The organism is Candidatus Palauibacter sp. (genome assembly GCF_965208055.1).
Taxonomy (GTDB): Bacteria; Gemmatimonadota; Gemmatimonadetes; order Palauibacterales; family Palauibacteraceae; genus Palauibacter.
Genome location: NZ_CBDBNY010000004.1, coordinates 3794285 through 3908371 on the forward strand (window position 1 = coordinate 3794285; position 114087 = coordinate 3908371).

The window sequence follows — 114087 nt, forward strand, 5'->3', positions numbered from 1 at the left end:
ACACGGTGGGCGATCCCTTCAAGGACACGTCCGGTCCGTCGATGAACATCGTCGTGAAGCTGATGAGCGTCGTCTCGCTCGTTCTCGCGCCCTGGTTCGTGGATGTGCACGGGATGGCCGCGGCGGCGCCGGAAGCCGCCCTCGCCGCCGTCGGCGGGGTGCTGCGGGCTCTGGGATGGTTCTAGCCGCCTTGACAGCGGCGCTACATTCAACTGCCGCTGCCTCCATATAGCGGGGCACACGGGGCACAGCGGTGCACATACCGGTTCGCCGTCCTCCGGCGCGCCGACAAATCCAGACTCCTGCTCCGACCGTGCGGGTCGGGGCCGACGAGACCGAAGGAGCCCGCGCATGCGCGATTACGAGATCGTGTACATCTTCCGTTCGAGCCTGACCTCCGAGGAGATCGGGGAGAAGATCGAGCGCTACCACGCCATTATCACGGCCGACGATCCGGGCGAAGTCACCGCCTCGGTCCACTGGGGCAAGCGGCAACTCGCCTACCCCATCCGGAAGCAACGGAACGGCTACTACGTCGTCGCCCAGTTCACTTCGGCGCCCGATCCGCTCAAGGAGCTGGAGCGCGTGCTGAAGCTCGAGGACGACATCCTCCGGTATCTGATCGTGATCGCGGAACAGCCGCTGCCGGTTTCCGAGGCGACGCCGACGGCCCCCGAGACGGAGGAACCCGGCGCCGACGAAGCGGGCGCGGACGCCGAGGCGCCGAAGGCAGAAGAGGAGGCCGAAGGGGCGGACGCGGAGGCAGGCTCTGAAGAAGCGGCCGAGGAAGGTGCCGAGGGTTCGGCGGACGAAGCGGCCGGAACCGCGGAAGCTGAGGAAGCCGAAGGCGCGGCGGACGATGCGGCCTCCGACGCTGAGACCGACGCCGAAGCTGAAGCCGACGCCGAAGCGGAAGCCGACGCCGAATCGGAGGCGCCTGCGGACGACGCGGAGACGGAGCAGGACGGTGCGGACGCGGACGCCGGGGAACCGGAGGAGTCCGCCGACGCGAAGTCCGCCGACGCGAAGGAGGAATAGATGGCCTTTCGAAAGGCGTGCCGGTTCTGTGAGGCCCGGATGCCCGGCGTGGACTACAAGGATGAACGCACGCTGGACCGCTATATTTCGGATCGCGGCAAGATCCTGCCGCGGCGAGCCACGGGGACGTGCGCCCGGCACCAGCGGGGCGTGGCGGCGGCGATCAAGCGGGCGAGATACCTCGCGTTGCTGCCGTACATCCGCGGCTACTACGACTAGTTCGGCCCCGGCGTGGGGCGGCTGAGGGAACGCTGGAGCGGTCTCTGGCCGGCCGCGGGGCTCCTCGGGCTGGTCATGCTGCTGTCGCCGCTGAGTTCATCGCCGCTCGGACTCATGGCCATCGTCGGCGTACCCGCGGCCGTGGCGATTCTGACCTTCGAACCGCCCCAGTCCGGGTCGGCCGCCCTGGCGCTGCTGCTCCTGGCCGGAGCGGCGCTCGGGTTTCGGGAGGCGGCGCCGATGTGGTTCATCGAACGCGGCTGGGCCCTGCTTGTGGCTGGCGGATTCGCCGTCAGCACGGCACTGGCGCCGGGTCGGAGGGTGTTCGACCGGTCGCTGGCGGCGGTCGCGATCGCGGGAGCCACGGTCGCCGCCCTCGCCGTGCTGCGACCCGAGCTTCCCGCGGACCTCGACTGGCGGATCTCGGCGCAGTTCAACCAGGCGCTGGCCGCGGTCGAGTTCAACGCGTGGGGCGGTCCATCGGTGGAGGCGACGGTGCGCCGCCTCGTGAGCGTGTGGCAGGCCGTGTACCCGGCCCTGCTCGCGCTCGCTTCGATCTCGGCCCTCGGGGTCGTCGGTTACATTCTCGGACGACTCCGGGGTGAACCGAGACCTCTCCCGCCGCTGCGGGAGTTCCGGTTCGGCGATCACCTGGTCTGGGTGCTCGTGCTGGGGCTCGTGCTGCTGGTCCTCCCCGCGGGAGCGTGGGCGGAGCGCGCGGGGGGCAACATGGTTACGGTGATGGGTGGCCTCTATCTGCTCCGGGGGTTTGCAGTGCTCGTGTGGCTTGGGGCTTCCCTGCTAAGCTCGGGCTGGGCGATCGGCGCGTGGGTGCTCGCGGCGCTGATCCTCTACCCGGTGACGGCGGGCGCGGCCCTCGTCATGGGAGTCAGCGATACGTGGCTGGACCTGCGGTCGCGTCCGGGGGTGAAAACAAACGGCGCGTGATGTGGAAAAAAATCGGAGGGATCGATGGTGGAAGTGATTCTGAGAAGGGACATAGCGGATCTCGGCCTCGCCGGCGAGATGGTGAACGTGCGGCCGGGGTATGCGCGCAACTACCTGATTCCGCAGGGAATGGCGCTCGTGGCGACGGAGGGGAACCGGAAACGGTTCGAGGAAGAGCGGCGCCAGGTCGAACAGTCGGCCGAGCGGGAGCGCGAAGCGGCCCAGGAACTGGCCGGCGAACTGGAGGGCAGAACCATGAGCTTCGTCCGCAGGGCGAGCGAGGGCGGACGCCTGTTCGGTTCGGTCACGGCCGCGGACATCGCTGACGAACTGGAGAAGGAGGGCCTCTCCGTGGACCGGCGCGCGATCCGGCTGGACGACCCGATCAAGGACCTCGGCGAACACGACGTCCCGGTGAGACTCCATATGGACATCGAGCCCAGCGTCAAGGTGTCGGTGGTCACCGAGGCATAGCGGGCCGCGACCGATGAGGCACGATCCGCTCCCGCACGATCCGCTCCCGCTGGAGGAGGTGTGGCGCCGGCTCTCGGAACGGGGCACCCCCTCCCCGGAACTCCGCAGCGTGGCGGAGGCCGCGCTCGAGCGAAACGCGCGCCTCGCGACGATCCTCGATCTGCGCGGGTTGTCGGATGTCACCGACTTCTTCGTCATCGCGACGGGCGACTCGGACACGCACGCCCGCGCGATCAGCGAGAACATCCTCGATCGAACGCGCGAGGACGGTTTCCGTCCCGTCGGCGTGGAAGGGCTGAACGCGGGTCGCTGGGTGCTGATGGACTACGTGGGGCTCATCGTGCATGTCTTCCTGGGTGAAGTCAGGGAGTTCTATCAGCTTGAGCGCCTGTGGGGCGACGCCCCCCTCTTCGAACTGGAGTGAATCGGATTCGGGGCCGTTCCGCGACCGGCGGCCGTTCCCCGACCGAAGACGCGTCGCTAGCTTTGGAGCGCAATCTGTGAGGGTGGGCCGGAGGACGTGGCAGACGTGACGAGTTCGACGAGTTCGACGAGTTCATTGGGTCGTAAGACGCCGGCTGCGCTCCTTCTCCTGCTGGGCGTCGGGAGTGCTTCGGGCGCCTGCGGCAGTCCCCCGGAAGATCAGCCCGACCCCCTCGAAGGCCCGACCCTCGTCTCCGGATCGTCGCTCGAGCGGTACGGGCTTCTCGTCATTCCGCGCGCTGGCGGCGTCGCGCAGTTCCGTTCCATCGAGAGTCCGTCCACCGTGCGCTGGACCGGACGCCTTCCCCTTGACGGCGTCACGGCGGCCCATTCGCTCGGTTCGGCGGTCGTGCTGCGGCGGGGCCGGCAGCTTCGCCTCTACACGACCTCGCCGGTCGAGGCCGAGACCCCGCTTCCCGACGCACCCGCCGACGGGCGCTGGATCGCCTCGCCCGCCGGGGGCGCCTTCGTGTCGCAGGACCGGATCCTGGCCGTCACCCCCACGCGCGCCGCGGAGGTCACCGCCGATGGCGCCGTGCACTGGGCGGCCCCCGCCGCCGGAGACCGGGTCGTCGCCCTCGTCGAAGGCGCGGACGGGCCCGAACTCGCAGTATGGGAAGCCGGGGAATCGCGGCCCGCGACGACGCGGGCGGTCGGCACGAGAGGCCCCGCCACGCTCGCGGGCTGGGGTCGAACGATCGTGACGGCGTCCGAGGATGGCCGGGGACTCACGGAGTGGTCGATTCCCGACCTCGAACCGGCGGAAGGAGCGGAGATCGACGGCGCGCCGTCCGCGCTGGCCATCTCCCCCTCCCAGCACCGCGTGTTCGCCGCGTCGGTCGACCGGCCGCGTTTCGTGGTGATCGATCGCTACGACTGGAGCGAAGTCGGATCCTCGCGACTGGAAGCGCCCTTCGAGACGTTGCGGCCCGGCATGACGGGTGACCGGCTCGTGGCCTGGGATGGTTCGAACGCGTGGTCCGCGAGGGCGGGAGAGATCGATCTGGACGCGGTGCCCGGAGAGTGGCGGGCGGACCTGCCGCTCGCGCTGCCGGGCGGGGCGGTCCTGGTGTCCACGGCGAGCGGCCTCGGCCTCCTCCGCCCCGGCGGTGAAGTCGACGCCGTGGAGGGCTCCGCCGACGCGTGGTGGCTCCCGTTCCGGTGGGGGCGCCGCCTGCCCGTCGCGTCCGCCGCCATCGTGCCGGAGGACACGCTGGAAGATGCCGAAGAGGCGCTCGATGCGCTCGCCGACAGCGTTCCGCCCGGTCGCATCGGACTGTTGACCGTGGGGAGGGCGGGGAGGACGTCGAACCGGAGCCCGGAAACCTCCGATGATCCCGCGCCGGGGGATGCGGACTTCCAGGAGTTCGAGGAGTTCGCGCCGCGCCCGCAACGCGCCGACGATGCGGCGGCTCCGCTGCCCGAGCTTCCCGGCGGCTTCTATGCCGTCGCGCTCTCCTCGCGGCAGTTGGCCGCGCTCGGACGGATGCGCCAACTCCTCGACCGCTCCGGCTATTCGACGCACGTGTTGCGCCGGATGGACGAGGCCAACGACATCTGGTATCGGCTTCTCGTGGGCCCGTATGCGACGCGCCCCGATGCCGAGGACGCCGCGCTGGAGTTGCGGCGGGAGAGGGGGATCGACGCGTGGGTTCACGAGGAGGGAGACCGGGCGGCGAGGCGAGGCCCATGAGCGCCGCCGATCCGACACCGTTCACGTGGGAACTGCCCGGGGATGCGCGGATCGTGGCGCTCGTGTTCCAGGGTTCGGAAGCCGAGCGAAGCGCGACGGTCGTTGACGCGATCGCCACCTCCGTGGCCCGGCGGCGGGGACGGACGCTCGTCCTCAACTCCGAGTCCGGGCCGTCGCCTCTCGACGAACTCGCCGGCGCGCCCGAACGGGCCGACTCCGGCGGAATGGCCGCGTTCCTCGCGGGCCAGTCCGGACTCGCCCGGGTCGCCGTGCGGCGCGCGGACTGTCCGTATGTGTACCTGCCGGCGGGACAGGTGCCGGAAGGCGTCGTCGGCCTGCTGGAGTCCCCCGCGCTCGGACGCTTCGTTTCTCGCGTGAAGGAGGGGGGCGGGACGCTCTTTGTCGCCATGTCCGAGCACGGGCGGCCCTCCCCCGATCTGCTCGGTCTCCTGGACGGGTACATCGCCGTGGGGGGCGTCCCCCCCGGCGACCGCGACCTGCGGTGCTACGGTCTCGTGCCCTTCGAGTCGAGCGCGGCGCCCGGGCCGACGCCCGTGGAGGACGCGGCCGCGCCTCAGCCGGAGCCCGAGCCTCAGCCGGACCCCGAACCCCCGTCGGAGCCCGAACCCCCGTCGGAGTCCGCCGAACCCGCGCCGGAACCCGCGCTTCAGCCGGCCCTCGAGCCCGAGCCTGACGCGGCTGCGGAGCTCCCGGCGCCGCCGTCCGCGGCGCCCGGGGCGTCGGCGTCGTCCGCAAGAGCCCGGGGCCGCCGCTCGCGAGCGTCGCTCGCTGCGGCGCTGGCCATCGCGGCGCTGGCGGTCGGGAACTGGTGGGCGTACAGGAACGGATGGCTCGACAGCGCGATCTCCCGCGTCGGGTCGATGATCGCGGCCGGGGAGGAGGCTCCGGCGGCTGCGGCGACGCCCGCCGAGGGTGGCCCGGCGGCCGAGGCTGGTTCAGTCGCCGAGGATGGCCTGCCCGCCGCGGATCGTCTGGCCGCCGGCGAAGCGGGCACGCCGACGGATCCGCCGGACGTTGCCGAGCCAGCCTCCATCTCGCAGGCGCCGGATGAAGCCGCGGTCGCCGCCGCGTTCGAGTCGGCTGCGGAGCGACCGTACTCCGTGCTCCTCGGGAGCTTCACGAGTCCGGTCGACGCGGCCGAGCGCGTGGCGGAATTCCGTGCGCTCCATGGAGGGACGCTGTACTTCATGGCTCCCACGACGATTCGGGGCGGCCGGTATCAACGGATCCTCGCCGGGGCCGTCGCGAGCGAGACGGAGGCCTCCGCCCTCATGGACGAACTCGTGGCGGCCGGCGTCGCCGAGGAGGCCAATGCGTGGCTCCTCCGTCCCGTGAGATTCGCGTACGATCTCGGCGTGTTCACGGATCGCCCGCTCATGGAGGCGCGGATCGCCGAACTCGCCTCGCTCGGCGTCCCCGTGTACGGCCTGGAGACGACGCTCGACGGCATGCCGGTCTTCAGGGTGTACGGGGGCGCATACGAGGACGCGGAGGCTGCCGTGCCCATGAGCGATGTCCTGGAAGCCGCCGGCGAAAGCGCGACGCTCATCGTGAGGCGCGGCGACGCCATTCCTTCAACCCGCTGAGCGCCCTTGAAGATCAAGGCCCTGACGCTGCGCGGATTCAAGTCGTTCGCCGACCGGACGCGGATCGAACTGCATCACGGCATCACCGCCGTCGTCGGCCCCAACGGCTGCGGAAAATCGAACCTCTCCGATGCGCTGCGCTGGGTTCTGGGAGAACAACGCCCCACCGCCATCCGCGGGTCCCGCATGGAGGAGGCGATCTTCGGGGGGACGGAGGCGCGGCAGCCCATCCACCGGGCCGAAGTCCTGCTCGAAATCTCGAACGAGGACGGCGTGCTTCCGGTGCCCTACGCCGACGTCGCGATCGGCCGCACCGTCTATCGCGGAGGCGAGAGCGAATACACGCTCAACGGGACGGCCTGCCGGCTCAAGGACATCCTGGACCTGTGCCGGGACACCGGGCTGGGCTCGAACGCCTACGCGATGATCGAGGGCCGCATGGTGGACGCGATCCTCTCGGACCGCGCCGAGGAGCGCCGGACGCTGTTCGAGGAAGCGGCCGGGATCGGGCGCTACAAGGACCGCCGCCGGATCGCGACCCGCCGGCTCGAGCAGGCGGACGGCGACCTGCAGCGGCTCGAGGACGTGCTGATCGAGGTGGGGTCCAAGGTCCGCTCACTCGCGCAGCAGCGCGGGCGGGCGGAGCGCCATGCGAAGCTCCGGGCCCGGCTCCTGCAACTCGAGATCGCCGTCGCGGACGCCCGGCTCGAGGAGACGACCGGGCGGCTGGCCGAAGCATGGGCGGAACTCGAGAGCCTCGAGCCGGACACCGGGCCGGACCATGTGGATCTGCGCACGGCGGAGACCCGCGCGGAGACGCTGCGCCTGGAGTACACCGACATGGAGCGGGACCGGGCCGGCCTCGCCCGGCGCCTGGAGGAGGCCCGGCGCGCCGTGGAGGAGCAGGAGCGCACCCGTCTCCTTGCCGGGGAGCGAGGCTCGAACGCGCGTGATCGGCTGGAGACCCTGGAGGAGGAAGTGCGCCGGAACGAGGGTCGGCGCGAGGACCTCCGGGAGCGCGTGGCGGAAGCAAGGGCGGCCTTGAAGGAGGGACAGTCCCTCGCCGCCGAAGGCGCCGCCGCGGTGGCGCAACTCGCGCTTCGGGCGGAGGCTCTGGCCGAGACGGCCCGCACCGCCGCGAGCGAGCGCGATGCGGCCCGGGAGGCGCTCGAGGAAGCGCGCCGGGAGGTGGAGCGCTGGCGGCTCGAACTCAGCGTGAAGGAGGTACGAGCCCGCGACCGCAGCGAGGAACTCAAGCGGCGCCGGCCGGCCCTCGACGCGCTCGCCGCCCAGGAGCATGGCCTCCGGACGGAGGCGGAGAGTGCGTCGGAACGCGAGGCGCAGGCGGGCCGGACGCTGGAGGATGCGCGCGACCGGCTGCAGGCGGCGGGTGACACCGCGTCCTCCGCGGACGCGGCGCTGCGCCGAGCCCGCGAGGAAGCGGCCGACCTGGAGGGCCGCCTCGCCGCCGCGCGCGCTCGCGCTTCGAGTCTCGGGTCTCTGGTAGGGTCGAGCGCGCTGCTCCCGGAGGCCGTCGCCGAACTGCTGAAGGACCGGAACGCGATCCCCGGCCTCCGCGGCGCGCTGTCGGAGTTCATGGAGGCTTCCGCCGACTGGGCATCCGCGGTCGAGTCTCATCTCGGCCCCTACCTTCACGGCGTCGTCGTGCGCGACTGGTCCGCGGTCCAGGCGGTCGAGGCATGGCTCGAACGGCGCGGCGGAGAGGGCGGCATCCTGGTGCTCCCGCTCGATCCCGGGCCGCTGCCGGGGCCTGCGGAGGCCGACGCGCCGCTCATGCGACACGTCGACGCCAAGGGTGCCGGTGCGGCCTGGGTGAAGGCGCTGCTGGCGGGCGTCGGGGTCCCCTCTGGCGGCGAACTCGCGCCGCGCCCGCACCCGTGGGTGGATGCCGAGGGGCGCCGACAGGATCGGTGGGGCGGCGTCTACGTGGGAGGCGCCGCTTCGGAGGGACTCCTGAGCCGCCGGGCCGAACTTCGTACGCTGCGCGAGGAAGTGGAGGCGCTGGAAGAAGATCGTGCGCGGGCGCAGGAGGCGGTCGGGGAGTTGGGGGACGCCGCGGCGGACGCGTTCGCGCAGGTGAACGCGCTGCGGCGCTCGCTGTCCGATGCGGAGTCGACCCGCCGCGAAGCCGAAGCCGACCGGACCTCCGCGGAGGCGCGGCTCGTCCGTCTGGACCAGGAGCGCAGCGAACTCGCCGGCCGCATCGAACAACTGGAAGCCTTCAGCGAAGATGAGGTGTCGCTCTCGGCCGACGACGCCGCGCGCGGCGGCGAACTCGATGAGCGGGTCGCGCAGTTGTCCTCCACGTACGCGGACGCGCGAGAGAAGGCCGGCGTCGCCCGTGCCGCCGCCGACACCGGGAGGGCCGAACTCCACGAAGCGCAACTGGCGCAGGCGCGGCGGGAAGCCGAGGTCGAGAATCGACGCGGAGTGGAAGGCCGCCTCGCCGAGGCCGCGGGCGACGCGGAGGCGCGCTCGCGGACGCAGGCCCGGGAAATGGACCGGCTCAACGCTCTGATCGCGGAGAGCAAGGCGCAGTCGGAGGAACTGGAGACGTCCATCGGCGCCGGGCTCGAAGCGAGAGCGCAGTGTGAAGCGGATCTGTCGGCGCTGGAGCGCCGCATCGCCGAACGCCGCGGACGACTGGACAGACTCGAGTCGGAGCTGAGCGACGCGCGGCGCCTCGAGCGGGAGCGCGTGGAGGCTCGGCATCGGCTCGAGCTGGAGATCACGCAACTGGAGGCGAGGGAGTCCGGGATTCGGGGCCGCGTGGAAGCGGAATGGGACGCGCCGCTTGCGGAACTCCGGGAACGCGCCGACCCCGTTGACGATGCGGCGCCCGCCGAATGGGAACCGGAACTGGAGCGCGTGCGGCGCTCGATCGCCCGCATCGGCCCGGTCAATCTCCTCGCGCAGCAGGAATACGAGGAAGAGCAGAAGCGTCTCGACTTCCTGACGGAACAGCGCGACGACCTGACCCGAGCGGGCGACGACCTCCGCACCTCGATCCGCCAGATCAACCGGCAGGCCACCTCCGCGCTCCTGGAGACGTTCGAGCAGGTGAGGGCCAACTTCCACCGCACCTTCGACTCGCTGTTCGAGGGCGGGCAGTGCGACCTCCGGTTCGAGAATCCCGACGACGCCCTGGACTCCCCGATCGAGATCTCGGCCAGTCCCCGCGGGAAGAAGACGCAGCGGATCCACCTGCTTTCCGGCGGCGAACGGGCCCTGACCGCGCTCGCCCTGCTGTTCGCCATCTACCTCGCGAAGCCGAGCCCGTTCTGTCTGCTGGACGAGGTGGACGCGCCGCTGGACGAAACGAACATCCTGCGGTTCGTCGGCATGCTGAAGGAATTCAAGGAGGAGACGCAGTTCATCGTCATCACCCACAATCCGCGGACCATCGAGAACGCGGACTGGATCTACGGCGTGACGATGCAGGAAGCCGGCGTCTCCTCGATCGTCGGCGTGGAGTTCAACTCCGCCACGCAGGTGGCGTGAGCGAGGCCGAACCCGCGGCACACGCGGCGGACGGTCCGGCGCCGGACGGGACCGGGGCGGACGAACTGATCGTCGTCGGGTGCGGCACCGTCGTCCCCGAAGCGGACCGCGCCGCCTCCTCCTACTGGGTCTCGTCCTCCGGCACGGGATCCGCCGGGGGCACGCGCATCCTCTTCGACTGCGGTCCCGGAGCTCTCCAGGCGCTTGCCCGACTCGGCCTGCCCTGGGGGAAGATCACCGACCTCGCGATCACCCACTTTCACGCCGATCACGTCGGCGCGCTCCCGGGGTTCTTCTTCGCGCTCAAGCACGGCCTCGCCCGACCCCGCACACGAGCGCTCACGGTGTGGGGCCCGGCGGGCACCCGCGGGTTCTTCGAGAAGCTGGCGGGCGCTTACGGCGACTTCGTCCTGGATCCGGGGTTCCCCGTCCTCATCGAGGAACTCACGCCGGGCGCGGCCCGCGACCTGAGCGGAGGTCCGCGGCTCGAAGCCCACAAGACGCCGCACACGGAGGAGAGCGTCGCGTGGCGGCTCGAAGGCGGGGCGTTCAGCTTCGGTTACACCGGCGACACGGGGCCGTCCCCCGGGTCGTCCACCGGGCCGTCCACGGAACTGGGCTCGTTCATGCGCGGGGTGAGCGCCCTCGTCTGCGAGTGCTCGCTCCACGACTCGCAGGCGTCGGACAACCACCTTTCGCCTGCGCGCGTCGCCGAGTTGGCGACCTCCGCGGCTCCGCGCCTTCTCGTGCTCACGCACATCTACCCGCACTTCCGAATGGGCCACGATGTTTCCCGTCTCGTGGCCGAGGCCGGATACGCCGGCGATATCTGCGTCGCGAGGGAGGGACTCCGGGTCTCGTTGACGCACAGGTGACGCCAGTGGAGTATCCTGCTCCTGCCGGAACCGCTGGGAGCGGACCGGCGAGTCACCGCCCTGCCGCTCCGGGCGCGCGCACGACGGGCGAAAGACACTCACAGGGGGAACGATGCTGGTGGTCATGAAGCACGGCGCCACGGACGGGCAGGTCGAAGACGTGGTCCGCGCGATCGAGGATATGGGGTATCGGGCCCGGCCCATGCCGGGCGCCCAGCGCACGACGGTGGGCCTGGTCGGCAACGATGGAAGCGTCGAGGCGAGCCGGCTCGTGGGGATCGAGGGCGTGCTCCGGGTCATTCACGTGTCGCCGCCGTACAAGCAGGTGAGCCGGGAATGGTGCCCCGAGGACACGGTCATCGAACTGCCCAACGGCGTGCGGATCGGCGAGAAGGACGTCGCCGTCATGGCCGGCCCGTGCTCCGTGGAATCGCGCGAACAGATTCTGGAGACCGCGCACCGGGTCGCGGAAGCCGGGGCGACCGTCCTGCGCGGCGGAGCCTTCAAGCCGCGGACCTCGCCCTATTCCTTCCAGGGGCTGGGAGAAGAGGGGCTGGAGTTGCTCGCCCGCGCTCGGGAAGAAACGGGCCTCGCGATCATCACCGAGGCGCTGGACATGGACAGCATGGGGCTCGTCGCGGAATACACCGACATCATCCAGATCGGCGCGCGGAACATGCAGAACTACTCCCTGCTGCGGGCGGCGGGCCGGGTCGGCAAACCGGTTCTCCTCAAGCGGGGGATGGCCGCGACGATCAAGGAGTTGCTGCTCGCCGCGGAGTATATCGTCGCCGAGGGAGAGTCGCGCGTGATGCTGTGCGAGCGCGGCGTCCGCAACTTCGACACGCACGCGCGGAACCTCTTCGACCTCACCGCCATCGTGACGATTCACGAGTTGTCGCACCTCCCGATCGTCGCGGACCCCAGCCACGGCACGGGGGCCCGGTCGAAGGTAGGACCGATGGCCCGCGCCGCGGTTGCGGCGGGCGCGGACGCGCTCATCCTCGAGGTCCATCCCGATCCCGCGAAGGCGGCTTCGGACGGCCAGCAGTCTCTCACGCTCGAGCAGTTCGACGCGCTGATGGCTGAACTCCACCCCATCGCGAACGCCATCGGCCGCCGGATCGCGCGTGCCCGCGTCCCCGCCCACGGCTGACCGGACCCGGCGCGCGCGGACCCGGCGCGTCCAGCCCCGGACGAAGAGCGGCCTCGGCAGCCTCGGAGAGCGCATCGCCGCGCGCCACCTGGCGGACGCGGGATACGAAATCCTCGATCGAAACTGGCGCGTGGGGCGGCTGGAGATCGATCTGGTCGTCAGGGATGGAGACACGGTGGCCTTCGTCGAGGTGAAGACGCGCCGCTCCGGTGTGCAGGCGCCCGAGGAGGCGCTCTCCCGGGCGCAGCGGGGGAGAATCCGCCGCGCGGCCGGAGCGTGGCTCGGCCGGCACGCCGGCGCCGCCACGGAGGCCCGCTTCGACCTCGTCGCCGTGGAGGTCGACCGCCGCGGGACGTGCCGGGTTCAGCACATCCCGGAAGCCTTCTACGGCGACGATGCATGACGGTTTTTTCTGGCCGCTGCCCCTGCGTGCCGATAAGTTGAACAGTGCCCCAGGCCCGTGGGGCCGGAGCGCGTGAATCCCGTCAGGACCGTGAAGGTAGCAGCGGTAAGCGTGTGACGGTCGCCACGGCCCGCCTGGGGTCGTTCGCCCGACGTCGGCGGCGTTCTCGCGTCGCGGGGCGCGGGCGCCCTCAGACCCGAAGGAGTCGAAGCCGGCCGGGACCGTGACCCCGGCCGACCCAGATGGCTCACGAGCCTTTGTACCGCACCGCGCTGGCCAGGACCTACCGGCCCCGAGGCTTCTCGGAGCTGATCGGACAGGACCACATCGGGCCCACGCTGAAGGCCGCGATCGAGTCCGGCAGGGTCGGCCACGCGTATCTCTTCTGCGGCCCGCGCGGGATCGGGAAGACGACGACGGCGCGCATCCTCGCGATGGCCCTGAACTGCCCCGACCGCTCCGCCGGCGAACCGTGCGGCGCGTGCTCCTCGTGCGAGCGGATCTGGTCCGGAGGCGCCTCGCTCGACGTCGTGGAAATCGACGCGGCGAGCCACCGGGGCGTCGAGGATGCCCGGGACCTCCGCCGCCGGGCCGCGTACGCGCCCACGAGCGAGGAACGCTACAAGATCTACATCCTCGATGAGGCGCACATGCTCACGCGCGACGCGTGGAACGCGCTCCTGAAGATCCTCGAGGAGCCGCCGCCACGCGTGATCTTCGCCTTCGCCACCACCGAGCCGCAGAAGATCGAGCGCGGCGCGGCGCCCGTCATGTCCCGCTGCCAGCGGTTCGACTTCCGGCGAGTCTCCGTGCAGGACATCACGAGCCGGCTGGAGACGGTGCTCGAGGCGGAGGGAATCCCGGCCGAAGCGGGGGCGCTGCGGGCGATCGCGCGGCGTGCCGAGGGCGGCGTTCGCGACGCGCTCTCCTCCCTCGACCAGGTGTTGTCCTTCCGCGGAGACGCGGTGGAACTCGCGGACGTCCGCCGCATGCTCGGGCTCGTCGACGAGGATCGATACCTGGCGTTCTTCGAGATCGCGGCGAACGGGGATCGGGCCGGAGTGTTCGCTTTCGTCCAGGATCTCCTCGACGATGGGCACGACCCCGCGGAGTTTCTGCGCGGACTCGGCGACGCGCTGCGCACCCTCCTGGTTCTGAGGCTCGATCCGGAGGCCGAGGCGGTCGAACTCCTGCCGGGGTCACGCGAGCGTTTCCTCGCCGCCGCCGAAGCGCTGGTTCCGGCGGACCTGCTCAGGATGCTGGCCGCGCTCAGCGAGTTCGAGGCCTCGGGCATGCTCCACCGGTCCTCCCAGCCGCGCATCCAGCTCGAGGTCCTGCTGCTGCGTCTCGTCCGCATGGAATCGACCGTCGAACTCGAGGAAGTCCTGGCGGCCCTGGGCGCCCCCCCCGCCGAGCCCGGGCCTCGCACGCGCCCGCCGCATCCGCCCCGGCGCCAGCGCGAGAAGCGGTCTCCACCGCCGACGCCCGCTCCCGCGTCCCGGCCGCCGCCCCCGGAGCCGCCTCCGCCGACCCCAGCCGCCGGAGAGCCCGCGACCGCCGCCGAGCCCGCGACCGCGCCGGCCCCCGCACCGGAAAACCGGTCCGGCACGGCGTCGGCATCCCGCGTCCGCGACGCCTGGGCCGCCGCTGTCGCCGAAATGCCGGGGCTGGGTGGAGTGTCCGGACTGGCCCTGCGCGCCACTGAAGTCGACGGCCTCGTGGAAGGCGAGGTTCGGCTCCGCGTCCAGGCCGGGTGGCGCGAGGAACTCGAGAAGCTGTTCAAGGACGATCAGCGTTCCGGCCCTCTCCGCGCGAATCTCGCGGAACGCCTGGGGTTGCCGACCGTCAGGTTCGCGATCGTCGACCGCAAGGGCGGCCGCATGACCGCCGGAGAAGCCGCCCGCACGCGCGTGGAGCGGTTGATGGACGGAAACCCGCACCTCCGGGAAGCCGTGAAGGAACTCGACCTCACCCTGAAGGAGTAGGAGAATCGGAGTGGACGGCGTGGACATCCAGCAATTGATTCAACTCAGTCAACAGATGCAGTCGCGCATGACCGAGATGCAGGAGAAGCTCGAGCGCGAGACGATGGTCGCGGCTTCGGGCGGCGGCATGGTCGAGGTGACGGTGGACGGCCAGGGCAGCATCAAGGGCATCTCCATCGACCCCGCCGTTGTGGACCCGGCGGAGGTCGAGATGCTCGAGGACCTCATCGTCGCCGCGGCCTCCGCGGCGCAGCGGCGGGCGAAGGATCGAATGGAGAGCGAGATGCGCCAGGCGGCGGGCGGTCTGCCGTTGCCGGGCCTGGGTAACTTCCCCGGCCGTCCGTGAACGCCATCGAGGCGCTCGTGGGCGAACTCGGCCGGCTCCCCGGGATCGGCCGCAAGACCGCGCGCCGGCTCACCTATCACCTCCTCAAGAGTTCGAGGGACGATTCCCGGCGGCTGGCGAAGGCCATAGAACGGGTCGCGGCGGAAGTTCGCATGTGCGGCGCCTGCGGCAATCTCAGCGACATGGAGCCGTGCGAATACTGCCGGAGTCCGAGGCGCGATCCGGCGCTGGTGTGCGTCGTGGAGGAAGCCTCGGACATTCCGGCGATCGAGAATTCGGGGAACTTCGGAGGCCTGTATCATGTACTTGGCGGACGGTTGTCCCCTCTCGATGGGGTGGGACCCGAAGACCTGAACATCCGGGCCCTGCTTCGGCGTCTCGACACGCCCGTCCGGGAGGTGATCATCGCGACGAACGCGAGCGTCGAGGGAGAGGCCACGGCGACATACCTGCAGCGCCTGCTGGCCTCGGCCGCCGACGTCACTGTCACGCGCCTCGCCCGCGGGCTGCCCGTGGGGGGGGACCTCGAGTACGCCGACGGGGTGACGATCGCCGAAGCCTTCGCCGGCCGACGGGAGATGTAACGACCAATGAGATGCAGCGACCGATGATGACTCGAATCGAATACGAAGACGCGGACCGCGGCGCCGCGACGGGATGGAAGATCGCCGCCGCCGCCCTGCTCGGCGCCGCCGCGGCCGTCGGCCTCGGGATCTATCTTGCGCGAGACCAGATGCGGCGACACCGGCGCGAACTGTTCAGTCCGCACCCGCTCCGGCGCCTGGCGGCCCTCGGATACCTGAGATCGCACCCGTCCGTGGACGATCTGCCGCTGCTGAGAGACTACCTGGCATGGGAAGAGCGACCGCTCCTCCGCAAGCGCGCCACGGCAGTCCTGGAGAGTCTCGAGAGCGTGCTCGCGAGCGACGAGGTCCTTGAGAGCGGAGACCCACACTGAATCTCCCGAACGCGATTACCACGGGCAGGATCCTCGCGGCCCCCGTCGTGACGGCGCTGCTCCTGCAGCCCCGGCCGGCGCCCCGCATGATCGCGTTCGTCGTGTTCGTCTTCGCCGCGCTCTCGGACCTGTGGGACGGACACCTGGCGCGGGCCCGCGACCAGGTGACCTCCTTCGGCAAGATCGTCGATCCGCTGGCCGACAAGCTGCTGCTCGTCGCCGCCCTCATCCCCGTCTACAGCATCAATCTCGGGCAGGTGGGAACCCCCTCTCTCCCCGTGTTCCGCGTCATCCCGCTCTGGGCCATCGTCATCTTCCTGGGGCGCGAAGCGCTGATCACGCTGCTCCGGTCCTTCGCCGCGCGGCAGGGCCGGGTGGTCGCGGCGCAGATCCTGGGCAAGAGGAAGGCGCTCGCCCAGAACATCTTCATCGGCTCAGCGATCCTGTGGGTGGCGTTCCTTACCCCCGGCTTCGTGGCTCCCGGCGGCTGGGCGTGGCAGTGGTTCTCCGCTTTCCACGGCTGGTTCACCACGACCTTTCTCGCCCTCGCAGTGCTGCTCACCGTGGTCTCCGCCGTGACCTATCTGGGCATGTTCTCGCGCATCATGGCGGGCCGCCATTCGTAAGCGCTGTCCGTCGCTGTCCGAGGCCGCCGCGGCGCTCGTCGAAGGCCTGCGGGAGAGGGGTCACACGCTGGTGCTCGCCGAGAGTTGCACCGGCGGCCTGATCGGCGCCGCCCTCACCGCGGTACCCGGAGCTTCGGAGGTTTTGTGGGGTGGGCTGATAAGCTACGATGATGCCGCCAAGAGGTCGCTGCTGAACGTGTCGGAGGCGTCGCTCCAGCGGCACGGCGCCGTCTCGCGGGCCGTGGCGGAGGAGATGGCCGCCGGGGCGCGGCGCGTGGCGGAAAGCACCTGGTCCATCGCCGTCACGGGGATCGCCGGGCCCTCGGGCGGCTCCGCCGACAAACCCGTGGGCACGGTGTGGATCGCCCACGACGGCCCCTCTCGCGACGCGCGGTGTCACCGTTTCGGTGGGGGCCGGGACGAGATCCGGGAAGCGGCCGCGCGCGAAGCGATACGTTGGCTCGATTCACGGCTTTGACGAGCAGACTCGAGGATATTCGATGGGAAAGAAGGATCGGGAGCAGGAGATGGAGAGCGCGGCGCCTGGGGAGGCTCCGGAAACGCCCGGGCACGTCGACGAGGTCGGCGCGCCCGAGCCGGAAGAGGACGCCGGCCCCGAAGCGGAACTCGCGGCCCTGCAGGACCGGCACCTCCGGCTCGCGGCGGAGTTCGACAACTTCCGGCGCCGGACGAGACGCGAACTGGGCGACGCGGGAGAGCGGGCGCGCGCGGAACTCGCCGGCAAGCTGCTCGAACTGATGGATGACCTCCAGCGCGTGGCCGAAACGCCGCTCGAGGGCACGACGACGAACGCGCTGCACGAGGGGATCGGGCTCGTGGCCCGGAAGTTCGCGAAGGTCCTCTCCGACACCGGAGTGGAACCGGTGAACCCGGTGGACGAGCGCTTCGACCCCAACCTCCACGAAGCGCTCATGATGACCCCGACCGACGACCCGGAGCAGGACGAACTGGTGTCGCACGTCGTCCTCATCGGATACCGGCTCGGCGACCGGCTGCTGCGCCCCGCGCGCGTCACGGTCTACCGCCACGAAGCCGAAACCTCCTGATCCGATGGCGACGCAGGCGAAGGATTACTACAAGATTCTCGGGGTCGCGGAGAACGCGAGCGCCGACGAGATCCGGAAGGCGTACCGCAAGCTCGCGAAGGAGCACCATCCGGACGCGAACGCGGGCGATCCGAGGTCGACGGAGAAGTTCAAGGAGGTGTCGGAGGCCCACGGCGTCCTCTCCGATCCCGACAAGCGCAAGAAATACGATCGCGTGCGGAAGTACGGAGGTCTCGGGGCGTTCGGGCCCGGCCAGCCGGGCGGAGCAGCCGGGGGCGCCGGCAACTTCAAGTTCGAGGACCTGTCCGACCTGGGCGGCATCGGCGGCATCTTCTCCTCGATCTTCGATTTCGGGAAGAAGGCGAAACCGGAGAGGGAAGGGCCGAAGCGGGGCCGCAACGTCGAATACCTGGTCACGGTGCCGCTCCGCACCGCGGCGCGGGGCGGCCGGGTCGCGGTCACGGTGCCCATCAACGAGGAGTGCGCGACGTGCGACGGGAACGGCGCCGCTCCCGGCACGTCGCTCAAACGCTGTCCGGAGTGCGAGGGCAGGGGCGAGGTCACGTTCGGGCAGGGCGGGTTCTCCGTCACGCGCCCGTGTCCCGTCTGTGTGCGCCGCGGGATGGTGCCGGAGACGCCGTGCTCGAGTTGTTCCGGCCGCGGCCAGGTGAACTCGCGGCGCAAGCTCAGCGTCAAGGTGCCCGCGGGGGTCGAGAACGGTTCGCGCGTCCGCATCTCCGGCAAGGGCGAACGCGGCCCCGGCGGCGGCACCGCCGGCGACCTCATCATCAAGTTCCAGGTCGACCCCGACCGCTTCTTCACCCGGGACGGACTCGATCTCGCCTGCGAGGTGCCGATCAACGTGGCGCAGGCGATTCTCGGCTCGAAGGTCAAGGTGAGGACGATCGGCGGGAACAAGGTTGTGCTCAGAATTCCGCCGGGCACGCAGAGCGGCACCACGTTCCGGATCCGCGGCCAGGGCATCCGGCGCGGCGAGAACCGCGGCGACCAGCTCGTCAAGGTGGTCGTGGAGACGCCCGACCTTTCGGGCGACGGCCTGAAGACGGTGAAGGACCTCGCGCAACAGGAGGGCCTCTCCTACTGACCCGCGGCCCGGCCGCTCGCGGGCGCGGCCCCTGCACCCGCGGCGCCGGCCGTCAGTTCGAGACGATGATGCCGCCGCCGAGGACCCGTTCCTCCCGGTAGAGCACGGCGCTCTGTCCCGGCGTGATGGCCGACTGCGGGATGGGCAGCTCCAGCCAGAAGCCGGTCGGCGTCGCCTCGATCACATCCGCGTCGACGATCGCGGCCCCATGCCGGATCCGCACTCCGACGCGCTCGCCGCCGGCGGGAGGCTCGGCCAGCCAGTTCACGCCCCGGGCGCCGATGCGCGAGCGGGCGAGCGAGGCCCGCGGCCCGATGATGACGTCGCGCGATTCCGGCCGGATCTCGAGTACGAACATCGGCTCGCGAAAACCGCCCGGGAGCCCCTTGCGCTGTCCCACAGTGTAGTGCGCGTAGCCTGGATGCTCGCCCGCGTCGGAGCCGTCCTCGAAGCGGATGGCGCCGGGCGAGAGCGCCGGGTGGTCCTCCGGCAGGTAGCGGCGCAGGACCCCGGCGTAGTCGTTGTCGGGGACGAAGCAGATCTCGAACGACTCCGGCTTGTCCGCCGTGTCGAGGCCGAGGCGCCGCGCCTCCGCCCGGACCTGCGGCTTCGTGAGCTCGCCGACCGGCAGGAGCAGGCGGTCGAGCGCCTCGCGGGGCATGCCCCACAGGAAATACGTCTGGTCCTTGTGGTCGTCCGCGCCGAGGTGGAGTTGCGGAGGGCCGGAGCGGGGTCGGACCACGCGCGCATAGTGCCCCGTCGCCAGCCAGCGGCAGTCCAGCGCGTCCGCCCGCACGAGGAGATCCCGGAACTTCGTGAAGCTGTTGCAGCGCACGCACGGGATCGGGGTGCGGCCGGCCGCGTACTCGGACACGAAGTCGTCGATCACGTCGCGTGTGAAATCCTCCTCCACGTCAAAGACGTGGTGCGGCATGTCGAGCTGGGCGGCGACGGACTTGGCGTCCGCGATCCCGTCCAGGCCGCAGCAGGTGCGCGTCGGGCCCTCGCTGCCAGTGTAGCAGAACGTCTTCATCGTCACGCCGATGACCGGGCGGCCCTCGCGCGCCAGCAGCGCGGCGGTGAGCGAGGAGTCCACGCCGCCCGACATGGCGACGAGCACGGAGTCCGCGAGGCGGCTCGGGGCGATCATGGGCGCGGGATCTCAGGCCGTGAGCGCGACGACCCGCGCGGCCACCCGCGCCAGCGCGTCCGCCGCCGCATCGATGTCCGCCCGGGACGTCTCGTGGCCGAAACTGAAGCGCACCGCGGCATACGGGAGATCGCTCGTGATCCCGATGGCGTCCAGCACGTCGGAGCCGACGCTCGAATCGGACCCGCAGGCCGACCCGCCCGAGACCGCGATGCCCTCGAAGTCGAGCGACACGAGCACGGCCCCGCTGTCACACCCCGGAATCCCGGCGCTGACGAGATTCGGCATCCGCAGCGGCGCGTCGCCGCCGTGGATCCGGGCATCCGGAATCTCCGCCCGGATCCGCGCCTCGAGGTGATCGCGCAGCGCGGTCCAGCGGGCGACCTCCGCCTCGCGGCCCTCGAGCGCGAGCGCGAGCGCGGCCGCGAAGCCCGTCGCGCCGATCGGGTTCTGCGTGCCCGGCCACATGGACCGTTCCTGGCCGCCGCCGTAGCTGAGCGGCTCCAGCGTCACCCCCGGCCGCCGGTAGAGGAGGCCGATCCCCACGGGCCCGCCGAGCTTGTGCGCCGTGGCCGACAGGAGATCCACCGGCGTCCGCTCCAGATCGCAGTCGACCTTCCCCAGCGCCTGCACGGCATCCGTGTGCACGAGCGCCCCGTATTCGTGGCCCAGCTCCACGATGTCCCCCATCGCCTGGACCGTGCCGATCTCGTTGTTCGCCCACATCACCGAGATCAGCGTCGGCGCGTCCGGATCCGTCGCGAGTTCCCGCCGCAGCCACGCGAGGTCGACCGTCCCCGAGCCGTCCACTGGAATCCGCGCCACGCGCGCCCCCTCCACCGCCCCCCGGTCCGCCGCCTCGAGGCACGCCTTGTGCTCGATCTCGGACACGAACACGCGCGGGCTCCGCCCCGGGCGCCCCGGGTGCTCCGCATGCCCCGCGTGCGACCGCACGAAGCCGAGGATCGCGAGGTTGTCGGACTGCGTGCCTCCGCCCGTGAAGCAGACGGATGACCGCGGACACCCGAGCAGATCCGCGATCCGCCCGCGCGCGACCTCGAGGCAGCGATGGGCCCGGCGCCCCGGGGCATGCGCGCTCGCGGGGTTGAAGCCGTGCCGCAGCTCCGCCCCCATCGCCTCCCACACCTCCGGCCGCATGGGCCAGGTCGCCGCGTAGTCGAGGTAAAGTCGCTCTTTTTCGGGCTGTATCATCGTCGCTTTCCGTCCGGATTCGCCCGTTCGGCGAAGAGCGTCTATTGTGTCGAAGCTTCAAACGACGCCGCAACTCGGGATGGAGTACATGGAACCACCACGTTCCGCGCCGGGGCCCACCCCCCCGGCGCCAGGCCCCACGGGGCCCACGTCCGACGAGCAGAGCATACCACCGCTCGGGGCCCCGGTGTTCCGCACCACCGTCCACGGACTCGCTTTTGAAGACCGTGCCCGCCACCTCGACACGGTAAGCCCGCAGGAGGAACTCCTCCTGATCCCCGACCCGCCCGGGGGCGAACCCGACGATGTCTGGGTCCATATCCGCGATGGCGACCCGGTCGGCCACCTTCCGCGCGAGATCGGCGCCTGGCTTGCCCCCTGGATGCGGCGCGGCGGCGCGGCGCGCGTACAGGTGATCAAGGTGGGCGCCGAGTCGGTCCCGAGCTGGAAGCGTCTCCTCGTCGAGGTTCGCTGCGGCTGACGGCTCCATTGGGTGCTCAGCTGGGTGCTCAGCCGGGCTCCACTCGGCCGCGGCCCTATCTACAACGAGCGAACTCCGAGGCGTGTGACATCGCTCACCCGCATCGTCTCATCGGCGTGGAACGGTTCGCCGTGCGGAGCTCGGATCAACGAGCCGTAGTGCCGCGACGCCGTCTCGACGCGTTCGATGAGCGGTTGTCCGGTGGGGAAGATCTCACCCGCCGCAGTCGCCCCCTCGAACTGTGACGCGTAGCACCGCACCGCCTCGACCTTTCGCTGGAACTGCTCTTCCGTGAGCGGGACGACGAAGGTCGGCTTCACCGCGTCCTCCCGGTACGCCATCGCGTAGAGGATCTTCGTCGGCCGGCGCCCGGGGCCGCCCTCGTACTCCCGCAGTCCCGCTAGGAAACAGGCGTCGCGCGCGAGTTCCGAGGCGGCCCGGTGATCCGGATGGCGGCCGCGCGGATAGGGCAGGATCACGGTCGCGGGGGCGAGGTCCCGCAGGTGCCCGACGACGATCCGCCGCGCCTCCAGCGAGTTCTCGAGCCGCGCATCCGGGAGTCCGGCGTTGACCCGAACCGCGACCCCCAGCGCCGCCGCCGCCCGATCCGCCTCTTCGGCCCGCAACTCGGGCGTCCCGCGCGAGGCCATCTCGCCGCGCGTCAGGTCCAGGATGCCGGTCCGGTGCCCTTGACCCGCGGCACGGGCCAGCGTCCCGCCGCAGGTGAGTTCGGCATCGTCGGGGTGTGCCGCTATGGCAAGGAGGTCCAGCGGTTGCTCTGTCATCGGGCGGTCAGGCTCGCCTTTCGGTCGCCTACTCGTAGCGCAGCGCGTCGATCGGGTCCAGCCCCGCGGCCCGCGAGGCCGGGTAGAGCCCGAAACCGATCCCCGTCAGCACCGATGCCGCAAGGGCGGCCATGATCGACCACAGCGGCACGACCGCCGGCAGCGGCGTCAATTGGTTCACGATCCAAACGAGCGCCCCGCCCAACAGCATTCCGGTCGCCCCGCCGAGCAGCGTGAGCGTGGCCGCCTCGACCAGAAACTGCCACATGACATCGCGCCGCCGCGCCCCCATCGCCTTGCGCAGCCCGATCTCCCGTGTCCGCTCCGTGACGGAGATCATCATGATGCCGATGACCCCCACGCCGCCCACCATGAGCCCGATGCTCGACAACCCCAGCATCGCCGCAAACAGGACGTTCGTCAGCTGGCCCCAGAGATTCAGCAGTTGTTCCTGGCTCAGCACCGCGAAGTCGTCCTCCTCGGCCGGCTCCAGGCGACGGAGTTGCCGCATCCGCGCGTGCGTCGCGTCGAGCGCCGCCTGAAGGTCGGCTTCGGCCTCCGGCCGCACGATGATGCTGACAGCCCGGTCCCAGATGGGCAGCAGCTTGTCCGCGCTCGCGAACGGCACCCACACGAAGTGCGACGCGAGGCCGGCGAACAGGTTGGCAGGCACCCGGTACACGCCGATCACGCGAAACATGGCTCCGCGGCTCCCTTCCCCGATCCGGATTTCGCGGCCGACCGGATCGAGCGACCCGAACAGATCGGCCGCCACCACGGAATCGATCACGGCGACGGGGGCCCGCCGCTCGGCCTCCGGGCGCGTGAACCAGCGACCCGAGATGATGTCGCCGCTGTAGATCTCGAGGTAGTCGGCGCCCACGCCGTAGAACAGGATCTCGACGCGATCCGACCCGACGCTTGCCTCGAAGGCCGGCGTGCCGAAATCGCCGGTGATCTCAACGAACGGGGACGCGCTCTGGATGCCGGGGACGCGTCCGAGTTCCCGGGCCCACTGCGGATCGAGCGGCTCGTTGCGGAGCAGGTCCGGCTCCTCCTCGCTCATCGGACCGCCGCCGAACCCCGCCGACGTGAAGTCCCAGTGCGACACGTAGAACGTCGCGATGCCGTTCGGAGACATCGCAGCTTCGAAGCTCTGGTTGACGCCGGTGATCGCGGCCGCCATCACCATGACGACGAGCACGCCGATGGTCACGCCGAGGATCGTGAGGCCGCTCCGGACCTTGTTGGCTCCGATCGAATCGAAGGCGACCGCGATCCCTTCGGTGACCGTCGAAAAGAACCCCATGCCGCTAGCGCGGTGTCGCGGGAATCGGCGAACCCGCATAGCCGAGGAATTCGTGCGACACTGCACCAGGTGAACGACCGATCATGCGCGCCTCCCCGCCCCCCGCGGCTCCAACTGTCTGCCGAAGTCAGCCGCGTGTTACCGCCGCAGGGAAGGACTACTCGTAGCGCAAAGCGTCGATCGGGTCCAGACCGGCGGCCCGCGAGGCGGGGTACAGTCCGAATCCGATCCCGGTCAGCACCGAGGCCGCCAGCGCGGCCACGATCGACCACAGCGGCACGACGGCGGTCAGCGGCGTTGCCTGGTTCACGACCCACACGAGCCCGCCTCCGAGCAGCATGCCCGTCGCCCCGCCAAGCAGCGTGAGCGTGGCCGCTTCGACGAGGAACTGGCACATGATGTCGCTGCGGCGTCCGCCCATGGCTTTGCGCAGTCCGATCTCGCGGGTCCGTTCCGTGACGGAGATCATCATGATCCCGATGACGCCGACGCCACCGACCATGAGCCCGATACTCGACAGGCCCACCATCGCCGCGAACAGCACACCCGTCAGCTGGCCCCAGAGCGCCACCACCTGGTCGGCCGTGATGATGGCGAAATCGTCATCCTCTCCCGGCCTCAGTCTCCGCAACTGTCGCATGCGGGCGCGGGTCGCGTCGAGCGCGGTCTGAAGCTCCGTTTCCGGTTCCGGCCGCACCACGAAGCTCATCTCCCGGTCCCACACCCGCAGCAACTTGTCCGTCGTCGCAAAGGGCATCCACACATAGTGCGATGCGAGGCCTGCGAAGAGGTTGGCGGGTGCTCGGTAGATGCCGACCACGCGCACCCTCGCGTTCTCGCCACCCCGGCTGATGCGGATGTCCCGCCCGATCGGGTCGCGCGTCCCGAACAGCCCCACCGCCGTGGCCGAGTCGATCACGGTGACCGCGGCGCGCCGGTCGGCCTCCGACTGCGTGAACCAGCGGCCGGCGATCACATCGCCGCCCGAGATCTCGATGTAGTCGGCACCCACTCCGTAGAGCCCGATCTCGACCCGGTCGCCCCCGGAAGAGGCCTCGTTGCCTGACCCGAGATTCACTACAGACACCGCGCTCTGGATCCCCTGGATCCGCTCCAGTTCCCTCGCCCATTCCGGCTCCAGCGGAGGGTTCTTGAAGAAGGCGTGTTCCCCCTCGTCGAGGGGGCCGGTGATCTGCATGGAGGAAAAGTCGAAGTGAGCCACCCAGAACGTAGTGATCCCCTCCGGGGCCATCAGTTCCGAGAAGCTCTTGTTGATCCCGGTGATCACTGCCGCCATGACCATGACGACGAGGACTCCGATCGTCACGCCGAGGATCGTAAGACCGCTCCGCACCTTGTTCGCTCCGAGCGAGTCGAAGGCGACGGCGATCCCCTCGGTGACCGTCGCGATGAACCCCATGCCACGGCCCGAACGAGCGGTCCCACGCGCCTCCCCGTAGCCCGCGGCTTCGGGACCCCGTGGGCGTAAGGTCACCTCTGTGTTGCCGTGGGTGAGGAACTCACTCGTAGCGCAAGGCGTCGATCGGGTCCAGACCGGCAGCCCGGGAGGCGGGGTAGAGTCCGAAGCCGATCCCGGTCAGGATCGAGGCCGCGAGCGCGGCCACGATCGACCACAGCGGCACGACGGCGGTCAGCGGCGTGGCCTGGTTCACGATCCACACGAGCCCGCCCCCGACCAGCAGCCCCGTCGTCCCGCCCAGCAGCGTGAGCGTGGCCGCTTCGACGAGGAACTGCCACATGATGTCACGGCGGCGCCCGCCCATCGCTTTGCGCAGTCCGATCTCGCGGGTCCGCTCCGTCACGGAGATCATCATGATCCCGATCACCCCCACGCCACCGACCATGAGCCCGATGCTCGACAGGCCGACCATCGCCGCAAACAGGACGTTGGTCAGCTGGCCCCACAGGTCCATCATCTGCTCGGAGGTCATCATGGCGAAGTCGTCTTCCTCGCCGATCTCCAGTCCCCGCAACTGCCGCATGCGGGCGCGCGTCACGTCGAGCGCGGCCTGCAGTTCCATCTCCGGTTCCGGCCGCACGACGAAGCTGATCTGCCGGTCCCACACCCGCAGCAGCTTGTCCGCCGTCGCGAAGGGCATCCACACATAGTGCGAGACCAGCCCGGCGAAGAGGTTGGCCGGCACCCGGTAGATGCCGACCACGCGAACTCTCGCGTTCTCGCTGCCCCTGCTGATGCGGATGTCCCGCCCGATCGGATCCCGAGTCCCGAACAGCCCCACCGCGGTGGCCGAGTCGATCACGGTGACCGCGGCGCGCCGGTCGGCTTCCGACTGCGTGAACCAGCGGCCGGCGATGATGTCGCCGCCCGAGATCTCGATGTAGTCGGCGCCGACTCCGTAGAGTCCGATCTCGACCCGGTCGCCCTCGGAGGAGGCCTCGTAGCCGGACCCCGCCAGGTCCACGATGGGCGCCGCGCTCTGGATCCCCGGGATCCGCCCCAGTTCCTTCGCCCATTCCGGCTCCAGCGGAGGGTTCTTGAAGAAGGCGTCCTCCCCCTCCTCGAGCGGTCCGCTGATCTGCATGGAGGAAAAGTCGAAGTGAGCCACCCAGAACGTAGTGATCCCCTCCGGGGCCATCAGCTCCGAGAAGCTCCGGTTGATCCCGGTGATCACCGCCGCCATGACCATGACGACAACGACGCCGATCGTCACGCCGAGGATCGTGAGACCACTCCGCACCTTGTTCCCTCCGAGCGAGTCGAAGGCGACGGCGATCCCCTCGGCGACTGTCGCGATGAATCCCATGCCTCGCATGCCCCTCCCGCCCGCGCTCACGGCAACCTCACTCGAACCTGAGGGCTTCGATCGGGTCGAGCCGGGCCGCGCGATAGGCGGGGTAGAGGCCGGAGGTGATCCCGACGCCGAGCCCGAGCACGAGGGAGACGATCATCGCGGGGACCGAGATCGCTGCCGGGAGGCCCCAGACCCCTTCGACGATGAACGCCAGCCCGAATCCGATTCCGATGCCGAGCGCCGCCCCCACAATCGAGAGCGTGGAGGCCTCGGTCAGGAACTGGAAGAGGACATCGCGCCGCCGCGCCCCGAGCGACTTGCGGAGCCCGATCTCGCGCGTCCGGTCCGTGACCGAGAGCAGCATGATGTTCATGATTACGATGCCGCCCACTACGAGCGAGATTCCGACCAATCCCGGCAGCGCCGTCATCAGCACCCGGTTGATCGTCTCCCACGCGTCGAGCAGCCCGCTCGAAGTGTCGATGCCGAAATTGTTCGGTTCGGAGGGCCGCAGGCGCCGGTCGGATCGCAGCGCGCCCTCGACTTCCGCCATGGCCGGGTCCAGTTCGTCGAGCGACCCCATCTTGACGGTGATGCCGTCCACCTCCAGCCGCCGCCGCGCTACCGTGCGCTGGAACGTTTCGAAGGGAATGAGGACGGCCGCATCGCGCAGGTTGCCGGCCAGGCCCCCTTGGGCCTCCAGCACGCCGACGACTCTGAAACCGTGCCCGCCCGCTCGGATGCGCTTGTCGATGGGCGAGGTCGTGGGGAAGAGCCGTTCGGCGATCTGGGCGCCGATGACGGCGACGGGAAGCGCCTGCTGGTCATCGATCGGCGTCAGGCCCCGCCCATCCACCACCTTCCATCCCTGGACCGCCTCGTACTCGGGCGAACCCCCGACCATGAGGACATTGCGCCGTTCGTACTGCCCGTAGCGCACCGAGCCCGCGACATCTCGCGCATAATAGGCCCGGTATTGGGCGTCGGGCGTCGCGGCCAGCACGACTTCCACGTCCTCCATGGTGAGCTGCGGATTGCGCCGCTGCCGGCGTCGTTCCGCCTCGTCGATGCGACCGGTGGTGATCTGGGGACGCCGGACCACCGTGAAGGTGTTCACGCCGAAGAGCGAACCCGCGAAGTCATCGCGCACGTAGCTGTTCATGCCCTCGACGATCGTGATCACCGCCATGAGGAACGTGATCCCGATGCTGATGCCGAGGAGCGCGAAGAACGACTTCAGCTTCTGCGACCGGACCTGCTGCAGCGACAGGCGGATGCCCTCCCAGAATCTCATCGGCGGGGAATCGCGCGGCCGCTAGCGCCCGCCATCGACGGGCGGGGTGCGCGGGGGCGCCCACGGGTTCGAAATGGGGCGCGGTGTTCCCGGGGTCGGGGGGGCGGCCTCGGGCCGCACGGAGTCGAGCGGAGCCGCGGTCGGGGGCGGCTCCGGAGCAGCCTCCGGCGCCGGCGCCGGGTCCGGCTCGGCCTCCAGGGAGGGAGCCGGGTCCGGCTCGGCTTCCGGCGCGGGAACGGGCGTCGGCGCGGCCTCCGGGCTCGCCGGTGGGTCCGCCGCGACCGCGGCCGCCACGGGCCGCTGGATGCCGCGCGCGAGGTAGTAATCCACGGACATCTCCGCCTCGACCTTGCCGTCGACGAGCGTGATCACGCGCTGGGAGCGAGCCGCGATGTCGTACTCGTGCGTGACCATGATGATGGTCTGGCCGTTCTCGTGGAGCGTGTCGAAGACGTCCATGATCTCCTCGGACGTCGAGGAGTCGAGGTTACCCGTCGGCTCGTCCGCGAGGAGGATCGAAGGCTCGTTGACGAGGGCCCTCGCGATGGCCACGCGCTGGCGCTGACCGCCGGAGAGTTCGTTGGGTTTGTGGTCCATCCGGTCGGCCAACTGTACGATCTCGAGCGCGTGCGCTGCCCTCCGCTGCCGGTCCCTGCTCGATACCCCCGCGTAGATCAGCGGCAGCTCCACGTTGTGCAGCGCCGTCGCCCGCGGCAGGAGGTTGAACGTCTGGAACACGAAGCCGATCTCCCGGTTTCGGATCCGTGCCAGGTTGTCGTCGCTCAGATCCTGGACGGCCTGCCCGTTGAGGACGTACTCGCCGCTCGTCGGGGAGTCGAGGCAGCCGATCATGTTCATGAGCGTCGACTTGCCCGAGCCCGAGGGTCCCATGATCGAGACGTACTCGTTCCGGAGGATCTCGATGTCCACGCCCGCCAGCGCGTGCACCGTCTCGGTGCCCATCACGTAGTCCTTCTTGAGGCCGCGCGTGACGATCATCGACTTCATCTGCCCGTTCCCGCTCATCGTCCGTTCTCTCCGTTGGCCGATCCGTCGGCCGATCCGTCGGCCGCGGCGTCGCTCCCTCCGCTCCCGTCGCCGTTGACGGCGGCCTCGGGGGTCGGCCCGTCGATCTGGATCCGGCTTCCGTCCTGGAGTTCGCGGATCGCCTGGAACGAGCCGGAGACGACCGTCGTGCCGAGTTCGATCCCGGACACGACCTCGAAGTAGTTCTCTCCGGCGATGCCGATCTCCACGGGACGGAAGCGGACGACGTCGCCCTCCACGACGAAGACGCCCTCGATATCCCGCACCGCGTCGGAACGCGGAGCGCTCGGGAGGTTTTCGTTCGGGATCTCCTCGTACTCATCCGCATCCATCAGCGTGAGCGCCGTGATGGGGATGCTGGGTACCTGGTCGCGGGTGTCCGTGATCACATCGGCCGTGGCCGACAGGTCCGGCCTGATCCCTTCGGGCGGTGCACGAAGTTCGATGCGCACCTCGAAGTCGATCGCCTGAGCCGAACCTCCGGACGTGGCGGGATTCAGCGGCACGATCGAACTGTTGCCGATCTCGGTGACGATCCCCACGAAACGCCGGTTCGGAAAGGCGTCGATCTCTACGTAGGCGGAGTCGCCGATGGCGATATCGGGCACGTCCGTCTCGTCCACCTCGATTACGGCCTCCATGACGGAGAGGTCCGCCACGGTGAGGAGCAGGCTTCCCGGATTGTTCATCGTCCCGACGATCGCGGTCTCGCCGCGCTCGACGTTGAGCCGCGTGATCCGGCCCGACATGGGGGCCCGGATCGTGGTCTTCCCGAGCCGGTCCCGTTCCTGGTCCAGGCTCGCGTCGGCCTGCTGGACCTGGTGCTCCGAGGCCTCCAGGAGCCGCTTCTGGACGTTGGCGTTCGTCACTGCCTGCTCGACTTCCGCTTCGGTCACGAAGTCGGTCCCGCGCGCTTGCAACGCCGTAAGACGGTCCGCGTCCCGCTGCGACTGCTCGTACGTCGCCTCCTGCTGGGCGAGGTTGGCCTCCGCCTGCGCGAGCGCGGCCTCGGCCCGATCCACGCCTGCCCTGTAGAGGGCCGGGTCGATCTGCAGCAGGAGGTCTCCCTCCTCCACGTCCTGCCCTTCCTCCACCGGGAGTTCGATGATCCGTCCGGCGACATCGGTGGTGATGTCCACGTGCGTCTTGGGCTCTATGTGGCCCGTCGCGGAGACGTCGTCGACGAGATTCCGCAGCCCGACGGCCTCCACGCGGACTTCGACGGCGCCACGCCCTTGCCGCTGCGTGGCGAGAAATCCCATGGTCGCGAGAAGTCCAACCACGACGACCGCGATGATCGCTTTCTTCATCCTTCACAAGGACCTTTATTTCGAGACTCGGCGGGCAGTCCGGGCAACTGCATGGCCCGCGCCCAGGGGCACATCAATCGGTACATCGGTACGTCACGGGTACGTCGGCGCGACCCGCGCGGTTTCACGTCCTAGCCGGCCAGACCGGCGAGGAGACCGGAGAACATCGCGAGCGCCGCCACGAAGATCAGGTAGAGCACGAGCAGATACGTCGTGCCCGCCGCCACGGACCGTCCCGGATAGAAACGGCTCACCGCCACCCCGAGCACCCCGCACGTCCAAACAGAGAAGATGTTGATTCCGTTTAGGAACCTGCCGAGGAATCCCTCCATCTCGGGCAGGAAGAGACCGGGCGAGAGGGTCACGATCTCGGCGCCGACCGCCAACAGGCCGATGGAGAGGACGCCTCCCGCCGTTCCGATGTACATGGCGTGCGCCGCAGCGCTCAACAACTGCTTGAAGCTGGCCTCGCCTCCCAGGATGACATTGAAGGCGATGAGGAGGAGTCCCGCGATGAGCGAGAGTACGATCGGCGTCATGATGATGGTGCCGACGATGACGCCGACTCCCGGCGTAATGGCCGCGTCGACCTGCTGTTCCAGAACCGCAGGGTCCGTTCCCGCCGGTATGAAGTCCGCGATCCGGGCCTCTGCCGCCCTCCGCAATACCTCCTCGGGGACGATGACTGGCGTAAGGAACTGCAGCGCGATGCTGAGGCCGATGAGCCCCACAACGGCGCCGATCCAGGCAGGGCGGTGGCGGAGAGCGTCGAACAGCTTCGCCGGCGAGACGAAGACCTGCACGATGCGCACGGGCAGGGAGGGGATCCCGTGTTCCTCCACCGCAGCGTCGGACGATTCCGGATGGTGTTCCATTTTGTCCTCTTTCTCCTCCAGTTTGCCTCAGCCCTCGGCCGGGGCTCGCACGGCCTCGCGTCCCGCCGCGTCCACGACGCGGAGCAGTCGGTCGTCCGCATCGAGCCACACCCGGTGCAGGGCGCCCTCCACGTCCATGTCGTAACGGGTCGCGTCCACCGACTCATCGCCGAGCGAAACGTCTTCCTCCGTCCGCCCGGTCAGGCCCACGGTCACGGTCCGGCCGTCGAGGGGCAGGATCGCTGTCATGCGCCCGTCCGGCGCGGCTCTGAGCGCGCGCACGAGGACGAGATAGTGATGTGCGACCCCCGGTTCGAGGATCGCGGCCGCCTCCTGAACCGGGTACTCCTTCCAGCGCTCGCCCTCCGGGGTCACGAAGTGGAAGCGGATCCGGTCGGGAAAGCGTTCCCCGCTCACGAGAGGCGATACCCCTTCGCGAATCTCGTATTTCACGGGAAGCAGGTCGGGGTCCATCTGGAGCCGCACCTGCCAGGCGGTTCGCTGCACCCTCTCGACGCTGGCGACGGCGTTCACGGTGGACCCGGTCCGCCAGATCCGGAAGCGCTCCGTCCCCACGCGGCGCCCCGCTTCGCGGAGATAAAGGTGGCCCGCGTCGAGTTCCTGCGCGTCCAGCGGCAGGGGGGTCGGAAGGTCCGCGAGCAGCGGGCTCAGCAGGAGCGCTCCGAGCACCCGCGTCCCGCACGACCTTCTCACGCTCTTCGCCACTCGTCCGCCTCGCTTGTAGCCCGTTTGAGTGCAGCCGTTTGAGAACCGGTTGAGACCGGCGCCGATCTTCGACTCACCGTGAAGTTACAAGATTACAAGGCTGTGCGGACGGGAGCGACGAAGAATGCCGAAGTGGTTGGGGTCGGCCTCGGTGATGTCGGCGGCGGTGATGGGGCTCGACGTGCGGCCGGTGAGCGTCGAGGTGTCGCTGGTCAAGGGGACGCCGATCATCCAGATCGTCGGTCTCGCGCAAAGCGCGGTGCGCGAGGGTCGCGAGCGCATCCGGGCCGCCGCGGCGCAACTGGGCCTTCACGTGCCGGGGCTGCGCATCACGGTGAATCTGGCACCGGCGGACCTTCCCAAGACCGGGGCCGCGCTGGACCTGCCGATCATGCTCGGGATTCTGTGCGCCAAGGGGGATCTTCCCCAGGATGCCCTGGAGGGGACGCTGGCGGTGGGCGAACTCGGGCTCGACGGTTCGTTGCGTTCCATCCGCGGCGGCCTCCCGATCGCCCTCTTTGCGGCTGCGAACCCCGGTGTCGAGCGCCTCCTGCTGCCGGCCGCGAACCTGCGGGAAGCATCGGCCGCGGAAGGGATCGCCCTGGGCGGCTCGGACTCGCTGACCGATATCCTCGCCGCGCTGAACGGCGATGTCCCGTTGCGCGGGCCCGCGGCGCTGCTGCCCGCCGCCGGTCGGACGGATCGGACGGAGACGGGCGGCAGGCCACGAAACGGCGGGTTCGACCTGTCGGCCGTAAAGGGGCAGCCGGTCGCCAAGCGGGCGCTGGAGATCGCGGCCGCCGGAGGGCACAACCTCCTCCTTTCCGGCTGCCCCGGCTCCGGAAAGACGAGTCTCGCGCGCTGTCTCCCCGGTCTCCTCCCCGCCCTCGACGTCAGGGAGGCGGTGGACGTGACGGCGATCCACAGCGTCGCCGGCCTGCTGGCCGATGGTTCGGGACTTGAGCGCGTCCGACCCTTCCGGGCGCCGCACCATTCCATCAGCGAGGCCGGGCTCATCGGCGGCGGGAGCCGTCCGCGGCCGGGCGAGGCGTCGCTCGCGCACCACGGCGTGCTCTTCCTCGATGAACTTCCGGAGTTCGGGCGCCGTACGCTGGAGGCTCTGCGCCAGCCGATCGAGGAGGGGCAGGTGCGGATCGTCCGCGCCGCCGGGTCGGCCTGCTTTCCCGCCGAGTTCACGCTCGTGGCCGCGATGAACCCGTGTCCGTGCGGCTTCCTGGGCGTGCCGGGCCGCTGCCGCTGTCCCGAGGAGACCGTGCGGCGCTACCGCCGCCGGGTCAGCGGACCGCTCCTCGATCGGATCGACATGCTCGTCGACGTCCCGGCCGTGCGCTGGGAGCAACTCGCGGATCCGGCGCCCGGCGAGACCAGCGCGGTCGTGCGGGCCCGGGTGTCCAGGGCCCGCGCCCGCGCCGCCCGCCGGCACGGCACGACCAATGCGCGGATCCTGCCCGCCCGTCTCGAGGAAGCGTGCCGGCTCGAGCGGGTCGGCCGTTCGCTCCTGCGGAAGGCCGTGACGCATCTTGGCCTGACGGCCCGCGGCTACCACCGCACGCTTCGCGTCTCCCGGACGATCGCGGACCTGGAGGGGCAGGCCCGCGTATCCGAGGACCACGTCGCCGAGGCGATTCGTTTCCGCGGACCCTAGCGCAGCGCGTCGGCCGGGAGTTCGGGGCAGGGGGCGGCTTCCACGGGCTCGGAGGCGGGAACGTCCCCCCTTCCGAGCGCGAGGAAATTCCCGAGCAGGCGGCGTCCCCCCGCCGTAAGTACGGCTTCCGGATGGAACTGTACGCCCCACACGGGCCACGACACGTGTTCGAGGGCCATCACTTCGCCCTTTTCCGTCCGGGCCGTGACGCGGATGTCGGTCCCCGGCTCGCCGGGATCCACGACCAGCGAATGGTAGCGGGTGACCTCGAGCGGCGAGGGGAGGCCCGCGAAGAGCCCGCGTCCCTCGTGCCGGATCGCCGACAGGCGGCCGTGCATCGGGCGCGCGGCCCGGACGACGCGTCCCCCGGTCGCCGCGGCGATACACTGGTGGCCGAGACAGACGCCGAGAATCGGGATCTCCGCGCCCACGGCCCGGATCACCTCGACGGAGGCGCCGGCTTCGGCGGGCGTGCAGGGACCGGGCGAGATGACGATGTGCGAGAAGCCTTCGTCCCCCAGGGTCCCCGGATCGACGTCATCGTTGCGCCGCACGCGCACGGTCTCCCCGAGTTCCTCGAGATACCGGGCGAGGTTGAAGGCGAACGAATCGTAGTTGTCGACGAGGAGGATCATGGCAGGCGCAGGATATGTCTCCCCCGACGTTCGGTCGAGGCTCTTCGCGGCCGTCCTCCTCCCCTCCGCGGTCCGCGCGGACCTCGCCCTCGCGACCGGGCGCCTGCGGGCGCTGGAGGGCGTGCGGCCGGTGCGCGCGGAGCAACTGCACCTCACGCTGCGTTTCATCGGGGAGGTCGACCGCGACCTGGAGACGCCGCTCGCGCGCGAGATCGCCGCCGCCGTGGCGGAGTTGCCGCGCTTCTCGATCCGGCTGCGCGCGGCCGGTGTCTTTCCCTCCCACCGGCGCGCGCGCGTCCTGTGGGTCGGCGTCGAGGAGGCCCCCGCCCTCGCCACGCTGCAGCGATCCGTGGAGGAGGCCGTGGTCCGCGTCGGCGTGGCCCCCGACCCGCGTCCGTTCCGTCCGCACGTGACGGTGGGACGAATCCGTCGCCCCCCGCCGCCCGTAGGTCTGGCGGGCGCCGTCGCGGGCGTCCGCTTCGAGGCCACGGTGGATGTCCGGCGCGTGTCGCTGATGCGGAGCGAACTTCTCTCCCGCGGGGCGCGGCACACCGAAGTCGCCGCCGGCCGGCTGGCGGGCGGCGCCGATGACGCCCGCCGCGCACGGCACTAGCTTCTGCTCTTTCCCCGATTCCGGTCGGAGGCGGTCGACATGGGTATCTTCCGAAGGCTTTTCACAGGTCTGGGCTTTCTCACGTTCCTTCTGATTCTGCTGCTCGCCGGCTGGATCTTCCGGGAAGACATCGAGGCGTGGCTCGCGAACGTGGGCGCGGACGAAATCGTCGTCGTCGAGACCACGCCCGAATTCGGCCCCGAGGCCGCCGCGGACGTGGACGCAGCTCTTGAGGAGTTGGCGGCCGGCGGCGGGGCGGCCGAGACGCGGTTCACCGAGACGGAACTCCAGAGCTACGTTCGCTACGAGTTGACCCCCCGACTGCCGGCCGGCGTCGGAGAGCCCGCCGTCGAACTGCGCGACTCGACCGTCGCTTTTTCCGTCATGCTCGACTTCGCGCGGCTCCCGATCGACGCGGACCAGGCGGCGAGCCTGGCGAGGCTGCTCGGGGATTCCGCCCGGGTCGCCGGAGAGGTCCTCCCGCAGGTGGGGGAGAGCGGCGAGGGACGCCTCCACCTCGTGAGCATCCAGGCGGGCGTCATCCCGGTGCCCCCGTTGATGCTGGGCATGGCCGCGCAGCAACTGGGGTTGCGTGCGGACGGACGAACCGTGCTCTTCGACATCCCCGAGACCATCGTCGACGTCCGGGTGGAAAACGAGGAGATCATCCTCCTCATGAATCGCTGAATGCATCACTGAATGAATCACTGAATGCATCACTGAACACGGAGTCTCTCCGGCAATGGCTGAGAAGTTCCGCAACTACGTCGCGGGCGAGTGGACCGAGCCCGCCACCGGCGACTACATCGAGAACCGAAACCCGGCGCGCACGCCGGACCTCATCGGCCTCTTCCCGGACACCGGCGCGTCCGAACTGGACGCCGCCGTGGCCTCCGCGCAGCGCGGCTTCGAGGAGTGGTCCCGGACCCCGGCCCCCGAGCGGGGTCTGGTGCTGAAGAAAGCGGGGGACCTGCTCACGCGGCACAAGGAGGATCTCGCGCGCACGGCCACGCGCGAAATGGGAAAGGTGCTCGACGAGACGCGGGGCGATGTGCAGGAAGCCATCGACACGGCCTACTACGCGGCGGTGGAAGGCCGGCGCCTCTTCGGACGCACGGCGCCCTCCGAGCTGCGGAGCAAGTGGGCGATGTCGTTCCGGCGTCCCATCGGCGTGTTCGGGATCATCACCCCCTTCAACTTCCCGGTTGCCGTCCCGAGCTGGAAGATTTTCCCCGCGCTGCTCTGCGGGAACAGCATCATCTACAAGCCCTCGGAGGATGTGCCCCACAGCGCCCATCGGTTCGTGGAGATCCTGCTCGAGGCCGGCCTGCCGCCCGAGTGCGTGCAGTTGCTGCACGGCCGGGGCGAGACGATCGGGCGCGCCATCGTCGAGCACCCCGGCGTCCCCGGCCTCTCCTTCACCGGATCCACGGAGACGGGCAGCCGGATCGGCGAGGTCGCGGGGCGCATGCACAAGCGCCTCTCCCTCGAGATGGGCGGCAAGAACGCGCAGATCGTCATGTCCGATGCGGACCTCGATCTCGCCCTCGAGGGCGTGCTGTGGGGCGCCTTCGGCACGGCGGGGCAGCGCTGCACCGCGACGAGCCGCCTCCTCCTGCAGAGCGACATTCACGACGACTTCGTGGAGAGACTGTGCTACGAGGCGCGCTCCCTCCGCCTCGGCGACGGGCTGGAGGCCGGCGTCGACGTGGGGCCGCTCATCCACGAGGCCGCTCGCGAGAAGTGCGAACGCTACATCGCGATCGCCCGCGACGAGGGGGCGACGGTGGCGACGGGGGGCGGACGGCCGGCGGAGAGCGGCCTCGCCGACGGCTGGTTCTTCGAGCCGACGGTCCTCGCGGGCGTCGACAGAGGGCACCGGGCCGCGTGCGAGGAGATCTTCGGGCCGGTGCTCTCCGTGATCCGCTTCGACACGATCGACGAAGCCTTCGATATCAACAACGAAGTTCCATACGGGCTCTCGTCGTCGATCTACACGCGGGATGTGACGGCGTCGTTTCGCGCCGTGGAGGAACTCGACAACGGCATCACCTACGTGAACGCGCCCACCATCGGCGCGGAGGCGCACCTCCCCTTCGGCGGCGTGAAAAACACGGGCAACGGGCACCGCGAAGGGGGGTGGGAAGTCTACGAGTTCTACACGGAAACGAAGGTCGCGTACGTCGATTACAGCGGTACGCTGCAGCGCGCGCAGATCGATGTCGATTGGTGAAGCCGTGAAGTGAGGCCGTGAGGTGAGACCCCGTTGAGGCCCCGCCGTACATCACATAGTGCGGGCGGCCCGCACACGGGATCCGAAACCGGAGTGCGCGCGGGACCGCCGATCACCGGCTTGTGGAACAGGGAAGGGTGGAATGGAGGAACGACCGACTGAGGGAACCGCTTCCGGCACGGAAGGCGAAGGCCCGGAAGCGGGATTGGAAGCGGGACTGGAAGACGGCGCGTCGCGGCGGCGCGTCCGCTGGTTTCGAGCTCCCACGGTCCGGGCGCGACGGGGTCGCGACGCGTCCGTCGGCCGATGGATGTGGGAGTGGACGAAGTCCATCTTCATCGCCCTCGTCCTGTTTCTCTTCATCCGGACCTTCGTCGTGGAGGCCTTCCAGATTCCGACCGCCTCCATGGAAAACACGCTTCTGATCGGCGATTTCCTCCTCGTCAACAAGATGGTGTACGGAGCCGAGATCCCCGGCACCGCACTGGAGTTGCCCGCGTTCGGCGAGCCCTCGCGCGGCGACGTGGTCGTGTTCGAGCCCCCGGAGTCGGCCGAACAGCCCCCTCGCACGAACTACGTAAAGCGGATCGTCGGGATGCCGGGAGATACGCTGCGCATGCGGCGGGCGCGGCTGTTCGTGAACGGCGTTCCGTTCGAGGAACCTTACGTGAAGGCCGCGTCGGACTTCCCCGACGCCCCGAGCCCGAAGTTTGCGTGGCAGCGCCGGTTCCTGACCGATGGCGCGCGCCGCGCCGGGACGGTGACGACGCGAAACAACTGGGGGCCCCTGGTCGTGCCGGAGGACAGCTACTTCGTCATGGGCGACAACCGGTCGAACTCCGAGGACTCCCGCTACTGGGGCTTCGTGCCCAGGGATGCGATCCGGGGAAGACCCTTCCTCGTGTACTATTCGTACGCTCGTGAGCCGAGGGGCCCCATGTCCTGGCTCACCGAGATCCGCTGGGGCCGGATTCTGCGCGGCGTCGACTGAGGTCGACCCGGAATGGTCCGGATATTCGAGCGCTACCTGGCGGACATCGGTCGCGAGAGCCTGCTGGACGCGGAAGCCGAAGTGGAATTGGCGCGGCGAAGTCGAGCCGGCGACGAGGCGGCGCGCGTACGGCTCGTCAGCGCGAATCTCCGCTTCGTCGTGTCGGTCGCGCGCGCATACCGCGGTCGCGGCGTCCCGCTGGCCGACCTCGTGAACGAAGGGAATCTGGGGCTCGTGCGCGCCGCCGACCGCTTCGACCCGGAGCGCGGCGTCCGTTTCATCAGCTACGCGCACTACTGGGTGCGGCGGGCCATGTCGCAGGCCATCGCCGACCACGACGATCAGCGGCCTCCCGGCGAACCCGCCCCACACCGTTTTTCCCTCGACGAGATGGCCCCCGGGAGCGCCTGCACCTATGAGGAACTCCTCCCCGACGAACAGGCGCCGGAGCCCGGAGCCGGGCTGGTTCGGGAGCGGCTGCACGAGGCCATCGAGGCGAGTCTGGCCGACCTCCCGCCGCTCGAATCGGAGGTCGTGCGCCGCTACTTCGGTCTGGGTTTCGAGCGGCCCCAGACGCCGGCCGAGATCTCGGCGGTCCTCGACGTGTCCCGCGAGCGGACGCGGCAACTCAAGGAGCGCGGGCTCTCGCGGCTGCGCGCGGGCGCCGAACGGTCCGGCCTCGTTCGCTACGTCAACGACGGCGCGCCCCGGGCCGGAAGCGCCTGCCGCAGGGACGCGCCGCCCTCCCGTCCCATGCGAAGATACGCCTTCACGCGCGATTGACTTCGTGCGAAGCCCTGAATAGCTTCACGGGCTATCATTTTCACGCGCTCGGCATCCGTCCCGCCGGGCGGTTTTTTTGAGGTGGGCAGAACGAATGAAGACGTACTCGGTGAAGGCGGGGGAGATCGAACGGGACTGGTACGTGGTCGACGCCGCGGATCAGGTTCTCGGCCGTCTCGCGACGAGGATCGCGACCGTTCTTCGCGGAAAGCACAAGCCGATCTACAGCACGCACCTCGACACCGGCGACTACGTCGTCGTCGTGAACGCCGAGCGTGTGCGGCTGACCGGGAACAAGGCGGATCAGAAGGAATACTTCCGCCACTCCGGCTACATGGGTGGAGAGCGCTTCATCCCCTTCCGGCGCATGCTCGATCGATACCCGGACCGGGTGATCAAGCTGGCGGTGAAGGGCATGCTGCCGAAGAACGCGCTCGGCCGGCAGATGCTCGGCAAGTTGAAAGTGTACGCGGGGCCGGAGCATCCGCACGCGCCTCAGAGTCCCCGCCCCTTCGACGCGGTCACGCAATAGCGGTCACGGAATAGCGGTCACGGAATAGCAGAGAGCGCGCAGGGACTGCCAGGGAGACGAGAGTTGGCGGATACGGAACAGGTCCAGTCGGTCGGACGTCGGAAGAAGTCGGTGTCCCGCATCACGATGAAGCGTGGTGTGGGCGTCGTGAATGTGAATGGCCGGGCTTTCGAAGAGTACTTCACGATCCCGCGACACCGTTCGCTCGTCGCGGCGCCCCTCGATGTCACCGGGACACGAGCGTCGTACGACATCGCCGTGCGGGTCCGAGGAGGCGGAATCACCGGCCAGGCGGAGGCCACGCGCCTGGGCATCGCCCGCGCCCTCCTCGCGATGGATGAGGAGCGCCGGCGCACGTTGCGGTCTCACGGCATGTTGACCCGCGATCCCCGAATCGTCGAGCGGAAGAAGCCGGGTCGTCCCAAGGCGCGCAAGCGCTTCCAGTTCTCCAAACGATAGCGGAAGGCGGAAAGCCGAACGCATGGGCGTCGAGCTGCAGGACCTCTTGAAGGCGGGCGTACACTTCGGGCACCAGACACATCGCTGGAACCCGAAGATGCGGAAATACATCTTCGCCGAGTGCGGCGGGATCTACCTCATCGATCTCAAGAAGACGCAACGGGAGCTCGAGCGGGCACACGAACTCGTGCGCCAGACGATCGTCGCGGGCAAATCCGTGCTCTTCGTGTGCACCAAGCCTCAGCTCGCCCGCGTCGTGCGGGGAGAGGCCGAGCGCTGCGGTTCCTTCTACGTCACGGAACGCTGGCTGGGCGGCATGCTCACCAACTTCCAGACGATCAAGAAGAACATCGCGCGCCTGAAGGAACTCGAGCGGGGCGTCGAGGAAGGGGCGTTCGAGTTCTACACGAAGAAGGAGCGGCTGCTCCTCGAGCGCGAGCGGCAGAAGCTCGACCGTTATCTGTCCGGCATCAAGGAAATGACGAAGCTGCCGGGGCTCGTGTTCGTGGTGGATTCCACCCGCGAAGAGATCGCGGTGCGCGAGGCGAACCGCCTCGGCATCCCGGTCGTCGCGATCGCGGACACGAACGCGGATCCCGATCTCCTCACGATCGCCATCGCGGGCAACGACGACGCGATTCGCTCCGTCTCCCTGATCACGCGCTCGGTCGCGGACGTGGTGGAGGCATCGCGCCGCGAGATTCCGGAGGCGGGACGGGACGAGGCGGAGTCGCAGGCGTACACGTATTCGAGCGACGCCGGCGGGGTCGCCGACGCCGCGGGCAGTTCGCGCCGACGGAGGCCGAGGCGAAAGCCGCGGCCCGAGGTCATCGCGCAGCGACTGCACCATCCAGCTGTGATAGAGGGTGCCGACGGGGCCGCCGAGTCGGCCGAGGGTGCTGCGGACGCCGAGAGCGCCGAGACGGAGGCCAGCGCCGAGACTGCGGCGAGCGCCGCAACGGTCGACAACCCGGAACCCGCGGCGGACGCCGGATCGGAGGGTGCCGAAGCGGCCGTTGTCGGAGAGGTGGAGTCAGAAGAGAAGTGACCGCAAGGGGCCACTTCGGTGGCCCTTTTTTTTGGGAAGGAGACATGGAGACCATGACGCAGATCACGGCCGGGGCGGTGAAGGCTCTCCGCGACCGGACAGGCGCCGGGATGATGGACTGCAAGCGCGCGCTCATCGAGTCGGACGGAGATTCGGAGCGGGCCATCGACCTGCTGAGGAAAGCGGGCGCGGCGAAGGCGGCGAAGCGCGTGGCGCGCGCGGTGTCGGAAGGCACGATCCGCATCGCGATGCGCGATGGGTCCGCCTCGATGGTCGAGGTGCTGAGCGAAACGGACTTCGTCGCGCGCAGCGATGCGTTCGAGGATTTCTCGCGGGATCTGGCCGACCGGCTGCTCGACCTCCCGGTGCCGGACGGGGAGACCGTGCAGGGCGCCGCGCTGCTGCAGTTCGAGGGCGGAGACGCGATCGAGAGCCGCCTCAACGAGCTGCGGGTCCAGGTCGGAGAGAACATCCAGCTGGGACGGGCCGTGCGCTATGACGTCGGCGCGCAGGGGGCCTTCGCCTCCTACGTCCACTTCGGGAATCGCATCGGCGTGCTGTTGGAGGTTTCAGACTCCGGCGACGCGGCGGTAGAGGCGGCCCGCGGGATCGCGATGCATGCCGCGGCCACGAATCCCCGGGGCGTGTCGCCGGACGACATTCCGGAGGAGGAGGTCGAACGCGAGCGCAAGCTGCTGACCGAACAGGCGCTGGAGCAGGGCAAGCCGGCCTCGATCACGGAGAAGATCGTGGAGGGCCGCATGCGCAAGTTCTATGAGGAGAACGCGCTTCTCTGGCAGGCCTATGTGCGGGATCCGGACCTGACGGTGAAGGAGGTCCTGGGCAAGGCGGGAGAGGACCTGGCGGTTCGGCGGTTCGCCCGCTTCGAGGTGGGCGGCTGAGTTCCGCGGACCCGATTCCGGGGGCCGCGGGCGATCTCAAGTATCGCCGCGCCCTCGTGAAGCTCTCCGGCGAGTCGCTCGCCGGGAATCGGGGGTTCGGCATCGACCCGCCGGCCATCGAGGAACTCACGCACGACATCCGTCGCGTCCACGGGAGCGGCGTGAGCCTCGGACTCGTCGTGGGCGGCGGGAACATCATGCGCGGCACGGTGGCGAGCGCGCGCGGCATGGATCGGGTGAGCGCGGACTACATGGGCATGCTCGCGACCGTGATCAACGCGATGGCGCTTCAGGACATGCTCGAGCAGTCCGGCGTGGAGACGCGGGTCATGTCCGCCATCCGGATGGAAGAACTCGCGGAGCCCTACATCCGGCGTCGCGCGCTGCGGCATATCGAGAAGGGAAGGGTCGTGATCTTCGCCGGAGGCACCGGGAACCCGTATTTTTCCACCGATACGGCGGCCGTGCTCCGGGCGATCGAGATGGAAGCCGACGTGATCATGAAGGCGACGCGGGTCGACGGGGTGTACACTGCGGATCCGGAGACCGACCCGGAGGCCTCGCTCATCGACGAGATCGGGTATCTCGAAGTGATGACCCGTGAACTCGGCGTCATGGACGCGGCGGCGATCTCGCTGTGCAAGGACAACTCGCTGCCCATCGTCGTCTTGAACATCAAGCGGCCTGGTGCAATCCTGGCAGCGTTGCGAGGCGAGAGGATCGGGACCCTCGTCGCGTAGGATTCGTGGAGATCGGAGGGGACGGTGCCGGAGGAGACGCTGGAGAATGCGGTCCTGGCGATGGATAGCGCGATCGAGGCGATCGCGCGGGAATTCGCCACCGTTCGTACGGGCAAGGCGACGACGGCGATTCTCGACGGCGTGAGGGTCGAAGCGTACGGCTCGATCGTACAGTTGCGGCAGGTGGCCAACGTCAGCGCCCCCGAGCCGACGATGCTTCTGGTGCAGCCGTACGACCCGAACATCGCCGGCGATGTCGCGCGCGCGATCCAGAGCGGCGACCTGGGGCTCAACCCTTCGGTGGACGGCGTCGTCGTCCGGGTGCCCATTCCGCCGCTGACCGAGGAGCGCCGCCGCGAACTCGTCAAGATCCTCCACCGGATGGCGGAAGAGGGGCGGGTGTCGATCCGGCACGCGAGACACGATGCGCGCGACCAGCTTCTGAGGATGCAGCGGGACGGGGAGGTCGGCGAGGACATCTGCCGCCGCACGATGGCGGAGGTCCAGACGCATACTGACGAATACGTGAAGAAGATCGACGAGATGCTGACGCGCAGGGAAGCGGAGGTGATGGAGGTTTGAGCGGACCGAAGGACATCACCGGCGCCCTGCGGGCATACGTCACCGGGCGGGATCGCGTCTGGGAGCACGGGCGCAAGCTCGGCCGATCCGGGACCGCCTCCGCGGATCCCTCTCCCGATCCCTCTGCCGACGCCCCGTCGGAGATCGCGTTCGGGGAGTTGCCGGCACGGCCGACGTTCGGCGTTTCCGTGGCCGAGGAACTGGACTTCCGCCGCGGCCCGGCGGCGTGCCGCGACCGCCTCCCGCCAGGAGAGTCCTGACCCTCCGCGCCGAAGCCCCGCGCGCTGCGGGCGCCGGCGTGGAGGCCCGCCTGCGGCGCGCGCTCGAGGCGACTCCGGAGCTTCTGCCGCGAGGCTCGCGCGTCCTCGTGGCCTTCTCCGGCGGATCGGACTCGGTCGCGCTCCTCCATCTCCTCCGCGCGCTCGGCGAGTCATGGCCGCTGACGCTGAGCGCGGCCCACTTCGACCACGGGCTGCAGCCGGAAAGCGCCGCACAGGCCGCGCGAGCGGCGGAACTCTGCCGCCGGGCCGGAGTTCCGTGCGACGTGGGCCGGGCGAACGGACTCGCGGGCGGCCACGCGGAGTGGCGGGCGGCCCGATACGCGTTCCTGGCCGAGGCGCGGCGTCGGGCCGGGGCGGACCGCGTCGCCCTCGCGCACCAGCGCGATGACCATGTGGAGACGGTGTTGCTGAACCTCCTGCGCGGCCCCGGCTTTCGCGGGCTGGCCGGCATCCCCGCGCGCCGCGGCGCGTTCGTGCGTCCGCTGCTCGGCTTCGGGCGAGAGGAACTGAGAGGCTGGCTGCGGGCCGCGGGGCGGGAGTGGGTGAAGGATCCCGCAAACCGGCATCCCCGTTATCGGCGCTCGCGGGTGCGGTACGGGCTGCTGCCGGCCCTGGCCGACCGGGAGCCGTCCGTGCGCCGACTGCTGGCGGAACTCGGAAGGCATGCACTGGTGGCCGAGGGGGGGCTGGAAGCGGGCGCCCGGCGGCGTCTCGCCGCCGCGGGATACCGGGAAAGCGCCGCCGGCGCGCAAATTGCCCGGTCCCGGTTGCTGGGGTATGATCGGGCGGCTCGCGGCCGCATGTTGCGGCGGGTCGCCCGGGACATGGGTTTCCGGGTGTCCCGGCGCGGAACCCGGGTGGGCGCATCCTTCATCGACACGGGGGAGAGCGGGCGCGGAGTGGACATCGCGGCAGGTCTGCGGGTCGAGCGCGAGTTCGACCGGATTCACGTACGTCGCGCGCGTCAGGCGCCGTCCGACCGCGAACTCGACATCGATCGGATGCGGGCGGGCCGGGCGCCGGTTCGCCTCGGCGGGAGGGCCTATGAGGTGCGCTGGGGCGCCCTCGAGGGCACGGAACGCTGGGCGACGGCTTTCCCCGTCAACGGGATCAGGTTCCCGATCCGGGTACGGGGACCGGAACCCGGAGACCGGATCCGCACGCCGGCCGGGTCGCGAAAGGTGGCGAAGCTCCTGGTGGAGCGTCGCGTGCCGGCTTCGGGTCGCGCAGCCGTGCCGGTCGTGGTGGATGCCGACCGGAAAGTGCTGTGGGTGGCCGGGCACTCCCGGGCGGCGGTGGAGCCGCCCGACCCCGGAGGAGCGTGGTTCGCCATTGGAGTCCATTGGATTCACCGAGCGCTGAGACCGGCACGATGAAAGCCGCGGAACGCGAGTTCACGGAGTACACCGGGGGCGAGCCCCTCGGACACGTCGTCTACTCCGCGTCGCAGATCGCGGACTGCGTCGCCCGCATGGGAGCGGACATCGCCGCCGCATACCCGCCGGACGCCGATATCCTGCTGCTGGGACTGCTCAAGGGGTCGTTCGTTTTCCTCGGCGACCTGGTCCGCCAGATCCGGCGGCCGCTGCAGGTCGACTTCCTCGTCGCATCGAGCTACGGCAAGGGCACGGAGAGTTCGGGCAACGTGGAACTGCTCTACGACCCGCGGGCCCCGATGGCCGGCCGGCACATCATCCTCGTCGAAGACATCGTCGACAGCGGCACCACGCTGAACCAGTTGTGCGGCGCGCTCGTCGACCGAGGCCCCGCCTCTTTCGAGATCTGCGCGCTCCTCCACAAGCGCATCGCGCCGGACCTCGAGTGGGAGCCCCGGTGGGTTGGCTTCGATGCACCAAATGAGTTCCTTGTGGGGTATGGATTGGATCACGGGGAGGATTTTCGTCACCTTCCGTTTATCGCGTGTCCCGGTACGTGAGCCGTTCGGGAGACAGCCGCAGGCGAGACATCGGAGCCGGAACAGGCCGGAACAGGCCGGAATAGATCAAAATGAGACAAGACCAGCCGCAGAGGCCGCCGCAGAGGCAGGACGGCGGCGATTCCTCGGGCCGCATGCATCGATGGCTCAGGACCGCGTCGTTCTGGGCGCTGCTGATCCTGATCCCCGTCGCGCTTCTCCAGTTCATGGGAGGCGCCGGGGAGAGCCGGGAGACGCTGACCTACACGCAGTTCCGCCAGCAGATCACGCAGGGGAACATCGAGTCGATCCAGGTGCGCCTCGGGACCGGCGAAGTGGAGGGCAGACTCAGGAGTCCGATCACCGTCGAGGAGACGGAAGTCGGGAACTTCCATCTCCTGCTTCCGACGCGCGAGATCGGCGACGCCCTCATGAGCGAACTCCTCGCGGCCGACATCGCGATCGAAACGCTTCCCGCCCGCAGCAACTGGCTGAACGTATTCATCTCGATCCTTCCCTGGATCTTCATCATCGGACTATGGCTCTTCGTCATCCGGCAGATGCAGGCCGGAGGATCGCGGGCCTTCAGTTTCGGGAAGTCGAAGGCCAGACTCCTGAGCGGAGACACGCCGAAGATCACCTTCGCCGACGTCGCGGGGTGCGATGAAGCGAAGGACGAATTGCAGGAGATCATCGAGTTCCTCAAGGATCCGCGAAAGTTCTCGCGCCTCGGCGGACGCCTGCCGAAGGGCGCGCTGCTCGTCGGGCCGCCGGGGACCGGCAAGACGCTCCTCGCGAGAGCCGTCGCCGGGGAGGCCGGACGACCGTTCTTCTCGATGTCCGGCTCCGACTTCGTGGAGATGTTCGTCGGCGTGGGCGCTTCCCGCGTCCGTGACCTCTTCGAACAGGGGAAGGCCCAGGCGCCCTGCATCATCTTCATCGACGAGATCGACGCGGTCGGACGCCACCGCGGGGCCGGTCTCGGGGGCGGGCACGACGAACGGGAACAGACGCTGAACCAGTTGCTCGTGGAGATGGACGGCTTCGAGTCGAACGAAGGGGTGATCCTCCTCGCCGCGACGAACCGGCCGGATGTACTCGATCCCGCGCTCCTGCGCCCGGGTCGCTTCGACCGCCAGATCGTCGTCGACAATCCCGATATCAAGGGGCGCGAGGGGATTTTCCAGGTGCACACGCAGGACATCCCGCTCGCCGACGATGTCGACCTCGCGGTGCTGGCGAAGGGGACGCCGGGGCTCTCGGGCGCGGATATCGAGAACGTCGTGAACGAGGCCGCGCTCATCGCGGCGCGGGACGACAAGGATCGCGTCTACATGGACGAGTTCGAGCGGGCCAAGGACAAGGTCATGCTCGGCACCGAGCGCCGGAGCATGGTGATCTCCGATGAAGAGCGCCGCGTCACGGCCTATCACGAGGCGGGGCATGCCGTGGTCGCCCTCCGCGTTCCGGGGCTGGATCCGCTCCACAAGGTGACGATCGTGCCGCGCGGGCGTGCCCTCGGGATCACGGCTTCGCTCCCGGAGGAGGACCGCCACAACTACACGAAGGACTGGCTCGAGGGCCAGCTCAAGATGCTCTTCGGCGGTCGCGTGGCCGAAGAGATGATGTTCGGCGAGGGCAAGATCACGACCGGCGCGGGCAACGACATCGAGCGCGCGACGAACCTCGCGCGCCGCATGGTCACGCAGTTCGGGATGTCGCCGGCCGTGGGCGCGATGTCGGTGGGGGACCGTGAACAGGAGGTCTTCCTGGGACGGGACCTCTCGCAACGCCGCGAGGTGAGCGAGAAGACGGCCGAACTCGTGGACGGCGAGATCAAGCGCATCCTGGATGAGTCGTACGCCGCCACGCATACCGTCCTCGAAGAGAATCAGACGCTGCTCGAAGCGATCGCGCAGGCGCTGCTGGAGCGGGAGACGCTCGACTCGGAGGACATCAAACTGCTCGAGGCGGGCAGGGAGTTGCCGGCTCCGGTCCCGGAATCCGTTCAGCCGCCGCCGACGCCGGCGACCGTGGAGCCGGTGCCGCAGCGGGGGCGTCCGCTGGAGGGTGCGGGGGGCGAGCCCGCCCCGGCCCCCGCCTGAGGGCGCCCGGCGCGCGGATGGGGATGGGGCTCTCGACGGTCGGGCCGGCAAGCACCTGGCGGGTAGGCGATCGCGAGATCTCTCTCGAATCACCCGTGATCGCGGGGATCCTCAACGTCACGCCCGATTCGTTCTCGGACGGCGGCCGGTTCGATCGGCCTCGCGCGGCGATCGCGCGAGGTTGGCGGATCGCGGAAGAGGGAGCGGCGATCCTCGATATCGGCGCCGAGTCCACGCGACCCGGCGCCGACCCGGTGCCGGCGGAAGAGGAATGGGCCCGGCTCGAACCCGTGCTCCGAGGACTGCGCGATCTCCCGATCCCCGTCTCCGTGGATACGTCCAAGCTCGAGGTGGCGGAGCGGGCGGTCGATGCGGGCGCCGCGGCGATCAACGATGTGACCGCCCTGCGCGCCGATCCGGCGCTGGCGGGTCTCGCGGCCCGCACGGGCGTCGGGCTCGTCCTCATGCACATGCGCGGCACGCCCCGGACCATGCAGCTCGACACCGCCTACGGCGACATCGCGGCGGAGGTGCGCGGCGCTCTGGCCGACGCCCGGCGGACGGCGCTCGACGCGGGCTGCGAGCCGGGGCAGATCGCGGTCGACCCGGGGCTTGGCTTCGGCAAGTCCCTGGATGGCAATCTCGAATTGCTGGCCCGGCTCGACGAGATCGCGGCGCTCGGAGCGCCGGTGTGGGTCGGCCCGTCGCGCAAATCTTTCCTCGGAGCGCTGCTCGGTGTGGGGCCGGATGAGCGCGTGACGGGCTCCGTGGCCGCGTCCCTGGCCGCGGCGCGGCGGGGCGCCGACGTGCTCCGCGTGCACGATGTTCGCGAGACGCGCCAGGCGCTTGACGTCGAGGGCGCAATCGACGCGATCGATGCCCGCGACGCGGTCGATGCCCGCCGCGCCGGCGACGTTCGCGGCGCCCGTCCGCCCGCCCGCCCGCAGGCGGCTGGGGGCCGCGGCTGATGGATGCCCTCTGGAACTACCTGAGCCTCCTTCAGATCGATCTCCTGGACGCCTTCGAGATCACCGTCGTCGCGGTCCTCATCTACCGGGTGCTCATCCTCTGGTCCGGCACCCGGGCGTTCCAGATGCTGTTCGGCCTCGTCCTCCTCGTCGCGGTATACGCGGCGGCGGGATGGCTCAGCCTCGACCTCATCCGGTCGATTCTCTCGCAGGCCTTCACCTACGGGGCCTTCGCGCTCATCGTCGTCTTTCACCCGGAGTTGCGGAACGCGCTCGCCCGGATCGGCCGCAACCGCGTGCTGAGCGCGCTGACCCGGCTTCAGGAGCGGAGCGAGGCGGTCGCGGATGAGATCGCGAAAGCGGCGGCCGAACTGTCCCGCACCCGGACCGGGGCGATCATCGCGATCGAACGCGAACTGTCGCTCGAGGAGTACATCGAGAAGACGGGGACGCGGCTCCGGGCCGACGTGTCGTCCAGCCTGCTCGTGTCGCTGTTCACGCCCAGGTCGCCCCTGCACGATGGGGCGGTCGTCGTGCGCGACGGGCAGATCGTGGCCGCCGGCGTCCACCTGCCGCTCACGCAGTACCCTCTCAGCGACCGGACGCTCGGCACCCGGCACCGCGCCACGCTCGGCCTTTCGGAGGAGACCGACGCGTACGTCGTCGTCGTATCCGAGGAGACGAGCCAGATCTCGCTTGCGCGTCGCGGCGTCCTGCGCCGGAACCTGGCGGCGCAGCAGCTCCGGGACCACCTGGCGGCCGATGTCGCGGCGCCCGAACTGAGCCGCCCCGGCGCCGATATCGACACGGAGTCCGCGGATCGGCCGGACGGGCCCAAACGGTTTGACGAGGCTCCGTCCGTCCCCTAGACTTGCGAACCAGGACCAGGCCGGCATTGGGCGACAAATCCCTCACGGGCAGGCGACAGGCGATATGGGCAATCAGTACGAGCTGCTGACTCTGTTCACCGATGGCGGGTTCATGATGTACCCCCTTGTCCTCTGCTCGCTGATCGCGATCGGCGTGATGCTGGCCAAGGCGTGGACCCTGACGATCGCCCATCGCGACTCGAAGCGACTGCTCGACGAGATCGAGAACCTCGGCGTGAGCGGCCGCCTCGGCGAAGCGATCACGACGGCCGAAGAGACGCGGGGACCCGTCGCCGCGATCCTCCTCGCCGGTCTGCGCCGACTCCGCGACCGCGGCAGCGAGGCGCGCTCCGACGGGAAGGACATCCAGAAGGCGATCGCAACGACGGGCGTGATCGAGCTCGACTTCCTCGAACGCGGCCTCACCGTCCTCGGTACGATCGCCAACGTCGCTCCCATGCTGGGTTTCCTCGGCACCGTGATCGGGATGATTCTCGCCTTCCAGGCCATCGAGATCGCGGGCCAGGTCGAGCCGGGCCTCGTCGCCGGCGGCATCAAGGTGGCGCTCATCACGACCGCCACCGGCCTCTCGATCGCGATCCCCGTCAACATCGGCTACAACTTTTTCGTCACCCGCATCGATCGTCTCATCCTCGACATGGAGGAAGGGGCGCAGGAAGTGCTCGGGCTGATCTGGGACCTCGAGGACCGCGGCGCGCGGGCGAGCTGACGCGCCCGAGTCGCACCTCCGGGCGAAAAACGGAGAAAGAAGTCCACAATGGCGATCATGAAGCGCAAGCAGAAGGTGTCGGATGAGATCCCGACCTCTTCGATGGCGGACATCGCGTTCCTCCTCCTGGTCTTCTTCCTCACGACGACGGTGTTCAACGAGGAACGGGGACTGCCGATCGTGCTCCCGGAGCAGGCCGAGGAGCAGGACGTGTCGGGACGGAACCTGATCTTCTTCATCGTGCAGCCCGACGGCCGCGTGATCGTGCGCCGGGGAGAGAGCGAGCAGGAACAGGTCGTGGCGCACACGCAGGTCGCGAACATCCTGCGCACCGAACTGGCCGGCAACGAGAATCTCATCGCCGCCATCCAGACGCACCCGGACGCGCCCTACCGTCACATGGTCAACGTGCTCGATGAAGTGAAGCTGGCGGGCGCCGAGCGAATCTCGCTACAGGAGATGGAGAACTAGATGGCCATCAAGGACAGCGGCTTCAAGAAAAAGTCCGGGTCGGACGGGTCGATCCCCACTTCGTCCATGGCCGACATCGCGTTTCTCCTTCTCATCTTCTTCATGGTCACGACCGTCTTCCGGAAGGATCGGAACCGGCAGATCGAGTGGACGACCGCCGAGGCCACCGAGAAGATCGACGAGAAACGGCAGAACATCCTTCATCTCTGGGTTCAGCGCGACGGTTCGGTCTGGATCAACGACGTGCTGACGCCGTTCGAGGACATCTCGGAAACCGTTCGGCCCATCTATGCGGAGAACCGCGAACTCGTGATCGCGATTCGCGGCGACTCCGAGGTGCCTTATCAGCAGATCAATACGATTACGGAAGAATTGCAGGCATCCGGGGCGGTGCGCGTAACCTTCGCCACACGACTCGAGCAGCGCGCCATGCGGGCTCGGCGCTGACGCGGGGTCTGGCCGCGGGCTGCCGGAAGTAGCAGCCACACCACGGGCTTCTGGAGACCGGGAGGAAAACGATGGAAGAGACCGGCATTCGGCTCACCGCGAACGATCAGTTCAAGCGGGCGAGCACCAACTGGACACAGATCGGCCTGATGGCGGCCGTCATGCTCCACTTCGGGCTGTTCGTGCTCGTACGCCCGTTCGAAGCAGCGGACCTCGGCGTCGTCGCCGATGAAATCGAGGCCGTGGCGTTGCCGCCCGAAGTGAAGATCCCGCCGCCGCCGGAACAGATCGCCCGTCCGGCCACCCCGCGGGTCGCATCGGTCGACATCTCCGAGGACATCACGATCGCGGAAACGACGTTCGAGTCGTTCACGACGGATAACGCCCTGCCCCCGCCTCCCGAGACCGGGAGTCCGGCGGACCGGCCGTCCTTCATCGCGTACGACACGCCTCCCGTGATGCTGAACCAGGGTGAGGTTCAGCAGATTCTGGAGCGGGAATACCCGCGCACGCTGAAGGATGCCGGCATCGGCGGTCGCGTCGAACTCTGGCTCTACGTGACCGAGGGCGGAGCGGTCGCGAACTTCGAGGTGAAGACCTCCTCCGGGAACCCCCTGCTCGACGAGGCCTCGGGGAAAGTCGTGCAGCAGATGAGGTTCACGCCTGCGAAGAACCGCGACAGGGTCACGGCGGTCTGGGTCTCCCAGTGGGTGACGTTCCAGGTGATCTAGCATTACGGAGACACCACACTGGCCGTCCCGCAGTTTCTGAAAGCGACGGCAAGCGCCCGGCGACGCCAAAGCGACGCCGGGCGCCTGTTTTTTGCGGGTCCGCCGGGCGCCGCCGGGTCCCGCCGGACCCCGGCGAATGGCTCGCATCGCCGGACGCGGCCCCGTAGACTGTGCCGCGTGACGAAAGATCAGGTCGAGGCCCGGCTGGCCATGGTGACAGAGCGCATCGAGGCTGCCGCGAGGCGGGCCGGGCGGCGCGCGAGCGAGGTCGAGGTCCTCCCCGTGACGAAGGGACATCCCGCCCGGGGCATCGAGATCGTGAAGGCGCTCGGCGTGGACCGGATCGGCGAGAACCGGGTGCCGGAAGCCGAAGGCAAGCGGTCGGAACTGGGACTGACGCCCGGCGTCGCGTGGCACCTGATCGGCCGGCTGCAGCGCAACAAGGCGCGACGCGCGGTCCGGTTGTTCGATGTCGTCGAATCCGTGGACAGCGTACGGCTCGCGGGCACGCTGAGCCGCATCGTCGAGGAGGAGCGGCGTGAACCGGTCGAGGCGCTCGTGCAGGTGAACACGTCGGGAGAGGCGGCGAAGGCCGGCCTGGGCCCGGATGTGGCGCTCGACGCCGTGGCCGAGATCTGCGAACTGCCCGGTCTGCGCGTGGCCGGGCTGATGATGATGGCGCCCTTTACGGTGGACGAAACCGTGGTCCGGCCCGCGTTTCGGCGCGCCGCGCGGCTGCTGGAGCGCTGCCGGGCGGAGATTCCGGCCTTCGAGGGCCGGGCGCTCTCGATGGGGATGAGCAACGATTTCGAGATCGCGATCGAGGAGGGGAGCACGCGGGTGCGGCTCGGCACGGTGCTGCTGGGGGAGAGATGATCGACCTGACACCGCTTGACGTCCGCAAGAAGAGGGACGACTTCAGGCGTTCCGTGCGCGGCTACGACGCGCAGCAGGTCGATGCGTTTCTGGCGGTCGTGGCGGACAGCCTCGAACGCCACGTGCGCGAGCACGTCGTGCTCAGCGAACGGCTCGAGCAGCAAGAGCAGCAGCTCGAGAGCTACAGGGCCCGCGAGAAGGCCCTCAACGAAGCGCTCCTGGCGGCACAGGAGTTGCGCGAGGAGGCTCGCCGCCAGTCCGAGCGCGATGCGGCCGTGCGGGTCCGCGAGGCCGAGATGCGCGTGGGCGCCGTTCTCGCCGACGCCGAGCGAGCCGTCCGCCTCTGCCACGACAAGGTCGACGATCTGAAGGCGACCCGGGGCCGGTTCCTCGCCTCGCTGCGGAAGCTGTTCGAGCGCTTCGACGAATACCTCGACTTCGAGGATGAACGGTTCGGGGACGGATCGAGCGACCTCGACCGGTTCAGCGAGCGGTTGCGGGAGCTGCGAGAAACGAGCGAAGGCTCCGATCCGGTCGAAACGGCCGGGGACGGGGCCCGCGAGGTGGCCGCCGCCGAGCCTGCGGGTCCGGTGGCTCCGGCGGCTCCGGCGTCCAATACCGAGCCCCCGCCTCCATCGATTAGCCGGGTCGACGTCGGCGGTTCGGGCGCCGCGTCGACCTGACCGCAGCACCCCGCTGCGCACGCCCGCCGTTCCGACGACCGCGTCGACCATCCAGGAAATAACCAGACGGAGTACCTCCATGGCCTACCGGCCAATACCGGAGTCCGTACGCGGGCTCGAAGCCGAAATCCTCGCACGCTGGGAGGAAGAGACGACGTTCGAGCGCAGCCTTGCGGCCCGAGCGGATGCGCCGGACTTCGTGTTCTACGAGGGGCCGCCGACCGCGAACGCCGCGCCCGGCGTCCATCACATCCTTGCCCGCACGATCAAGGACGCGGTGGCGCGATACCGCACCATGTCCGGTTCCCACGTGCCGCGGAAGGCGGGCTGGGACACGCACGGGCTGCCGGTGGAACTCGAGGTCGAGCGTTCGCTCGGCATCTCCGGCAAGCCGGACATCGAGCGCTACGGGATCCGAAGGTTCAACGACAAGTGCCGGAACAACGTGTTCCGCTACCAGGATGCCTGGGAGCGGCTGTCCCGGGACATCGGCTACTGGCTGGACTACGGCGACCCGTACGTCACGTACTCGCCGGAGTTCATCGAGTCGGGCTGGTGGGCGCTGTCGGAGATCGAGAAGCGCGGCCTGCTGTACCGGGGATACCGCGTCATCCCGACGTGCCCGCGCTGCGGCACCGGACTCTCGAGCCACGAGGTCGCGCAGGGCTACCGGGACGTGACCGAGCCCGCGGTCTACATGAAGTTCCATCTTGAGGACGACCCGGACGGCGCGCGGATCCTGAGCTGGACCACGACCCCCTGGACGCTTCCGGGCAACCTCGGCCTCGCCGTGGGCCCGGACATCCCCTATGCCCGCGTACGCGTCCTGCCCGAGGGCGAGAGCGACGGCGGGGGCGAGGACGGCACCACCCCCGCGCGGGCGCACGACGGGCCCGGCGGGGCTTCGCCCGGCGAGGTGCTCATCCTGGCCCGCGACCGCGTCTCCGAAGTGCTGCGGCACCCGTATGAGATCATCGGGGAAGTGAGCGCCGGCGATCTCGGCGGGCGGCGCTACCGCCCGCTCTTCGACGGAGCGGTGGACGGCGCCGGCTCCGATACCGCGTGGACGGTGCTCGAGGCGGACTTCGTCACGGTCGACGAAGGGACGGGCGTCGTGCACACCGCGGTGATGTACGGCGAAGACGACTTTCGGCTGGGCGAGGCCGCGGGGCTGCCGATGCAGCACACGGTCGGCGAAGACGGGCGTTTTCTCGACACCGTGCCGGGCGGACTCGCCGGCATGCACGTGAAGGATCGAGAGACCGAACGCGCGCTCCGCGACTGGGCCGTCGCGCACGACCAGTTGTACCTGCGCGAGATGTATGAACACAGCTATCCCCACTGTTGGCGCTGCGACAGCCCGCTTCTCTACATGGCGCGCGATTCCTGGTACATCCGGACGACCGCCGTGAAGTCGCGCCTGCTGGAGCACAACGCGTCCATCGACTGGCACCCGCCCGAGACGGGGTCCGGCCGCATGGGCGAGTGGCTGCAGAACAACGTCGACTGGGCGCTCTCGCGCGAGCGGTACTGGGGAACCCCCCTCCCGATCTGGCTTTGCTCCGAGGACGACGCACACCGGGAGGTGCTCGGATCCTTCGCGGAACTGGGTCGCCGGGTCGGCGGCCTCCCGGAGGACTTCGATCCCCACCGGCCGGGGATCGACGCATACGAGTGGAACTGCGGCGCCGAGGCGTGCGGCGGCACGATGCGCCGTGTGCCCGAAGTCGCCGACGCGTGGTTCGACTCGGGCTCGATGCCCTACGCCCAGTGGCACTATCCGTTCGAGAACCGGGACACCTTCGAGCGATACTTCCCGGCCGACTACATCGCCGAGGGCGTCGACCAGACGCGCGGCTGGTTCTATTCGCTCCTCGCGCTGTCCACCATCCTCTTCGACCGCGCACCCTTCCGGGCCGTCGTCGTCAACGACCAGGTGCTCGACGCGAAGGGACGGAAGATGTCCAAGTCGCGGGGCAATGCCGTGGATCCGCGCGACGCGCTCGACACCTACGGGGCCGACGTCACGCGCTTCTATTTCCTCTCCGGGTCCAACCCCTGGGTGCCGAAGCGTTGGGACCCGTCGGCGCTGCGCGAGACCGACCGCAAGCTGTTCGCCACGCTCCGTCACACGTACCGCTTCTTCGCCCTCTACGCGAACGAGGAGGGGTGGTCCCACACCGCGTCCGCCGCGGCCCCTGTCTCCGACCGAAGCGACCTCGACCGCTGGGTGCTCGCGCGCCTCGACCGAGTCGTGAGGCGGGTGGGGGCGGCGCTGGAGTCGTTCGATCTCACCGCCGGCGCGCGCGCCATCCAGGAGTTCGTGCTCGACGATGTGTCGAACTGGTACGTGCGCCGGAGCCGCGACCGCTTCTGGGCGACGCAGCCGGGGATCGCGGCCGCGAGCGGCGATGCCTTCGCGACGCTGCACGAATGTCTCGCCACGACCGCGCGGCTGCTCGCCCCGTACGCCCCGTTCATGTCCGATTGGCTTTACCGGGCGCTCACGGACGACACATCCGTCCACTTGGCGGATTTCCCGGAGCCGAAGGGGCATTCGGAGCCCGAACTCGAACAGGCGATGGACGACGTTCGGCGTCTGGTCGCCCTGGGCCGGGCCGCGCGGGAAAAGGCGGGGGTCCGGATTCGGCAACCGTTGCGCGCACTGCACGCGGTTCTGCCCGAGGGGCGGGTGCTCGCGGACCCCATGGCGGCGCTCGCGACGGAAGAACTCAACGTCAAAAAGGTTGTGTCACTGGGGGACAGCGAAGATCTTACCCGGCTATACGCCAAGCCTCGGTTCGGGGCGCTGGGTCCGAAACACGGAGGGCGTACGCCGGCCGTCGCGGCCGGGATCGCGAATCTGGATGGGGTGGCCCTGAGACGGCTCAGGGACGGGGAGCCGCTCGACATCGAGATCGGGGGCGAGCGGGTGCGGGTGATGCCCGAAGACCTCGTGATTCAGGAGGAGACGCTCACCGATCTCGCCGTGGCGACGGGAGGCGGTTACCTCGCGGCCGTGGATACCGATATCGACGATGGGCTGCGCGCCGAAGGTTACGCGCGGGAGATCGTGAACCGCGTGCAGCGGCTGCGGCGCGATGCGGGGCTCGAGGTCGCCGACCGCATCCGTCTCGGCGTGGCGGGCCCGGAGGAGCTGGAACGGGCCGTGTCGACGCATAAGGATTACATCGCCGGCGAGACGCTGGCCGTGGAAGTGCGAACCGGGTCGGCCCCGCGGGGCGGCCTGAATACATCTGTGGTGAAGATCGACGACGTCGAGGTCCGCATCGGAATCGGCGGGGTCGGCGAACGCGCTTGCGAAGGATGAACGCGGAACAACGGAAGCACATCGAGAAGAGGCTGCTGGAAGCCCGGTCGCGCGCGACGCGGGAACTGGGGCAGTACGACGACTCGTTCACGAGCTCCCTTCAGGGGGCGGACAGCGACCTGGCCGCCTACAGCTTCCATATGGCGGACCAGGGGACGGACGCCATGGAGCGCGAGAAGGCCTTCCTGTTCGCGAGCAAGGAGGGTCGGCTGCTCTACCACATCGACGAGGCGCTGAGGCGGCTCTATCGGAACCCGGAGCAGTTCGGACAGTGCGAGCACTGCGGCGAGGACGTCAGCTTCGAGCGACTCGACGCCCTCCCGCACGCGCGGCTCTGCATCCGGTGCAAGGAGAAGGAGGAGACGGGTGCCTGAAGCTTCCGAACGCGGGGATGGCGCCACCCCCGAACACGAATCGCCCGCGTTGCCGGGCAGCGGGCCGGGCAACGGCGATCTCACCGCCCGCCTCTGGCTGACGCTCATTCCGATCGTGGTCATCCTCACGCTGGACATCGCGACCAAGGCGTGGGTCATGAACACGTTCCAGATGTACGAGCAGACGCCGGTGATCGGCGACTTCTTCCGCTTCACCTACACGCACAACCGCGGCGCGGCGTTCGGGCTCGACATCGGCGAACATTCCCGGATCTTCTTCCTCATCCTCTCCCTGATCGCGCTCGGCGTGCTCGGCGCCATCTACCGCGGCACGCCGTCCTCGGATCGGCTTCGCATCCTCGCCATCTCGCTCGTCTCCGCCGGCGCGCTCGGCAACATCTGGGATCGCATCCGGCTGGAAGCGGGCGTCGTGGACTTCCTCGACTTCGGCATCGGTACGAGCCGTTTTCCCATCTTCAACATCGCGGACTCCGCCGTGACGGTCGGTGCGGTGCTGCTGCTGATCTCCTTCTGGCTCGAGGGCCGGCGCGAGAGGGAGATGGCGGCTGCGGCGGCGGAGGCGACCCCCAAGTGAAGTGAGTCCGCCCGAGTCCGACGCGCAGGGGGATGCGAAGGGTGCGGGCGAACGGCGGCTCATCGAGATCCGCGAGGGCGAAGGCGTGGCCCTCGACCGGCTCGACCGCCTGTTGGCCGAACGTCTCTCCCTGAGCCGCGCCCGCGTCGTCCAACTCATCGCCGAAGGCCGGGTGACCGTCGGTGGGCAGGTCGTGCGGAAGCGGTACCGGCCACGGGCGGGAGACCGGATCGAGATCGAACTCCCCGCCCCGGTTTCCACCCGGCTCGAACCCGAGGACATCCCGGTCGGGATCCGATACGCGGACGACGACCTCGCGGTGGTCGAGAAACCGGCCGGACTCGTCGTCCACCCCGCTCCCGGCCATCCGGGGGGCACGCTGGTGAACGCCCTCCTCTTCCACCTCGGCGGCCTGTCGAGCATCGGGGGGGATCGCCGGCCCGGGATCGTGCACCGGCTGGACAAGGACACAAGCGGGCTCATGCTCGTCGCGCGCCGGGACGAGGCGCATCGGGCGCTGTCCGCCGCGCTCCGGCGCCGTGAGATCGAGCGCGGGTACGTCGCCGCGGCCTGGGGACACCTCGACGAGGAGCGGTTCACGGTGGACCGCCCGATCGGACGCGACCCGCGCGACCGGAAGCGCATGGCCGCGCGCGAGGCCGGGCGGCCCGCGGTAACGCATTTCAAGCGCCTGGAGCGCTGGAACGCCGCGGAACTGCTCGCCGTGCGGCTCGCCACGGGGAGGACGCACCAGATTCGGGTGCACCTGCAGTCTCTCGGACACCCGGTCGTCGGAGACCCCATCTACGGGCCGGACTGGGAACGCGGGTTCGGCGGCGCGGGCGGCCGCTGGGCGGAGGCGCTCCGGCGCCGGGCCGGGCGACTCTTCCTGCACGCCGCGCACCTCGCCTTCGAGCACCCCGAGACCGGCGAGGCCCTGTCCTTTGCCTCGCCGCTGCCTTCGCCGCTCCAAGAGGCTGCGGAATGGGCCCGAGCGAGCTCGTGAGGCGCCCGGGCGCGCCGGAGGGGCGCCCGGGCCATGGTTGACGCATGTCGGAGGGGCGTCTAGCGTCCCCGCATGAATCAGGGAAGACGCGACCGGAGGAGGGGAGACGCCCCGGCCCGAGGCCTCCAGTTCGGGGTGGCCAACTACGCGGCGTTCGCGCTCGGCCTCACGTCGATCGCCGCCGGGTACGTGCTGCTGGACCGGGGGTCCGTGACGGCCGCGCCGCTTCTGCTCATCCTGGGCTACGTGGTGTTCCTGCCCGCCGGACTGATCCTCGGCTGGCGTCGGCTCAACTAGCGACAGTTTCGCGGGCCTCGGCTCGGCTGGTGGAACCCGGCCCGTGCGGGCCCCGCCGCGAGACCGCGCGGATCGCCACGATTCGGGGCGAATAGCTCAGCCGGTTCAGAGCGCCTGCCTTACAAGCAGGAGGTCGGGGGTTCGAATCCCTCTTCGCCCATTTGGTTACCGATATGTGGTTCCTGATCGGCACGCTCTCGCGCTGGGCGCTGTTCACGGGTCTCCTCGTCGCGGTGGGGGCCGTGGCCTTCAAGCTGGTCGTCCTGCGGCGTTTCCCCGGGTTCGGGCCGGTCGAGGATGAAGCCGGCGGCGCGATGCCGGGGAGGCTGGCCGCGCGGATCGGAGGCGTCGCGGTGCTGCTCGCCGGGGCCGGCGCCCTGGGTCGCCTCGCCGCGGAAGTGAGCGTCTTTCGCGATCCGTTCGAGCCGCTGGGGGCCGAAATCCGTCTGCTCGTCACCGGGACCTCGTGGGGTCGGGCGTGGCTCGGCCAGGTCACCGCCGTCGCCCTCTCCGCGGCGGCTTTCCTCCTCGCCTCCGCGCGGGGTTCGCGGGCGGAATTCGGCTGGATCGTGGCCACGGCGGGGGTGGCTCTGCTCGCGTATACGCCCGCGTTGGCCGGGCACGCGGCCGGCGCCGAACACTTCGTCACTCCGGCGATTGCCGCCGATGTCTTCCACATGGTGGCGGGAGGCGTGTGGCTGGGCACGCTCGCGGTGATGGCGGGGGTCCTGGTTCTGGGCCGGCGCCGGGGGGCTTCGATCTCGAAGCGCCGCATCGTCGACTGGATCTCGGCCTTCTCGCCGCTCGCGCTGGGCTCGGCGGCGATCATCGCGGCCACCGGACTCTTCGCGGCGTGGCTCCATCTCGGGACGGTCTCGGCGCTGTGGGCCGAACCCTACGGCCGGACGCTGAGCCTGAAGCTCCTCGTCCTCCTCGGGATCGTGGCTTGCGGCGCGTACAACTGGCGGCGCGCTCCCGGCCGGGTCGCGGAAGCCGAAGGTCCGCCCCGTCTCCCGCGGACCGTTATCGTCGAGTTGAGCGCGGCGGGTCTGCTCCTCCTCGTTACTGCCGTCCTCGCCGGTACCACGCCCCCCGCCCATTGATGCTCACGGCACGCCTCGGCGCGAGCGCCGCACGGTGACCGCGATCCCGGAACTCCGCGTCGATGGAGACCGGCTCTGGGGGCGCCTCGAGGAGATGGCGCGCATCGGGGCCACGCCCGCCGGGGGCGTCCACCGCCTCGCCCTGAGCGACGAGGACCGTCGCGCGCGCGACCTCTTCCGGGCGTGGGCCGAGTCGCTGGGCCTCGCAGTGTCCGTCGACGGGATCGGCAACATGTTCGCCCGCCGGGAGGGCCGGGAGGGCCGGGAGGGCCGGGAGGGAACGGGCGCCGCCGCGGTCGAGGGTCGACCCCCGCTGATCATCGGGAGTCACCTCGACAGCCAGCCTACGGGGGGCCGGTTCGACGGGCCGCTCGGCGTCCTCGCGGCGCTGGAGGTGGTGGAAACGCTGGAGGAGCAGGGGGTTCGGACGGCTTGCCCGATCGAAGTGGCGAATTGGACGAACGAGGAGGGCGCCCGTTTTCCGCCCGCCATGATGGGCTCGGGCGTGTTTTCGGGCCGCTTCGACCTCGCCGACGCGCTCGGCGCGACGGACCCGGACGGGGTCACGGTGTCGGACGCCATCGACCGCATCGGGTATCGCGGCGCGCTCCCGGTCGGGGGCCGCCCGATCGTCGCCGCGCTCGAGTTGCACATCGAGCAGGGGCCGACTCTCGAGGAGAGCGGCTGCGAGATCGGCGTGGTGACCGGGGTGCAGGGCGCCCGCTGGTTCGACCTGACGATCACGGGAGAGGAAGCGCACGCGGGGTCGACGCCGATGTCGCGACGGACGGATCCGGTGGCGGTGCTCGGGCGGCTTCTCGTCGACGCGTATCGCCGCATCGAACGGGACTTCGCGCCGCACGGACGGCTGACCTTCGGGGTCCTGGCGGCGGAGCCGGCCTCGCGGAACACGGTGCCCGGGCGCGTGGCGGTCAGCGTGGACCTCCGTCACCCGGACGATTCGACCCTCGACGATATGGAGCGCGTTCTCCGCGAGGAGGCGTCGCGCGCGAGCCTCGTACGCGGCGCATCATGGCGGCTGGAGGACGTCTGGCGTTCCCCGCCGGTCCGCTTCGCGGAGCCGTGCATCGAGGCGGTCCATGCCGCCGCGGAATCCTGCGGATACACATCCATGCGCCTCATGGCCGGGGCCGGCCACGACTCCGTCCATACGAACGACGTCGCGCCGACGGGGATGATCTTCGTCCCCTGCGAGGGCGGCATCAGTCACAACGAGGCGGAGAACATCACGCCCGCACAGGCGGAGGCGGGGGCCAACGTCCTCCTCCACGCGGCGCTCAGGCTCGTGGAGCCACCGGGGGCTGATATGTTGTCCGCGCCAACCCACCAACCAGGAGGCGCCGCTTGACCGCCACGACGAATACCGCCACGGCGAGCCCCGCCGGAACCGCAACGGCTCAATGGCAGGACATCGACCGCCGCCATCACGTCCACCCCTTCGTCGACCCCCGGGTCGTGGCCGAGAAAGGGACGCGCGTGATCGTGGGCGCGGAGGGTCGCCACCTCATCGACTCCGATGGCCGGCGCATCCTCGACGGCATGGGCGGCCTGTGGTGCGTGAATCTCGGCTACGGACGCGAGGAACTGGCGAGGGCCGCGTACGACCAGATGGTCGAGCTTCCCTACTACAACACGTTCTTCCGTTCGGCGCCCCCGGCCACGATCGAACTGTCCCGGGTCCTCGCGGAACTCGCGCCCGGCGCGATCGCGCACACCTTCTTTTCGAGTTCCGGTTCCGAAGCGAACGACACCATCGTCCGCCTCGTCCGCCGGTACTGGGACCTGCGCGAGAAGCCGGAGAAGAAGACGTTCATCAGCCGCACCTACGCCTATCACGGCAGCACGATGGCCGCGGCCAGCCTGGGCGGTTTCGAGGCCATGCACGCGGTGGGCGACCTGCCGTTGCCCGGCTTCGAGCACGTCATGCCGCCGTACTGGTTCGCGATGGGAACACCCGACGAGACGCCCGAGGAGACCGGCGCGCGGGCGGCGCGGGCGGTGGAGGAGAAGATCGCGGAACTCGGCCCGGATCGCGTGGCGGCGTTCATCGGCGAGCCCGTCATCGGCGCCGGCGGCGTCATCGTGCCGCCGGACAACTACTGGCCCGAGATCCAGCGCATCTGCCGCGAGAACGACGTGCTCGTGGTCTGCGACGAGGTGATCACCGGCTTCGGCCGCACGGGCGAGTGGTTCGGCGCGCAGAAGTTCGGGATCGAGGCCGACCTCATGACGATCGCCAAGGGGCTCACCTCCGGCTACGTCCCGATGTCCGCCGTGCTCATGACCGACGCGGTGTTCGACGTTTTGGCCGAAGGGGGAGTGATCCCGCACGGGTACACCTATTCGGGCCATCCGGTCTCGGCCGCCGTGGCCCTGGAGAACCTCCGGATCATGAAGGAGGAGGGGGTCGTCGATCGGGCGAGAGAGGACACCGGGCCCTACTTCCAGGCGCGGCTGAGGGAGTTGAACGATCACCCGCTCGTGGGTGAAGTGCGGGGCGTCGGACTCGTCGCCGGCGTCGAACTCTCGAAGGACAAGACGACCCGGGAGCTGTTCGAGCCCATGGGCCAGGTGGGAGCCGCCTGTCACGAGCACCTCTACGACGAGGGGGTCGTGTTCCGGGCCATGCGCGACGTCATCTGCACGAGTCCGCCGCTCACGATCACGCGCGAGGAGATCGACGAACTCGTGACGAAGGCGCGCGCGGGGATCGATCGGACGGCGCGCGACCTCGGCATGATGTAGCGGGCCCGTGACGAAACCCCGATGGCTGACGGGACTGCGCGTCCCGCGGGCCCGGCGGGTCGCCCTCGGAGCGACCGTGGCGATCCCGGCCGCCTGCGCCGCGGCGGGGGGCGCGCCGGCGGGCGGTCCGCGGCCGGAGGCGGACGGGCAAGACTTCCGGATGAGCTACTACGTCTCGTGCAGCGTGAGCAATGAATGCCGCGTGCAGTATATCGACGAGGCCGGCGAACTGCGGGCCCGCGACATCGTGGGCGATTGGGAGCTGGATCTCGGCGCGGACCGGGGCACGCGGCTCTGGGTGCGCGCCGGCGCCGGCGGGTGTCCGCCTCGACCCGTGCGGGCCGAGATACGGATGGGCGCCGACGTCGTGGCCGAGCACCTCGCGCGGCCGCCGGGGGGCCAACGCTGCCGCTGGATCCTCGCCGAGACGGAGTTCCGCATCCCGTGATCCGGCGTCTGGCGAGCGGCCTGCTGAAGCTCGCCGGCTGGCGAACCGTCGGTGAACCGCCCGGGCCGAAGTCCGTCATCATCGGAGCCCCGCATACGTCGAACTGGGACTTCCCGCTCGCGCTGCTCTGCTTCTGGAGCGTCCCCATCCCCGCCCGCTGGGTCGGCAAGCATACGATCTTTCGATGGCCCTTTGGCGGTCTGCTGCGCCGTCTCGGCGGCATCCCCGTCGACCGGGCCCATACCACGGACTTCGTCCGCGTCATCGTCGAGGCGTTCGAGCGCGAACCGGAGTTCACGCTCGTGCTCGCGCCCGAGGGTACGCGCGGCCGCCGCGACCACTGGCGGAGCGGGTTCTACTGGATCGCGCACGGCGCGGGAGTGCCCCTCGTGCTCGGCTTCGTGAACTACGCCGACCGCACGGTGGGGATCGGCGACGCCTTCATGCCGAGCGGGGACATCGAGGCGGACATGGAGCGGATCCGCGCCTTCTACGCCGACAAGAAGGGACGGCGCCCCGGGATGCAGAGTGCGATTCGCGTGCGCCCGCGCTGAGCCCCCGCGTCGCCACGGAGCCCCGGAGCCACGGCGCCGATCTCAGACGCCTTCGACCGTCTCCGCCATGAGGTGCCGGACCACGGCTCGCACGTCGCCGGTCTCCTCGTACACGGCGACCTGCCGCTGCGAACTCGACCCTTCCCTGATGATCCGGAGCGCGTATTCCACTTCCGCGCGGGTTCCGAGTTCGTCGACCACATCGTCGAGGAACCACTCGATGAGTTCGACGATCAGATCGGTGGCGGGGTGCTCGCTCTGCCGCCCGAAATCGATGAGCTTCCCCGTCAGCCCGTACCTGGCCGCGCGCCATTTGTTCTCGGCGAGCAGGACCTCGGGATACTGGCGGAAGGTGAGGTTGTCCCGCCGCAGCTTCCACAGCTTCGCCACGATCCCCTGGAAGATGGCGGCGATGCACACGACCTCCTCCACGCGCGTGCACATGTCGCACACGCGGAATTCGAGCGTCGGGAACTTGTGGTTGGGGCGGACGTCCCACCAGATCTTGCTCGAATCCGGGATCGTGTTCGAGCGGACCATGGTCTCGATGAAGTGCTCGTACTCGTTCCAGCTTCCGAAGCTCATCGGGATGCCCGTGCGCGGGAAGTTCCGCCAGATGATGCTGCGGTACGAGTGCAGACCCGTCTTCGATCCTTCCCAGAACGGGGAACTCGTGGAGAGCGCGAGCAGGTGGGGGAGGAAATACCGCGAGACGTTCATCGCGTCGACCATGAAGTCCCGATCCTCGATGCCCACGTGGATGTGGGTGCCGAAAATCAGGTTCCGCTCGGCGACCTGCTGCAGATCCTCCCTCAGCCCGACGTAGCGCTCGATCGGCGTGATGTCCTGCTGGTCCCAGGTCGAGAAGGGGTGGGTGCCCGCGGCCACGATGGCGAGCCCCTTCTCGGCGACCTTGCCGCTGACCAGGCGCCGCATGCGCAGGACTTCCTCGCGCGCCTCCCCCACATCCCGGCAGACTTCGCTGGCCGTCTCCACGCAGGCCTGGTGAAGCTCCGGGTGAATCTGCTCGCGCGTCTCCAGGTCACCTTCGAGAATCTCGGTGATGAACGACGTGAGTTCGCCGGTCTCCGGATGGACGACCTGGTATTCCTCTTCGATCCCGAGCGTGAGTGAAGGCGCTTTCATGTGACCCTCCCCGGAGAGCGTTTCGAAGCCGCGGGGGCAAGCTACTTTCGAGGATCGCCGGAGGCCATGTATGTTCCTCCGTCCCCGATCCGACCCGTTTCCCCGATTCCCGACACGGAGGCACCATCGATGGACTGGCTCTACGCAACCTGCATCTTCTGGATTGTGGCTGCGGTCTTCTTCGGCGGCATCTACGACGCGGAGACCGGATCGGCCGGCCGCCAGGCGCTGGGGCTCCTGCTCAACTTCGTCGTGTTCCTCGGCATCTTCGCGGTGCTGCGGCTCGCGCTCGGTGGCCTGGGCGGGGAGAGCGCATTCCTGCGCACGGTGTGGGGCACCGTGGTGCCCATAGGCCTGCCGACGATGCTGCTCGGCCGGATCGGGAACGTGGTCTTCAGGCTCGCGGGCGTCACGATGACACGGAAAGTGTTCTCGGCGGACGCCCACTAGCCGGACCCTTCCTCAGGCGGAATGGCGCGCCCCACTTGCAATCCTGCGAGGGTGGGCGAATTATGCGCCCGGATCGCTCGTCGGAGCTTACTTTCAACAGGGAGAACCCAGGATGACCAAAGACGATTTCGCGGCGAAGCTCGCCTCGCAGGCCGGCCTGAGCAAAGCCAGCGCGCGGGATGTGATCGACTGCATATTCTCGACGGATGCCGGCACGGGAATTATCGCAGGCGAGCTTGACGCCGGCCGCGACTTCACGGTCACCGGCTTCGGCACGTTCGGAACCCGGCACCGCAAGGCGCGCATGGGCCGGAACCCCCAGACCGGCGAGTCGATTCAGATCGCGGCCATGAACGTTCCCACGTTCAAGGCGGGCAAGGGGCTCAAGGACCGCGTCCGAGCCTAGAACGGCAAACGCAACGGGACCCGGCCTCGCCCGGGTCCCGTTGCGGCCGCCTCCAAACTCCGCCCTTCGCTTCTTCTGTCACCATCTCCCGTCACAATCCGAGCAGCCCCGGGAGCCTCCTCAGCGCTTCGAGGCTGTGCCCTGACTGGAAGTAGTCCACGTACGGGAGCGCGGTGCGCATGCCCCTGGCTTCGGGCGCGTAGCGCGAACTCTCGAGCAGGGGATTGAGCCAGATCACTCGACGCGCGCGCCGCTGAATCCAGCCCATGGCGCGCCGGAGGGGTTCGACTTCGCCCTGGTCCAGTCCGTCGGAGAGGATGATGACGAGCGTCCGCCGACCGAGCATCCGCTGGCCGTGCCGGGTCACGAACGTCTCCAGGCACTCGCCGATCCGCGTCCCGCTCGACCAGCCGCGGGCTCGCAGGCGGTCCAGCGCGGGATCGATCTCTTCGCCGGCCAGCCAGGGCGTGAGGTGCGTGAGGCGTGTGCTGAACGCGAAGGTCTGGATGTCTCGCGCGCGCCCGCACCCCAGCAGGAAGCGCAGCAGGAAGCGGCTGTAGCGCTCCATCGAGCCGCTCACGTCGCACAGGACGACGAGTTGCGGCGGTACGTGGCGCCGCCGCCGCCGCGCCAGGCGCACGAGTTCGCCCTCGTGAGCCACGAGCGACCGCAGCGTCCTCCGCACATCGATCGGCCCCCGGCGGCCGCCCGGCTCCAGCCGGCGGCTGCGTCGCGTGGACAGCCGCACCATGAGCCGCTCGAGCCAGACGTCGACCTCGCGCAGTTCCTTGTCGCTGATCGAGGCGAAGGAGCGCCGCGCGAGCGAGTGGGCGGCGCTGTACACGGCGCCGACCGGGCGCTCCCGGGCGTCCGGCTCGTCCGGGGCGTGCTCTCCGACATCGTCGCGGGCCGCCGCCACGAGCCCGTCCGGTTCCGAGAGCCCGCTGGCCGGCGGCCGGTACCCCCGGTCCGACGCGGCCTTCGACAGCAGCTCCTCGACGGCGGATGAGGGCCGCCCTCCACGCCACCACGCGGGGAAGCAGCGCTCGAAGATCTCGAGGTCGGCGGCGCTCGAGCAGAACGCCGCGCGGAGGCCCGCTCTGACGTCCTCCACGTCCTCCGTGTCGATATGCGGGAGCGCGGCGAGGGCCGTCGTGGATTCGGAGAGCGCGCAGGCCACGCCTTCGCCGCGCAGTCGCCGGCCCAGGTCGACGATGCGCTCGGGTGTCAACTCCCCACGTCCCCCGATGAGGCGAGCAGTTCCGCCAGCCGCTCCTCCGTCAGCCCGGCCAGGTCGTTGGGGTCCTTCACGAGCGCCCCGATCGCATCGCGCGCCGTCGCCGGACGCAGCGGGTCCGGCCCCAGGTGCTCCAGGGCCGCGGCAAAATCCAGCGTCTCCGCCACGCCGGGGGGCTTCGCGAGCCGCTCGCGCCGCAGCCGCTGGGCCAGCCTCACGGCCTCCCGCGCCCGGTCCGCCGCGATGTCCGGGCGTCGCCGCCGCAGAATCTCGACCTCGCGCGCCGTCCCGGGATAATCGATCCACAGGTAGAGGCACCGCCGCCTGAGCGCGTCGGACAGCTCGCGCGTCCCGTTCGAAGTGAGCACGACGACGGGCCGCGTCCGGGCTTCGACCGTGCCCAGCTCCGGGATCGAGATCTGAAAGTCCGACAGCAACTCGAGTAGGAACGCCTCGAACTCCTCGTCCGCCCGGTCCACCTCGTCGATGAGAAGCACCGGGCGCGTCTCGCAGCGAATCGCGCGCAGGAGCGGTCGCTCGAGCAGAAAGTCCGGCCCGAAGATCGTGCGTTGCACCGCCTCGGCATCGCCGTCGCCGTCCTGCAGGCGGATGTGGAGGAGCTGCTTCTGGTAGTTCCACTCGTAGAGGGCCGTCGGCAGGTCGAGCCCCTCGTAGCACTGGAGACGAATGAGTTCCGCCCCGAGCCAGGTGGCGACCGCCTTGGCGATCTCGGTCTTGCCGACGCCGGCGGCCCCCTCGACGAGCAGCGGTTTCTCCATCGCGAGGCCGAGATGGACCGCCGTTGCGATCCCCCGGTCGGCGACGTAACCCACCGCTTCGAGTTCCTCGATGATCTTCGCGATGTCCGGCTGCAAGGCGACGACCTCCCCGGTTGCGGGTGCGACGCGGCAATCTCAGCTTCCGGTGGAAGCCGCTCCCGGCAATATAACCGCTCCCCCGGAGACGATGCCCGACCGCGATCCGTCCCGGTCCGGCTCCGCTCCGCGGCGCACGCAAGCCTCCGAGGCGCAAACCCCCGAGGAATACCGATGGCGATCGAGATAGAAAAGAGTTTCGATGTCCCGCAGACGGTGGACGAGGTCTGGAGTTTCCTGACGGATCCCGAGCGCATCGTCGAATGCTTGCCGGGCGCGACGCTCCTCGAAGCCGTCGACGAGCGGACGTACCGGGGCGAGATCGGGCTCAAGCTCGGCCCCATCGGGACGCGCTTCCTGGGCGAGATCCGTTTCGAGGAACTCGACGCGCAGCGCCATCACATGAAGATGACGGGGGAGGGACGGGATCGACGGGGCAGCGGCAACGTGAGAATGACGATGTTGAGCCAGCTGCAGTCTGTAGAAGAGGAGGGGGCCGCGGGCACCCGGATATGGGTGTCGCAGTCCATCGCGCTGACGGGACGGCTTGCGTCGTTCGGGCGCGGTGGCGTGATTCAGTCGGTCTCGAATGTTATGTTCAACCGCTTCACGGGATGTGTGCGTGAGAAGCTGGCGCAGTGATCGGCCAAGCGATGAGCGCGGGGATCGGCGCAGGAATCGGCGGCTTGCGACTTGCGCGCGGTGGCGGCTTGCATTAATCGACCTTGATACCCTTGTTTCGAAGTGATGCCGGTTTTGGTGTGTCGCACGGCCCTGTGATCCGTGCGCTTGTCTGTTGCACGAACGGTCCGAGGTATTCGATGAGAAGCACGCGGAACATTCTCCCGTGGGTGGCGGCCGGCGTCGCTGCCCTCTCCCTTCCGGCGGCGCCGCGGGCGCTCGAAGCGCAGACGAGCGACCTGACGATCCTTGTCGCTCCCGTCGCGGCGACCGAGCCGGTCGACCGCCGTTTCGGGGAGCGCATCGCCGAGGAAATCCGGGACGCGCTCAGGATCTTCCCCGGCTACATCGCCATCGAACGCGATGATGCTCGCGATCTGATCGACGATTTCGATCTCGATGAGAGAACGATGACCGCGATCGACTGGCGGCAGTTGGGGATGCAGATGGAGGCCACCCTCGTCATGGTCGGGACGGCTGTCATGGTCGATGGGGGCGTCGAAGTCGACATCACCTTCCTCGAGCCTAGCAGCGGGGACGAACTCCCGATGGAGGCGTTCGCGGTGGCGGACGACGACTCGCACGAAGAGGCGGCCTCCCAGATCATGGGACAACTCGGGCAGGGCGTCGAGTATAGCCGTTCGCTCGCGTTCTGCGGCGACTACCTCGCCTCCGAACAGCCCATGGACGCGATCTCCAACTGCAACGCGGCCCTTGCGCTCAACCCGGGCAGCGACCGGGCGCACTATCTGCGCGGACGCGCGTACATGCTCAACGAGGCGTGGGGTGAGGCCGTCGCCGACCTGCAACGCGTCGTCGACAACAACGCGTCGAACGCCGAGGCCCTGGAGTCGCTCGCGTTCACGTACGCGCAGTTGGGCGACGGCGCTGCGTCGCTTCGCTACTACCAGCAGTTTCTCGACTTCCGGCCGGACGATGTCGACACGCGGCTGCGGATCGCCTACGAGCTTACGGAGGCTGGCCGCTGGGTCGAGACTGTGCAACTCCTCCAGGAGGGCGTGGAGCGCGCGCCGGACAACGTGGCCCTCCTCGAATACCTGACGGGCGCGGCGCTGCAGGCCGGACAGACCGGCGGAGAGGTCACCGATCCCGCCATGCTCCGGGTCGCCGTCGATGCTTCGGGCAAGCTCGTGGCGCTGCAGGGCGACGCCGTGAACCCCTCGACGCTCTCCAACGCGACGAACGCGTACATGCTCCTCGAGGAGTACGACAACGCGCTCGACTTCTCGGAGCAGGCGCTCGAGTCGATTTCGGGTTCCGATGGCACCGGCGAAGGCGAGATGTCCCGCGAGGAATTGCTTGCCCAGGTCCACTCTTCACGCGCCACGATTTATGATCGGATGGAAGATCCGGCGGCGGGCGTGGCGGAGTTGGAGCAGGCGCTCGCGTACAGCCCGGACGTGCCGAACGGACGGCAGCGCCTCGCGGCGCTCAAGCTGAAGACGGCCGACATCGAAGGCGCGATCGCCGATTTCCGCGCCGCCGTGGCGAACGGGGCGGACCCGAACCAGATTGCGAACGCGATCTTCAGTCTGGCGTACTCGAATCACTTCGAGGCCCAGTCCGGGGCGCTGTCCAACCCGGCCACGATCGATGTGCGTGAGGTCGCCATAGCGCTCGAACTGTTCGGCGTCGCCGCGGAATTCGTTACGGATCCGGCCGCGGCGGAGCAGATGCACTTCTTCATCGCGTTCGGATACTACCTGCAGGGAAGCGCCTACGACGGCCGCAACGAAGACGATGAGGCGTGCGCGCCCGCACGCAACGCCCTGAACGCATTCCAGCGTGTGAGCCCCCACCTGGCGCAGGCGGGCAGCCACCAGGCAGGCAGCCAGCAGCAGATCCGCGAGGCGATCGATGTCCAGTTGTACCGCCAGGAGTCGATTATCGAGGCGTCCTGCAGCCGATAATTTTCGAGGGTGCCCGGCCCGCCTCGCCGCGGGCCGGGACCTTTTTTTGTCCGTGCGATGGGGTGAAATGGGGAGAAAAGGGGTTGACACCCATCATCAGGGCGCATAAGGTGGGATCCGGTGGGTGGAAACGGGTCGTTCTGGGAGGGACACCCTCGACGAATGTCGAAGGCACAATTTGCCAGGCTTTCTGGGGAGTTATCGACATCAACTCGACTCGCAGGGTCGGGTCAGCCTGCCGGCGCCTTTTCGAAGGGGCCGGGAACGGGAGCCGTTCGTCCTCCTCAAGACGCAACCCGACGCGCTGTCGCTCTATCCGGAAGATGCCTGGGCGGGAGTACAGGACGAACTCCGGGAGATGTCGAGACGGGAACCGCGTTTTCGCCCCCAGGTGCTTCGCGTCACGGCGGACGCCGTTCAGGTCTCGCCGGACGCTCAGGGGAGGATCCTGATACCGGAGAGGATGAGAAAGGCGATCGCGCTCGGAAGTGAGGCTCTGGTCGTAGGCGCGATCAACCACGTCCAGATCTGGCATCCGGAGACGTTCGAGAGCGTGACGAGTGCCACGGACGAGGACTTCGATCGATTGATGGAGACGGTGTTCGCCTGATGGGTTTTCCGATCGCCGCACGGTGGGGGGAGTCGAGGAAGCCGACGGAGTGACAGAGGAGACGTTTCAGCACGCGCCGGTCATGCCGGATGAGATGCTGCAGTGGCTTCGCCCGGAGTGCGGAGGCGTTTTCCTGGATGCGACGGTCGGCGGTGCGGGGCATGCGATCCAGCTGCTGGAGGCCGGGTCGGCCGTGCGCGTGATCGGGATCGATCAGGATGCGGAGGCGATCGAGGCCGCGAAGAGGCGGCTCGTCTCGGCGGGCGAACGGGTGAAGCTGATACAGGCGAACTTCAGGGACGTGGCCCGTCCGGAGTTCGCCGCCGAGATGGACGGTCTGGCGGGAGCCCTGATGGACCTGGGCGTCTCGTCGCACCAGATCGATACGAGGAAGCGCGGCTTTTCGTTCCGTCCGGGCACGCCGTTGGGCATGCGGATGGACGAGAGGGCGCGAGAGACAAGGTCCGCGGCCGAGCTGTTGAATCGGGCGGACGAACGCAAGTTGGGCCGGGTCTTCCGTGATGGGGAAGAGCGTAGGTGGCGGACGCTCTCACGTGAGGTGGTGCGGAGGAGGGAGATCCGGCCCTTCAGCACGAGCGACGACCTCGTGGCCGTGTTGTCGGCGGTGCTGGGTCGTTCGGCGCAGGAAAAAGAGAAAGCCAGGCTGTTCCAGGCTTTGCGGATCGCGGTCAACGACGAGTTGGCCGCGCTGAGCGAGGGGCTCGAAGGGATACGGGGCCGGCTCGCTCCCGGCGGGCGGTTGGCGGTGCTTTCGTACCACTCGCTGGAGGATCGGCTGGTAAAGCACGCGTTTCGAGACTGGTCCGCCGACTGCCGCTGCCCTCCGGGTCTCCCGGAGTGCCGGTGTCGGGGTACATCGCTGGGGCGGGCTCTGACGCGCAGGCCTCTGCGCCCCTCGGACGAGGAGGTCGCCCGGAATCCGCGGGCGCGCAGCGCGCGGCTCCGGGTGTGGGAGAAGCGCGAGACCGACGGGCAGGCGGGCGGCGCATGAACCACGGGAGCGGGAGCGTACGGAGGATTCGTCGCAGAACCCTGCTGCGGTGGATGATGGCCGGGGTGGCCGTCATCGCGCTGGCCGCTTCACTGGTGAGCGTGGTCCGCCGGGGCGAGGAAGGGCGGAGGTTGATGGCCGAGCTTCGAGGACTCGAAGCGGAGGACCGGGTCGTCACGGACCGGATTGACGCGGCGCGGACGCGAGTCGATTCACTCGCGGCGCCGGCACGGATAGAACGCGCGGCGGAGGCGCTCGGGCTGCAGCGGGCGGGCGAAGAGCAACTGCTGCAGGTCGACGCCGGATACTCGCCGGGCGAAGAGGGGGACGAAAAGGAGATGGACGTCTCCGGGCGGGGAGGGGACAGGTGACGCGTTTCGGCATTCACAGCACGACGCAGCTCGAAGGCGTGGCGGGCGATGCGCAGGAGGCGGCGATCGCGCGCACGCATCGCATCCGGCATCGTACGCTGGGTGTCGCGTTCACCCTCGTGGCGGTGGCGTATGCCGCGCGCCTGGGCGAACTCCAGATTCTCGAAAGCGAGGCGCATCGCGCGAGACAGGTCGCGCAGAGCGCGGAGTGGGAGTTGTTGCCCGCGGTGCGCGGGCGGATTCTGGATCGTCGCGGCCGCGTCCTGGCGGCGCCGGACACGCGATACCAGGTCTTCCTCGCCGTAAACGAACTGCGCGTCGACCGGACCGAGGCCATCGAGACCGTCGCCTCGGTCGTGCCCGTGGCGCCGGAGCGCCGGAGCGCCATCGCGGAGGCCTCGGGCGGCTGGTCTCTCGTCGCGAGCGACGTGAGCGACGAAGAGCGCGTGCGGCTGCAGCGGACGATCGGGCAGGGGATCTACTTCGAGAGCCGGTCCGCGAGAGAATACCCCCGCAGCATGGGTCGCCGTCTCATCGGCGCCGTCGGGGCCGATGGCCGGGGCGGCACGGGCCTCGAGGCCGACCTCGACGTCTGGCTGGTCGGCCAGCCCGGCCGGGCGGAGGTTCGGCTCGACGGCCATCGCAACGCGTACCGTCCGCCCGGCGGACAGGTCATCGAAGCGGTGCCCGGCCACGACGTCGTGCTCACACTCGACGCCGAACTGCAGCGGATTGCGGAGAACGAACTTGCGCGAGCGCTCGCAAAGACGGGGGCGATGGGGGGCGACATCGTCCTCCTCGACCCGCGTACCGGCGAAGTCCTCGCGCTGGCGAGCGAGCGCACCGACGGCGCGGTCGACCGGATCTCGGGGCTCAGCGATCCGTACGAACCGGGCTCCACGCTGAAACCGTTTCTGCTCGCATCCCTCCTCAGCGAGGGTGTCGTCGACCTGGACGAGATCGTGGACGTGGAGGGCGGCAGGCTGCGGATCGGCGCCAGAGTGATCACGGACGTTCACGGTTACGACACGCTCAGTGTACGGAGGGTCATCTCCAAGTCGAGCAACGTCGGGGCCGCGAAGCTGTCCACTCGCCTGACGCCCGCGGTGCAGCACCGGTATCTGCGCGACTTCGGTTTCGGCATGCGGACGCAACTGGGATACCTCGCCGAATCGCCGGGGCGTCTCAGCCGGCCGGAATCGTGGACCTCGCTCAGCCCCGCTTCGCACGCGATCGGGTACGAGATTTCCGCCACATCCCTGCAGCTGGCCCTCGCCTACGGCGCCATCGCGAACGGCGGCGTGCTGATGCGGCCGAGTCTCGTCCGGGAGATACGGGATCCGTCCGGGCGCGTGGTGCAGCGCTTCGACCCGAGTCCCGTGCGCCGCGTCATATCCGAGGAGGTGGCGGCGGCGGTGCGCGGCGTGCTGGAGGAGGTCGTCCGGGAGGGGACCGGAACGCTGGCGGGCATGGCGCGGTTCGCGGTCGCCGGCAAGACCGGGACGGCCCGTCTCGCCGTGGGCGGCCGCTACGCACCCGGACGCTACCGCGCCTCCTTCGTCGGTTTCGCGCCGGCGGATGACCCGCGGATCGTCATTCTCACGCGACTCGAAGACCCGAAGGGAGGGGTCTACTACGGGGGTGCGATCGCGGCGCCCACCAGCCAGGCGGCGCTCCAGGCGGCGCTCGCGGCCGATGGCGTCCAGGTGGATCCGCGTCTCGTCGTCGCCAATGCGCGTCCCCGGCCGTGGTCCGGCGGACCTGCGGCGGACACGCCGGAAGGCGCCGTCATTTTCGCCTCCACCGGCACGGGTGCCGTCGGTGCGGCCAGTGCGACCAACGGCGCCGACCCGAGCCGGAGAGGACTCATCGCGCTGCCGGACCTGGCCGGATTGTCCGCGCGCGCGGCCGCCGCGCGCCTGCACGCGCTCGGCCTCCGCGTGGAATGGCGCGGCCAGGGGAGAGTCGCGGAACAGAGCCCCGCACCCGGGAGCGAGTTGGGCCGGGGTGCAACGGTCGTTCTGAGATAGCCGAGCGAGCCCCGCGCGATGGATTCGGCGATGGATTTCGAGAAGGACGAGCGAACGGAGGCGGGTCTCGGGAATACAAGACTGGAGGGAGGATAACCGCGGGCGCGGCCGTGAGGTCGTGGGGTGGCGGTGACCGGGGTTCCGGGCAACCGGGACACCGTCGCGCCCGCGCCGTCAACGACCGGTCGATCATGGATCCGAGCCCGATGTGTCGGACTTTGCCGCAGCAGAAAACGACGAACGGACAGGTGGAGCGCAGGCTTGACGAAGCGGGCCTCGATCCACGGTGGAGTGGGGCTCCTCCCGAGGAGTTCCCCGCGTTGCGTTCGGACTCCCGCCTGATCGGCGCCGGCGACCTCTTCTGCGCGATTCCGGGGACGCGGGTCGACGGCCACGCGTTCGTCGAAGCCGCCGGGCGTGCCGGGGCCGCCGCCGCCGTCGTCGAGCGCGTCACCGATGTTGACCTCCCGCAATTGGCCGTCCGCGACGCTCGGGCGGCCGTATCTCATCTCGCCGCACTCTTTGCGGGCGACCCGGGCGAAGCGCTCCGCCTCGTCGGCATCACGGGCACCAACGGGAAGTCGACGACCTGCTGGCTCACGCGCTGGATCCTGGAGGATGCGGGGCCCGCCGCGGCATTGGGCACGCTGGGCACCGTATCCGTCGACGGTACGGTCGGAGCGCCCGGGCTGACGACGCCCGATCCGATCGACCTGGCCATCGAACTCGCCGCCGCGCGGGCGAGCGGCGCCGAGGCGGCGGTCCTCGAGGTCTCGTCGCACGCGCTCGACCAGCGCCGGGCGGACGGTTTCTCGTTCGACGCCGTGGGGTTCACGAGTTTCAGTCGCGAGCACCTGGAATACCATCCGGATCTCGAGGCGTATCGGAAGGCCAAGCTGCGCCTGCTCGAGTTGCTGGCGCCGGGCGGCGTCTGCGCGGTGAACGACGATGAGCCGGCCTGGAAGGAGATCGCGCCGCAGAACGCCACAACGCTCCGCTACGGCTTCGAGTCGACGGCCGACCTGTGGCCGGATCGACTCGACCTCTACGCGGGAGGGGCGCGCTTCATGCTGCGAGCGCCGGGCGAGGCGGCCGCCGTGGCGCTTCCGCTTCCCGCCGAATTCAACGTGCGGAACGCACTCGCGGCCGCCGCCATCGCCCGGGGCTTCGGCATGTCGCTCGAACGGATCGCCGCGCGACTGTCCGCGGCGCCTGCGGTGCCCGGACGCATGGAGGTGCTCTCGCGAGAGCCGGTCCTGGTCGTCCGCGATTTCGCGCACAACCCGGATTCGTGCGAGCGGGCGCTCTCCTCGTTGCGGGAGATCGTGCCGGGCCGGGTCATCGCCCTCCTCGGCTGCGGCGGCGACCGGGACCCTGGCAAGCGGCCGCAGATGGGGAGCATCCTGGCCCGCCTGGCGGATGTCGCGATCGTCACGAGCGACAATCCCCGGTCGGAAGATCCATCGGAGATCTGCCGTCAGATGGTCGCCGGGCTCCCGCCGGACAGCTACGAGATCGTCGTGGACCGACGAGAGGCGATCGCGCGGGGACTCGCCGAGGCCGGCCCGGCCGACGCGGTCGCGCTCCTCGGCAAGGGACACGAGACCTACCAGATCATCGGCGGAGAGCGCCTGCCTTTCGACGAGCGGCGGATCGTGGAGGATCTCCTCCCGGTATCTCCCGGCGCGTCCGACCTCCCCGGAGGGACCGCGTGACGGCGGCCACGCAGGCTCCGGCGCTGCGCTCGGGCTGGATTCGGGCCGCGCTCCGCCTGGACGGCGACAGCCCGGGAAGCACCGGCATGGGAGAGCGGGCGTACGCCGGCGTGTCGTGCGACTCGAGGACGCTGAGGCCCGGCGAGTTGTTCGTGGCGCTCGCGGGGGCACGGCACGATGCCGCCGATTTCCTCCCCCAGGCGGCGGCCCGGGGCGCGCCGGGGGTGATCGTTCGCGCCGGGCGCGAAGATCCCGCGCTGGGGATGGAGTACTTCGCCGTCGCCGACCCTCTGAAGGCGCTCGGCGACCTCGCGGCCCGGGCCCGGCGCGAATCCGGCGCCGCGGTCGTGGCGATCACCGGCAGCTCGGGCAAGACGACCGTGAAGGAGATGATCGCCTGCGCCCTCTCGGAATCCCGCCGCGTGTACCGCACCGAAGGGAACTACAACAGCCAGGTCGGGCTCCCGCTCACGATCCTGCGCGCGCCTCCCGACGCGGACGCCTGGGTCCTGGAGGTGGGAGCGAGCGAGCCCGGGGAGATCGCCCGGTTGGCGGAGATCGCCCGGCCCGATCACGTCGTCATCACGACGGTCGGCGCCGCGCACCTCGAGTGTTTCGGGGATGTGGAGGGGGTGCTGCGGGAAAAGATGGAGTTGGCGCGCGGCGCCTCGGGCCGCGGCGTGCTCGTGGTGGGAGAGGAGCCGGCCATCCTCGCGGAGGCCGCCCGGGCCCACCGGCCCGACGCGATCGTGGCGGGCTTCGGACCCCGGGCCGGCTTCGCGCCCGAGGCGTACACGGTCGAAGCGGATCGGATCGAGTTCCGCCGCGGCGGAACTCGCTTCGCGCTGGATGTGGGCGGCGAGCATCACCTGCGAGACGCGCTGATCGCGGCGGCGCTGGCGGAATCGCTGGGCGCGCCGGCCGGCGCGGCGGCCCGCGGACTGTCGGACTACGAACCGCTCGGCCTGCGCGGCGCGCTGCGGCGCATCGGGCGCCTGACGGTGCTGGCAGACTGCTACAACGCCAACCCGGATTCGTTTCGCGCGGCGATCGCCCAGACCCGCGATCTGCTGCCGGGACGCCGGCGCGCCGTGTTCGCGGGCTCGATGCTCGAACTCGGCTCCCGGGAGGCGAAGGCGCACCGGGAGATCGGCGATGAGATGCGGGCGGCGGGGTTCGACCTCATCGCCGCCACTGGCCTTTTCTGCGACGCGCCCTTCGATGGCGTGCCCGGTCATGCCCTGATCCGGGCGGAGGATCCCGCAGCGGCGGTGCGACCGTTCGCGGACGCCCTGGAAGGCGATGAGGTCGTGCTCGTGAAGGGCTCGCGCGGCGTCCGGCTCGAGCGCGTCATCGACGAACTGGAAGCCCGTTTCGGAGGGGGCGCCTGATGCTCTACCACTTCCTGTTCCCGCTCGCGGACCAGCACATCCTGTTCAACGTGTTCCAGTACATCTCGTTCCGCGCGGCCGGCGCCATGGTGACGGCCCTCCTCACCGCATTCATCATCGGCCCGGGGGTGATCCGAAGACTCAGGAAGCACGGCATCGGCCAGATCGTGCGGGCCGAGGGGCCGGCCACGCACCTCGTGAAGGCGGGGACCCCGACCATGGGCGGCATCATCATCCTCACCGCCTGTCTCCTGCCCACCCTTCTCTGGGCACGCCTGGACAACACGTACGTGTGGGTCGTCCTCGTCGTCACTGCCTGGATGGGCGCGATCGGCTTCATGGACGACTATCTGAAGATCGTGCGGCGGCACTCGCGCGGCCTGATCGCGCGGTACAAGCTCATCTGGCAGTTCGTGCTGGGTCTGGCGCTCGGCGGGTTCCTCCTCTGGCAGCCCCTGTCCTCGTACGGGGCGACTCAGACGATGCTCCCGTTCTTCAAGGATCTGACCGTCGTCCTCGCTCCGGCGATCTTCCCGCTGTTCGTGGCCATCGTCGTGGCGGGAAGCGCGAACACCGTGAACCTGACGGATGGCCTCGACGGGCTGGCCACGGGCCTCGCCGCGATCGCCGCCCTCACCTTCGGCGCCTTCGCGTACGCGATCGGCCGCGTGGACACCTCGGCCTATCTCGGTGTCCTGTACCTGGACGGGGCCGGGGAACTGTCGGTGTTCTGCGCCGCGCTGGCGGGGGCGGCGATCGGCTTCCTCTGGTTCAACGCCCATCCGGCAGAGGTCATCATGGGCGACACCGGGTCGCTGGCGCTGGGAGGCGCGATCGGCTCCGTCGCCGTGCTCCTGAAGTCGGAGTTCCTCCTCGTCATCGTCGGGGGCGTGTTCGTCCTCGAGGGGTTGTCCGTGATCCTCCAGACCGGCTGGTTCAAGTTCAGCCGCCGTCGGTGGGGCGAGGGCCGCCGCCTCCTGCGCATGGCCCCGCTCCACCACCACTTCGAGAAGCTCGGCTGGCCCGAGACGCGCGTCGTCACGCGTTTCTACATCGTCGGCGTCATCTGCGCGCTCGTCGGTCTGGCGACGCTCAAGATCCGCTGATGGCCGACGACCGTCTTCCTCCGCTCTTCGGGCCCGGCGAGCCCGTCGCCGTCCTCGGGCTCGGAGTGTCCGGGACGGCCGCGGCGCGGCTCCTGCACGCGCTCGGAGCGGACGTGTATGCGAGCGATGCGTTCGAGGGTCCCCGGCAGCGCGAAGCCGTGGAAGCCCTCGCCGCCGAGGGCATCGACGCGGAGGTGGGACGGCACGACGTGGAGCGCATCCTGAACGCCGACCTCGTCGTGACCAGTCCGGGAATCTCGCCGACGGCCGAAATCCGGCGGACGGTGGCGGACGCGGGGGTGCCCACGGTGGCCGAAATCGAGGTCGCCTATCGCCACCTCCGCTCGCGGGTCATCGGCATCACGGGCACGAACGGCAAGACGACGACGACCGCGCTCTGTGGGCACCTTCTGCAGCAGGCCGGCGTAGACGCGCTCACTGCGGGGAACATCGGCCGCCCGCTCTCCGAAATCCCGCTGATGAAGCGGCAGCCGGACTGGCTCGTGGTCGAGTTGAGTTCCTTCCAGCTTGCCGACCTCCGGGCGTTCCGGCCCGAGGTCGGCCTGCTCGTGAACCTCGCCGCGGACCACCTCGACTGGTATTCGAGTCTCGAGCGCTACTACGAGGACAAGGCGCGTCTGTTCGCGAACGCCGATGAGGACAGCCGCTGGGTTCTGAACGGGGATGACGACGATGTGCTCGCCATGGCGGAACCGGCCCCCGGGCGCCGCTACATCGCTTCGATCGAGCCGCACGGGGAACCGGGAGCGTGGCTGGACGAAGCCGGGAAACTGGTCCAGCGTCTCGAAACCGGGGGGGCGCCGCAGCCGTGGATCGCGGCGCCCGAGCTGCAGCTCGTCGGGGTCCACAATGTCATGAACGCGCTGCTGGCGGGTCTTGGAGCCGCGCTCGCCGGCTGCGAGTCCGCGGCGATCGGAGCCGGCCTCGCCTCCTTCCAGGGACTCCCGCACCGCCTCCAGAGGGTGGGCGAGTTCGAGGGCGTCCTGTGGATCAACGATTCCAAGGGAACGAACGTGTCCGCGACCCGCGTCGCGCTCAACGCGTTCGACCGGCCGCTCGTGGCGCTCCTCGGAGGCCGGCACAAGGGCGAGTCCTACGGGTCGCTCGCGCCCGCCCTGGGCAAGAACGCGCGGGCCCTGATCGCGTTCGGCGAAGCGGCGCCGCAGATCGTCCGGGAACTGGGCGACGTGGCGCCGGTCGAGGTCGCCCGCGGATTTCCGCAGCTCGTGCGTCTCGCTCGCGAGGCCGCCCATCCCGGCGATGTCGTCCTCTTCTCTCCGGCCTGCTCCAGCTACGACATGTTCCCGGATTACCGGAAGCGGGGCCGGACCTTCGAACAGTGCGTCCGCGAATCGTACGACGGCCGCGAATCGCACGACGGCCCGGCCCCGGAGCGGGCGACATGACGGACCACGCCATCTCCCGGGAACTCCCCCGCGTTCAGGAATTCGGCGGTTCGCCGGCGTGGGTGCGGAATACGCTCATCGGGATCACGCTCGTCCTCGTCGTGTTCGGGCTCCTCTCCGTCTATTCCGCGAGTTCGTTCGCGGCGCAGCAGAGCGGACTGCCGGGGAACCACGTCCTCATGAGCCAACTGGCCCGTGCCGCCGTCGGTCTCGTGGCGCTGATCGTGGCCGCCTTCATCGACTATCGCACGTACCGGCGGTTCGCGTGGCCGATCCTCGGGGTGGTTGCGGTCCTTCTTGTCGTCATGATCCTTCCCTTCACGACGGAGATCGCCCCCGCGCGGAACGGGTCGCGGCGCTGGCTGATGCTCGGGCCCGCGACCTTCCAGCCGTCCGAACTGGCCAAGGTGGCGGTCGTCTTCTGGACCGCCGCGCTCGCCGTTCGCAAGCAGCGGGCCTTCGGCAGCTTCTCGAGCGGCGTGCTCCCGTTCCTCCTCGTCCTGGGCCCCCTGCTCGTCCTCATCGCTGCGGAGCCGCACCTCTCGGCGACCCTGATCACGGCCGCGCTGGCGGCGACCGTGCTCTTCGCCGCCGGGATGCGCATCCGGCATTTCCTCCTCCTCGCGCTGCCCATCGGCGCCGGGTTGGCGTGGCTCGTGCGCTCGAACAGCTACCAGCTCACGCGGATCCTCGCGTTTCTCAATCCGGAGGCGGACACGTCCGGCGCGGGCTACCAGTTGCAGCAGGCGCAGATCGCGATCGGTTCCGGCGGGATCCTGGGCGCGGGCTACGGCGAGAGCATGCAGAAGCTCCACTACCTGCCGGAAGCGCAGAACGACTTCATCTATCCGATTATCGCGGAGGAATGGGGGTTCGTGGGGGCGGTCACGATGCTCGTCCTCTTCCTCGTGTGGACGCATCTCGGACTTCGGATCGCGAAATCCGCCCCGGACCTGTTCGGCCGGCTGATTGCGACCGGGCTTACGGCGATCGTCGCCATCGGAGCGTTCGGGCACATCGGAATCACGATGGGGCTGCTGCCCACGACCGGGGTGAGCCTCCCCTTCGTCAGTTCCGGCGGCACGGGGCTCGTCATCGCGCTCGGCGTCACGGGTGTCCTGGTCAACGTCGCTTCGCGGCGGAGGTGCTGACGCATGGCGTCGCCGCGCATTCTGCTCGCGGGAGGCGGCACGGGCGGCCACCTGTATCCCGCCCTGAATCTGGCCGCGGCCTTCGGCCGGCTGGCCCCGGAAGTCGAGTGCGTGTTCCTGGGCGGACGGCGGGGGTTGGAGGCTCGCGTGCTGCCTGACGCGGGGTACGAGTTCCGGCTCCTGCCGCTGCAACCGCTGTACCGGCAGCGGGCATGGCGAAACTGGCGTCTGTTCGCCTCGGCTCCGGCCGTCCTCGCCGGCGTGCGGCGCGCCTTCCGGGATTTCGATCCGGGGCTCGTCGTGGGCACGGGGGGATACGTGGCGGGGCCCGCGCTCGCGGGAGCCCGTTTGCGCAACGTCCCCGCGGCGATTCAGGAACAGAACGCGGCTCCCGGGCTCGTGACGCGCCTGTTCGCGCCGAGCGTCGATCAGATCCACCTCGGATACCCCGAGGCCGAGGCCCGACTCCGGGTCGGGGGCCGTACGCGCCTGTTCGCGCTGGGGAATCCCGTCGCGCCCGAGATGGACGGGGCGGCCGACCCCGGCGGCCCAGCCGGCTCGGCTCCCGCCCGCTTCGATTGGCCGCGGGGCCGCAACCTTCTCGTGTTCGGCGGGAGCCAGGGTGCGCTCGGCCTCAACCGCGCCTTTCTGCGGGACCTGGAATGGGCGGCGCGGGATGCGTCGGCGTGGCCGGACGGCGTCTCGGTCGTGTGGATCGCCGGACCGGCGCACGCGGCCGAACTCTCCGCGCGCACGTCGGAGCTTCCCTTCGCGGACCGCGTGCGCGTCGTGCCCTACATCGATGACCTGGGCCGGCAGCTGGATGGCGCGACGCTGGCGCTGTGCCGGTCGGGCGCGATGTCGCTGGCCGAGCTGTGCGCCGCGGGCCGGCCGGCCGTGCTCGTGCCGCTCCCGACTTCGGCCGGGGGACACCAGTTGACGAACGCGCGGGCGCTGGTGGAGGCGGGGGCCGCGGAGGTTCGCGAGGAGGGGGGGCGGCTCGAGCCCGGCGAGTTGTGGTCGCTCTGTCGCGATATCCTCACCGACGACGGGCGCCTGGCCCGCATGTCGGTGGCCGCCGCGAGCCGTGGCCGGCCGGACGCGGCCCTCGACATTGCCCGCGAGATGCTCACGCTCCTCGATCGGCGCGCGGCATGACCGGGGCAACGGTGGGGGCGCCCCATCCCGCGGGGACCGTGGATCTCCCGGCGCCCGGGGCGCACGTCCACCTGATGGGGATCGGCGGCGCGGGCATGCGCGGACTCGCCCTCCTCCTCGACCGCGCCGGCTACGTCGTGAGCGGGTGCGACCGCGCCCCCGCGGACGCCCTCGGCGACCTCGCCGAGCACGAGATCCGGGTCGAGCGGGAGCACGCCCCGTCGCACGTGTCAGGGACCGATCTGCTGGTCCGAAGTTCGGCCGTGCCGGCCGACCAGCCGGAGGTTGTCGGAGCGGAAGTCGCCGGCATACCGGTGATGCGCAGGGCCCGGGCGCTCGGCGCCCTCCTCAACGGGCAGGCGATGGTCGGGATTGCCGGTACACACGGGAAGACGACGATCACGGCGATGACCGGGCACGCGGCGGCCGCGGCCGGGCTCGATCCCCTCGTCCTCGTCGGCGGACGGGTCGATGCGTGGAAGGGGTACACACGGCTGGGCGACGGCCCCGCCATCGTGGAAGCCGATGAATTCGACCGGTCGTTCCTCGAACTGCATCCCACGCTTGCCGTGATCAGCTCGCTCGAACCCGAACACCTCGACACCTACGGAAACTGGGAGCGTCTGCGCTCCGCGTTCGCCGAGTTCGCCGGGCGGACCCGGCGCGCCGAAGGGCTCATTTACTGCCACGACGACGAGGGCGCCCGCGGACTCGCGGAGGCGTCCGGATTTTCCGGCTCGGGGCAGGGGTTCGGGTACGGTTTCGAGGACGGCGCCTGGTGCAGGCTCGAACAAGCGGGCCCGCGCACGCTGCGCCTCTCCTGGCCGGACGGAACGACCGACGTCACGCTCCGCGTGCCGGGGCGCCACAACCAGCTCAACGCCGCCGCGGCCTTCCTCGCCACGGTGCGGCTCGGCGGCGATCCGCGGGCGGCGGCGCGCGGACTCCGCGAGTTTCGCGGCGTGGCGCGCCGACTCGAGATGATCGCGGCGTGGCCGGATCTCACGGTCTTCGACGACTACGCGCACCATCCGACCGAGGTCGCCGCGTCGCTCAGCGCCCTGCGGGAAGCGTATCCCGACGCCCGGCTGACGGTCGTCTTTCAGCCGCATCTGTTCACCCGGACGCGCGACTTTGCGGACGCGTTCGCCCGCGCCCTGAAGACCGCGGACGAAGCGCGCGTGCTTCCCATCTACCCCGCGCGCGAAGCGCCGCTCCCGGGCGTGACCTCGGAGTCGATCACCGGCGGGGCCGGCACGACCGCGGCGCTGATCGACCGGAAGGACGCGGTGGGTCTCGTTCCGCCGGAGGTCGGCGCCGGAGAGTCGGTGCTCGTCTTCATGGGCGCCGGCGATGTCACCGACCTCGCGCACGCGGCGGTCCAGCGGCGGGCGGGCGATGCGGTGGGAACGTGATGTCCCGCTCGCGCCCCTGGTTCGCTACCGGATCGGCGGGCCGGCGGCCCGGCTCGCGCGGCCACGGTCGATCGCGGAACTGGACGCCGCGCTGCGCGAGACGTCGGGCCGCGGCTGCCGCGTGCTGGGGACCGGCGCGAACCTCCTCATCGGGGACGGCGGGGTGCCGGAGCCCGTCCTCGTCCTCGAGGGCGATTTCGGGGCTGTCCGGGTCGAAGCGACGACCATCGAAGCCGGGGCCGGCGCCCGTCTGCCCGCCCTTGCCCAGGCCGCACGCCGCAACGGACGGTCCGGATTTCACTTCCTGGAGGCCGTCCCCGGCACCCTCGGTGGAGGCCTGCGGATGAACGCCGGATCGCGAGACGAGGGGCTCTGGGACCGGGTCGAGTGGGCGGAGGCCGTGACGCCGGAGGGCGAACTCGTCCGGGTTCGGCCCGAGGAGGCGCGGCCCGCGTACCGCCACGTGAGCGTGCCGGCGGACTGGGTGTTCGTGCGCGCGCGCCTCGAAGCGACGCCGGCCGAGGCCGAGGCCGTCCGCGAGGCGCACCTGAGTTTCCGCGAGCGAAAGGTCCGGGACCAGGTGTACGACCTGCCCTCGGTCGGATCGACGTGGAAGAACCCGGATCCGCCGCAGCCTCCCGCCTGGAAGATCGTCGACCGCGTGGGAATGCGAGGGGCCCGGGTCGGGGGCGCGCAGATCCACGAACGGCACGCGAATTTCGTCGTCAATCTCGGCGCCGCGCGCGCCGCCGATGTGATCGAACTCATGGCGGAAACCCGCCGCCGCGCTCTGGCGCGTCTCCGCGTGGCGCTGGAGCCGGAGATCCATCTGTGGGGGTTCGATCCCCCGCAACTCGCCCGGGTGGGGGCCGCATGATCGCCCCCCTGTGGGAGCCCGATGACCTCGCCGCGCCGTCGCCTCCCGAACGCGAGGAGCGCAGGGTGCCCCGCTCGGGGCGCATCACGCGCCGCGGACGCCGCAGGCTCCTCCTGGGCCTGATGGTCGCCTCGATCGGCCTTTCCGTCCCCATCTGGCTGCCGCGGCTGCTCGCGACGCTGCCCGCATTTCACATCTCGGAAGTCCGCGTGATCGGGACCGAGCACATTTCGCCCGACGAGATCACGGGACTTGCCGCCGTCGCTCCGGACGCGTCCGTGTGGGATGATCCCGCGACATGGGAAGCGCGCGTCCGGGTCCATCCCATGGTTCGCGAGGCCACGGCCCGGCGAGAGGGTTTCCATACCCTCGAAATCGCCGTCGTAGAGCGGCGTGCGGTCGCGCTCGTGGCGACGCCCGAACTGCGTCCCGTGAGCGGGGATGGCTACGTGTTGCCGCTCGAACCCGCTTACGCGTCGCTCGACCTGCCGATCGTCCAGGGCCCGGTCGAGATGGAGAGCGGTTTCGTGACGGACCCGGAAACGCGAGAACTCATCTCCGCGCTGGCGCGCATGGATCGCACGCGGAGCGACTTCATGTCTCTCGTCTCCGAAGTCGGGCCCGCGGCGGAGGGCGGATACCGTTTCCTGCTCCTCTCCGGCGCTGGTGCGGAGGTCGTTCTTCTGCCGCGCGATCGGCCCCTGCGCGCCCTCGACCGGGTATCGATCGCGCTCGGCCAGATCGAGGATCGACGCGTCGCACGTGCAGACGCGCGTTTCGGGGGCCAAGTTGTACTGACGCGCGTGGAGGAGCGATGATTCAGGGGGCGGGCATTGTCGGGGTGGATGTGGGATCGACCAAAACCTGTGCGGTCGTCGCCGCCGTGCATCCCGGCCGCAAACCCACCGACCCGCTCGACATTCTGGGCCTTGGCGTCACGCGCTCCGATGGCATGAACGGCCCGAACATCGGGAATCTCGAGGCCGCGACCCGGGCCGTTCGCACAGCCGTCAGACAGGCGGAAGCCACAGCCGGTCGCGAAGTCGAAGCCGCCTACGTGAGCGTGCCGAGCGGAAGCGTCCGGACATCCCGATCGAAGGGCGTACTTCAGGTCTCCGGCTCGGAGGTCACGCCCGCCCACGTCAAGCGCGTGCAGGAAGTGGGCCGGGCCGTCCCGATCCCGCCGGGCCACGAATTGATACACGCCCTGTCCCAGCGGTACACCGTCGACCATCGTGACCGCATCCGCGACCCCGTGGTCATGGCCGGAGACCGTCTCGAGGCGGACCTCTGCATCGTGACGGCGGACGTGGCGGTCTGCCACGACCTCTCGAAGGTGGTCGACCGCGCGGGATACCGGCCGGACGAGCTGGTCATGGCTCCGCTGGCCACGGCGCTCGCCGTGCTCGAGGATGCCGAGCGCGAGGCCGGCGTGGCGTTGGTCGAGATCGGGGGGGCGACGACCGATGTCCTCGTGTACCGGGGACACTGCATCCGGCACGCGGCGACGCTGCCGTGGGGCGGATCGATCGTGACGCGGGATGTCGCACGGGGCCTCGGCGTTCAGGAAGACGAGGCCGCGCAACTCAAGGAGCGACACGGCGGAGCGCTGCGTGAAGCGGCCGATTCGCAGGAACTGCTCGACATCTCCGGGGCTCGCCACGGACGCGCTCGACGTGTGTCGCGCGAGTTGCTGCTGCACATTATCGAGCAACGGCTGGACGAGGTCCTGGGACTGGTATACGAGGAACTGGAGGCGAGCGGAACACTGCGCGGACTCGAGGCGGGGATCGTGCTGAGCGGCGGCGGTGTCTCGCTCGCGCACATGGAAGATCTGGCGCGATCGGTCTTCAACCTGCCCGTTCGCACCGGGATTCCTTCACTCGGCCTCACGGGCATGGCGGAGAGTGTCGCGCGTCCATCGTACAGCACTGCCGTGGGGCTGGTACTGTACGGTGCGTCGCGGGCTTCGGCCGGAGGGTTGGTGGGAGCGACCCGCGCCTTCACAAGAGTCGGCGGGTGGCTACGGGAGTTTTTCTGACGGGAGGAAGGGGACACATGGTCTTCGCATTCGACGAAAACGGCGTGCGTAACGCGAAAATGAAGGTCGTCGGCGTGGGTGGCGCCGGCGGCAACGCGGTCAACCGCATGATCGACGAGGAACTCGACGGCGTGGAGTTCATCGCGGTCAACACCGACGCCCAGGCGTTGAAGGAATCGGGCGCCCACCTCAGAGTCCAGATCGGGAAGGAACTCACGCGAGGCCTGGGGGCCGGCGCCCGTCCCGAGATCGGACGGCAGGCGATGTCCGAGAGTGCCGAAGAGATACGATCGTCGATCGAGGGCGCGGATCTCGTCTTCGTCACGGCGGGGATGGGCGGAGGTACCGGCACGGGGGCGGCCCCGATCATCGGCGGCATGGCACGGGAAATGGGGTCGCTCTGCATCGCGATCGTGACCCGCCCCTTCCACTTCGAGGGCAAGAAGAGGATGCGGTACGCCGAGATCGGGCTGCGGGAGCTTCGGCGCGCGGTGGACACGATGATCGTCGTGCCGAATGAGCGTCTGCTCGCGGTCGTAGGAAAAGAGATGACCTTCCGCCAGGCGCTGAAAAAAGCGGACGAAGTACTCCTCCAGGCGACCCAGGGAATCTCCGACCTGATCTCCGTAACCGGCGAGGTGAACGTGGACTTCGCGGACGTTCGCACGGTCATGTCGAACCGCGGGGCCGCCCTCATGGGAACCGGAAGCGCAACGGGCGAGGATCGGGCCGTGGAGGCGGCGCAGGAGGCCATTTGCTCGCCCCTGCTCGACAACGTATCCATCAACGGCGCCACGGGCGTCCTCATCAACATCAGCGGCGGCCCGGACCTGACGATCGACGAGGTCACGACGGTCAACTCGATCATCCAGGAGGCTGCGGGCGACGAGGGCGAGATGATCTTCGGAGTCGTGCATGATCCTCAGCTCGAGGGCAAGCTCCGCGTGACGGTGATCGCGACGGGCTTCGAGGACGTGGAGGAGGACGAGCCGGCACCGGTGGCGGAGAGGGTGATCTCTGCGGGTAGGCCGCCGTCCCCGCCTCGCACGGCCCCGGTCATCGGATCGAGGTACGCGGGCCCGCGCGTGGTCGATGATCGCTCGGCGACGCCCGCGCAACCGGAGCCCGAACCCGTCGAGGCCCCCGAGGTGAAGCGGGCGGACATCGCGTTCGAGGCGCTCGCGGCGGAGGAGCCGACGGCGGAGCCCGCGTTCGAGCCGCCGCCGGAGACCGCGATCGAAGCCGCGGTGGCATCGGCTCCGGAAGCTGAGTCGGAAGCTGCGCCGGAACCTGCGCTTGAGCAGCCGTCCTCGGATGGATCGCTGCGCGACGGGGCGGGGTACGAAGCGGAACCGGCGGCGCCGGAGACGGCGGCCGAAGAAGCGACGCCCGACGTGGAGCCCGGAGTGCCGGGCCGCGACTCGTGGACCGACGCCCGCGTCGAGTTCGAGGATCTCGAGATCCCGACCTTCATACGGCGACAGATGGACTGAGCGCGCTTGAGAACAAGACTCGCTACTGCAGTTGCATTCGCCCTCGCGGGGGTTCTGACCCTCGGTTGGGGCGCATTCGGCCCGCGGGCCGGGCGGACGGAGGACGTCAAGGTCGTCGAAGTGCCGACGCCGCCTGCGCCCATCACCCTCGTGCATCGTCTTCAGCGGGGCGAGACGCTGGGGGATGTGTTCGAGGACCATGGTCTGAATCCCGCCGCGACGCACGCCATCGCGGAAGCGATGGGCGAATTCGAGAATCCACGCCGGCTGCGGCCGGGCGTCGCGATTCACTTCGTGCGCAGACCCGGTGAATCTCCGGCGCGCATCCGTGTCGACCTGGACCCCGACCGCATCCTCCATCTGTGGTCCGGCGACGAAGCCGGGCCGTTGTGGTCGGCGCGACTGGATTCGGTACAGGTGGTACGAGACACGCTCCTCCTGGCGGGTCTCATCCAGTCGAACCTGTTCGACGCCGAGTTGTCGGGCGACGTGGAGGCGCTCGGCGACGGGGATCGCTTCGATGTGGCGTACCGGATCGCGCAGGTCTTCGCGTGGCAGATCGATTTCTGGCGGGATCTGCGGCGAAATGACGCATACCGGCTTCTCATCGAGCGCGAAGTGCGGCCGGATGGATCCGTGCGCGACGCCAGGGTGCTCGCGGTGGATTTCCGGAACGACCGGCGGGTCCTCACGGGCGTGCGATTCGAGCACGCCGCGGCCGAGCGCGTGGAGTACTACGACGACGCGGGCGAAGCCCTCCGGGGCCAGTTTCTGCTCGCGCCCCTGGACATCGCCCGCGTGACGAGCGGCTTCAACCTCCGGCGGTTCCACCCGGTGCTCCGGCGCACCCGACCGCATCTCGGCGTCGACTACGGGGCGGCGAGGGGCACGCCCGTGCGCGCGACGGGAGCGGGGCGCGTGACCCGGGCGGGGTGGTGGAGCAGCTACGGGAACGCCGTCGAGATTCGTCACGCGAACAATATCCGCACCCGATACGCGCACCTCGCCAACGTCGCGCGCGGGGTCGCGGCCGGGACTCAGGTGGAACAGGGGCAGGTCATCGGGTATGTGGGCGCCACCGGTCTCGCCACCGCGCCTCATCTCCACTACGAATTCCTGCGGAACGGCGCGCAGGTGAACCCGGCCCGTCTGCAGTTGCCGAGCGCCGAGCCGGTCCCCGCTGAGCTGCGGGAATCGTTCGCGGCGGTTCGGCGTGCCGCGCTGGCGCGGTTGCGAAGCCTTCCGATGCCTATCCATCCCACCCAGCGCCCTCGCCGCACACAGGATTGAACCCCGGCCTCTGGGTCCTCGTCGCGCTGGGCGCGGTCGCACTCGCCGGCTGGGCCTACGGCACGCGCGAGGAGCGTGTCGCGGGGCGCGCGGGGCCCGCCGCCGTCCGGGCGGCGGCCGTCTTCCTGATTCTGGGCGCCCTCGCGCTGCCCGCGCTGCGCGACAGCGGCGTCGGCGTGCCCGAACGCGTGGTGCTGCTTGACGTCTCGCGCAGCATGACGCTCCCGGTTCGCGCCGGAGATGCCGGGGGATCGACGCGACTCGACTCGGCTCTGGCTCTGCTTCCCGAACTCGCTCCTGATCGGGTCTACCTGTTTGGAGACCGCCCCGTCCCCGCCCGACTCGATTCGCTGGACACGCTCGGCGCGGGGCACGACGCGAGCCGGCTCGAACCGGCCCTGCAGGCCGCGCGCCTGGGCGGAGCCGACAGCGTCTGGGTGCTCACCGACGGCGAGCTGGCGGATCGCGATGCCGCCCATGAGACGGCTCAGGGTCTGGGGCTCGGGGTGCGTGAACTCCGCGTCGCCGCCGTCGAGCCCCGCGTGGCGCTCGCGGCGCTGCGGGCGCCGGAGCGGACCCGGGCGGGCGATACCGTCCGCGCCACGCTGGAGTTTCATGCCGGCGGGGGCTCCGGTGGGGGCTCGGGAGGCGGATCCGGCGGCGGGAGCGAGTTGCCCGACAGCGTGAGCTTCCAGCTCGAGCGCGAGGGTACGATCGTCACGACCATGCGGGCGCCCCGTCCCGCTCCCGGGCGGACGGGCCGCGCTCAGATCGCCTTCGTGCCGCGGGACGAAGGCGCCCGGCCCGCTTGGCGACGCTACGAAGCCGTGCTCACCGATCCGCCGGATCCCTTCGGCGTCTCCGACCGGGCAGGCGCCTGGATCGAGGTCTCGGAAGCCTCCGCCGGGGCCGTGCTCGTGTCGCTGACTCCCGACTGGGAGGCGCGTTTCCTCGTGCCCGCCCTCGACCGGCTCGTGCTGGGAGGCGCGCGCGGCTATCTGCGCCTCGCCGATGACCGCTTTCTCGAGATGGGCGCCGGGCCCCGCATCGTCGAGGCGTCCCGGGTACGGGAAGCGGTACGGGGCGCCCGGCTGCTCGCCGTCCAGGCCGCGCCGGAGGATCTCCCGCCGTGGCTGGCCGGCGCGCTGAGGGCGCACGCGCGGACGCTCTTCTTCGCGGGCGGGCCGGGTGACGTGCCGGGAGTGGGAGCGCGCGTGACGGGTCCCCTGCCCGGGGAGTGGTACCCCGCCGGGCCGGTGCCGGCGAGCCCCTCGGCGGCGCTCCTCGCCGAGGCCGACCTGGATCTCCTGCCCCCCGTCCGCGAACTCTATGCCGTGGAGCCCGCCGGGAGATGGTCGGTGATCAACGCGAGCCGGAACCGGCGCGGCGAGGGAAGGCCGCTCCTCACGGCGGGTGAAGATGGGACGCGCAGGTGGGCGCTCTCCGCGGCTTCCGACTGGTGGCGCTGGTCGCTGCGGGGGGACGAGCCGCGCAGGGTGTACGAGGGCGTGTTCAGCGGCATCGTCGGCTGGCTCGTCGAGGACGCCACGCCCCGGCTCGCCTCGCTCGCGAGGATGCCGGCGCCGGGCGAGCCGCCGGTGTGGCGCATCCGCCCCGGGTCTTCCGACCTCACGATCCGGCTGCTCGATGAGACGGGCGCGGAAGTGTGGAACGAATCCGTGGCGGATCCTCCGGCCGAGGTCGTGGGTCCCGCTCTCCCGCTGGGTCGCTACGAGGCTCTGGTGACGGCGACCGGCCCCGAGGGATCCGTCGAACTCCGCCGGCCCGTCGACGTCGAACCCGATCCACGCGAGTTTCTCCCCGGGCCCCCGTCCGAACCGCTGGCGATCGAAGCGCAGCCCTCTCCCCGGCCGCCGGCCGAAGTCCGGTCGCCCCGGCCCGTGTGGCCGTTCTTCCTCGCCGTTCTGCTCCTGTGCGGGGAGTGGGTGTGGCGGCACCGGATCGGACTCCGGTGACGGGAACGCTCCGCCGCCCGAAACGCGGCCTGTGGCGGCGGATCGTCGACTTCGCCCTCACGGATGTGAACACGCTCGTCGACGGGGGGCTCGACGGCGCCGCCATCGAGCGCCTGGAGGAAGTCCTGCTTGAGGCGGATTTCGGGGTCGACATCACGCTCGAACTCGTCGAGGCGCTCGAGCGGGCGGCGAGCCGCGGCGCCATCGCGACGGAAGACGATCTGCGCGCTACGCTGAGGGCCCGGCTCGCCGAGGCGCTGGCCACTGCCGAGCCTCCCGCCGCTCAGCCCCCCGGCGGATCGCCCGGCGACCCGCCTCCGCGCGGCGCCGGACCGGGCGTCCTCCTGCTCGTGGGCGTGAACGGCGTGGGGAAGACGACGACCGCGGCGAAGCTTGCCGCCCGCCTGCAGGCCGGAGGGGACCGCGTGCTGCTCGCGGCGGCGGACACGTTCCGCGCGGGGGCGCAGGAGCAGCTCCGGGCGTGGGCGGAGCGGCTGCAGACCGATTTCGTCGGGGGCACGCCCGGAGCGGACCCGGCCTCCGTGGCGTTCGACGCATTGGTGGCGGCGCGCGCGCGGGATGCCGCCTGGGTGCTCGTCGACACGGCCGGCCGGCTTCATACGCAGGACGATCTGATGCGCGAACTGGTCAAGATCGATCGAGTGCTCGGCCGACAGGTGGAGGGCGCGCCGTACGAGCGGCTGTTGGTCGTCGACGCCACCTCCGGACAGAACGTGATGAACCAGGCGCGACAGTTCGGGGCGTCGCTCGACCTCACGGGCCTCGTGCTCGCGAAGTTCGACAGCACGGCGCGCGCCGGTACGGTCGTCTCCGTCGTGCGCGAACTCTCCGTCCCGGTTCGGTTCCTCGGAGTAGGGGAGTCCCCGGAAGACCTCGAGGAGTTCTCGCCCGACCGGTATCTCGACAAGATCCTGGTGTAGTCCGGTGACGCCCGCGCGCTCCATCCTGAAGGGGTCCGTGCAGTACCTGAAGGGCGTCGGCCCTCGCCGGGCGGAGCGCTTCGCGAAGATCGACGTGCACACGGGTCAGGATCTTCTCTACCACCTTCCGTACCGGTATGAGGACGCGACCACCGTCGACGCGATCTCCGAACTGAAGGTCGGCCAGGATGCGACGGTCATCGGGCGCGTGGTCTCGAAGGGCGTCATCCCCACGCGCCGCCGGCTGCGCGTCTTCCGTGCCGTGATCCGGGACGGGAGCGGCCACATCGAATGCGCCTGGCCGGGACGCCCGTGGCTCGACCGGACGATCGACAAGGGCGACCTGCTGCTCGCCTCCGGACCCGTGCGCTTCTACCACGGCCGACAACTCCAGCCGCGCGAACACGTCGTGCTCGCGCAGGCCTCCGACGAGAGAGGCGCCTCCGGCGACGGATCCGCCGGGCCGTCCGCGCCCTCCGGAGACAGATCCGCGGAGCCGGCGGCCTCCGGGGAGCGTCCCTCCGGGGAGCGGCCCGCCGCGGGGCGGGTGTTCCCCGTCTACGCCGCCACCGAGGGGCTCACGCACCGGCAGATCCGCGCCGTCATCGAACTGAACCTCGCCGGTCTCCTCTGCGACCTCGGAGACGAAGACCCGATTCCCGGCGACTGGCTCGAGGAACTCCGCCTCCCCCCGCTCCCGGAAGCCCTTCGCACGCTGCACCGCCCGTCCGCCGTCGCCCAGGTCGAGCGCTGCCAGCGGCGCCTCGCCTTCGAGGAACTCTTCTTCCTCCAGCTTCTCCACGCCCGAGCCCGCGCGCGTCTCCGGCACGAAGTCCGCGGCATCGCCTTCGACGCTCCGGCCACGCTCACCCGTTCGCTCCTGAACGCCCTCCCCTTCGAACTCACCGCGGCCCAGCGCCGCGCCTGGTCCGAGATCGAAGCCGACATGGCCCGCCCCGCGCCGATGAACCGCTTGCTGCAGGGGGATGTCGGGAGCGGGAAGACGGTCGTGGCCGCGCTCGCCATGCTCAAGGCGGTCGAGGCGGGGCGGCAGGCGGCGATCATGGCCCCGACGGAACTGCTGGCGGAGCAGCACCAGCGCACGTTCGTGGAGATGCTCGCGCCGCTCGGCGTGGAGCCCGTGCTCCTGACCGGCTCCGTCACCGGGAAGGCGCGACAGCGGGCCCTGGCGCGAATCGCCGCCGGCGACGCCCGCCTCGTCGTCGGCACGCACGCGCTGATCCAGGAGGGCGTCGACTTCGCGTCACCGGGGCTCGTCGTCATCGACGAACAGCACCGCTTCGGCGTGGAACAGCGCCGCCGGCTTCGGGAGAGCGGCGAGGCCCCCGACGCCCTCGTGATGTCCGCGACGCCGATCCCCCGCAGCCTCGCCCTCGTTCTCTACGGCGACCTCGACCTCTCCATCATCGACGAACTTCCCCCGGGCCGGCGGCCGATCCGAACCGCGGTGCGCGGCGCCGAGAGCCGCGATGCCGCGTTCGACTTCCTCGGCGACCAGCTCGCGGCGGGCCGCCAGGCGTACGTCGTCTACCCGCTCGTCGAGGAGTCCGAGGTTCTCGAGGCCCGCGCCGCCACGGTCATGTTCGAGCAGCTCGAGGCCCGTTTCCCGGACGCGGCCGTGCGGCTCCTGCACGGGCGTCTCTCCTCCGCGGAGAAGGACGAGGTCATGCGGAGCTTCCTCGCGGGCGACACGAACCTCCTGGTCGCGACCACGGTCATCGAGGTGGGCATCGACGTGCCCAACGCGACCGTGATGATGATCGAGGACGCGGAGCGTTTCGGCCTCGCGCAGCTCCATCAACTGCGGGGACGCGTTGGGCGGGGCGCCGAGCAGTCCTACTGCATCGTCTTCCACGCCTCCGAGACGCCGTCGGAGCGGCTCGTCGCCTTCGAGAAGAAGACCAACGGCTTCGAACTCGCCGAGGAAGACCTCAGGATCCGCGGCCAGGGCGACCTCTTCGGCAAGGAACAGCACGGCGCCGTGCTCCTGAAGTTCGCGCAACTGGACCGCGACCACGACCTGCTGGATGCCGGACGCCGACGGGCCCGCGCCATCGTCGCCGCCGACCCCGGGCTCTCGAAGCCGGCCCACCGCCGGTTCCGCCACGAACTCGATCTCCGCTACGCCCAGCGGGAGGCGCTCTACCACGTCGGCTGACCCGGCGCGCGCTCCGGCAGTCGCCCCGGCCCGCGCTCCGGCCCGCGCTCCGGCCCGCGCTCCGGCCGGCGCCCCGGCAGCCGCGTTTGCCCCGCCCGGAAGGGCACCGCAACTTGTCGCCGCACATGTCTGAACACACCGTCACCATACGCGAACTGCCGGCCCGCATCGGAGATGAAGTCCGTCTCCGCGGCTGGGTCCGGCGCCTCCGCTCCAGCGGCAAGATCTCCTTCCTCGTGCTTCGCGACGGCACGGACGAGGTCCAGTGCGTCTTCGTCCGGGGCGAGCTCCCGCCCGAGGCGTGGGAACGGCTGGCCACGGTGGGGCACGAGGCGTGCGTCTCGGTGACCGGGCTCGTGCGCGCCGATGCCCGCGCTCCCTCCGGCGTCGAACTGACCGGGTCGGGCCTGGAGGTGCTGGGGCCATCGACCGACTTCCCGATCCAGCCCAAGGAGCACGGGGTCGATTTCCTCCTGGAGAACCGCCACCTCTGGCTCCGGAGCCCGCGGCAGATCGCGATCATGCGCATCCGCGACGAAGTGATCCGGGCGATCCACGACTACCTCCACCATGAGGGGTTCATTCACGTCGACACCCCCATCCTCACCGGCGCCATCGGCGAGTCGGCGGGCACCCTGTTCGAGACGGAGTATTTCGATCTCGGCACCGCGTACCTCGCGCAGACGGGCCAACTCTACGTGGAGGCCGCCGCGGCGGCGCTGGGCAAGGTGTACTGCTTCGGCCCAACCTTCCGGGCCGAGAAATCGAAGACGCGCCGGCACCTGACCGAGTTCTGGATGGTGGAACCCGAAGCCGCCTGGATCGACTCCGAGGGGAACATGGCGCTCCAGGAGAGCTTCATCTGCTGGATCGTGAAGCGCGTCCTCTACAACCAGCGCGACCAGCTCGAGGCGCTGGGCCGCGACATCTCGAAACTCGAGGCCATCCAGCCTCCGTTCGACCGGATCAGCTACACCGACGCCGTCGCCCTCCTGCAGTCGAAGGGGAGCGACATCGAATGGGGTGCGGATCTGGGCGCGACGGCCGAGACGCTGCTCGTCGAGGGCCGGGACAAACCGCTCTTCGTGTTCGACTATCCGAAGGGGGTCAAGGCCTTCTACATGAAGGAGAACCCCGAGGACCCGCGTACGGTGAAGTGCAACGACCTCCTCGCGCCCGAGGGATATGGCGAGATCATCGGCGGCAGCCAGCGGGAGGACGACCACGACAAGCTGCTCGCCCGCATCCGCGAGGAAGGGCTCCCGGAGGCGTCCTATGACTGGTACCTGGATCTGCGAAAATACGGGACCTTCACACACAGCGGGTTCGGACTCGGAATCGAGCGCACGGTGACGTGGATGTGCGGGATCGATCACCTGCGCGAGACGATCGCCTTCCCCCGCATGATGACCCGCATCACCCCATGACCCACAGGGCCCCCGGCGGTCCCTGGAAGGAGGACGGATGACAGGGAAACAGTTGTTCGGCACGACGCTCGCGCTGGGCGCGGCCCTTGCGCTCGGGACGGCTCTGACGCCGGCGACGCCGCTCGCGGCGCAGGAACACGCCGAGATGGCGGAGATGATGCACTCCGTCGAGTACCTGGGCGGACGGCCCAACTCGCCCTTCTCCGAGGCCGTCCGGGTCGGGAACGTCCTCTACCTCTCCGGCAAGCTCGGGACGGTGCCCGGCGAGGGACTCGTCGAGGGCGGGATCATCCCCGAGACGCAGCAGACGATGCGGAACATCGCGGACGCGCTCGAGCGCTACGGCTCGTCGATGGACGAGGTCGTGAAGTGCACCGTCTTCCTGGCAGACATCGCGGATTTCGGCGACATGAGCCGCACCTACACGGAGTTCTTCCCCAACCATCGGCCGGCGCGCAGCGCGTTGGCGGTGGCCGGCCTGGTGCTGGATGCGCGCGTGGAAATCGAGTGCATCGCGACCATCGGCCTGCCCGGCAGCGGCGGCGGGGACGGCGGCTCATAGAAGCCCGCGGCGGCGTCCGGTGATCCGGCTCACCTGGCTCGGCTTCGTCGTCGGCGCGATCGTGTTCGCGGTGCTCGGGATGTGGATGAACACGCAGATCGGCGCCCCGATGTTCTCGAACCCCGGCCCCGTCGGGATCCTCGCCCTCATCGGCGGCACGACATCGGGCCTCGTGAGCCCCCTCCTCCTCCACCGCCTCGACGCCCGCCGCCATCGCCGGCGCGTGGACCGGAGCTCGGAGTCCTGACCCGGGACCTCCCGCGGGAACCCCGCCAGTTGGGCAACTGGCCGAAGCAGGCGTTCCCGCGGGAACGTCTTATCCCGCCTCTCAGGACTTGGCGAGGCGCCGCAGGACTCCGGCGTCCAGCCGGTGTCCACCTGCGTAGATGTGGGAGGTGAAGTCGACGCGCGCCGCCCGTAGCCGCGCCTCGTGGGCTTCGATGGCGGCCCGATCGAAGTACTCGTCCGCCTCGCCCACGACGAGGTGGAGGTCGGCGGCGGAGAGCGTGTCGCCGTGCTCGCTCAGGTCGAGGTCGGGCGGCACCGTCGAGCCCCACAGGATGGCCCGGTCGATGCGGGCGCGGCCGAACGCGAGCCAGCGGCACAGGGTGTGGACGCCCTGCGAGAACCCGAGTCCCACGATCCGCGGGCGCGCCGCCCCACCCGCCGTCCTTCGTGACTCCTCGGCGAGCACGTGCGCGTGGAGCCGGTCGAGGTAGCCGACGTAGTCCTCGATGTCCGTGAGACGGTCTTCGCTCGTCATCCACGAGGCGCCCACCTTGCGCGACTCGTGGTCGATGTACTGCCGGTGCAGGCCCTCCGGAGCGACGATGCACCGGGCGCCGGCGTGGATCGGCCGGAAATAACGCAGGAAGCGGTGGGCGAGCTGGTTGTACCCGTGCAGGGCGAACCAGATCTCGGTCAGTGGCCGCTCGTGCGGCTCGAGAACGGCGAATCGCATGCGCCGCTCGATCGTGATGTGTCTCGGTTCGATCGACACCAGACCTCCGGGGTCGGAAGGGGTGATAGGTTGTCGCATGGCTTCCGGGTTCGTCTACAGGCGCAGGGTCGAGTTCGCGGATACGGACACCGCGAACCTGATCCACTTCACGGCGCTCCTCCGCTTCATGGAGGAGGCCGAGCACGCCCTCTACCGGTCGCTGGACTTCGTCGGCTACCGCTGGAGCGAGGACTCCGTGTTCGGGATGCCGCGCGTCTCCGTCTCGTGCGATTACCTGGGCGCCGTCCGCTACGGCGACGAGGTGGACGTGAGGCTCCGCGTGCGAGAGGTGCGCCGCAAGGCCATCCGCTACTCCGCAGACTTCACGGTCGAACGCTCAGGGGGACGGGAAGTCGTGGCTCGCAGCGACTGGACCGTCGTCTGCGCCCGCCGCGAGCACGGCAGCCTCGACTGGCAGGGCATCGAGATCCCGCCGCCGCTCAAGCCCCGGCTCGAGGCGATGAAGGCCGCCGGCGGCTAACGGCGGCCTTCATCGCGAAAAGCGAGAATCTCCATCGACTGCCGCCGTAGATCGGCCGCGATGTCGAGCACGGTCGCGACGTGGCGTCCTCTGGCGTCGGCGAGGTCGGCGACCTGGTGGCGGCAGCTCGTGCCGTTGGCCACGAGCCATTCGTCGTCCGCGAGAGCGCGGACGGCGGGGAGGAGTTCGAGTTCGGCGACGCGGCGGGAGACCTCCGCGTGTTCCGTCTCGTAACCGAAGGAGCCCGCCATGCCGCAGCAGCCGGCGGGAATCGCTTCAACCTCGAGGTCGGGGATCGCCCTGAGGACCTCCAGCGTCGGGCCGTCCGCGCCGAACGCCTTCTCGTGGCAGTGGCCGTGGACGCGGACTCGCCGGACGGGGAGGGGGGCCAGTTCGAGCTGCTCGAGCGCGCATGACTCGACGAGCCATTCGGTGAGCAGCCGGGCGCGCGCGGCCACCTCCGCCGCCGCGGGGCCCGAATCCAGCGCGGGCAGTTCATCGCGCAGCGTGAGGAGACACGACGGTTCGAGTCCCACCACCGGAATCCCGCGCGCAACGAACCGGCCCAGCGCGCGGACGGTGCGGTCGAGTTCGGCCCGCGCCTCCTCGACGAGACCCGCGTTGAGGAACGTGCGCCCGCAACAGAGCGGCCGGCCCGCCGTGACCGCCTCCTCCACCCGATAGCCCGCGCGCGCCAGCACACGAACGGTGGCGCGGGCGTTCTCCGGCTCGAAGTAGCGCGTGAAGGTGTCGACGAAGAGCGCGACCCTCGGCCCGTGCGCCGCCGCGGAAGGCCGGGTACGAGCCGCGAACCGCCGCGACGGGTCCGCGAACGGCCGCGACGACCAGCGCGGGAGAGGCCGGTCGGCCGCCAGGCCCCCCATGCGCTCTCCGAGACGCGCGAGGGCGGGAATCCGGTTCCGGAGGTTGGCGAGCGGTGCGATACGGGAGACGAGCGGCGCGTAGCGGGGGAGATACGCGAACGCGCGGTCCCGGGGCGAGAGCGGTTGCTCGGCGCGCAGGCGGTGCAGGAACTCCACCTTCATGCGCGCCATGTCGACCCCGGTCGGACATTCGCGCCGGCACCCCTTGCAGCCCAGGCAGAGGTCCATCGCCTCGTACAGCTCCGGCGACGTCCACGGGTCCTCCCCCAACTGCCCCGAGAGCGCCAGCCGCAGGGCGTTGGCGCGCCCCCGCGTGGAATGACGTTCGTCGCTCGTGGCGCGGAAGGACGGGCACATCACCCCGGGGCTCCGCTTGAGGCACGTTCCGTTGTTGTTGCACATGTCGACCGCGGGCGAGAATCCCCCCCACTTCTCCCAGTCGAGCGCCGTCGGGAGCTTCCGGGTCTCGAGCCCGTAGCGGGCGCGCAGGAGCGAGGCGTCGTTCATGCGGGGCGGGTCGACGATCTTTCCCGGATTCAGCCGGTCCTCGGGATCGAAGCGGCGCTTGATCTCTCCGAAGACGGAGACGAGGCGCGCGCCGAGCATCGGCTCAAGGAACTCCGAGCGGATCCAGCCGTCCCCGTGCTCGCCGGAGTGGGATCCCCCCAGTTCACCCGCGAGCGCGAAGGCGTCTACTGCGATCGCGCGCAACCGCTCCACGTCGTCTCCCTCCCGCAGGTCCAGCGCCGGCCGCACGTGGAGACAGCCGACCGACGCGTGCGCGTACCACACCGCGTGGGTCGCGTGGCGGTCGATGATCTCCGTCAGTCGGCGATGCCACTCCGGCAGCCGTTCGAGCGGGATCGCGCAGTCCTCGATGAAGGCGAGCGGCTTGCGCGCCGCGGGTCGGGACATCGAAATGTTGAGGCCGGCCTTGCGCAGCGCCCAGATGCGGGCCTGGAAGGCGGGGGATTCCGCGCGCGTGACGCCCACGGCGATCCCGCCCAGCACGGACTCGAGCCGCGAGAGGGAGGCCGAGACCCGCTCCGGGTCGTCCCCGGCGAACTCGACCACGAGGATGTCGCGCGGCCGGCCGCTCCCGTCCTCCCCGAGCTGTCGAAGCACGCTCTCGAAACTCGGCATCCGCGCGGCCAGCCCGAGCACGGTCGCGTCGAACAGTTCCACCGCCGTCGGTTCGAGCGCGACGATCGCCGGAACCGCGGCCAGCGCCGCGCGGGTGCCGTCGAAGCGACACACGCCGAGCGCGCGCACGGCCGGAATGGGCTGGAGGTCGAGTTCGAGCGCGGTGAAGAGCGCGAGCGTCCCCTCCGAGCCCACGAGAAGGTCCGACAGTCCGGAGCCCTCCCGGCCCAGACGGTGCAGCGCATAGCCGGCCACATGCCGCGGAACGTCCGGAACCCGCCGCGCCAGCTCGTCGGCCTCGCGCCTGTAGAGCGCCCGCATGTCGGCTCCGAGGCCGCCCCCGGGCGCCGCACGGATCGCCGCCCCCGGCGCCGCACCGGGTACCCCGCCGGGCATGGTGTCGCGGTGGAACTCGGCCCGCCGGCCATCGGCGAGCATCGCTTCGATGCCGCGGACGTGCTCGACCATGTGGCCGTACCGCACCGACCTCGACCCGGCGCTGTTGTTGCCGGCCATGCCCCCCAGCGTGGCGCGGCTCGCCGTCGCCACGTCGATCGGGAAGAAGAGCCCGTGCGGCCGCAGGAACGCGTTCAACCGGTCCAGCACGATCCCCGGCTCGACCACCACGCGCCGGGCGTCCGGATCGAAATCGAGGACCCCGTCCAGCCCCCGGCTCGTGTCGAGGACCACGCCGCGGCCGATCGACTGGCCGCTCTGCGACGTCCCCGCCCCGCGCACGACCACCGAAGTCCCGTGCTCGCCCGCCGTCTCCACCGCCCGCCGCACGTCGCCGGCGGATTCCGGGAACACGACCCCCAGCGGCTCCACCTGGTAGATCGACGCATCCGTGCTGTACAGCCCGCGCGTGAAACGGTCGAACCGGACCTCTCCCCGGAGGCCCGCCCGAAGTCGAGCTTCGAGCCGAACCTCGGACGGAGCGGCGAATCCGGACCGGGGCCGTTGCGAAGCGGCGCGGTCGTGAGAGATTGGGCGGGTCACGAGCCAAGTTGTATCGGCGGAAGCCCCGACCTGACAAGAGCGAGCCACCCTTGACCTACCGCAGCGGCAGACACTTCCTCCAGCTTCCGGGCCCGACCCCGGTGCCCGGGCGCGTATTCCGGGCCATGAACCGGTCCGTCATCGACCACCGCGGACCCGGGTTCGGGGAGATGGTGCTCGGTTTGTTCGACGGCTTGAAATGGGTGTTCGGGGATCCCGCGCACGTCTTCATCTTCCCCTCCTCCGCGACCGGGTGCTGGGAGAGCGCCCTCGCCAACGTCCTTTCCCCCGGCGACCGCGTCCTCCTCTGGAACAACGGGTTCTTCGCCTCGAAGTGGGGAGAGGTGGGACGGGCCCTCGGCCTGCGGGTGGAGGTCATCGACGCGGACTGGCGGCGCCCCGCGGATCCGGAGAGAATCGCGGCGTGGCTCGCGGACGACACCGAGCGGCGGATCCGCGCGGTGCTCGTCGTCCACAACGAGACCTCGACGGGCGTCACCAGCGACATCGCCGCCGTCCGCGCCGCGCTCGATGAGACCCGCCACCCGGCGCTCCTCATGGTCGACGCCGTCTCCTCGCTCGCCGCCACGCCGTACCGGCAGGCGGAGTGGGGCGTGGACGTCACCGTGTGCGGGTCCCAGAAGGGACTCATGCTCCCCCCGGGCCTCGGGTTCTGCGCCGTGAGCGAGAAGGCGCTCGCCCGCCACCGCGCCGGCCCCGGGACCCCGCGCTCATACTTCGACTGGACGGCGATGCTGCGCGACAACGAGGGCGGCTACTTCCCCTACACGCCGCCCACGACGCTCCTCTACGGGCTCGAAGCTTCGCTCGCGATGCTGCGGGAAGAGGGCGCCGAAGCCACCTTCGCCCGCCACGCCCGCCATGCCGAGGCCACACGCCGGGCCGTCGCCGCCTGGGGTCTGCGCAACTACTGTGAGGACCCGACGGCGGTGTCGAGCGCCGGGACGACCGTGATGGTGGGGGACGGGGAGGACGCCGAAGCGTTCCGTCTCGCCGTGCTCGGACGCTTCGACATGTCGCTGGGGACGGGTCTCGGCTCCCTCAAGGGGAAGGTGTTCCGGATCGGGCACCTCGGGGACCTGAACGAACTCACGCTGATGGGAGCGCTGGCCGGGGTGGAGATGGGACTGAAGACGAGCGGCATCGCGCACGAACCCGGCGGTCTGGCGGCCGCCGCCGACTTCCTGGCCGGGGCATGAAGCGGCCCCTGGGCCGGACGCCGGGGCTCGCCCGCGCGTCGGTCGCCGCCGGGTCGGTCGTCGCGTCGGTCGCCGCGGCGCTCATCTCCTTCGGGTGCGCGGGAGAGGGCGGGGAAGCGGGGGTCGTCGAACTCTCCCTGGGCCACGTCGGTTCCCCCGGCTCGCTCTACGACGTGACGGCCAACGAGTTCGCGCGCCGCGTGAACGAACGGCTCGCCGGCCGGGCCGAACTCCACGTCTACGGCGCGAGCCAACTCGGCGGCGACGACGCGATGCTCCAGCGGCTGCGGCTCGGCACGCTCGACATGTCCATCCCCTCCACGATCATGTCCTCGATGGTCGACGCCTTCGGCCTGTTCGAGATGCCGTACCTCGTCCGCGACCGCGAGCACATGAAGCGGATCGAGGAGGCCGTGGTGTGGCCCGAACTCGCGCCCCGGGCGGAGGAGGCCGGTTACAGGGTCCTCGCGGTGTGGGAGAACGGATTCCGTCACATCACGAACTCCCGGCGGCCCATCCACGGCCCCGAGGACCTGAGCGGGATCAAGCTTCGCACGCCCCGCGGCGTGTGGCGCGTGAAGCTCTTCCAGGCGCTGGGCGCGAACCCGACGCCGATGCCCTTCTCCGAAGTCTTCGTCGCCCTCCAGACGGGGGTGATGGACGGGCAGGAGAACCCGCTCACGCAGGTGACGAGTTCCAAGCTGCACGAGGTGCAGGACTACCTTTCCCTGACCGGACACGTGTACAGCCCCGCCTTCGTCACGACGGGGGCGGGGCCGTGGGAGCGTCACCCGGAGGACGTTCGCACCGAGGTGGAGGCGATCGCGCGCGAGATGCAGGCCTTCGTGTACGAGACGGCGGCGCGCATGGACGAGGAGTTGCTCGCCGAGTTGGAGGCCACGGAGATGGAGATCAACGCGGCGGACCCGGCGCGCTTCGAGTCCGCCAGCGAGCCCGTGTACGAGGAGTTCGCCGCGACCGTCGAAGGTGGACAGTCCCTCATCGACAGGGCGCGCGAGGCCGGAGCCCCGGAGGCGGACTCATAGCCGGGTCATGCTGAGGACGGGCGTTCGGCGCTTCCTCGAGGGAGCGGTGCTCGTCCTGCTGGCGTCGCTCGCCGTGGTCGTCGTGGTGGGGGTCGGGTTCCGGAAGGCGGGAGCGGCGCTGGTCTGGTACGACGAGGTGGCGTCGATCCTCCTCGCGTGGCTCACCTACTACGGGGCGGCGCTCGCGGCGCTGCGCCGGGCGCACATCGGCGTGCCCACGCTGGCCCAGCGCCTGACCGGGCGCGCGCGGGTCGCCGTCGTGCTCGTGGCCGAGGGCGCGATCATCGCCTTCTTCGCCGCCGTCGCATGGTCGGGTTGGCAGGTCGTCCGCGTGCTCGAGGGGACCACGCTCGTGAGCCTGCCCTCCGTGCCCGCCGCGCTGGCGCAGTCCGTGATCCCCATCGGCGCCGTCCTCTTCATCGTCGCCCAGCTTCTGGGGCTGAGGGACGCGCTTTCCCCGGAGACCGCCCGCTCCGACGAGACGGTCTCGGCCGGTGAAACGGCCGGCGAGGCGACCGGGGAGGACGAGCCGTGACGTTCCTCATCCTCTTCGTCGGCCTGCTGATCCTCATCGCCCTCGGCGTCCCGATTGCGGTCGCGCTCGGAATCGTGGCGCTCGTCGCCATGCTCGCCTCGGGCGGCGTCGCCATGCTCCCGAACGCGGGCCTCGTCCTGTTCGACGGGGCGACCTCCTTCCCGCTCATCGCGATCCCCCTCTTCATCCTCGCGGGCGCGATCATGAACGCGACCGGCATCTCGCGCCGGCTCATCGCCTTCGCCTCCGCGCTCGTCGGGTTCATCCGCGGCGGCCTCTCGATGGTCGGCATCTCCGCCTCGCTCTTCTTCGCGGAGATCTCGGGCTCGGCCGTGGCCGACGTGGCCGCCCTCGGCTCCATCCTCATCCCGGCCATGAAGAAACGCGGCTACCGGACCCCGTTCGCCGCGGCCGTGATGTCTTCCTCGGCCACGCTCGCCGTCATCATCCCCCCGTCCATCCCCATGATCCTGTACGGCGTCATGGCGGAGGCCTCGGTCGTCGAACTGTTCGTCGCCGGCATCGTGCCCGGGGTGCTCGGCGGCCTGCTCCTCATGTTCGCGGCCTGGCTCTACGCCCGCCGCCACGACTTCCCCGTGGAGGGACGGTTCGAACTCCGCCGCGTGTGGACGACGGCGCGCGAGGCGGGGTGGGCGCTTCTCCTGCCCGCGATCATCCTGGGCGGGATCTTCAGCGGCTGGGTCACGGCGACCGAGGGGGCGGGGCTCGCCGTCATCGCGTCGCTCGTCGTGGGCGGGCTCATCTACCGCGAACTCGACCTCGCCCACCTGCGCGAGGCGATGCTGGAGGGCGGCGTGCAGACGGCCGTCGTCATGCTCCTCGTCGCGACCTCCGCCCTGCTCGGCGACTACCTCACCGAACAGCGGCTGCCGCAGCAGGTCGCGGCCGGGATCATGGGGTTCACCGAGAACAAGTGGCTCATCCTCGCGCTGCTCAACGTCTTCTTCCTCGTCATCGGCCTCTTCCTGCACTCGGCCGCGGCGATCATCCTCGTCGTGCCCATCGTGATGCCGCTCGTGCGCGCGGCCGGGATCGACCCCGTACACTTCGGGCTCATCGTCACCCTCAACCTCGGGATCGGCCAGCAGACGCCGCCGGTGGCGAGCGTGCTCGTGACCGCCTGTTCGGTCGCCAAGGCGGACATCTGGGAGGTGAGCAAGGTCAACCTCCGCTTCATCGCCGTTCTCGTCGCGGTCCTCCTGCTGGTCACGTACGTGCCGGCGATCCCTCTCGCCCTGGTGAACGTCTTCTACCACTAGCGTCTCGAACCGCTGATGTGACGTTTCTTCGCCCGGCCCCATCAACAAGGATGGAGACATCCGCTTCGGCGCGTGCAACGCGGGAAAGGGGCAAGAAGACCATGCGGGTTGGAGTGAGACGTTCAAGTAGATGCTTCAATTTGCTTCGGTCATACCGGACGCTCGTTACGGTGCTCGGGTTGTTGGCCGCCGGGGGCGCGGATCTGACGGGCCAGGAGCCGGACTGCGGTGCGCGCGGCGTGCTCCGGGTGGTGGTGCTCGACCAGTCCGGCTCGGTTCCGATCCCCGGGGCGACGGTCGTCCTGCGCTGGACCGAGGCGGAAAGCGCGCGAAGGCCGGTGCGCGAGGACGCCGGACCCGACGGGCAACTCGTCCTGTGCGCCCCGCGCGACGCCCGGCTGGCCACGGTGTGGGCCGAGTTCGGGGATGCGTCGAGCGACGAGGCGGTGGTTCCCATCGCCGCCGGGGCGTCGCGCGAGGCGAGACTCCTGCTGCACCTGGGCGAGCTGCGTACGGGGCGCCTGATCGGCGAGGTGCGCGACGCTCTCACGGAGAACCCCGTCGCGGCGGCGGCGGTGTCGGTTCAGGGCCGGGCCGAGGTGGCCGAGACCAACCGAATGGGGCGGTTCATCCTGAGCGGCGTCCCGGTGGGCGTCCACGAGCTTTCGGTGCGGCATCTGGGGTATGCGCCCCTTGCCCACGAAGTGACGGTGTCGCGCGGCATCACGACGGAGGTCGAGGTCGGGCTGGTTCCGGAGCCCGTGGAGATGGCGCCGATCGTGGCCACGGCGGCAAGGTCCCGCCGGCTGGAGGTCAAGGGGTTCTACGAGCGAAAATACTGGGGCGAACTCGTCAGCGGAGGCATGTTCTTCACCGCCGCCGAGATTGAGCGTCGCAACCCCGTGCTCATCTCGCACATGATCGCCGACGCGCCGGGGATCCGTCTGGAGTGCGGCCTTCGGCGTACAAAATGCAGACTCGTCAACGCTCGGGGGACGTCCGGGTTCGAGCCGGGCGGCTGCCTGATGGGCATCGTGCTTGACGGCACGAGACTGCGCGTACGAGAAGGGGACACGATTGACGACTTCGTGAAGCCGGTCGAAATCGCGGGGCTCGAGATATACCGGGGACCTGCATCCCTTCCCGGGGAGTTCAGCGGTTCGGACTCCGGGTGCGGCGTCGTCGCCATCTGGACGAAGTAATCCCGCCGGAAGGCCGTGGCGGAGGGGATTGAATGAGATGTTCGCGTAGATGCTCCGACTTCCTTCGGTCATACCGGAAGGCCGTTGCGGTGCTCGGGCTATTGGCCGCCGGGGGCGCGGATCTGACGGGCCAGGAGCCGGATTGCGGCGCGCGCGGTGTGCTCCGGGTAGTGGTCCTCGACCAGTCCGGCTCAGTTCCGATTCCCGGGGCGACGGTCGTGCTGCGCTGGACCGAGACGGAGAGCGCGCGAAGGCCGGTGCGCGAGGACGCCGGACCCGACGGGCAACTTGTCCTGTGCGCCCCGCGCGACGCCCGACGGGCCACGGTGTGGGCCGAGTTCGGGGATGCGTCGAGCGACGAGGCGGTGGTTCCCATCGCCGCCGGGGCGTCGCGCGAGGCGAGACTCCTGCTGCACCTGGGCGAGCTGCGTACGGGGCGCCTGATCGGCGAGGTGCGCGATGCTCTCACGGAGAACCCCGTCGCGGCGGCGGCGGTGTCGGTTCAGGGCCGGGCCGAGGTGGCCGAGACCAACCGAATGGGGCGGTTCATCCTGAGCGGCGTCCCGGTGGGCGTCCACGAGCTTTCGGTGCGGCATCTGGGGTACGCGCCCCTTGCCCACGAAGTGACGGTGTCGCGCGGCATCACGACGGAGGTCGAGGTCGGGCTGGTCCCGGAGCCCGTGGAGATGGCGCCGATCGTGGCCACGGCGGCAAGGTCCCGCCGGCTGGAGGTCAAGGGGTTCTAGAGCGAAAATACTGGGGCGAACTCGTCAGCGGGGGCACCTTCTTCACCGCCGCCGACATCGAGCGCCGCAGGCCGGTTCTCATCTCGCACATGATTGCCGACGAGATGGGAATCTACCTGGACTGCGGTCTAAGGCAGTCCAGTTGCAAGCTGCTGAACAGGCGGGGCTCCTCGAGGTTCGTACCCGGTGGCTGTGAGATGAGCGTCTGGGTCGATGGCGTTAACATCGGAAAGGGAGGACCTGACAGCGTTGTGAGGCCGGTCGAAATCGCGGGGCTCGAGATATACCGGGGACCTGCATCCCTTCCCGGGGAGTTCAGCGGTTCGGACTCCGGGTGCGGCGTCGTCGCCATCTGGACCAAATAGCCCACGAATGATCGAGTCCGGCGAAGAGAAGAGACTGGCTCGCGACGGAGCGGCGAGTGACCGAATGGGCCGTCGGTCTTGTCGTAATCCTGGACGAGTCCGGTGCGGTGGTGTTGCCCGGGGCCACCGTGGTCCTACGCTGGACCGACGCGGAGCGGATGCCGCTCCGGGAGGCGGTCGATGCTAATGGCCGCATCGTTGTATGCGTTCCGCGGGATGCGACGCGGGCGGTGCTGTGGGCTGAATTCGGGGAAGATTCGAGCGGACAGGCGGTCCTGATCGGACTCGCAGCCGAGGCGGATCGCGAGATCCGGCTTCGGATTCTCGGTGGAGATGGAGCCGCTGGTGGCGACGGGGACGCGGTCAAGGCGCTTGGAGATCAAGGGGTTCTACGAGCGCAGGCATTGGAGCGAACTGCTGGGTCTGGGCACGTTCATCACCGCCGCTGACATCGAAAGGTGGCGGTCCAGTCGTGTCGATCATGTGGTGACGAACCAAGTGGGAGGGATAGTGTACAAGGGTCCGGCGTCGCTCTCGGCCGAGTTCGGCGGATCGAGTTCCCGTTGCGGAGTCGTCGTGGTCTGGACGAAGTAGCGTCGAACTGTCTTCCGTCGGGAATCCACTTCTGGCGGCCGATGTGGTGAGGATCTCCGCCACTGAGAGCCTGCCGCGGTCGTGCAACGCCCTCAGCCGCCCCACCGCCGCATCCACCGGCTGCCGCCGCAGATCGGCTGCGATGTCGAGGACGGTGACGACGTGGCGGGAGACCTCTGCGTGCTCCGTCTCGTCGCCGAAGGAACCGGCCATGCCGTAGCAGCCGGCGGGGATCGCTTCGATCTCGAGGTTGGGGATCGCGCGGAGGACCTCCGGCGTCTGGCCGTCGGCGCCGAACGCCTCCGCTCGTGCGCGCGGCGGGGATCGACCCCGTACACTTCGGGCTCATCGTCACCCTCAACCTCGGCATCGGCCAGCAGACGCCGCCGGTGGCGAGCGTGCTCGTGACCGCCTGTTCCGTCGCCAAGGCGGACATCTGGGAGGTGAGCAAGGTCAACCTCCGCTTCATTGCCGTCCTCGTCGCGGTCCTCCTCCTCGTCACGTACGTGCCGGCGGTTCCCCTCGCCCTGGTGAACGTCTTCTACCACTAGCTAGCTAGGGTCTCGAACCGCTGATGTGACGTTGTTCCCAGTCGCGCCGTCTTGGGGCCGAGCCTCGCGTTCGAGTGTGCCGCGAACCTCCGTGCCACGAACCTCGACGAAAGCGCGCACCATGGTCGGAGCCAAACCTGTGGCTGTCGTTTCCCTTGTCCTTCTCCTCGGGGCTTCGCCCAAACCCGTGCTGGGGCAGGAGGAGACGTGCGGGGAACGCCCGTCTCTTCAGGTCACGATCCTTGATGAGTCCGGCGCGATCGCCCTGCCCGGGGCGATGGTGGTGCTCTACTGGTCCGACGTGGAGGAGAGCCCGCTGCGGGAGAGGGCCGGGCCGGACGGCCGCTTCTTTCTCTGCGCCCCCGCCGAGGCCCGAAGTGTGACGGTGTGGGCGGAGATGGGCGACGAATCGAGCGAGCAGGCCTCCGTGGCTCTGGCGCCTGGAGAGGCGCGGGAGGTCGAACTCCGAGTGCTCCTGACCGCTCCCCGCCGAGGGCGCCTCATCGGACGAGTCTATGACGCGATGACGGAGCGTCCCGTGGCCACGGCTGCCGTATCCGTGTCCGGTCACGCGCACGAGTCCGCGAGCAACCGACAGGGCCATTTCGTCCTAGGCGACCTGCGGCCCGGCGCGCGTGAACTGGTGCTGCGACGCCTCGGCTACGCCACGCTCCGTTATCCGATCGAGGTGATGGAGGATATCACGACCGAAGTGGACATCGGTCTGGTACCGACGCCCGTCGAGATGGAGCCGATCGTAGCCACCGTCGCGCGACTGCGCCGGCTCGAGATCAAGGGGTTCTATGAGCGGAAGTACTGGGGTGAGTTGACCGGGAACGGTTACTTCTTCTCGCCCGAGTACATCGAGCGCTGGCGACCCAGCAACGTCCGCTACCTGGTGGTGAGCAACGTACCCGGGATTACCTGGAAGGGGCGCAACCGGCGCATGGGCCAGGGGTTCGGAAGCTTGACGTGCAGGATGTCGATTATCGTCGATGGGTTTGCGTCGGGCGGCGCGTGGACAGGGATTCCGGCGTCGCAGATCGCCGCTGTCGAAGTGTACAAGGGCCCGGCCACGCTGCCGGCGGAGTTCGGGGGGTCCGCCGCGCGCTGCGGTGCCGTCGTGATCTGGACGAAATGAGGCGAACACGACTCGCCGTTCTCGCGCTCGCCGTCGGGGCCGGTCCGATTTCGGCCCTGCAGGCTCCGGAACTACCGCTGGAGAACTGCGGCGACCGGGCTTCGCTTCGCGTCGCGGTGCTGGACGAATCCGGGACCATCCCCCTGCCGGGCGCCACCGTGGTTCTCCGCTGGAATGAGGCAAGGCGCAGGCCGGTGCGTGAAGCCGCCGATACGCAGGGCAGCTTCTTCCTTTGCGTCCCTCGTGACGCAAAGGAGGCGACGGTCTGGGCCGAGTTCGGAGACGCGTCGAGCGAGCAGGCGGTCATCGCCCTCGAACCCGGGGAAGTACGTGAGCTGGAACTCCGGGTCCTCATGGGGACGGTCCGTTCGGGGCGAATCATCGGCCGGGTTTACGATGGCGCGACTGGTGATCCGGTCGCCACCGCCGCCGTATCGGTTCGGGGTCGTGCCAGGCAGGCAGAGAGCAACCGGCGTGGCGGGTTCATTCTGTCCGGCGTCCCCGAAGGGCAACACGAGTTGGAGGTGCGACGCATTGGCTACGCCTCCCTTGGCCACCCTGTGACGGTGACGCGCGGGCTCACCACGGAAGTCCGGATCGGGCTGGTGCCCACGCCGGTTGAAATGGAGCCGCTCGTCGCGACCGTGACGAGATCTCGCCGCCTGGAGATCAAGGGGTTCTATGAGCGAAAGCTGTGGGGTGAACTCGTGAGCGGAGGCACGTTTTTCACCGAAGCCGACATTGAGCGTCGTCGGCCGCAGCGCATCAGTCACATGATCGCCGACATGTCTGGAATCAGGTTGGGACCAGGCGGGAAGTTCCAAAGTACGAGATTCTCGGCCGGGTTCTCCGGCGATGGCTGCTACATCAAGACCTTCCTCGACAATGTCGATGTGAGCGAGATTCCGATCGACTCCGTCGTGCTGCCCATCGAGATCGGCGGCGTCGAGATATACAAGGGCCCGGCATCGCTACCGGCCGAGTTCGGCGGCTCCGATACACGCTGTGGCGCCATCGTGATCTGGACCAAGTAGCACCTTCGGCGCGTGCAACGCGGGAAAGGGAGAAGAAGATCATGCAGCCGACGACCCGTCGCTTGCTCCTCGGCGCAACCTCGATAGCGGCGCTTCTTGCCTTCGGCGCCGATCCGGCCGCGTCGCTTCAGGCCCTGCCATCGCAGGACGAAGAGTGCGGGGAGCGGGCCTCGCTGGCCATCACGGTGACGGACGACTCGGGGCTGATTCCGATCCCCGGGGCCACGGTCGTGCTGCGGTGGACGGATGCGGTCCGCAGGCCCGTGCGCGAGGAAGTGGATGGCGACGGCCGGCTCCTCGTCTGCGTTCCCAGGGACGTCTCGCAGGCCACGTTGTGGGCAGAGTTCGGCGACGCTTCGAGCGAAGAGGCCGTGGTTGCCCTCGAACCGGGGGCTGCACATGAGATCCAACTCGGGCTTCTGTTCGGGGAGACGACGACGGGACGTGTCGTAGGCCAGGTGCGTGATGCCCGGACCCACCGGCCCGTGGCCGCCGCCGAGATCTCGGTCGCGAGCCGTGCCGACGTCGCGCAAAGCAACCGGACGGGCCGGTTCGTGCTCAGCGGGCTGCCGGTCGGCGAGCACGAACTCTCGTTCCGGCACATCGGGTTCGCGCCGCTGACGCACTCGGTGACCGTCACGCGGGGCCACACCACCGAAGTCGATGCGCGGCTGTCGCCGGACCCGGTGGAACTCGAGCCGCTCGTGGCCACGGCCACGCGACCCCGCCGGCTGGAGATCAAGGGGTTCTACGAACGCAAGTACTGGGGAGAGCAGGTCGGCGGCGGCACCTTCTTCACGGCCCAGGACATCGAGCGGCGCAATCCCGTCCGTATCACGCATATGATCGCGGACGCACCCGGGGTCCGGCTCGCGGACTGCACGCTCCGCGGATACGGATGCAAGCTGTACAGTTCCAGGGGGTCGACGGGATTCGCGTCCGGGGGGTGTCTCATGAACGTGTACCTGGACGGCAACCTCGTGGTTCGGGAGAGCGAAGCCCGCTGGGGCCGCCCGCCCGAGTCGATCAACGATTTCGTCCTGCCCGTCGAGATCGCGGGGATCGAGGTGTACAGAGGAGCCGCGTCGCTCCCTGCGGAGTTCTCCGGCTCCGACGCCCGCTGCGGCGCCGTCGTGATCTGGACGAAGTAGGCCCGACTCCGTCCCGTCCCGCCTGATCCCGGTCGTCGCCCGGCGGCCATCGGGGATCCTGCCCTTGTAAGGTTTCTCCGCCTCGCGGCATCAAGGGAATACAGGCCGGACATGCGTCGACGAATCTGGCCATGCATCCGGGCACGGAAGTGACGAAAGGAGTCGGGAAGAGACGCTGATGAACCTGTGGTGATCGAGGTAAATCGAGAGGGGCGGCTGGTCCGACGGGCCGCGTCCGGGGATCCCGAGGCTCTCCACGCTCTGTACGAGGAGCATTCGGACACGGTGTTCGCCGTCGCGTACCGTCTTACCGACTCATCCGCCGATGCGAAGGACGTGCTGCAGAACGTCTTCGTCCAGTTGCCCGGCGCCCTTGAGACGTTCGATCAGAGGAGTTCGCTCGGCACGTGGCTGCGCGTCGTGGCGACGCGATCGGCCCTGCAGTTGATCCGGGCGCGCCGACGGCGTCGCGAAGTTCCCTTCGAGCATGACCTGTCGAGCCGTCCCCCTCCCATCCTGGACACGATCGCGCTGGAGCGGGCTCTGGCCGCCCTGCCGGACACGCTCAGGACGGTGGTCATTCTGAAGGAAATCGAAGGATACTCCCACAAGGAAATAGGCGAATTTCTTGAGATTGCGCCCTCGGCGTCCATGGTCCGGCTCTCACGGGCCAGGGCCTCGCTGCGGGCCGCGCTGGGAGAAACGTAGACATGCATATCGACTATTCGACGCTCAGCGCGTTTGCCGATGGCGATCTCGACGCGGCGATGTCGGAGGCCGTCAGCACACACCTTCGCACGTGCGTGAAGTGCCGCGGAGAGATCCAGTTCATTCGATCGCTCGGCGATGGGCTCAGGGCGCTGCAGACGCCGTTGGCGCCTCGCAACGCCATCGACGGAATCTGGCCCGAGGAACGGGAGGCCACGCGGATCCTCGGGCTGCCGCTGAAGCAACGCCAGCCCGTGCGGCGAGGGCCGTTGCTCGCGCTCGCAGCCGGTGTGGTGGGGCTGATGGCGGCGGCCCTCGTCCTCACCTTCGGCGCGGATCGCGCCATGGCGGGCTCCAGTTCGCTGACGCTGGAACGGGCCGACCGCGGAGCGATGACGCTTCGCTACGAGACCATCTCCCCGCTGGCGGCGGAGAGCCGCGTGCGCGCGCGGATCCGGTACTGGGTTCCCGACTCGCTCGAATTCTCGCAGAACGAAGGCGGCTTCAGCGAGATCGAGCTTGGGCGGGAAGCTCCCGGAAGATTCGGCGGGGTCGTCGACCTGCCGCCCGGCGCCGTCTACGCGGCCGCCACGGTCGAGGACCTCGAGGGGAGCCACGTCGACACCGATTTCGGCCGGTTCTGGGAGTATCTCGAGACCGACGAGGCCGGGCGCCCGACCCTGGAATCGCGGCGCTACCAGATCCTGGCCGCCCTGGAGTTCAACGCCCCCCGGGCCGCCGTGCTGGCCCGACGGGCCTCGGAAGAGTTCCCGGAGCAGCCCCTGTTCTGGTTCTGGCGCCTCTCCTTCGACCTCGCCGCCCTGCCGCCGGCGTCGATCGACACCCTGCTATCGACCCATGCAGCGCGTCTCGATCTCCTGGCTCGTGCCGCCCGGGAACGGGATCCGGGGCCGGTGGAGATCGAGGCGCTCGTCCGCTACGCGAGACTTCTCGACCGCGCGGACCTTGCCGGTTACTGGCAGAGCGTTCTCGGCGTGCGCCATCCCCGTCACGGCGCGACCGCCATGATCCGCATTCAGGACATCGTCCTTTCCCGGATTTCGACCGAGGAGAAGCTGGTTGCGCTCGAAGACGACTGGGAGAGCGTCGGGGCCGAAGCCACGGCGCAACTCGGGTTGCGATACTCCTACGAGTTGGCGGACCCGACGCTCACGGAGCGATGGCTGGACCGGTACGAGACCGGTTCCTGGGGACGCGGTCCGAGCGCCGATGCGGTAGTGGCGCGAAACCTGATGGACGTCCCCGCCCTGTGGGACCTGGCCGAACGCTGGATCGTCGACCGCCTCTCGGACAGCCGCGACTGGGTCGGCCCGGCACGTCGCCTCGATGAGTCGCGTTACAACTTCGAGGCGCAGACTCGGCGGAACCGCGCGCGCCTCTACCTCGACCTTTCCCGCATACGCCTCGGTAACGGCGACCTGGCGGGCGGGATCGACGCATTGGAGCGATCGGTCGAGGAGACATGGGATCCACGGGTTTTCGCGCGCGCCGCCGAGATCCATCGCTCGCTGGGTTCCGAGGTTCGTGCGACCCAACTGATTTCGCTGGCGCGGGCGGATCCGGTGGCGCCCCTCGAGCCGTATCTCTCGGCCGGCGGCGATGCGGGACCGCCTGGACTCACCGATACCCAACGCGCTGCGGCGCGGGCGGCCATGCGGGAGCGGGTCCTGGCGGGGCTGCTGGACGAGTACACCAGCCTGGACGTGCCCCTCAGGACTGAGACCGGCGCCGGCACAACCCTCGAACGAGCGGTGCGTGCCGCTCGGGCGGATCCCGGCGTAACGCTCGTCCTCCACACCATCCAGCCGGACCTCGTCCCCGCTGAGGCGCTTGCACTTCTCAGCTTGAACTCCGACCGACTGGATTCGGCAGGAGTCGGGACGGTA

At 69.7% G+C, this 114087-nt stretch carries 112 protein-coding genes, 1 tRNA gene, 1 other RNA gene and 2 pseudogenes (2 of these 116 only partly in view); 99 read left to right on the plus strand and 17 right to left on the minus strand.

Features of this window, described 5'->3' with window-relative positions:
* From ACOGXI_RS16585 to dnaJ, 21 genes are all read left to right on the plus strand, one after another.
* On the plus strand, window positions 1–185 hold the 3' portion of the coding sequence (locus ACOGXI_RS16585; RefSeq protein WP_419939917.1) for a sodium-translocating pyrophosphatase. The gene continues 1942 nt to the left of window position 1, outside the view; only the last 185 of its 2127 coding nucleotides appear in the window; the start codon falls outside the window, past its left edge; its stop codon occupies window positions 183–185.
* A gap of 166 nt (window positions 186–351) precedes the next feature.
* Window positions 352–1038: a 30S ribosomal protein S6 gene (rpsF, locus tag ACOGXI_RS16590; protein ID WP_419939918.1), complete on the plus strand. Its 687-nt coding sequence runs from the start codon at window positions 352–354 to the stop codon at window positions 1036–1038.
* Window positions 1039–1257 (plus strand): 30S ribosomal protein S18, encoded by a 219-nt coding sequence (gene rpsR, locus ACOGXI_RS16595; RefSeq protein WP_419939919.1) that lies wholly within the window; start codon window positions 1039–1041, stop codon window positions 1255–1257.
* Between the two features lie 12 nt (window positions 1258–1269).
* Window positions 1270–2205 carry a DUF2232 domain-containing protein gene (locus ACOGXI_RS16600; protein WP_419939920.1) on the plus strand — a complete coding sequence of 312 codons (936 nt, stop codon included), beginning with the start codon at window positions 1270–1272 and terminating at the stop codon, window positions 2203–2205.
* 24 nt (window positions 2206–2229) lie between these two features.
* Entirely contained in the window at window positions 2230–2679 is a 450-nt protein-coding gene (gene rplI / locus ACOGXI_RS16605; RefSeq protein WP_419939921.1) for a 50S ribosomal protein L9, read from the plus strand.
* Window positions 2680–2692: 13 nt separating this feature from the next.
* Window positions 2693–3103: a ribosome silencing factor gene (gene rsfS, locus ACOGXI_RS16610; RefSeq protein WP_419939922.1), complete on the plus strand. Its 411-nt coding sequence runs from the start codon at window positions 2693–2695 to the stop codon at window positions 3101–3103.
* A 105-nt stretch (window positions 3104–3208) separates the two neighbouring features.
* Window positions 3209–4855, plus strand: coding sequence for an SPOR domain-containing protein (locus ACOGXI_RS16615; RefSeq protein WP_419939923.1), 1647 nt, complete (start codon window positions 3209–3211; stop codon window positions 4853–4855).
* Window positions 4852–6462, plus strand: coding sequence for an SPOR domain-containing protein (locus ACOGXI_RS16620; protein WP_419939924.1), 1611 nt, complete (start codon window positions 4852–4854; stop codon window positions 6460–6462). Before ACOGXI_RS16615 ends, ACOGXI_RS16620 begins: the two co-directional genes overlap by 4 nt.
* A gap of 6 nt (window positions 6463–6468) precedes the next feature.
* The gene (gene smc / locus ACOGXI_RS16625) at window positions 6469–9984 is read left to right on the plus strand and encodes a chromosome segregation protein SMC (RefSeq protein WP_419939925.1); all 3516 of its coding nucleotides are present in this window, start codon (window positions 6469–6471) and stop codon (window positions 9982–9984) included.
* On the plus strand, window positions 9981–10859 hold the full coding sequence (locus ACOGXI_RS16630; RefSeq protein ID WP_419939926.1) for an MBL fold metallo-hydrolase: 879 nt from the start codon (window positions 9981–9983) through the stop codon (window positions 10857–10859). The genes smc and ACOGXI_RS16630 overlap by 4 nt, the downstream gene beginning before the upstream one ends.
* A gap of 112 nt (window positions 10860–10971) precedes the next feature.
* The gene (aroF, locus tag ACOGXI_RS16635) at window positions 10972–12015 is read left to right on the plus strand and encodes a 3-deoxy-7-phosphoheptulonate synthase (protein WP_419939927.1); all 1044 of its coding nucleotides are present in this window, start codon (window positions 10972–10974) and stop codon (window positions 12013–12015) included.
* Window positions 11990–12418: a YraN family protein gene (locus ACOGXI_RS16640; RefSeq protein ID WP_419939928.1), complete on the plus strand. Its 429-nt coding sequence runs from the start codon at window positions 11990–11992 to the stop codon at window positions 12416–12418. The genes aroF and ACOGXI_RS16640 overlap by 26 nt, the downstream gene beginning before the upstream one ends.
* A 47-nt stretch (window positions 12419–12465) precedes the next feature.
* Window positions 12466–12561: signal recognition particle sRNA small type (ffs, locus tag ACOGXI_RS16645), an RNA gene on the plus strand.
* Between the two features lie 99 nt (window positions 12562–12660).
* A complete protein-coding gene (dnaX, locus tag ACOGXI_RS16650) occupies window positions 12661–14403 on the plus strand; it encodes a DNA polymerase III subunit gamma/tau (protein ID WP_419939929.1) in 1743 nt (580 codons plus the stop codon).
* A gap of 10 nt (window positions 14404–14413) precedes the next feature.
* Window positions 14414–14749, plus strand: a complete 336-nt coding sequence (locus ACOGXI_RS16655; protein ID WP_419939930.1) for a YbaB/EbfC family nucleoid-associated protein — start codon at window positions 14414–14416, stop codon at window positions 14747–14749.
* Complete coding sequence (gene recR / locus ACOGXI_RS16660) at window positions 14746–15333, plus strand: recombination mediator RecR (RefSeq protein WP_419939931.1); 588 nt, start codon at window positions 14746–14748, stop codon at window positions 15331–15333. The genes ACOGXI_RS16655 and recR overlap by 4 nt, the downstream gene beginning before the upstream one ends.
* Window positions 15334–15356: 23 nt before the next feature.
* Window positions 15357–15707 (plus strand): hypothetical protein, encoded by a 351-nt coding sequence (locus ACOGXI_RS16665; protein ID WP_419939932.1) that lies wholly within the window; start codon window positions 15357–15359, stop codon window positions 15705–15707.
* A complete protein-coding gene (pgsA, locus tag ACOGXI_RS16670; RefSeq protein WP_419940234.1) occupies window positions 15704–16333 on the plus strand; it encodes a CDP-diacylglycerol--glycerol-3-phosphate 3-phosphatidyltransferase in 630 nt (209 codons plus the stop codon). Before ACOGXI_RS16665 ends, pgsA begins: the two co-directional genes overlap by 4 nt.
* 13 nt (window positions 16334–16346) lie before the next feature.
* Window positions 16347–16811, plus strand: coding sequence for a CinA family protein (locus tag ACOGXI_RS16675; RefSeq protein ID WP_419940235.1), 465 nt, complete (start codon window positions 16347–16349; stop codon window positions 16809–16811).
* Between the two features lie 22 nt (window positions 16812–16833).
* Window positions 16834–17400, plus strand: coding sequence for a nucleotide exchange factor GrpE (locus ACOGXI_RS16680; RefSeq protein ID WP_419939933.1), 567 nt, complete (start codon window positions 16834–16836; stop codon window positions 17398–17400).
* Window positions 17401–17404: 4 nt separating this feature from the next.
* Window positions 17405–18505 carry a molecular chaperone DnaJ gene (dnaJ, locus tag ACOGXI_RS16685; protein WP_419939934.1) on the plus strand — a complete coding sequence of 367 codons (1101 nt, stop codon included), beginning with the start codon at window positions 17405–17407 and terminating at the stop codon, window positions 18503–18505.
* Between the two features lie 52 nt (window positions 18506–18557).
* Here the strand turns inward: dnaJ and mnmA are convergent, their stop codons facing one another.
* Both mnmA and ACOGXI_RS16695 read right to left on the minus strand, forming a co-directional pair.
* Entirely contained in the window at window positions 18558–19655 is a 1098-nt protein-coding gene (gene mnmA / locus ACOGXI_RS16690; RefSeq protein ID WP_419939935.1) for a tRNA 2-thiouridine(34) synthase MnmA, read from the minus strand.
* 12 nt (window positions 19656–19667) lie between these two features.
* Complete coding sequence (locus ACOGXI_RS16695; RefSeq protein WP_419939936.1) at window positions 19668–20867, minus strand: cysteine desulfurase family protein; 1200 nt, start codon at window positions 20865–20867, stop codon at window positions 19668–19670.
* Window positions 20868–21054: 187 nt separating this feature from the next.
* On the opposite strand from ACOGXI_RS16695, the gene ACOGXI_RS16700 reads away from it, so the two are divergent.
* Window positions 21055–21348 (plus strand): hypothetical protein, encoded by a 294-nt coding sequence (locus ACOGXI_RS16700; RefSeq protein ID WP_310785238.1) that lies wholly within the window; start codon window positions 21055–21057, stop codon window positions 21346–21348.
* 59 nt (window positions 21349–21407) lie between these two features.
* On the opposite strand, the gene bshB1 is transcribed toward ACOGXI_RS16700, so the two are convergent.
* The 9 genes from bshB1 to ACOGXI_RS16745 form a co-directional block, all read right to left on the minus strand.
* The gene (bshB1, locus tag ACOGXI_RS16705; RefSeq protein WP_419939937.1) at window positions 21408–22133 is read right to left on the minus strand and encodes a bacillithiol biosynthesis deacetylase BshB1; all 726 of its coding nucleotides are present in this window, start codon (window positions 22131–22133) and stop codon (window positions 21408–21410) included.
* A 28-nt stretch (window positions 22134–22161) separates the two neighbouring features.
* The gene (locus ACOGXI_RS16710; RefSeq protein ID WP_419939938.1) at window positions 22162–23442 is read right to left on the minus strand and encodes an ABC transporter permease; all 1281 of its coding nucleotides are present in this window, start codon (window positions 23440–23442) and stop codon (window positions 22162–22164) included.
* Between the two features lie 157 nt (window positions 23443–23599).
* Entirely contained in the window at window positions 23600–24937 is a 1338-nt protein-coding gene (locus ACOGXI_RS16715) for an ABC transporter permease (protein ID WP_419939939.1), read from the minus strand.
* Window positions 24938–24962: 25 nt separating this feature from the next.
* A complete protein-coding gene (locus ACOGXI_RS16720) occupies window positions 24963–26237 on the minus strand; it encodes an ABC transporter permease (RefSeq protein ID WP_419939940.1) in 1275 nt (424 codons plus the stop codon).
* A gap of 28 nt (window positions 26238–26265) precedes the next feature.
* The gene (locus ACOGXI_RS16725) at window positions 26266–27510 is read right to left on the minus strand and encodes an ABC transporter permease (protein WP_419939941.1); all 1245 of its coding nucleotides are present in this window, start codon (window positions 27508–27510) and stop codon (window positions 26266–26268) included.
* A gap of 21 nt (window positions 27511–27531) precedes the next feature.
* Entirely contained in the window at window positions 27532–28536 is a 1005-nt protein-coding gene (locus tag ACOGXI_RS16730; RefSeq protein WP_419939942.1) for an ABC transporter ATP-binding protein, read from the minus strand.
* The gene (locus ACOGXI_RS16735; protein WP_419939943.1) at window positions 28533–29867 is read right to left on the minus strand and encodes an efflux RND transporter periplasmic adaptor subunit; all 1335 of its coding nucleotides are present in this window, start codon (window positions 29865–29867) and stop codon (window positions 28533–28535) included. Before ACOGXI_RS16735 ends, ACOGXI_RS16730 begins: the two co-directional genes overlap by 4 nt.
* Window positions 29868–29998: 131 nt before the next feature.
* Window positions 29999–30742, minus strand: a complete 744-nt coding sequence (locus ACOGXI_RS16740) for a YIP1 family protein (protein ID WP_419939944.1) — start codon at window positions 30740–30742, stop codon at window positions 29999–30001.
* Window positions 30743–30769: 27 nt separating this feature from the next.
* Window positions 30770–31456 carry a hypothetical protein gene (locus ACOGXI_RS16745; protein WP_419939945.1) on the minus strand — a complete coding sequence of 229 codons (687 nt, stop codon included), beginning with the start codon at window positions 31454–31456 and terminating at the stop codon, window positions 30770–30772.
* A gap of 136 nt (window positions 31457–31592) precedes the next feature.
* On the opposite strand from ACOGXI_RS16745, the gene ACOGXI_RS16750 reads away from it, so the two are divergent.
* Entirely contained in the window at window positions 31593–33134 is a 1542-nt protein-coding gene (locus tag ACOGXI_RS16750; RefSeq protein WP_419939946.1) for a YifB family Mg chelatase-like AAA ATPase, read from the plus strand.
* Here ACOGXI_RS16750 and ACOGXI_RS16755 read toward each other — a convergent pair.
* Complete coding sequence (locus ACOGXI_RS16755) at window positions 33131–33769, minus strand: anthranilate synthase component II (protein ID WP_419939947.1); 639 nt, start codon at window positions 33767–33769, stop codon at window positions 33131–33133. The genes ACOGXI_RS16750 and ACOGXI_RS16755 overlap by 4 nt on opposite strands.
* Here ACOGXI_RS16755 and thpR point away from each other — a divergent pair.
* From thpR to ACOGXI_RS16930, 35 genes and pseudogenes are all read left to right on the plus strand, one after another.
* Window positions 33768–34382, plus strand: coding sequence for an RNA 2',3'-cyclic phosphodiesterase (gene thpR, locus ACOGXI_RS16760; protein ID WP_419939948.1), 615 nt, complete (start codon window positions 33768–33770; stop codon window positions 34380–34382). The genes ACOGXI_RS16755 and thpR overlap by 2 nt on opposite strands.
* Before the next feature lie 39 nt (window positions 34383–34421).
* Entirely contained in the window at window positions 34422–35069 is a 648-nt protein-coding gene (locus ACOGXI_RS16765; RefSeq protein ID WP_419939949.1) for a hypothetical protein, read from the plus strand.
* 55 nt (window positions 35070–35124) lie between these two features.
* A complete protein-coding gene (locus tag ACOGXI_RS16770; protein WP_419939950.1) occupies window positions 35125–36615 on the plus strand; it encodes an aldehyde dehydrogenase family protein in 1491 nt (496 codons plus the stop codon).
* A 142-nt stretch (window positions 36616–36757) separates the two neighbouring features.
* Window positions 36758–37606, plus strand: coding sequence for a signal peptidase I (gene lepB, locus ACOGXI_RS16775; protein WP_419939951.1), 849 nt, complete (start codon window positions 36758–36760; stop codon window positions 37604–37606).
* Window positions 37607–37618: 12 nt separating this feature from the next.
* A complete protein-coding gene (locus ACOGXI_RS16780) occupies window positions 37619–38389 on the plus strand; it encodes a sigma-70 family RNA polymerase sigma factor (RefSeq protein WP_419939952.1) in 771 nt (256 codons plus the stop codon).
* A gap of 94 nt (window positions 38390–38483) precedes the next feature.
* Entirely contained in the window at window positions 38484–38921 is a 438-nt protein-coding gene (gene rplM / locus ACOGXI_RS16785) for a 50S ribosomal protein L13 (RefSeq protein ID WP_419939953.1), read from the plus strand.
* Window positions 38922–38984: 63 nt separating this feature from the next.
* Complete coding sequence (rpsI, locus tag ACOGXI_RS16790; protein ID WP_419939954.1) at window positions 38985–39380, plus strand: 30S ribosomal protein S9; 396 nt, start codon at window positions 38985–38987, stop codon at window positions 39378–39380.
* 22 nt (window positions 39381–39402) lie between these two features.
* On the plus strand, window positions 39403–40428 hold the full coding sequence (gene rpsB / locus ACOGXI_RS16795; RefSeq protein WP_419939955.1) for a 30S ribosomal protein S2: 1026 nt from the start codon (window positions 39403–39405) through the stop codon (window positions 40426–40428).
* A 53-nt stretch (window positions 40429–40481) separates the two neighbouring features.
* Window positions 40482–41330 carry a translation elongation factor Ts gene (gene tsf, locus ACOGXI_RS16800; protein WP_419939956.1) on the plus strand — a complete coding sequence of 283 codons (849 nt, stop codon included), beginning with the start codon at window positions 40482–40484 and terminating at the stop codon, window positions 41328–41330.
* Between the two features lie 14 nt (window positions 41331–41344).
* The gene (pyrH, locus tag ACOGXI_RS16805) at window positions 41345–42070 is read left to right on the plus strand and encodes a UMP kinase (RefSeq protein ID WP_419940236.1); all 726 of its coding nucleotides are present in this window, start codon (window positions 41345–41347) and stop codon (window positions 42068–42070) included.
* A 24-nt stretch (window positions 42071–42094) separates the two neighbouring features.
* A complete protein-coding gene (gene frr, locus ACOGXI_RS16810) occupies window positions 42095–42652 on the plus strand; it encodes a ribosome recycling factor (RefSeq protein ID WP_419939957.1) in 558 nt (185 codons plus the stop codon).
* Window positions 42649–42912, plus strand: a complete 264-nt coding sequence (locus ACOGXI_RS16815; protein ID WP_419939958.1) for a hypothetical protein — start codon at window positions 42649–42651, stop codon at window positions 42910–42912. The genes frr and ACOGXI_RS16815 overlap by 4 nt, the downstream gene beginning before the upstream one ends.
* Entirely contained in the window at window positions 42879–44309 is a 1431-nt protein-coding gene (gene tilS / locus ACOGXI_RS16820) for a tRNA lysidine(34) synthetase TilS (RefSeq protein ID WP_419939959.1), read from the plus strand. The genes ACOGXI_RS16815 and tilS overlap by 34 nt, the downstream gene beginning before the upstream one ends.
* Window positions 44306–44869: a hypoxanthine phosphoribosyltransferase gene (gene hpt / locus ACOGXI_RS16825; protein ID WP_419939960.1), complete on the plus strand. Its 564-nt coding sequence runs from the start codon at window positions 44306–44308 to the stop codon at window positions 44867–44869. The genes tilS and hpt overlap by 4 nt, the downstream gene beginning before the upstream one ends.
* Before the next feature lie 134 nt (window positions 44870–45003).
* Window positions 45004–46953, plus strand: a complete 1950-nt coding sequence (ftsH, locus tag ACOGXI_RS16830; RefSeq protein ID WP_419940237.1) for an ATP-dependent zinc metalloprotease FtsH — start codon at window positions 45004–45006, stop codon at window positions 46951–46953.
* Window positions 46954–47048: 95 nt separating this feature from the next.
* A complete protein-coding gene (gene folP / locus ACOGXI_RS16835; protein WP_419939961.1) occupies window positions 47049–47921 on the plus strand; it encodes a dihydropteroate synthase in 873 nt (290 codons plus the stop codon).
* Window positions 47921–48790 (plus strand): diadenylate cyclase CdaA, encoded by an 870-nt coding sequence (gene cdaA / locus ACOGXI_RS16840; protein WP_419939962.1) that lies wholly within the window; start codon window positions 47921–47923, stop codon window positions 48788–48790. Before folP ends, cdaA begins: the two co-directional genes overlap by 1 nt.
* Before the next feature lie 64 nt (window positions 48791–48854).
* On the plus strand, window positions 48855–49520 hold the full coding sequence (locus tag ACOGXI_RS16845) for a MotA/TolQ/ExbB proton channel family protein (protein WP_419939963.1): 666 nt from the start codon (window positions 48855–48857) through the stop codon (window positions 49518–49520).
* Window positions 49521–49568: 48 nt separating this feature from the next.
* Window positions 49569–49991 (plus strand): ExbD/TolR family protein, encoded by a 423-nt coding sequence (locus ACOGXI_RS16850; RefSeq protein WP_419939964.1) that lies wholly within the window; start codon window positions 49569–49571, stop codon window positions 49989–49991.
* A pseudogene (locus ACOGXI_RS16855) lies at window positions 49992–50112 on the plus strand (ExbD/TolR family protein); the annotation flags it as partial. It lies immediately after the preceding gene.
* Window positions 50094–50438 (plus strand): ExbD/TolR family protein, encoded by a 345-nt coding sequence (locus tag ACOGXI_RS16860; RefSeq protein ID WP_419862377.1) that lies wholly within the window; start codon window positions 50094–50096, stop codon window positions 50436–50438. The pseudogene ACOGXI_RS16855 and the gene ACOGXI_RS16860, both read left to right, overlap by 19 nt.
* Window positions 50439–50509: 71 nt before the next feature.
* Complete coding sequence (locus tag ACOGXI_RS16865; RefSeq protein ID WP_419939965.1) at window positions 50510–51169, plus strand: energy transducer TonB; 660 nt, start codon at window positions 50510–50512, stop codon at window positions 51167–51169.
* A 177-nt stretch (window positions 51170–51346) separates the two neighbouring features.
* The gene (locus tag ACOGXI_RS16870) at window positions 51347–52045 is read left to right on the plus strand and encodes a YggS family pyridoxal phosphate-dependent enzyme (protein ID WP_419939966.1); all 699 of its coding nucleotides are present in this window, start codon (window positions 51347–51349) and stop codon (window positions 52043–52045) included.
* Complete coding sequence (locus ACOGXI_RS16875; RefSeq protein WP_419939967.1) at window positions 52042–52728, plus strand: DivIVA domain-containing protein; 687 nt, start codon at window positions 52042–52044, stop codon at window positions 52726–52728. Before ACOGXI_RS16870 ends, ACOGXI_RS16875 begins: the two co-directional genes overlap by 4 nt.
* 79 nt (window positions 52729–52807) lie before the next feature.
* Window positions 52808–56059 carry an isoleucine--tRNA ligase gene (gene ileS / locus ACOGXI_RS16880; protein ID WP_419939968.1) on the plus strand — a complete coding sequence of 1084 codons (3252 nt, stop codon included), beginning with the start codon at window positions 52808–52810 and terminating at the stop codon, window positions 56057–56059.
* Window positions 56056–56433 carry a TraR/DksA family transcriptional regulator gene (locus ACOGXI_RS16885; protein ID WP_419939969.1) on the plus strand — a complete coding sequence of 126 codons (378 nt, stop codon included), beginning with the start codon at window positions 56056–56058 and terminating at the stop codon, window positions 56431–56433. Before ileS ends, ACOGXI_RS16885 begins: the two co-directional genes overlap by 4 nt.
* On the plus strand, window positions 56426–57028 hold the full coding sequence (gene lspA / locus ACOGXI_RS16890; RefSeq protein ID WP_419939970.1) for a signal peptidase II: 603 nt from the start codon (window positions 56426–56428) through the stop codon (window positions 57026–57028). The genes ACOGXI_RS16885 and lspA overlap by 8 nt, the downstream gene beginning before the upstream one ends.
* A 1-nt stretch (window position 57029) precedes the next feature.
* Window positions 57030–58034: an RluA family pseudouridine synthase gene (locus ACOGXI_RS16895; RefSeq protein ID WP_419939971.1), complete on the plus strand. Its 1005-nt coding sequence runs from the start codon at window positions 57030–57032 to the stop codon at window positions 58032–58034.
* A gap of 72 nt (window positions 58035–58106) precedes the next feature.
* On the plus strand, window positions 58107–58331 hold the full coding sequence (locus ACOGXI_RS16900; protein ID WP_419939972.1) for a hypothetical protein: 225 nt from the start codon (window positions 58107–58109) through the stop codon (window positions 58329–58331).
* Between the two features lie 85 nt (window positions 58332–58416).
* Window positions 58417–58491: transfer RNA gene (locus tag ACOGXI_RS16905), tRNA-Val, on the plus strand.
* 13 nt (window positions 58492–58504) lie between these two features.
* Window positions 58505–59434: a CopD family protein gene (locus ACOGXI_RS16910; RefSeq protein ID WP_419939973.1), complete on the plus strand. Its 930-nt coding sequence runs from the start codon at window positions 58505–58507 to the stop codon at window positions 59432–59434.
* Window positions 59435–59468: 34 nt separating this feature from the next.
* Window positions 59469–60803 (plus strand): Zn-dependent hydrolase, encoded by a 1335-nt coding sequence (locus tag ACOGXI_RS16915; protein WP_419939974.1) that lies wholly within the window; start codon window positions 59469–59471, stop codon window positions 60801–60803.
* On the plus strand, window positions 60800–62200 hold the full coding sequence (locus ACOGXI_RS16920) for an aspartate aminotransferase family protein (protein WP_419939975.1): 1401 nt from the start codon (window positions 60800–60802) through the stop codon (window positions 62198–62200). Before ACOGXI_RS16915 ends, ACOGXI_RS16920 begins: the two co-directional genes overlap by 4 nt.
* Window positions 62201–62207: 7 nt before the next feature.
* Window positions 62208–62648, plus strand: a complete 441-nt coding sequence (locus tag ACOGXI_RS16925; RefSeq protein ID WP_419939976.1) for a hypothetical protein — start codon at window positions 62208–62210, stop codon at window positions 62646–62648.
* Complete coding sequence (locus ACOGXI_RS16930) at window positions 62645–63202, plus strand: lysophospholipid acyltransferase family protein (protein ID WP_419939977.1); 558 nt, start codon at window positions 62645–62647, stop codon at window positions 63200–63202. The genes ACOGXI_RS16925 and ACOGXI_RS16930 overlap by 4 nt, the downstream gene beginning before the upstream one ends.
* Before the next feature lie 42 nt (window positions 63203–63244).
* Here ACOGXI_RS16930 and ACOGXI_RS16935 read toward each other — a convergent pair whose 3' ends face one another.
* A complete protein-coding gene (locus ACOGXI_RS16935) occupies window positions 63245–64348 on the minus strand; it encodes a carboxylate-amine ligase (protein WP_419939978.1) in 1104 nt (367 codons plus the stop codon).
* Window positions 64349–64477: 129 nt separating this feature from the next.
* Between ACOGXI_RS16935 and ACOGXI_RS16940 the strand changes: the two genes are divergently transcribed.
* On the plus strand, window positions 64478–64798 hold the full coding sequence (locus ACOGXI_RS16940) for a hypothetical protein (protein ID WP_419939979.1): 321 nt from the start codon (window positions 64478–64480) through the stop codon (window positions 64796–64798).
* 112 nt (window positions 64799–64910) lie between these two features.
* Window positions 64911–65204, plus strand: a complete 294-nt coding sequence (locus ACOGXI_RS16945) for an HU family DNA-binding protein (protein ID WP_419939980.1) — start codon at window positions 64911–64913, stop codon at window positions 65202–65204.
* Window positions 65205–65295: 91 nt separating this feature from the next.
* Here the strand turns inward: ACOGXI_RS16945 and ACOGXI_RS16950 are convergent, their stop codons facing one another.
* Window positions 65296–66435 (minus strand): vWA domain-containing protein, encoded by a 1140-nt coding sequence (locus ACOGXI_RS16950; protein ID WP_419939981.1) that lies wholly within the window; start codon window positions 66433–66435, stop codon window positions 65296–65298.
* A complete protein-coding gene (locus ACOGXI_RS16955; RefSeq protein ID WP_419939982.1) occupies window positions 66432–67316 on the minus strand; it encodes an AAA family ATPase in 885 nt (294 codons plus the stop codon). The genes ACOGXI_RS16950 and ACOGXI_RS16955 overlap by 4 nt, the downstream gene beginning before the upstream one ends.
* A 174-nt stretch (window positions 67317–67490) precedes the next feature.
* On the opposite strand from ACOGXI_RS16955, the gene ACOGXI_RS16960 reads away from it, so the two are divergent.
* From ACOGXI_RS16960 to ACOGXI_RS17075, 24 genes are all read left to right on the plus strand, one after another.
* A complete protein-coding gene (locus ACOGXI_RS16960; RefSeq protein ID WP_419939983.1) occupies window positions 67491–67958 on the plus strand; it encodes an SRPBCC family protein in 468 nt (155 codons plus the stop codon).
* A 179-nt stretch (window positions 67959–68137) separates the two neighbouring features.
* Window positions 68138–69928 carry a tetratricopeptide repeat protein gene (locus ACOGXI_RS16965; RefSeq protein WP_419939984.1) on the plus strand — a complete coding sequence of 597 codons (1791 nt, stop codon included), beginning with the start codon at window positions 68138–68140 and terminating at the stop codon, window positions 69926–69928.
* A 178-nt stretch (window positions 69929–70106) separates the two neighbouring features.
* Window positions 70107–70538, plus strand: a complete 432-nt coding sequence (locus ACOGXI_RS16970; RefSeq protein ID WP_419939985.1) for a division/cell wall cluster transcriptional repressor MraZ — start codon at window positions 70107–70109, stop codon at window positions 70536–70538.
* Between the two features lie 49 nt (window positions 70539–70587).
* Window positions 70588–71550: a 16S rRNA (cytosine(1402)-N(4))-methyltransferase RsmH gene (gene rsmH, locus ACOGXI_RS16975; protein WP_419939986.1), complete on the plus strand. Its 963-nt coding sequence runs from the start codon at window positions 70588–70590 to the stop codon at window positions 71548–71550.
* The gene (locus ACOGXI_RS16980; protein ID WP_419939987.1) at window positions 71547–71921 is read left to right on the plus strand and encodes a hypothetical protein; all 375 of its coding nucleotides are present in this window, start codon (window positions 71547–71549) and stop codon (window positions 71919–71921) included. Before rsmH ends, ACOGXI_RS16980 begins: the two co-directional genes overlap by 4 nt.
* Entirely contained in the window at window positions 71918–73951 is a 2034-nt protein-coding gene (locus tag ACOGXI_RS16985) for a penicillin-binding transpeptidase domain-containing protein (RefSeq protein WP_419939988.1), read from the plus strand. The genes ACOGXI_RS16980 and ACOGXI_RS16985 overlap by 4 nt, the downstream gene beginning before the upstream one ends.
* A gap of 206 nt (window positions 73952–74157) precedes the next feature.
* Window positions 74158–75666 carry a UDP-N-acetylmuramoyl-L-alanyl-D-glutamate--2,6-diaminopimelate ligase gene (locus tag ACOGXI_RS16990; protein WP_419939989.1) on the plus strand — a complete coding sequence of 503 codons (1509 nt, stop codon included), beginning with the start codon at window positions 74158–74160 and terminating at the stop codon, window positions 75664–75666.
* Entirely contained in the window at window positions 75663–77057 is a 1395-nt protein-coding gene (locus tag ACOGXI_RS16995; protein WP_419939990.1) for a UDP-N-acetylmuramoyl-tripeptide--D-alanyl-D-alanine ligase, read from the plus strand. Before ACOGXI_RS16990 ends, ACOGXI_RS16995 begins: the two co-directional genes overlap by 4 nt.
* Window positions 77057–78163, plus strand: coding sequence for a phospho-N-acetylmuramoyl-pentapeptide-transferase (mraY, locus tag ACOGXI_RS17000; protein WP_419939991.1), 1107 nt, complete (start codon window positions 77057–77059; stop codon window positions 78161–78163). The genes ACOGXI_RS16995 and mraY overlap by 1 nt, the downstream gene beginning before the upstream one ends.
* A complete protein-coding gene (gene murD, locus ACOGXI_RS17005) occupies window positions 78163–79590 on the plus strand; it encodes a UDP-N-acetylmuramoyl-L-alanine--D-glutamate ligase (protein ID WP_419939992.1) in 1428 nt (475 codons plus the stop codon). Before mraY ends, murD begins: the two co-directional genes overlap by 1 nt.
* Complete coding sequence (locus ACOGXI_RS17010; protein ID WP_419939993.1) at window positions 79587–80741, plus strand: FtsW/RodA/SpoVE family cell cycle protein; 1155 nt, start codon at window positions 79587–79589, stop codon at window positions 80739–80741. Before murD ends, ACOGXI_RS17010 begins: the two co-directional genes overlap by 4 nt.
* A 3-nt stretch (window positions 80742–80744) precedes the next feature.
* Window positions 80745–81899 carry a UDP-N-acetylglucosamine--N-acetylmuramyl-(pentapeptide) pyrophosphoryl-undecaprenol N-acetylglucosamine transferase gene (locus ACOGXI_RS17015; RefSeq protein ID WP_419939994.1) on the plus strand — a complete coding sequence of 385 codons (1155 nt, stop codon included), beginning with the start codon at window positions 80745–80747 and terminating at the stop codon, window positions 81897–81899.
* Entirely contained in the window at window positions 81896–83314 is a 1419-nt protein-coding gene (murC, locus tag ACOGXI_RS17020) for a UDP-N-acetylmuramate--L-alanine ligase (protein ID WP_419939995.1), read from the plus strand. The genes ACOGXI_RS17015 and murC overlap by 4 nt, the downstream gene beginning before the upstream one ends.
* Window positions 83298–84191 carry an FAD-binding protein gene (locus ACOGXI_RS17025; protein ID WP_419939996.1) on the plus strand — a complete coding sequence of 298 codons (894 nt, stop codon included), beginning with the start codon at window positions 83298–83300 and terminating at the stop codon, window positions 84189–84191. The genes murC and ACOGXI_RS17025 overlap by 17 nt, the downstream gene beginning before the upstream one ends.
* On the plus strand, window positions 84188–85009 hold the full coding sequence (locus ACOGXI_RS17030; protein ID WP_419939997.1) for a cell division protein FtsQ/DivIB: 822 nt from the start codon (window positions 84188–84190) through the stop codon (window positions 85007–85009). The genes ACOGXI_RS17025 and ACOGXI_RS17030 overlap by 4 nt, the downstream gene beginning before the upstream one ends.
* On the plus strand, window positions 85006–86232 hold the full coding sequence (gene ftsA / locus ACOGXI_RS17035; protein WP_419939998.1) for a cell division protein FtsA: 1227 nt from the start codon (window positions 85006–85008) through the stop codon (window positions 86230–86232). Before ACOGXI_RS17030 ends, ftsA begins: the two co-directional genes overlap by 4 nt.
* A gap of 17 nt (window positions 86233–86249) precedes the next feature.
* Window positions 86250–87725: a cell division protein FtsZ gene (gene ftsZ, locus ACOGXI_RS17040; protein WP_419939999.1), complete on the plus strand. Its 1476-nt coding sequence runs from the start codon at window positions 86250–86252 to the stop codon at window positions 87723–87725.
* Between the two features lie 6 nt (window positions 87726–87731).
* Complete coding sequence (locus ACOGXI_RS17045; protein WP_419940000.1) at window positions 87732–89015, plus strand: M23 family metallopeptidase; 1284 nt, start codon at window positions 87732–87734, stop codon at window positions 89013–89015.
* Window positions 89012–90991, plus strand: coding sequence for a hypothetical protein (locus ACOGXI_RS17050; protein ID WP_419940001.1), 1980 nt, complete (start codon window positions 89012–89014; stop codon window positions 90989–90991). Before ACOGXI_RS17045 ends, ACOGXI_RS17050 begins: the two co-directional genes overlap by 4 nt.
* Window positions 90988–91932, plus strand: a complete 945-nt coding sequence (gene ftsY, locus ACOGXI_RS17055; RefSeq protein ID WP_419940002.1) for a signal recognition particle-docking protein FtsY — start codon at window positions 90988–90990, stop codon at window positions 91930–91932. Before ACOGXI_RS17050 ends, ftsY begins: the two co-directional genes overlap by 4 nt.
* Before the next feature lie 4 nt (window positions 91933–91936).
* Window positions 91937–94111, plus strand: a complete 2175-nt coding sequence (gene recG / locus ACOGXI_RS17060) for an ATP-dependent DNA helicase RecG (RefSeq protein ID WP_419940003.1) — start codon at window positions 91937–91939, stop codon at window positions 94109–94111.
* A 125-nt stretch (window positions 94112–94236) separates the two neighbouring features.
* Entirely contained in the window at window positions 94237–95538 is a 1302-nt protein-coding gene (gene asnS / locus ACOGXI_RS17065) for an asparagine--tRNA ligase (RefSeq protein ID WP_419940004.1), read from the plus strand.
* A gap of 37 nt (window positions 95539–95575) precedes the next feature.
* Window positions 95576–96100 carry a RidA family protein gene (locus tag ACOGXI_RS17070; RefSeq protein WP_419940005.1) on the plus strand — a complete coding sequence of 175 codons (525 nt, stop codon included), beginning with the start codon at window positions 95576–95578 and terminating at the stop codon, window positions 96098–96100.
* 19 nt (window positions 96101–96119) lie between these two features.
* Complete coding sequence (locus tag ACOGXI_RS17075) at window positions 96120–96347, plus strand: hypothetical protein (RefSeq protein WP_419940006.1); 228 nt, start codon at window positions 96120–96122, stop codon at window positions 96345–96347.
* Between the two features lie 81 nt (window positions 96348–96428).
* Here the strand turns inward: ACOGXI_RS17075 and ACOGXI_RS17080 are convergent, their stop codons facing one another.
* A complete protein-coding gene (locus ACOGXI_RS17080) occupies window positions 96429–97100 on the minus strand; it encodes an alpha/beta hydrolase (RefSeq protein ID WP_419940007.1) in 672 nt (223 codons plus the stop codon).
* 37 nt (window positions 97101–97137) lie between these two features.
* Between ACOGXI_RS17080 and ACOGXI_RS17085 the strand changes: the two genes are divergently transcribed.
* A complete protein-coding gene (locus ACOGXI_RS17085) occupies window positions 97138–97581 on the plus strand; it encodes an acyl-CoA thioesterase (RefSeq protein WP_419940008.1) in 444 nt (147 codons plus the stop codon).
* On the opposite strand, the gene ACOGXI_RS17090 is transcribed toward ACOGXI_RS17085, so the two are convergent.
* Window positions 97578–100607 (minus strand): FAD-binding and (Fe-S)-binding domain-containing protein, encoded by a 3030-nt coding sequence (locus tag ACOGXI_RS17090; protein ID WP_419940009.1) that lies wholly within the window; start codon window positions 100605–100607, stop codon window positions 97578–97580. The genes ACOGXI_RS17085 and ACOGXI_RS17090 overlap by 4 nt on opposite strands.
* 50 nt (window positions 100608–100657) lie before the next feature.
* Between ACOGXI_RS17090 and ACOGXI_RS17095 the strand changes: the two genes are divergently transcribed.
* From ACOGXI_RS17095 to ACOGXI_RS17160, 14 genes and pseudogenes are all read left to right on the plus strand, one after another.
* Window positions 100658–101827: a pyridoxal-phosphate-dependent aminotransferase family protein gene (locus ACOGXI_RS17095; RefSeq protein ID WP_419940010.1), complete on the plus strand. Its 1170-nt coding sequence runs from the start codon at window positions 100658–100660 to the stop codon at window positions 101825–101827.
* Window positions 101824–102873 carry a TRAP transporter substrate-binding protein gene (locus ACOGXI_RS17100; RefSeq protein WP_419940011.1) on the plus strand — a complete coding sequence of 350 codons (1050 nt, stop codon included), beginning with the start codon at window positions 101824–101826 and terminating at the stop codon, window positions 102871–102873. Before ACOGXI_RS17095 ends, ACOGXI_RS17100 begins: the two co-directional genes overlap by 4 nt.
* 7 nt (window positions 102874–102880) lie before the next feature.
* A complete protein-coding gene (locus ACOGXI_RS17105; RefSeq protein ID WP_419940012.1) occupies window positions 102881–103408 on the plus strand; it encodes a TRAP transporter small permease in 528 nt (175 codons plus the stop codon).
* On the plus strand, window positions 103405–104688 hold the full coding sequence (locus ACOGXI_RS17110) for a TRAP transporter large permease (protein ID WP_419940013.1): 1284 nt from the start codon (window positions 103405–103407) through the stop codon (window positions 104686–104688). Before ACOGXI_RS17105 ends, ACOGXI_RS17110 begins: the two co-directional genes overlap by 4 nt.
* Before the next feature lie 140 nt (window positions 104689–104828).
* Entirely contained in the window at window positions 104829–105890 is a 1062-nt protein-coding gene (locus ACOGXI_RS17115) for a carboxypeptidase regulatory-like domain-containing protein (protein WP_419940014.1), read from the plus strand.
* 89 nt (window positions 105891–105979) lie between these two features.
* Window positions 105980–106636, plus strand: a complete 657-nt coding sequence (locus tag ACOGXI_RS17120; RefSeq protein ID WP_419940015.1) for a carboxypeptidase regulatory-like domain-containing protein — start codon at window positions 105980–105982, stop codon at window positions 106634–106636.
* Window positions 106637–106725: 89 nt separating this feature from the next.
* Window positions 106726–107001 (plus strand): hypothetical protein, encoded by a 276-nt coding sequence (locus tag ACOGXI_RS17125; protein ID WP_419940016.1) that lies wholly within the window; start codon window positions 106726–106728, stop codon window positions 106999–107001.
* Between the two features lie 333 nt (window positions 107002–107334).
* Window positions 107335–107595: a hypothetical protein gene (locus tag ACOGXI_RS17130; RefSeq protein ID WP_419940017.1), complete on the plus strand. Its 261-nt coding sequence runs from the start codon at window positions 107335–107337 to the stop codon at window positions 107593–107595.
* A 302-nt stretch (window positions 107596–107897) separates the two neighbouring features.
* A pseudogene (locus tag ACOGXI_RS17135) lies at window positions 107898–108146 on the plus strand (TRAP transporter large permease subunit); the annotation flags it as partial.
* A gap of 139 nt (window positions 108147–108285) precedes the next feature.
* Window positions 108286–109287, plus strand: coding sequence for a carboxypeptidase regulatory-like domain-containing protein (locus ACOGXI_RS17140; protein WP_419940018.1), 1002 nt, complete (start codon window positions 108286–108288; stop codon window positions 109285–109287).
* Window positions 109284–110321 (plus strand): carboxypeptidase regulatory-like domain-containing protein, encoded by a 1038-nt coding sequence (locus tag ACOGXI_RS17145; protein WP_419940019.1) that lies wholly within the window; start codon window positions 109284–109286, stop codon window positions 110319–110321. Before ACOGXI_RS17140 ends, ACOGXI_RS17145 begins: the two co-directional genes overlap by 4 nt.
* Before the next feature lie 41 nt (window positions 110322–110362).
* A complete protein-coding gene (locus ACOGXI_RS17150) occupies window positions 110363–111472 on the plus strand; it encodes a carboxypeptidase regulatory-like domain-containing protein (RefSeq protein ID WP_419940020.1) in 1110 nt (369 codons plus the stop codon).
* Window positions 111473–111661: 189 nt separating this feature from the next.
* A complete protein-coding gene (locus ACOGXI_RS17155; protein WP_419940021.1) occupies window positions 111662–112180 on the plus strand; it encodes an RNA polymerase sigma factor in 519 nt (172 codons plus the stop codon).
* Window positions 112181–112182: 2 nt separating this feature from the next.
* On the plus strand, window positions 112183–114087 hold the 5' portion of the coding sequence (locus tag ACOGXI_RS17160) for an anti-sigma factor family protein (RefSeq protein WP_419940022.1). The gene runs 207 nt beyond the window's last position; the window shows 1905 of its 2112 coding nt (coding positions 1–1905); the start codon lies at window positions 112183–112185; its stop codon lies off the right edge, out of view.

Coding starts and splice junctions, on each gene's coding strand:
- ACOGXI_RS17100 (WP_419940011.1), top strand. CDS start 101,824: ATGAAGCGGCCCCTGGGCCGGACGCCGGGGCTCGCCCGCGCGTCGGTC.
- dnaJ (WP_419939934.1), top strand. CDS start 17,405: ATGGCGACGCAGGCGAAGGATTACTACAAGATTCTCGGGGTCGCGGAG.
- ACOGXI_RS16845 (WP_419939963.1), top strand. CDS start 48,855: ATGGGCAATCAGTACGAGCTGCTGACTCTGTTCACCGATGGCGGGTTC.
- ACOGXI_RS16860 (WP_419862377.1), top strand. CDS start 50,094: ATGGTCACGACCGTCTTCCGGAAGGATCGGAACCGGCAGATCGAGTGG.
- ACOGXI_RS16665 (WP_419939932.1), top strand. CDS start 15,357: ATGATGACTCGAATCGAATACGAAGACGCGGACCGCGGCGCCGCGACG.
- ACOGXI_RS16885 (WP_419939969.1), top strand. CDS start 56,056: ATGAACGCGGAACAACGGAAGCACATCGAGAAGAGGCTGCTGGAAGCC.
- rsfS (WP_419939922.1), top strand. CDS start 2,693: ATGAGGCACGATCCGCTCCCGCACGATCCGCTCCCGCTGGAGGAGGTG.
- ACOGXI_RS17130 (WP_419940017.1), top strand. CDS start 107,335: ATGGAGCCGCTGGTGGCGACGGGGACGCGGTCAAGGCGCTTGGAGATC.
- ACOGXI_RS17015 (WP_419939994.1), top strand. CDS start 80,745: ATGGCGTCGCCGCGCATTCTGCTCGCGGGAGGCGGCACGGGCGGCCAC.
- ACOGXI_RS17125 (WP_419940016.1), top strand. CDS start 106,726: ATGATTGCCGACGAGATGGGAATCTACCTGGACTGCGGTCTAAGGCAG.
- ACOGXI_RS16725 (WP_419939941.1), bottom strand. CDS start 27,510: ATGAGATTCTGGGAGGGCATCCGCCTGTCGCTGCAGCAGGTCCGGTCG.
- ACOGXI_RS16735 (WP_419939943.1), bottom strand. CDS start 29,867: ATGAAGAAAGCGATCATCGCGGTCGTCGTGGTTGGACTTCTCGCGACC.
- ACOGXI_RS17145 (WP_419940019.1), top strand. CDS start 109,284: ATGAGGCGAACACGACTCGCCGTTCTCGCGCTCGCCGTCGGGGCCGGT.
- ftsA (WP_419939998.1), top strand. CDS start 85,006: ATGATTCAGGGGGCGGGCATTGTCGGGGTGGATGTGGGATCGACCAAA.
- ACOGXI_RS17030 (WP_419939997.1), top strand. CDS start 84,188: ATGATCGCCCCCCTGTGGGAGCCCGATGACCTCGCCGCGCCGTCGCCT.
- ACOGXI_RS16865 (WP_419939965.1), top strand. CDS start 50,510: ATGGAAGAGACCGGCATTCGGCTCACCGCGAACGATCAGTTCAAGCGG.
- mnmA (WP_419939935.1), bottom strand. CDS start 19,655: ATGATCGCCCCGAGCCGCCTCGCGGACTCCGTGCTCGTCGCCATGTCG.
- ACOGXI_RS16755 (WP_419939947.1), bottom strand. CDS start 33,769: ATGATCCTCCTCGTCGACAACTACGATTCGTTCGCCTTCAACCTCGCC.
- ACOGXI_RS17070 (WP_419940005.1), top strand. CDS start 95,576: ATGACAGGGAAACAGTTGTTCGGCACGACGCTCGCGCTGGGCGCGGCC.
- thpR (WP_419939948.1), top strand. CDS start 33,768: ATGGCAGGCGCAGGATATGTCTCCCCCGACGTTCGGTCGAGGCTCTTC.
- ACOGXI_RS16990 (WP_419939989.1), top strand. CDS start 74,158: ATGTGTCGGACTTTGCCGCAGCAGAAAACGACGAACGGACAGGTGGAG.
- ACOGXI_RS16620 (WP_419939924.1), top strand. CDS start 4,852: ATGAGCGCCGCCGATCCGACACCGTTCACGTGGGAACTGCCCGGGGAT.
- ACOGXI_RS16960 (WP_419939983.1), top strand. CDS start 67,491: ATGGCGATCGAGATAGAAAAGAGTTTCGATGTCCCGCAGACGGTGGAC.
- ACOGXI_RS16720 (WP_419939940.1), bottom strand. CDS start 26,237: ATGCGAGGCATGGGATTCATCGCGACAGTCGCCGAGGGGATCGCCGTC.
- bshB1 (WP_419939937.1), bottom strand. CDS start 22,133: ATGACAGAGCAACCGCTGGACCTCCTTGCCATAGCGGCACACCCCGAC.
- rplM (WP_419939953.1), top strand. CDS start 38,484: ATGAAGACGTACTCGGTGAAGGCGGGGGAGATCGAACGGGACTGGTAC.
- ACOGXI_RS16680 (WP_419939933.1), top strand. CDS start 16,834: ATGGGAAAGAAGGATCGGGAGCAGGAGATGGAGAGCGCGGCGCCTGGG.
- ACOGXI_RS16935 (WP_419939978.1), bottom strand. CDS start 64,348: ATGAAAGCGCCTTCACTCACGCTCGGGATCGAAGAGGAATACCAGGTC.
- ileS (WP_419939968.1), top strand. CDS start 52,808: ATGGCCTACCGGCCAATACCGGAGTCCGTACGCGGGCTCGAAGCCGAA.
- ACOGXI_RS16730 (WP_419939942.1), bottom strand. CDS start 28,536: ATGAGCGGGAACGGGCAGATGAAGTCGATGATCGTCACGCGCGGCCTC.
- ftsZ (WP_419939999.1), top strand. CDS start 86,250: ATGGTCTTCGCATTCGACGAAAACGGCGTGCGTAACGCGAAAATGAAG.
- tsf (WP_419939956.1), top strand. CDS start 40,482: ATGACGCAGATCACGGCCGGGGCGGTGAAGGCTCTCCGCGACCGGACA.
- ACOGXI_RS16765 (WP_419939949.1), top strand. CDS start 34,422: ATGGGTATCTTCCGAAGGCTTTTCACAGGTCTGGGCTTTCTCACGTTC.
- ACOGXI_RS17010 (WP_419939993.1), top strand. CDS start 79,587: ATGACGGACCACGCCATCTCCCGGGAACTCCCCCGCGTTCAGGAATTC.
- rplI (WP_419939921.1), top strand. CDS start 2,230: ATGGTGGAAGTGATTCTGAGAAGGGACATAGCGGATCTCGGCCTCGCC.
- lepB (WP_419939951.1), top strand. CDS start 36,758: ATGGAGGAACGACCGACTGAGGGAACCGCTTCCGGCACGGAAGGCGAA.
- ACOGXI_RS17025 (WP_419939996.1), top strand. CDS start 83,298: ATGCGGTGGGAACGTGATGTCCCGCTCGCGCCCCTGGTTCGCTACCGG.
- mraY (WP_419939991.1), top strand. CDS start 77,057: ATGCTCTACCACTTCCTGTTCCCGCTCGCGGACCAGCACATCCTGTTC.
- ACOGXI_RS16710 (WP_419939938.1), bottom strand. CDS start 23,442: ATGGGGTTCTTTTCGACGGTCACCGAAGGGATCGCGGTCGCCTTCGAT.
- ACOGXI_RS16900 (WP_419939972.1), top strand. CDS start 58,107: ATGAATCAGGGAAGACGCGACCGGAGGAGGGGAGACGCCCCGGCCCGA.
- ACOGXI_RS16940 (WP_419939979.1), top strand. CDS start 64,478: ATGGACTGGCTCTACGCAACCTGCATCTTCTGGATTGTGGCTGCGGTC.
- asnS (WP_419940004.1), top strand. CDS start 94,237: ATGTCTGAACACACCGTCACCATACGCGAACTGCCGGCCCGCATCGGA.
- dnaX (WP_419939929.1), top strand. CDS start 12,661: ATGGCTCACGAGCCTTTGTACCGCACCGCGCTGGCCAGGACCTACCGG.
- rpsF (WP_419939918.1), top strand. CDS start 352: ATGCGCGATTACGAGATCGTGTACATCTTCCGTTCGAGCCTGACCTCC.
- aroF (WP_419939927.1), top strand. CDS start 10,972: ATGCTGGTGGTCATGAAGCACGGCGCCACGGACGGGCAGGTCGAAGAC.
- ACOGXI_RS16780 (WP_419939952.1), top strand. CDS start 37,619: ATGGTCCGGATATTCGAGCGCTACCTGGCGGACATCGGTCGCGAGAGC.
- ACOGXI_RS16965 (WP_419939984.1), top strand. CDS start 68,138: ATGAGAAGCACGCGGAACATTCTCCCGTGGGTGGCGGCCGGCGTCGCT.
- ACOGXI_RS16980 (WP_419939987.1), top strand. CDS start 71,547: ATGAACCACGGGAGCGGGAGCGTACGGAGGATTCGTCGCAGAACCCTG.
- ACOGXI_RS16910 (WP_419939973.1), top strand. CDS start 58,505: ATGTGGTTCCTGATCGGCACGCTCTCGCGCTGGGCGCTGTTCACGGGT.
- ACOGXI_RS17085 (WP_419940008.1), top strand. CDS start 97,138: ATGGCTTCCGGGTTCGTCTACAGGCGCAGGGTCGAGTTCGCGGATACG.
- cdaA (WP_419939962.1), top strand. CDS start 47,921: ATGGATGCCCTCTGGAACTACCTGAGCCTCCTTCAGATCGATCTCCTG.
- murD (WP_419939992.1), top strand. CDS start 78,163: ATGGCCGACGACCGTCTTCCTCCGCTCTTCGGGCCCGGCGAGCCCGTC.
- ACOGXI_RS16770 (WP_419939950.1), top strand. CDS start 35,125: ATGGCTGAGAAGTTCCGCAACTACGTCGCGGGCGAGTGGACCGAGCCC.
- ACOGXI_RS16850 (WP_419939964.1), top strand. CDS start 49,569: ATGGCGATCATGAAGCGCAAGCAGAAGGTGTCGGATGAGATCCCGACC.
- rpsB (WP_419939955.1), top strand. CDS start 39,403: ATGGGCGTCGAGCTGCAGGACCTCTTGAAGGCGGGCGTACACTTCGGG.
- ACOGXI_RS16695 (WP_419939936.1), bottom strand. CDS start 20,867: ATGATACAGCCCGAAAAAGAGCGACTTTACCTCGACTACGCGGCGACC.
- ACOGXI_RS17150 (WP_419940020.1), top strand. CDS start 110,363: ATGCAGCCGACGACCCGTCGCTTGCTCCTCGGCGCAACCTCGATAGCG.
- ACOGXI_RS16750 (WP_419939946.1), top strand. CDS start 31,593: ATGCCGAAGTGGTTGGGGTCGGCCTCGGTGATGTCGGCGGCGGTGATG.
- ACOGXI_RS16945 (WP_419939980.1), top strand. CDS start 64,911: ATGACCAAAGACGATTTCGCGGCGAAGCTCGCCTCGCAGGCCGGCCTG.
- rpsR (WP_419939919.1), top strand. CDS start 1,039: ATGGCCTTTCGAAAGGCGTGCCGGTTCTGTGAGGCCCGGATGCCCGGC.
- murC (WP_419939995.1), top strand. CDS start 81,896: ATGACCGGGGCAACGGTGGGGGCGCCCCATCCCGCGGGGACCGTGGAT.
- ACOGXI_RS16740 (WP_419939944.1), bottom strand. CDS start 30,742: ATGGAACACCATCCGGAATCGTCCGACGCTGCGGTGGAGGAACACGGG.
- ACOGXI_RS17105 (WP_419940012.1), top strand. CDS start 102,881: ATGCTGAGGACGGGCGTTCGGCGCTTCCTCGAGGGAGCGGTGCTCGTC.
- ACOGXI_RS16875 (WP_419939967.1), top strand. CDS start 52,042: ATGATCGACCTGACACCGCTTGACGTCCGCAAGAAGAGGGACGACTTC.
- ftsH (WP_419940237.1), top strand. CDS start 45,004: ATGCATCGATGGCTCAGGACCGCGTCGTTCTGGGCGCTGCTGATCCTG.
- hpt (WP_419939960.1), top strand. CDS start 44,306: ATGAAAGCCGCGGAACGCGAGTTCACGGAGTACACCGGGGGCGAGCCC.